The 115343-nt window shown below is 49.2% G+C and carries 58 protein-coding genes and 1 tRNA gene (1 of these 59 running past the window's edge); 25 read left to right on the forward strand and 34 right to left on the reverse strand.

Annotated elements, in window-relative coordinates:
- From KBW69_RS10000 to KBW69_RS10015, 4 genes are all read left to right on the forward strand, one after another.
- Positions 1 to 647, forward strand: a 647-nt coding sequence (locus KBW69_RS10000) for a transposase (protein WP_373690688.1), incomplete at its 5' end; no start/stop codon positions are given.
- 209 nt (positions 648 to 856) lie between these two features.
- The gene (locus KBW69_RS10005) at positions 857 to 1006 is read left to right on the forward strand and encodes a phage portal protein (protein ID WP_257280771.1); all 150 of its coding nucleotides are present in this window, start codon (positions 857 to 859) and stop codon (positions 1004 to 1006) included.
- Between the two features lie 295 nt (positions 1007 to 1301).
- Complete coding sequence (locus KBW69_RS10010; RefSeq protein WP_257280772.1) at positions 1302 to 1610, forward strand: type II toxin-antitoxin system RelE/ParE family toxin; 309 nt, start codon at positions 1302 to 1304, stop codon at positions 1608 to 1610.
- A 41-nt stretch (positions 1611 to 1651) separates the two neighbouring features.
- Positions 1652 to 1975, forward strand: a complete 324-nt coding sequence (locus KBW69_RS10015) for a helix-turn-helix domain-containing protein (RefSeq protein WP_257274214.1) — start codon at positions 1652 to 1654, stop codon at positions 1973 to 1975.
- A gap of 17 nt (positions 1976 to 1992) precedes the next feature.
- Here KBW69_RS10015 and KBW69_RS10020 read toward each other — a convergent pair whose 3' ends face one another.
- The 3 genes from KBW69_RS10020 to KBW69_RS10030 form a co-directional block, all read right to left on the reverse strand.
- Positions 1993 to 2190 carry a hypothetical protein gene (locus tag KBW69_RS10020; RefSeq protein ID WP_257280773.1) on the reverse strand — a complete coding sequence of 66 codons (198 nt, stop codon included), beginning with the start codon at positions 2188 to 2190 and terminating at the stop codon, positions 1993 to 1995.
- A 218-nt stretch (positions 2191 to 2408) separates the two neighbouring features.
- Complete coding sequence (locus KBW69_RS10025; RefSeq protein WP_257280774.1) at positions 2409 to 2699, reverse strand: helix-turn-helix domain-containing protein; 291 nt, start codon at positions 2697 to 2699, stop codon at positions 2409 to 2411.
- Positions 2680 to 2973: a type II toxin-antitoxin system RelE/ParE family toxin gene (locus KBW69_RS10030; RefSeq protein ID WP_257280776.1), complete on the reverse strand. Its 294-nt coding sequence runs from the start codon at positions 2971 to 2973 to the stop codon at positions 2680 to 2682. The genes KBW69_RS10025 and KBW69_RS10030 overlap by 20 nt, the downstream gene beginning before the upstream one ends.
- A 177-nt stretch (positions 2974 to 3150) precedes the next feature.
- On the opposite strand from KBW69_RS10030, the gene KBW69_RS10035 reads away from it, so the two are divergent.
- The 4 genes from KBW69_RS10035 to KBW69_RS10050 all read left to right on the forward strand — a co-directional run bounded on the left by KBW69_RS10035 (position 3151) and on the right by KBW69_RS10050 (position 8669).
- Positions 3151 to 3227, forward strand: a tRNA-Arg gene (locus KBW69_RS10035).
- 847 nt (positions 3228 to 4074) lie between these two features.
- A complete protein-coding gene (locus KBW69_RS10040; RefSeq protein ID WP_257275858.1) occupies positions 4075 to 5568 on the forward strand; it encodes an McrB family protein in 1494 nt (497 codons plus the stop codon).
- Positions 5569 to 5581: 13 nt separating this feature from the next.
- On the forward strand, positions 5582 to 7909 hold the full coding sequence (locus KBW69_RS10045; RefSeq protein ID WP_257280777.1) for a restriction endonuclease-like protein: 2328 nt from the start codon (positions 5582 to 5584) through the stop codon (positions 7907 to 7909).
- Positions 7910 to 8186: 277 nt separating this feature from the next.
- A complete protein-coding gene (locus KBW69_RS10050) occupies positions 8187 to 8669 on the forward strand; it encodes a very short patch repair endonuclease (RefSeq protein ID WP_257280779.1) in 483 nt (160 codons plus the stop codon).
- Between the two features lie 109 nt (positions 8670 to 8778).
- Here the strand turns inward: KBW69_RS10050 and KBW69_RS10055 are convergent, their stop codons facing one another.
- Together KBW69_RS10055 and KBW69_RS10060 are read right to left on the reverse strand one after the other, a co-directional pair.
- A complete protein-coding gene (locus KBW69_RS10055) occupies positions 8779 to 9609 on the reverse strand; it encodes a hypothetical protein (protein WP_257280780.1) in 831 nt (276 codons plus the stop codon).
- A gap of 215 nt (positions 9610 to 9824) precedes the next feature.
- On the reverse strand, positions 9825 to 12836 hold the full coding sequence (locus tag KBW69_RS10060) for a hypothetical protein (protein WP_257275863.1): 3012 nt from the start codon (positions 12834 to 12836) through the stop codon (positions 9825 to 9827).
- Positions 12837 to 13174: 338 nt separating this feature from the next.
- Between KBW69_RS10060 and KBW69_RS10065 the strand changes: the two genes are divergently transcribed.
- Together KBW69_RS10065 and KBW69_RS10070 are read left to right on the forward strand one after the other, a co-directional pair.
- On the forward strand, positions 13175 to 14749 hold the full coding sequence (locus tag KBW69_RS10065; RefSeq protein ID WP_257280781.1) for an NTP/NDP exchange transporter: 1575 nt from the start codon (positions 13175 to 13177) through the stop codon (positions 14747 to 14749).
- Between the two features lie 188 nt (positions 14750 to 14937).
- Positions 14938 to 16299 carry an OprD family porin gene (locus tag KBW69_RS10070; RefSeq protein ID WP_257280782.1) on the forward strand — a complete coding sequence of 454 codons (1362 nt, stop codon included), beginning with the start codon at positions 14938 to 14940 and terminating at the stop codon, positions 16297 to 16299.
- 2 nt (positions 16300 to 16301) lie between these two features.
- On the opposite strand, the gene KBW69_RS10075 is transcribed toward KBW69_RS10070, so the two are convergent.
- Together KBW69_RS10075 and KBW69_RS10080 are read right to left on the reverse strand one after the other, a co-directional pair.
- Positions 16302 to 17474 carry a hypothetical protein gene (locus KBW69_RS10075; protein WP_257280784.1) on the reverse strand — a complete coding sequence of 391 codons (1173 nt, stop codon included), beginning with the start codon at positions 17472 to 17474 and terminating at the stop codon, positions 16302 to 16304.
- Positions 17475 to 17570: 96 nt separating this feature from the next.
- Complete coding sequence (locus tag KBW69_RS10080; protein ID WP_257280786.1) at positions 17571 to 18374, reverse strand: hypothetical protein; 804 nt, start codon at positions 18372 to 18374, stop codon at positions 17571 to 17573.
- An 847-nt stretch (positions 18375 to 19221) separates the two neighbouring features.
- Between KBW69_RS10080 and KBW69_RS10085 the strand changes: the two genes are divergently transcribed.
- The 5 genes from KBW69_RS10085 to KBW69_RS10105 all read left to right on the forward strand — a co-directional run bounded on the left by KBW69_RS10085 (position 19222) and on the right by KBW69_RS10105 (position 42583).
- Complete coding sequence (locus KBW69_RS10085) at positions 19222 to 19920, forward strand: SapC family protein (protein WP_257280787.1); 699 nt, start codon at positions 19222 to 19224, stop codon at positions 19918 to 19920.
- Positions 19921 to 20031: 111 nt separating this feature from the next.
- Positions 20032 to 39876: a leukotoxin LktA family filamentous adhesin gene (locus KBW69_RS10090; RefSeq protein WP_257280788.1), complete on the forward strand. Its 19845-nt coding sequence runs from the start codon at positions 20032 to 20034 to the stop codon at positions 39874 to 39876.
- Between the two features lie 54 nt (positions 39877 to 39930).
- A complete protein-coding gene (locus KBW69_RS10095) occupies positions 39931 to 41607 on the forward strand; it encodes a ShlB/FhaC/HecB family hemolysin secretion/activation protein (RefSeq protein ID WP_257280836.1) in 1677 nt (558 codons plus the stop codon).
- 490 nt (positions 41608 to 42097) lie between these two features.
- Positions 42098 to 42262, forward strand: a complete 165-nt coding sequence (locus KBW69_RS10100; protein WP_257280789.1) for a type II toxin-antitoxin system RelE/ParE family toxin — start codon at positions 42098 to 42100, stop codon at positions 42260 to 42262.
- A gap of 9 nt (positions 42263 to 42271) precedes the next feature.
- Positions 42272 to 42583: a HigA family addiction module antitoxin gene (locus KBW69_RS10105; RefSeq protein WP_257280791.1), complete on the forward strand. Its 312-nt coding sequence runs from the start codon at positions 42272 to 42274 to the stop codon at positions 42581 to 42583.
- Between the two features lie 61 nt (positions 42584 to 42644).
- Here the strand turns inward: KBW69_RS10105 and KBW69_RS23760 are convergent, their stop codons facing one another.
- Both KBW69_RS23760 and KBW69_RS10110 read right to left on the reverse strand, forming a co-directional pair.
- Positions 42645 to 42782, reverse strand: coding sequence for a toxin-antitoxin system HicB family antitoxin (locus KBW69_RS23760; RefSeq protein ID WP_373690690.1), 138 nt, complete (start codon positions 42780 to 42782; stop codon positions 42645 to 42647).
- A 132-nt stretch (positions 42783 to 42914) separates the two neighbouring features.
- Positions 42915 to 43778, reverse strand: coding sequence for a DUF547 domain-containing protein (locus KBW69_RS10110; protein ID WP_257280793.1), 864 nt, complete (start codon positions 43776 to 43778; stop codon positions 42915 to 42917).
- 125 nt (positions 43779 to 43903) lie between these two features.
- Here KBW69_RS10110 and KBW69_RS10115 point away from each other — a divergent pair, with 125 nt between their 5' ends.
- Positions 43904 to 44158 carry a hypothetical protein gene (locus KBW69_RS10115; RefSeq protein ID WP_257280794.1) on the forward strand — a complete coding sequence of 85 codons (255 nt, stop codon included), beginning with the start codon at positions 43904 to 43906 and terminating at the stop codon, positions 44156 to 44158.
- Between the two features lie 238 nt (positions 44159 to 44396).
- Positions 44397 to 44960 carry a hypothetical protein gene (locus KBW69_RS10120; protein ID WP_257280795.1) on the forward strand — a complete coding sequence of 188 codons (564 nt, stop codon included), beginning with the start codon at positions 44397 to 44399 and terminating at the stop codon, positions 44958 to 44960.
- Positions 44961 to 45096: 136 nt separating this feature from the next.
- On the opposite strand, the gene KBW69_RS10125 is transcribed toward KBW69_RS10120, so the two are convergent.
- The 11 genes from KBW69_RS10125 to KBW69_RS10175 all read right to left on the reverse strand — a co-directional run bounded on the left by KBW69_RS10125 (position 45097) and on the right by KBW69_RS10175 (position 61124).
- Entirely contained in the window at positions 45097 to 46743 is a 1647-nt protein-coding gene (locus KBW69_RS10125) for an ABC transporter ATP-binding protein (protein ID WP_257280797.1), read from the reverse strand.
- Between the two features lies 1 nt (position 46744).
- Positions 46745 to 48115 (reverse strand): ABC transporter permease, encoded by a 1371-nt coding sequence (locus tag KBW69_RS10130; protein ID WP_257280799.1) that lies wholly within the window; start codon positions 48113 to 48115, stop codon positions 46745 to 46747.
- A 10-nt stretch (positions 48116 to 48125) separates the two neighbouring features.
- A complete protein-coding gene (locus KBW69_RS10135; protein ID WP_257280800.1) occupies positions 48126 to 49103 on the reverse strand; it encodes an ABC transporter permease in 978 nt (325 codons plus the stop codon).
- 43 nt (positions 49104 to 49146) lie between these two features.
- Entirely contained in the window at positions 49147 to 51321 is a 2175-nt protein-coding gene (locus KBW69_RS10140; protein ID WP_257280801.1) for an ABC transporter substrate-binding protein, read from the reverse strand.
- A 76-nt stretch (positions 51322 to 51397) separates the two neighbouring features.
- Positions 51398 to 52369 (reverse strand): aldo/keto reductase family oxidoreductase, encoded by a 972-nt coding sequence (locus KBW69_RS10145; protein WP_257280802.1) that lies wholly within the window; start codon positions 52367 to 52369, stop codon positions 51398 to 51400.
- 115 nt (positions 52370 to 52484) lie between these two features.
- Complete coding sequence (locus KBW69_RS10150; RefSeq protein WP_257280803.1) at positions 52485 to 52790, reverse strand: DUF1244 domain-containing protein; 306 nt, start codon at positions 52788 to 52790, stop codon at positions 52485 to 52487.
- Positions 52791 to 52878: 88 nt separating this feature from the next.
- Positions 52879 to 55113: a YgiQ family radical SAM protein gene (locus KBW69_RS10155; protein ID WP_257280804.1), complete on the reverse strand. Its 2235-nt coding sequence runs from the start codon at positions 55111 to 55113 to the stop codon at positions 52879 to 52881.
- A 179-nt stretch (positions 55114 to 55292) separates the two neighbouring features.
- Positions 55293 to 56636, reverse strand: a complete 1344-nt coding sequence (locus KBW69_RS10160; protein ID WP_257280805.1) for a hypothetical protein — start codon at positions 56634 to 56636, stop codon at positions 55293 to 55295.
- Entirely contained in the window at positions 56636 to 57130 is a 495-nt protein-coding gene (locus tag KBW69_RS10165) for a SycD/LcrH family type III secretion system chaperone (RefSeq protein ID WP_257280806.1), read from the reverse strand. Before KBW69_RS10165 ends, KBW69_RS10160 begins: the two co-directional genes overlap by 1 nt.
- Positions 57131 to 57228: 98 nt before the next feature.
- Entirely contained in the window at positions 57229 to 60420 is a 3192-nt protein-coding gene (locus KBW69_RS10170) for a hypothetical protein (protein WP_257280807.1), read from the reverse strand.
- A gap of 116 nt (positions 60421 to 60536) precedes the next feature.
- Positions 60537 to 61124, reverse strand: a complete 588-nt coding sequence (locus tag KBW69_RS10175) for a hypothetical protein (protein WP_257280808.1) — start codon at positions 61122 to 61124, stop codon at positions 60537 to 60539.
- Positions 61125 to 61397: 273 nt separating this feature from the next.
- Between KBW69_RS10175 and KBW69_RS10180 the strand changes: the two genes are divergently transcribed.
- Complete coding sequence (locus KBW69_RS10180; RefSeq protein ID WP_257280809.1) at positions 61398 to 62447, forward strand: hypothetical protein; 1050 nt, start codon at positions 61398 to 61400, stop codon at positions 62445 to 62447.
- A 524-nt stretch (positions 62448 to 62971) separates the two neighbouring features.
- Positions 62972 to 63994: a hypothetical protein gene (locus tag KBW69_RS10185; protein ID WP_257252463.1), complete on the forward strand. Its 1023-nt coding sequence runs from the start codon at positions 62972 to 62974 to the stop codon at positions 63992 to 63994.
- 83 nt (positions 63995 to 64077) lie between these two features.
- Here KBW69_RS10185 and dbpA read toward each other — a convergent pair whose 3' ends face one another.
- Together dbpA and KBW69_RS10195 are read right to left on the reverse strand one after the other, a co-directional pair.
- Positions 64078 to 65457: an ATP-dependent RNA helicase DbpA gene (dbpA, locus tag KBW69_RS10190; RefSeq protein WP_257252461.1), complete on the reverse strand. Its 1380-nt coding sequence runs from the start codon at positions 65455 to 65457 to the stop codon at positions 64078 to 64080.
- 164 nt (positions 65458 to 65621) lie between these two features.
- Complete coding sequence (locus tag KBW69_RS10195; protein ID WP_257280810.1) at positions 65622 to 67109, reverse strand: hypothetical protein; 1488 nt, start codon at positions 67107 to 67109, stop codon at positions 65622 to 65624.
- Positions 67110 to 67373: 264 nt separating this feature from the next.
- Between KBW69_RS10195 and KBW69_RS10200 the strand changes: the two genes are divergently transcribed.
- The gene (locus KBW69_RS10200; protein WP_257280811.1) at positions 67374 to 68843 is read left to right on the forward strand and encodes a DASS family sodium-coupled anion symporter; all 1470 of its coding nucleotides are present in this window, start codon (positions 67374 to 67376) and stop codon (positions 68841 to 68843) included.
- A 17-nt stretch (positions 68844 to 68860) separates the two neighbouring features.
- On the opposite strand, the gene KBW69_RS10205 is transcribed toward KBW69_RS10200, so the two are convergent.
- Positions 68861 to 69202 carry a DUF2956 domain-containing protein gene (locus KBW69_RS10205; protein WP_257252458.1) on the reverse strand — a complete coding sequence of 114 codons (342 nt, stop codon included), beginning with the start codon at positions 69200 to 69202 and terminating at the stop codon, positions 68861 to 68863.
- 326 nt (positions 69203 to 69528) lie between these two features.
- Here KBW69_RS10205 and KBW69_RS10210 point away from each other — a divergent pair, with 326 nt between their 5' ends.
- Positions 69529 to 71139, forward strand: a complete 1611-nt coding sequence (locus KBW69_RS10210) for an F-box/WD40 repeat-containing protein (RefSeq protein ID WP_257280812.1) — start codon at positions 69529 to 69531, stop codon at positions 71137 to 71139.
- A gap of 19 nt (positions 71140 to 71158) precedes the next feature.
- Here the strand turns inward: KBW69_RS10210 and KBW69_RS10215 are convergent, their stop codons facing one another.
- From KBW69_RS10215 to KBW69_RS10235, 5 genes are all read right to left on the reverse strand, one after another.
- Positions 71159 to 72004, reverse strand: coding sequence for a methyltransferase domain-containing protein (locus KBW69_RS10215; RefSeq protein ID WP_257252456.1), 846 nt, complete (start codon positions 72002 to 72004; stop codon positions 71159 to 71161).
- 126 nt (positions 72005 to 72130) lie between these two features.
- Entirely contained in the window at positions 72131 to 72391 is a 261-nt protein-coding gene (locus tag KBW69_RS10220) for a DUF5062 family protein (protein ID WP_257252454.1), read from the reverse strand.
- A gap of 72 nt (positions 72392 to 72463) precedes the next feature.
- On the reverse strand, positions 72464 to 72898 hold the full coding sequence (locus tag KBW69_RS10225; RefSeq protein WP_257280813.1) for a DUF962 domain-containing protein: 435 nt from the start codon (positions 72896 to 72898) through the stop codon (positions 72464 to 72466).
- Positions 72899 to 73032: 134 nt separating this feature from the next.
- Positions 73033 to 74073 (reverse strand): peptidoglycan DD-metalloendopeptidase family protein, encoded by a 1041-nt coding sequence (locus tag KBW69_RS10230; RefSeq protein ID WP_257280814.1) that lies wholly within the window; start codon positions 74071 to 74073, stop codon positions 73033 to 73035.
- Between the two features lie 258 nt (positions 74074 to 74331).
- A complete protein-coding gene (locus KBW69_RS10235; RefSeq protein ID WP_257252451.1) occupies positions 74332 to 74982 on the reverse strand; it encodes a pseudouridine synthase in 651 nt (216 codons plus the stop codon).
- A 134-nt stretch (positions 74983 to 75116) separates the two neighbouring features.
- Here KBW69_RS10235 and KBW69_RS10240 point away from each other — a divergent pair, with 134 nt between their 5' ends.
- The 4 genes from KBW69_RS10240 to KBW69_RS10255 all read left to right on the forward strand — a co-directional run bounded on the left by KBW69_RS10240 (position 75117) and on the right by KBW69_RS10255 (position 76410).
- Positions 75117 to 75338, forward strand: coding sequence for a ParD-like family protein (locus tag KBW69_RS10240; RefSeq protein WP_257252449.1), 222 nt, complete (start codon positions 75117 to 75119; stop codon positions 75336 to 75338).
- Positions 75331 to 75627 carry a type II toxin-antitoxin system RelE/ParE family toxin gene (locus tag KBW69_RS10245; protein WP_257280815.1) on the forward strand — a complete coding sequence of 99 codons (297 nt, stop codon included), beginning with the start codon at positions 75331 to 75333 and terminating at the stop codon, positions 75625 to 75627. The genes KBW69_RS10240 and KBW69_RS10245 overlap by 8 nt, the downstream gene beginning before the upstream one ends.
- 97 nt (positions 75628 to 75724) lie before the next feature.
- On the forward strand, positions 75725 to 75964 hold the full coding sequence (gene vapB, locus KBW69_RS10250; protein WP_257252446.1) for a type II toxin-antitoxin system VapB family antitoxin: 240 nt from the start codon (positions 75725 to 75727) through the stop codon (positions 75962 to 75964).
- Entirely contained in the window at positions 75961 to 76410 is a 450-nt protein-coding gene (locus KBW69_RS10255; protein WP_257252445.1) for a type II toxin-antitoxin system VapC family toxin, read from the forward strand. Before vapB ends, KBW69_RS10255 begins: the two co-directional genes overlap by 4 nt.
- Positions 76411 to 76413: 3 nt before the next feature.
- On the opposite strand, the gene KBW69_RS10260 is transcribed toward KBW69_RS10255, so the two are convergent.
- The 6 genes from KBW69_RS10260 to KBW69_RS10285 form a co-directional block, all read right to left on the reverse strand.
- Positions 76414 to 77742, reverse strand: coding sequence for an MFS transporter (locus KBW69_RS10260; protein ID WP_257280816.1), 1329 nt, complete (start codon positions 77740 to 77742; stop codon positions 76414 to 76416).
- 149 nt (positions 77743 to 77891) lie between these two features.
- On the reverse strand, positions 77892 to 85496 hold the full coding sequence (locus KBW69_RS10265; protein ID WP_257280817.1) for an AAA family ATPase: 7605 nt from the start codon (positions 85494 to 85496) through the stop codon (positions 77892 to 77894).
- Positions 85497 to 85665: 169 nt separating this feature from the next.
- Positions 85666 to 93120, reverse strand: a complete 7455-nt coding sequence (locus KBW69_RS10270; protein WP_257280818.1) for an AAA family ATPase — start codon at positions 93118 to 93120, stop codon at positions 85666 to 85668.
- A gap of 156 nt (positions 93121 to 93276) precedes the next feature.
- Positions 93277 to 100665: an AAA family ATPase gene (locus tag KBW69_RS10275; RefSeq protein ID WP_257280819.1), complete on the reverse strand. Its 7389-nt coding sequence runs from the start codon at positions 100663 to 100665 to the stop codon at positions 93277 to 93279.
- 112 nt (positions 100666 to 100777) lie between these two features.
- A complete protein-coding gene (locus KBW69_RS10280) occupies positions 100778 to 108130 on the reverse strand; it encodes an AAA family ATPase (RefSeq protein WP_257280820.1) in 7353 nt (2450 codons plus the stop codon).
- A 111-nt stretch (positions 108131 to 108241) separates the two neighbouring features.
- A protein-coding gene (locus tag KBW69_RS10285; RefSeq protein WP_257280821.1) for an AAA family ATPase crosses the window boundary here: on the reverse strand, positions 108242 to 115343 show its 3' portion. 272 nt of this gene lie beyond the right edge of the window; the window shows 7102 of its 7374 coding nt (coding positions 273-7374); its start codon lies beyond the right edge, outside the window; the stop codon is at positions 108242 to 108244.

A 115343-nucleotide genomic window follows, 5' to 3' on the forward strand; every position in this document is an offset into this window, starting at 1 on the left:
TGAGTCATTCGGAGCTGGCTCGCGTGGACGAATTTGTTGAAGAGTATCGAAATCGTTTAACGAACATCAGCTGGTTCATGCGATGCCTGAATGAGTATCTTGCCCGTGAGGCTAACCAGGAAGATGGCTGCAAAGGTCGCTTCTGGGAAGGGCGTTTTAAAAGTCAGGCGTTGTTGGATGAGGCAGCGTTGTTGACCTGCATGGCCTATGTTGACCTGAATCCGCTCCGTGCCGAAATGGCGGAAACTCCAGAAGGGTCAGACTACACGTCGATCCAGGAACGAATTGAAAATTTGGCAGGTTCGGACACCCGTAAGCAGCCAATCACCCTTATGCCTTTTCGATCACAGGGGCAAAATCCGGCTAAGGCATTGCCTTATATTCTTCACGATTATCTTGAACTGGTTGACTGGAGTGGGCGTGCAGTCCGATCTGATAAGAAAGGTTTAATCCCTTCTGATATCCCACCCATTCTGACCCGACTGGAAATTGATTCAAATGAATGGCTCAAAACCATGAGATATAATAACCGCTTCTATCGGGCAGTGGGCAGGCTGGAAGCCATGAAAACTTTTGCTCAGGAAGCGGGGCAGCAATGGGTACAGGGGTTGTTTATCTGTAGTCGTTTATTTCATGGCATAAGTTGATTGCCCGAACTTTCCATTATTATTTGCTTCTCCTGTTATTTGGAGAGCTTTGCTATTTCTGACTTTTCCCTTTTGAGTGATTCGCTTGTCGTTTGTTATGATAAACGATCTTTTTGAGTGGTTGTCAGGGTTTGATGGGCTGCTAGGATTGCGGTTTATGGGCTGTATATTGTATAGATGTCCTGCTTCTTTTTTATATTATTATATGGATGTCCTATTTCTCCTATTTCTCCTATTTCTCATTTCTGGAAAAGCTGGTCGCTAATATTGTCGGCACTGGCATCAAGCCCAAGTCAGAAGCCCGGGATGATGGTTTTCGTAAAGAGTTACAGGCCCTGTTTCTGGATTGCGGTTTATGAGCTGTATATTGTATAGATGTCCAGCCTCTTTATTATATGGATGTCCTTTTTCTTGTCTTTTTCTTGCCTTATATGGATGTCCTTTTTCTCTTTCTTTATATGGATGTCCTTTTTCTCTTTTCTTTTCTCTTTTCTTTTTCTCTTTTTCTTGCTTCTCTTACTTCTTTCTTAGTTTATAGCGGTGTGGGCGGGGAGCTGTCAGCGAACTTTTTGATTATTTTTTACTGCTTTTTTCTCCACAGAGGAACTATATTTGTTCTAAAGTGTACAAAATTTTATACAGAGTGCTAAGCTGTTGGATAACGAAAAACCGATTTTCTGGATGGGCAGCTCCTTGGAAGACCTGCTTGAATTCCCGGATTTGGCCAAGCGAGAAGCGGGTTATCAATTAAGCCGGATACAGCATGACCTTGACCCTGAACACTGGAAGGATTTCAAGACAGTGGGAGCAGGTGTCAGGGAAATTATCATCTCGGAAGAAGGTGGTGCTTTTCGAGTGATGTATTTGGCCAAGTTTGAGGAAGCTGTATACGTGCTGCACAGTTTTCAAAAGAAAACCCAACAAACCAGTCAGCACGACAAGCAAGTAGCAGCCCGCCGTTAAAAGCAGGTTCCGGCAGAACGTAGCAAAAGGAGGAAGGACGGATGAGTATTAAGAACATCGGACATACGACACCAACAGGTGGCAACGTTTTTGCTGACTTGGGCTTTTCCCCTGAAGAAGCAAAGAAACTGAAAGAGGAAGCTGAGGGTAAAATTAAGGCGGACCTCAAGATTCAACTGATGGCAGAAATTACAAAGACCATCAGAGATCGCCAGCTGAAACAGGAAGAAGCTGCACGACTGTTGAATGTGAACAGACCCAGAGTCTCTGATGTGATGACAGGAAAGGCCAGCAAGTTCACTATTGATGCATTGGTAGACATGCTACAAAAACTAGGTCGTTCGGTAACACTCAAAGTAGCTTGAGACAATGAGGGAATACATCAATCCTCCGGTATTCCCAAAGCCTTCTCCTGCTCCGACCAGAGCAGGGGAAAGGGCTTCATAAAATCAGCCAGCATCAGGCCACCCAAGCTTCTGCCATCAATGATGGCCTTCTGAATCTCTGGCGAGAGGGTGGTCAGGCGTAAGATCCGGGAGGCATAGCTGACACTGGTAATCCCTTTTTTCTGAGCCAACACTTTCAGGTGCTGTTCTTTTGCTGTTTCCTACGCCTTCCAAATAATAAGACACCCTTATATTTGACTTGTATAGATGTCCTGCTTCTTTATTATATGGATGTCCTTTTTCTTGCTCTAACTGGCAGGCAGCCTGATCGCTTTGACATAAAGTCATGAATGTCAGCAGACTCTGAAATGAGTCTGTCGACATTCGCTGCTATTGCTGACAAGGTATAGTTTCAGGCAGGAGAAAAAGTGATGTTGAGCTTGTGCCCGGTGGCTTCAGCATATTTTTTCAGCATACCCAGGCTGGGTAGTGTTTTGCTGTTGGTGCTTTCAAGTCGGCAGATACTGGTTTTCTGTGTGCCTATTGCCCGGGCAATGTCTTCCTGGGTCATTCCGGCTTCCTGTCGCATTCGAATCAGTTCACGGCGGAGTGAGAAGAACTCTGATTTCTCTTCCATTGCGGCTTGTACGTCTTCGCGCTCAAGTGCTTTCTTACGAAATGCCTTATAACTTAAGTTTGCCATGCTGTACCTCCTTCATTCGTTGATACCCCAGATCTAAGTCTTTTTTAGGTGTTTTTTGAGTTTTTTTCTGGAACACATGCAAAATAACAACGTGATTTCCTTTAACACTGCAAAAAAGACCTCTGCCTATTCCTTCAGATCCATGAGCCCTGAGTCCATAAAGTCCTCGACCCATTAGTTTGGTATGAGGTTCGCCAAGGTTTGGACCGTGAACTTCAACCTGATCAAGTAGGTCAATGACATCAGCCAGTATCCCGGCAGGCAGTTTGTCCATGTCTCTGGCGACGCGATCACTGAAAAAATGGATTTGCCAGGTTGATTTTCTCATAAGGTGAGGTTAGCAATATTGTTAACTTTGTCAAGTTCAATCATTGGAGATGGCTGGGTTTATCAGAAAAACTATTTAGAAGGCTGGCAGCCCACCCACCGCCAGTGAACAAGTGAGTATTACGCGCTCGTAGCTCTGCTGGATAGAGTACCTGGCTGCGGACCAAGCGGTTATAGGTTCGAATCCTACCGAGCGCGCCATTTTCAGAAAGCCCTGCTTTTATAGGGCTTTTTGTCGGTTTGGGGAGTAGTTATTTCTGGCTTCCTGCCTGTTTGATAATAATCCACTGTCTTATAACTGCATGCTTGGAAAATTCTTAAAATAGCTGATTTTTGGCCATTTTTGGGCCGCTTTTTCTCTCTCCTCTCTAAATAACGGACTTCGGCCACTTTGAAGTACGCTACCTGATTTCCTATTTGTAATCAGTGGTTTGCCAGTGGTTTTTATTTTCTGGGATTAGTGTTTGGTTTGCACTTTTTTAGCGATGTGGGTGGGGAGCTGTCAGTGAACTTTTTGATTATTCAGAACGTAGTGGTAAAAAGTACTGCTCCGGGCCCGGTAAAGTATGAGACAGATGTTTGAAATTTCAGGGATCAGGACTTGAGCCCAGCTTTCGAACTCTGGTTCTCCTGATAGCACAGTCGACAGAGGCTAAGGAAACGTTTTCACCCGATTCTGTCAGGGTAAGTGATGCCCTCAGAGAGCTGGTCTGATGCGGATTAGCGCCGGTATTTCAGTTATGGTGGCTACTGAGTGGTGAAAACAATCTTGAATGTTACGGGTTAAACAGAGAATAATAGTCGGCGAAATAAACGCTTCTCCGGCGAATGAGGGAAGCAATGCAGTGATATAATGACGACTATTTTTCCCAAAGACAGAAGACCCTTAATGAATGATTTTTTGACCAGAGCAGAGGAAATTTTGGAGGGAGTTCAATATGTTTTTTAACCTCGTGTGAGTAATCTTGATCAAGCATTAATAAACGTCTATGTTTCAGCTATTTTTTTCTATACTCTTACCTGTTATTGGCCTGACGTCGGTTAACGGATGAAGATAAAGCAAGGTGTTGTTCTCGGTGAAGGGGGCAGATCACTAACAATAGAAAAAATAAACGCAGAAAATATCTATATACGAATGGCGCAAGGCAACCAATTGCGCATCATACCGGTCATCGTTGTTGGGGCGTTGTTAAAAGCGTTGGAAACAGGAAAAATTACGCTCCGGGACATTGATCGAACATATCGTAAAGAACATGATTTATCCCCTTTATTTGATTATCTTCATCTTGATTTTGACAAATATATTCTTGGTTATGACTCAACTATCAAGAGGATATGTGATTACGAGTTGAGTGCGGTTGAACCTGCAGAAGTATCTGAAAACAATCGACTCAACCTCCCCAAACCCTTCCTCCTTCTGGCCGGAATCTCCGGCACCGGTAAATCCCGATTTATCCGAAAGCAGGCAGAGTTCCATGATCCGGATGACCCTGAAGGGAACTTCTGTCTGATCCCGGTAAGGCCTGACTGGCATGAGCCCTCTGATCTCTTAGGTTATGTCTCCCGGGTTGATAAACCGAAATACATTGCCACCAAAGTGCTCGCGTTTATTATCCGTGCCTGGAAGTCGGTTGCGCCTGATGCCTCCGCAGCCGGAGCCGGAACTCTGAATTCTGCTTCACCACCCTATTGGCTCTGTCTGGATGAGATGAATTTGGCACCGGTGGAGCAATATTTTGCGGATTACCTATCGGTATTGGAAACCCGGGGTTTTAACGAGGCCGGAGAATATTGTTGTGAACCGTTGCTGGACTTGCAGGCACTGAATCAATCCGGTGACCTGAAGCTTCAGGCGGATTTAGGGCTGACAGAAGATCCGCTGTGGGATTACTTTCAACAGCACGGCATCGGCATACCACCCAATCTGTTGGTGGCCGGTACCGTTAATATGGATGAAACCACACATGGTTTTTCCCGAAAGGTGATTGACCGGGCGCTGACTTTGGATTATGGCGAGTTTTATCCTAATGATTATGGTCAGTTCTTTGAGGGACAACCGGAGAATAAAGTATTTCACTGGTCAGTGTTGACCTCGGCCAGGCGGGAGCAGCTGACAGGTACCTTCGACACTGATGGAAAGCGTACGGTAGCCTTTCTTGACCGGGTGAATCAGGTGCTTAAACGAACCCCGTTTGAACTGGCCTATCGTGCCCTGAACGAGTTGTTGCTCTATGTGGCGTGTTTGCAACCCGGGGATGAGCAAACGCTACAGGCAGTTTGGGATGATTTCATGATGACCAAGGTCCTGCCCCGCATTGATGGTGATGAGGATAAGCTGCGAGTGGTGATCGGTGAGGATGCGGTTAACCTGTTGGATAAACTGACCGACGAGCTCAAAGAATTATTGCCCGATATTTGGGATGGGCAGCGTCCGGACCTGTTCCGTGATGTGAAAAAAGGCATCCCGTGTCGCTCCCGCAAAAAACTGGAGTGGATGAAAGCGCGGCTTGAGAGCCATACCTTTACCAGCTATTGGCCCTGAGTGAGTTGAGATTATGCCGGAACTGGCCGTTATTGAAACCGGGCATTTTGATTGCGTCATTTGGTCAAAAGATATTCGTTCGAGTCAGCGGCGGCTGGAACGAACGCTGACGGAACGTGGCAATGCTGTGCCAACTTCTGAGGTGCGGTTTTCTCCCCCGTTATTGTTAAAACATACTACAGAGCCGGTGTTTGAATTATGCCTTGGTGAAGCGGTCTTCTTTGAAAACAAATATTACGAGATTGAGTTTCTGTTTCACCAGCCACCGGAAGAGGGAGATCCGCTGCCGTCGGTGCAACATAAGCTAAAGGTTATTGAAGAGTCTTTTCATTTCAGCCGCCGTAGCTGCTCTTTACGGGGAAGTATCAATGCGGGCAATCATGTCGGTACTTTTCAGTTTAAACTGGCCTATTCCTACCAGGGGCGGCTCATCGAACAGTCGATTGCTTTCGATATTTTGCCGGTGAAGATGGATATGCAGTCGGACTTCAGGGCAATGAACGAGGCTGTTGATGCTGTATTTCCACTGTGGCGTTTCTCATTGGCAGAAAGCACCAGTCATTCATTAAGCGCCGTTAAAAAGCCGCACTCCCAATTCCTGTTGTTGTGGTTTGCACGATTTGAATCCCTTCATAAGGAGTTGTTGGCCGGGCTGAAGCATGTGGTGAATGCACCCCATAGTCGGTTGATGGAGCATAAGCACACCGTTCCGATGAGCCGTTTGAGGGGCAGGCTATCCAGACAGCAGGAAGAGCGACTGGCGCTGGAAAAGGCCAATAAAAATTATGAGAAGTCTTTTACGCTGAGCAAAAAGCAACTCAACGTGGATACGCCGGAAAACCGTTTTATTAAAGCGGTGATTGGTCATGGCATTACCAGACTTACCCGGGTTCAACAGCTGGCGTGTCTGGCGGAATCGGGTAAAGTGCGTTTTTCCGCCAGCTTTATGAAAGAGCTGGAAAGTTGGCAGAAGGCTTTGCGGCATTTTCAGAAACAGCCATTTTTCAGGGACGTTGGGGAATACCGGGGGCTGAAGCGGGAGTCGTTGGTATTACAGCAAAAGCCTGGTTACGCGAAAGTTTATAAAATCTGGCAACAGCTTAAATGGTATCTCGAGCTTCTGGATGGGGCCGATCAACTCTCCTTGCGCAACGTGGCAGAGATGTACGAAGTCTGGTGTTTTCTGGAGATACGCAGGATTATTGTGGACCTGGGCTTTGAGGAGGTTCCGTGTGGACGGATACCTCTGTTAGGCACTGGGATCCGTGTTTCGTTGAAGGATGGGATGGCCGGAGCTTTTCATTTCAGACGGTCTGACGGGGTGAAAATCCGTTTGGCTCATGAACCGATATTCAGAAAGAAAGACGACCAGATCAGAACCTGGTTGGTGACTCAAAAACCGGATATTTTGCTCGAGGCTACCTTTCCTGACGGGGCCGGGATTATCTGGTTATTTGATGCCAAGTATCAGATTGAGACACCGGCGGATGATCAGGGAACCCGCTCAGGCCCCGACCGGGTGCCCGACGATGCCATCAATCAAATGCACCGTTATCGGGATGCCCTGATTCATCGCAGTAAGTTTGATGACAGAGGGTTTGTGAAAACCCGTCCGGTGTTTGGTGCCTATGTGTTGTATCCGGGCTATTTCAATCAGCTTTGTGAACACAACCCATACAGTGTCGCGATTAATGAAGTGGGTATCGGTGCTTTTAGTTTGTTACCTCAGGTTGATAATAAGGGGAGTCATTGGTTATCTGTTTTTTTGCAACAAAAACTGGGGGTTCCTGAGGCAAAATATCCGTATGCGACCAGTGAACGGTATTTTGTGGAGGATGCTGCACGAATTCCGGGTAAAGGTTATTCCATCGCTCATTATCAGGGACTGACTATTCTGGCAAGCCAGTTAGGGCCTGACCGGAATCAGGAGTATATCAACCAGTTTGAAAACGGCGATGCCCGGTTTTATCACACAAAGCTCATTGCCTTTGAGCGACAGAAAGTCCAGCAACATATCGCTACCGAAGCTCGTTACCTTGCAGTAGCTCTGGATGTCGATGATGGTGTTCAGCGACGGGTGGACTATATTTATCCGATCCTCAAAGCGGAGCGGGTGCAGAGGGGGAACCTCACGGAAGAGCAGACAGGTACTCCGGTTTTTGCCAATCCGGATGAGTGGTTCTGGCTATTTAGCCTGGGGTCTGCCTTGCGTTTGAAAATACCATTGTGGCAACAGCGTAAGGTGCATTTTGAGTTAAAGCTGGTCTCCCGGGATGACCTGACAGCGGGTTATGGATGGGATGAGCTGCCTGAACTTTATTCATCGTTAGTGAAGGAGTAAGGGGTGGGTGTTTGTTTTGTGGCAGGTCACAGTGATCTTACCGTTATTAGGTTGACTCGGCTAACGACACTTGTCGGTTAAGAGATATGAGTTGATGAAAACTGCAGATGAGGGCATTCAGTTACATTTTCATGTAGACCATGGGGTTTTTAATGCGATTCACTGTTGCTATGCATGCCTTCTTGACGTCATGAAACATTACGTTGCTCGTACAAAGTTGATGAGCCTTACTCATGAACTCCCTGAGCTATAGCATTGGTTTGTTTCTGGTATCAGCATGACAGATGTTCATACGCCTGTCATACGCAGTAAAAATATGCGGGCAATCAGAAACAGGAATACTAAGCCAGAGATTTTGGTTCGGAAGCTGTTACACTCCAGAGGCTTCCGCTTCAGGTTAAATGTAAAAACTCTGCCAGCAAAGCCCGATATTGTTTTTCCGAAATACCGAGCCGTTATTCTGGTTAATGGCTGCTTCTGGCATGGACACGATTGTCCAGTGTTTAGGTGGCCCAAGACGAGAACGGAATTCTGGAAGGAAAAAATTACGGGGAATCAGCAGCGAGATAAAAGAAACCTCATGAATCTTCAAGCCGCTGGCTGGAGGGTGCTGACTTTATGGGAGTGCGCTCTGGGGGGGCGATACAAATTGCCTTTGGATATTATTGCCGACCTGATTGAAAACTGGTTGCTGGTTGGGGGCGAGACTTCTGTTGAGATACAGGGGGGGGTGTTAGCTTGGGCTGAAAAGCTTTTCTAAACCCTTCAAACTACAAATTTTTGACCGTTTTGAGTTTGAAGTGACGGGTTGGGTTGCTGGAGGGGTTCGAGGCTATTTCGCCAGCCGGGGTACAGTGAAAGCAGTAAAGTCACTCAGATTTAAGTCGTGAGTACCGCTTTCTAAAACAGTTTGTTACATACCTAACCTGCCGCACTTTAAAACGGTAAAGCATTGCATGTAGATGAAGGCAAAGAGTCCCCCCATCCCTGAATTGATGAATACCAGATCTGGCAATAAAATAAATGTTTCCACCTGCTGAGACGTAGATTCCGTATTTTACTTCGCTGTAATCTTCCGTTTGAAAATAAATAAAATGATAGGTATTCATTTCCAGTCGAAGATTGCTGTTAATCCAATGACGAATTTGTTGACCAAGTTCAGTTATTTCTTCAGGAATAAGTTCATGATGCGAATCATTAAGCGGTTGATCACTAAAAGTTGTAGCGTACAGAAACTCCAGAGTTTCTATATCACCTTGCACGGTTTCCCTGTCTTGGATGGCAAATACAAAATTTGGGTCTATTTCAGTACTTTGAGTATCTGTTATCAACACAGCTCCCATGGCATTGAGATAGCCTGCCATTGGGCTTGGATCGTACTGTTTGTTCAACAGCACGGTAAATGAAGGGGTTTCAGGCGAGCCAATGTTTGGGTTTGGCATTAATGCCTGATAAAACCCATTACTGAGATGAGAGGCTAATTCAATATCGGGAGTGATACTGGTGGGATTTTGCAAACTCAGTGTTGTTATATCAACCGATTTTTCCGGACCAAGTGCTTCAACCTTCTTGCAGTCACATTTCTGCTCTGGTATTTCACAGTGGTTACATGTGTGATTAGCTGACACCTTTGTGGAAAGAATAAGCAGGTAAGCAACGAATAAAATTTGCCGAACAAAGTATTCCCGGTAGTGTTCCATTGGTTGCTCTTTTGATTTATTAAAGGGACAATTATAGCCAGTCTGGCTAACTTTCAAGTTTGAAAAGCTGGCTGCAAAGAAACTGACGCCCCGTGGTGATGCTGTTTTTTACGTCATTAGTCGTGTGTATACGTATGGGTTGGTCAGCACCCAATCATACCGGGGCTGTGGAGCTGAAACTGATCAACACTCCATACAGAAGATTCGCCATGCTCTCAACTCTCACCTTCCTCAGGCATTGACCAAGCCTGTTCCATTATTTTTGCCTTAATCATGCCGTCAGAGTAGATATCGCTATCAACAGGAGCTTTACTTTTTAATTGCTCACTGACTTTGTTGAGAATATTTTCGCTCAGATCATTCAGATCATCACGATAGGAAGCTGTCAGGGTGATCAATGCTTTTTTCAGATGGATATCATTTCCAGATAAATCTGGAGCGTATAAAATGACTCTGACCAGTCCTGAAGCTATCAGGTCAGTGGCTTTCTCTGTTTCGTCATCAGCTATTAAAAAACGGGCTTCTGAAAAACAATGAATGACAGACGTAATTATTTGTACCAGCTGGGTACGGGCATCCAGCTCTGGTTTGCCCAGGTAGAATTTTTGACGTCGAAAGGACTGTGTTAACTCTTCGTTGGCATAATCTGCTGCCATCTGCTCATGCTGGCTATGGGATGCCGCAACATTCAGCATTGCCTTGCGAGAATGGGCATAAATTCTTTTTCTGAGAGGGTCTGTTGTTCCGAACTCAAAAATATTGGCCAAAAAGTTGACGATTGAGCGGGAAACCAGATCTGCGTAGTGGAAATAAGCTTTCAGTGAGGCCTGCACTACAAAGCCTGTGATTCCAAGCATGTATTCGCCATAAACCGCCCAAGAATCCAGGACATCCTGAGCATATTCTGTATCCTCCTGATCACATTCAATACCCCAGTTGTTTAATATGTCCAGATAACTTGCCTTAATAGTTTTGTCGGCATAGTCTGAATCCAGCTCGGCAAGGTGAAGTAAAACCTGTTTTGCATAAAGAGGCATCAGGTTTTTTTGTCGTAGCTGGTTAAGAGCACTGCCCAATCGCGCATTTGCCAGGGCAGAGATGACCGTACTGCTGGTTTTAAATTCCGGATGATAATATCTGAGGACATAAGCGGAGTAAGCAACGACTCTGGCTGAGTCTGTGTAGTTTTTCTTCTGATTAGTCAAAAGGGTGCTCGCCAGTAACCAGCATTTTACCAGCATGGCCTCCATCGTCATCTTATAGGAGCGACTGGTTTGAGCTTCAATGCTGAGTTTCCGGTGTACAACATTCACCTTGGCGGCGAGTTCGTTCTGAATCTCTTGGTCTTCCGGATCAAGAATGCCGGTTGTGCTGCCTATCCAGTTTTTAACCACAGTTTGCAGATGCACAATTGCAGGCTCACCCACCGAACGAAGTCCGAATTCAATCATCGATAGCAGGAAGTAATAACTGGCCACTTGCCAGAAAGGTTCAGTTTTTTCCACTCGATAAAGTCCACTGGCTTTTGGTGTAAGTTTCTTAATTGTGAGAGGCTTGATCAGAGCGGTTATCAATGAATACCCGAGAGCCGCACCATGTATTGTTGCTGTCGCCACAGTCTCTCTGTCAGGCAAATAGTGGTAATAGAATGGAGAATCTTCTTCGGGTCTATTTATCTCTTCGGGGGGGCAGCCTTCTGCGGGGCAACTATCCGTCTGGTTATTGGTTATCTTTGAATGGGAGGCAACAGATTTCACGTCATCCAAAGACGCCTTGGCCCAACTCTCAGCAAGCTTCTTGTACCCTTCAAAGTCAAAACAATGAGGGTCAAGAATTTCAACCTGTTTGTAGATCTCATTAACTTCAGATGCAGATTTAAGGGGCTGATAAGCCAACAAAAGGCTTCTCATGAGTGTGTCCCCGGCATTGACTTCAACGATCTCCCGATAATTCTGCACCAGGGCACCGGCTAAAATACGGGATTTTTCGGAGGGAGTTCTGTAGGCATCTGCAAAGTGGATAATCAGTATTTCCAGCGCCCTCTGGCTATTTGACCGGGCAAAGTTGGGTTGCTCAGCCAGGATCATCCCTGCTTTTTTTTGCAAAGTGCTGAAATACTGGTTGGTATACTCAGAGATACCGGATGTTCTGTTGACCGACGACCCGGTATTAATAGCACCCCAGTTTTCAAGGGAGCGCCTTGACTGGGAAGCGAAGCGTTCCATATTTTCTTTTGTAGTTGACAGTCCGACTATTTTGGAAAAGTGTTTAGCGATCGCTATAACAGCGGGATGTTGTTTATCAACAAAATAAAGGAAAGTTCCGGGCACAGAAACACCTAAAATAAAAATACTGTTTCTGATTTGATCTTTCGAAACATTTTTGAGCAGTGACTTAATAAACCCTGTTTCACCGGTGTTAGAATTAGAGGCAAGAACTTTCAGCTCATCTATCGCCTCGTTCTCATATTGGTGACAATCAACATTACTCACTTTCCACTGATTCAGGATGTTGCAATATCTAAGACCCATAATGGCCGACTGTTTCATCAGCGGATCCATAGCTTTCAGGTAGTATGTGATTCGAGATCTGAAACCTGAGTGCTTACGCCAGTCAATGGCCCGGCTGAAGCTGTCGTAAACACTGTCGAAAACGTCAAGGGCTTTAGTCTCCGGATGAAGGTAAACCATAGATTGGGCATTAAATGCCATCAATGCTGCGGCCGTATCTTCATCGCCTCTCGCCATAGCCAGGCTTGCGGAGGAAGACACAGTGTCAATAATGTCGAGTAGCCGGAAATAGGTTTTTCTGGCCTTTTGCGCATGAAAACTCAATATTGAAAAAGTTGATAGCGAGCGATAAAGCAAATCTGTTTGCAGTTCATCAGTCTTCTTGGTTACATGACTATCAGATAGTGCTTTATAACTGATACTTTCCAGACGGGCACTGATATTATCAGTGAGGTGTTGGCTCATGGCTCTTTGCACATTATTTTTGTGAATGTCCAGTAGCTTACCCAGAAAATCAGATTTATAAGACTTTAGATAGTGCTCAAGAGAACTGACAGCTACCTCTGAGCCCAGGGGGATTAGTCCCCAGGCGACGCCTGTCTTAAGATAATCTGTTATGTAAAACTGATGTTCGTCATCATCCTGCTTCTCTGCCCCAAAAGCAGATTGACCAGATAGTAGCAACGTGATGATCAAGTTCACCGTCATTTTCTTCATTAGTCACCTGAAAGATTGTAAAACCGGTTTTAGATATTGGTTGTTGAGCTTCACCGTAATTCGACCGCTCCAAGACCTGTAGAGAGTGTCGTGTAAGTTAGGATTCCCATACTTTTCGACCCCGAGAGTCCCAGCGCGACAGCTCATATATGTGTCTTCGAAAAGGATCAGGAATAAAATCCCACGGAGATCATGAGAACGAGCTTTCGCCTCGATTGAGCCTGAGTTCATTTCGATTTTGCTAATGAATATAGTAGAAAAAAGTTGTCGTATTTAACCTTTTCGTCTAGATAAAGTGAGTTTGTTTCAGAATTTATCAGTCACAGGGCGATAATCAGATGTCAGACAATACCGAATTCAGTAAATGGAGAGGCAGGCTTTGGCCTGTCTATGTCTTTGAGCTTAAAAAGCTTATTCCGATGATTCTGATGTTCTACCTGATACTCTTTAATTACACCATATTGCGAGACACGAAAGACACTCTGGTTGTTACTGGTGCCGGCTCGGGGGCAGAGATAATCCCTTTTTTGAAGTTATGGGTGAATGTACCTTTTGCGATAATATTCACGATTACATATGCAAAACTCAGTAATGTATTTAAAAGGAGTTCTTTATTTTATTTAGTTGTATCAAGTTTTCTGTCGTTTTTTTGTTTTTTTGCACTGGTTCTTTATCCAGCCCGTGAAGTGCTACACCCAACAGAGTTTGCAGATTACTTGCAGAGTATTTTACCGAGTGGGTTTATGGGGCTTATTGCAGTTATGCGCAATTGGACGTTTTCTCTTTTCTACGTCATGTCTGAGCTTTGGGGTAGTGTCTGTCTGTCTTTGCTGTTCTGGGGCTTCGCCAATCATATTAACCGCATCTCAGAATCTAAACGCTTTTATGCGCTTTTCGGCATGATGGGGAATTTGGCATTACCTACTGCCGGATTGTTTGTCTACTACGCTTCACAAGCTCGTGGAAATCTTGCGGAGGGTATTGACCCCTGGCAGCACTCCCTGAATTTAATGACGGGTGTACTTACTATTGGTGGCATTTTGATTATGGTGATTTATTGGTGGATCAATCGCTATGTACTGACAGATTCAAGGCTTTATCAGCCTGATGATATAGTAGCTTCCAGTAAGGAAAAATTATCGTTATCCCTGAAAGAGAGTTTTCTGCATATTATCCATTCTAAATACCTGTTCTGTATTGCTCTTTTGGTCATCAGTTATGGTGTCTGTATCAACATGGTTGAAGTTACCTGGAAACACCAGCTGCGCATGCAATATCCAAACCCTAATGAGTACAACCAGTTCATGGGGTTATTTTCCACCTGTACAGGCATTGTGACTATTCTCATGATGTTGTTTTTTACCAATAATGTTATCCGTCGATTTGGCTGGACAGTGGCTGCCCTGTGCACCCCGGTGGTTTTATTGATTACCGGATCTTTGTTTTTTTGTTTTGTTTTATTCAGGGATGTCGTACCCGATATTTTATTTCTGACACTGGGTATTACCCCATTGATGCTCACTGTCATATTGGGGGGGATACAAAACATCATGAGTAAATCGACCAAGTACTCTTTGTTCGACCCCACTAAGGAAATGAGCTACATCCCGCTTGATCCTGAAGAAAAAGTGAAAGGTAAGGCGGCAGTTGACGTTATTGGTAACCCGACCGGCAAATCGACAGGTTCGATCATACAGCAAGTATTAATAATTTCCCTGGGCTCACTGGTGGCTATCGCTCCCTACGTAGCCGTTATCGTACTGCTGTTTTTTGCTATCTGGATTGGGGCAGCACGATCATTGGGACGCCAATTTAATGCCCTCTCCAGTGCACAGAAAAAGTCGTCTAAAGCAGATCATGCAGCTGACCAAAACTCACAGACGAGCTCTGTGCAGCAAGTTGGGTCAGGTTGATTCATGAGGCATTTTTCAGAGTGCCTGAACGTCTGATCAATCATATCGAAGGAAAAATTGAATCTGGTTGGTCGGTGCCTGGGTGTCGGACTTTGTTATTAAGCAAGCTGACAGTCATCGGGTTGTCACGGAAAATGTGAAGGGGTGGCTGTCGTTCAATCCATGACGGCTCTTTAGCAGGTTTTAATATGCACTTAAAATCAGGTTTACAACCATCAGCGCTTCTTGCTTCAGGACTCTGGACTGCTGCAGTTTTATCGAGTGAATCATTACCCGATAACTCTTCCTTTATTAGTAATACGGCATTAGGCGGAAAGCTTCGGACTGTATACTATGATGTACACAACACCGTAAAAGACTCGACACTCGGAGCCTGGACCGGAGGCTTATCGCTTGATTTGAGTTCCAGTCTGGGAGAAGTGGTGGGATTAGGAGCCAGTTTCTACAGTGCTGTCAAGTTATATATGCCCGAAGAGAATGCTTATTCATATCAGCTTTTAAATGGTGATAATGAAGGGTTCAGTAAGCTGGGACAAGCCTATATCGAAGTAAAATTACCGTCAACATACGAAGACCGGTCAGTCAGCTTTAAGGCGGGACGTCAGAATTTACGTACCGGACTGATTTCCGGCTCCAGCTCAAGAACAGTTCCCAGCAACTGGAATGGATATAACCTCAAAGGCACGATTGAAAACCTGAAAATCGGTTTGGCCCTGGTTGATCAGATGTCACTTAGAAATCAGGCTGGTTTTCATAGTCTGACGAACTTTTCCGGGGAGAAAATTGATTACATCATAGGTGCTGAAGCTATCTATACACTTCAGTTTTCCCATGAGCGTGAATTGCGGCTTAAATATCGCAATGCTTTTGCCAAAGAATTTTTACAGGCACATAACGGCGATATCTTATTTACCACTTACGCAGGACAGAATCTAAAAATTAATTTGGGGGGTAGCTATTATCAAACCCAAAAAAGTGGTCGTCTTTGGGAGGGTACAGGCTGGGGCGGTTCACCATTATTTGATGATAAGGCCAGTGTTATCAATCTTCACGGGGGGCTGATGGCTGGTTCATGGCATTTTCGTGCAGGAGTCAGCCATTTTAAAGCGCCATCCAGCGCAAAAGCTTCTGGCACCCATTACACTCCACCTGGTGCTTATTATTATGATTTTGGAGCAAACACCCACGGAACCTGGGATATTAACACTTCCGGTTCTGCTGAAGATATGTTGTACGACGGTGAAACAGCATGGATGATGGGCCTTGCCTATAATTTTTCAGAATCCTGGCTCAAAGGGCTGAAGGCCGGTTATGCATTTTATTATGGCTCCGGCATGGAAGTCAGCGCTCCAGACGGCCAAAAAATAGCGGTTGCAGAACGCGAACACGACATTCATCTGGTTTATGCATTTCCAAAGACAGTGTTGGAAGGTTTGAAATTCAAGCTGAAGTACGGCCTTTATCAAAATGATAAGGCATTACGAAAAGCCATCCGCAAAGAAGAAAACGATTTGCGCATCTGGCTCGATTATGATTTCCAGATTTTCTGATTTCATTCTGGGGTACTGTCGCCTTGGGGAGGCCTGATGACGGCATAAAAGCGTCGGCAACGTTCCATTTCAGCCTGATATCTTCTTTTAAAGGATGGGCTAAGGGTTGTCAGTCTTTCCCAGCTTGTTGACACGGTTACCCTGGGATCAACAACCCGGCAACGGAGATTCTCGAAGGTTGTGCTAGCCTCACGTGCATCAGTTGTCTCATAAACCCGGTACCAAGCTGATTTTATTTTCTCAACAAGAGCGGCAACCTTTGTATCTTTACTTCTTAGCATGGACTGCCATACTTCATCATCGCCCTTTTGGTATTTGATGTCTTCCAGCGTCAGTTCATTGATATACATCATGCGTCTGATGGTCTCCGTCGTCCATCGGTAGAGTGTCCGTCCCCAGGCTGTGACAAATATATTCTTGTTGAGTTCCAGGCTTGCGTCTGCCAGTAACTGTGCTGAACTCTGACTGCTAAAATACCAGTGGTTAGTGAACGGATCATGGTGAAGGGACGTTATGATTTGATCGACCTCTGCCCTGGTTAGAATTTCCCTTCTGGCTGAGCCCTGTAATATGTAATCCAGCCGGTCTGCGCATAAATCCGGCAGCTCTCTCTCAAGCATTGTAAATTGAATATTCTCAGGGTCTATGTCGTTAGGCGTCAGACCATGATTCTCTAATATTGGAGTAATCCCGTGCTTTTCCAAAAAACCTAAAAATAAGGAATCATGGTAATTAGGATTACCTGCAGAGTTTGTGGAAAAAAGATAATCTGAGACATGGCTGAATGCCGTGTGAGATATATCGTGGAGTAACCCGCTGACTTGCTCCTCAAAAGGGGCCGTAAAATAATTCAGAAGATAAAGTACCCCAAGGGAATGGTCATAACGGGTATAAGATTCATTGTTATGCCCTTCAGAGTCAATCAGCTGAATAATGCCATATTGATTAATGAGCTTCAGTCTTTTAACAGGTTGACTGTTTATCAGTTCTGAAAATAAAGGAGCCTGGGTAAGATTAAGCTCTAATACTCCATAATATGTTTCTATCTGCTCTGGATCACGGCTATTGGCTTTGGCCAGAAAGCCCAAAACACATAAATGGACTAAAAGCACCTGCCACGAGAAGCGTTGTAGATGATGTAGGCGCGACGCAGGCAGAGTACGACAGATGATCATTTGAGGTACCTTAAAACACTGCTAAACGGAAGTTAGCTTTAAAGCGGTGTTTGCCAGTATAGTCGCTACCTCTGCCCGCTTTATCTAAACTGGCTGTCAGTTAAACAATGTGTGTAAATAATCCAAAGGAGCATAAAATTTTTTCCACTGATTCCGGGCTGTTTCCGTGAGACTTTCTTCAAGTGAGATACCATAAACTGCATGGTTTGAAACGCCATTAATCAGAGCGAGAGCCAGTGCAGGAGCGAGGATAATGGCGAGGTTTTTCAATAAATGTTTTGAGTTCAATGGTGAGCTGGTCGACATGTCCAGTTTTAACATGAGAGACAACAGAGAAAACTTAACAAAGGTTCCGACTCCGGCCCCGATTCCGAATCCGACTCCATCTCTGATTCCAGCAAGAGTTCCAGCATCTCCTCTGACTCCGAATAAGATTCCGGGTGCGGCTCCAGCCATGGTGGTAAATACGGGCGTGGCTCTGGCCCTTAGGAGCTTCGCGACTGCGGGTGCGACTAAGACCAGGGCTGCAGCTCTATCGATATTACTATCATCTGGGTTGAGTGCTGATAAAGAGATTGTTGCTGAAATTATCCCTGTCAATGCAGAAGACACTGCATAAGCAAAGGCTGCTTTTGCAGGTCTGAAGCCTTTGGCTATCATTTCCCAATAAATGATTGATCCGACGACTACGCCAGCAAGGGATGATAATGAGATCTTCTCACCATAAGCATAACGTGAAGGTTGGATGGCAACTTTATTCTGATACCGTAAAGTCTGGGTGATAAGAGTTCCGGCTACGGTTCTTGATACTGTCTCACCAGAAAACATAGCCAGGATTGCCAAAGGCAGAGTATGGTGCCTGTGCTTGCTGATAGTTTGATAGCCAATAAAACCACTCACTCCTAACGTTGTAAATCGTAGAGGCTGCCACCAGGCCTGTTCAACGGGCCAGGGCGAGACGTGTCCGGCCAAAGCAACCTCAGTAGTGGTGACAGCAGCTGCCAGTTGATTGCAGTTACAGAAAGATAATCTGTGTTGGCGTACTTCAAACGCCTCAGTGGTGGAGAGACCAAACCTACCCGCAAGGGCAGATACCAAATTGGGTGATTGGCAGATGGTGTACCAGAATCCATAATTTAACAAAGTGGAAACTGCCAGTCCGTTAGTGCTGCCAGTGAGTTTCAGACTGCTTTCAACCAGCGATGCATTATTGTAGTGACTCAAAAAGTCAAATTGTTCTTTTTTCAGTGCCACTGAATGGGCGACAGAACACATGAAAAATAAGCATGAAAGTAGCGGGAATAATCTGCCAGATGTTTTCATGAAGCCTGTCCTGAATCCGAGTAACTGATTGAGCAAAAAAGTTCCGAAATAAATAGGGCATCCATATATTTAACTAATCCTCAAGTTTAGCTATTTTTCCCCTGTTTCCAATTCTTGCCGTTGTAGCAGTAGATCCCGTGACTCGAGCCCGAAGCAGCCAGATTAATTCAGGTTTGATTTCTTATTATCAACGCGTGTCTCGCTGTGTTCGTCGGCTGTGGACACTTAGTTTGTTATGATTTTTGCGATAGCAAGCTGTTTATTGCGATTATTGATCCCATCCAGCTTTCATCGTCTTTATCGGAATTGCAGTCGTATTTTCGACCTTGTGTCAGTATTTTGGTTTGAGTAGAGCGCGTGAACTGTGCGACAATGCTCTTGCCAAAGAGATTAAACAAGAATTATACGAGAATGGATTTCAAGCATGGCAGCATTACTTTTCTATAAAGACCCTGCACCACTCAACCGTGATCTTCACAAGGCACTCAGATATCAATCTTCCGGTGACTATTCATTTACGGATAGCGTAAATTCTGTACCACTGACCGGCATTGAGTTTTTTGAAGCCAGTCGTGATATGCCTGTACTTTTCAGTAAGGATGATGAAGGGCGTTTTTTTCCTCTGGCGCTGCTCTCACTCATGGATGCTGGCCATAAACAGCTCGATGGCGAAGGGCGCTGGGAGGACAGTTATGTTCCGGCCTTTGTCAGACGTTACCCTTTTGCTCTCACCGATGAGGGAACGGTGTGTTTTGACAAGGAATCCGCTCAAATTGGCGGTGAAGAGGGCGAGGCACTCTTTAATGATGAAGGCGAGAACTCTGAAACCCTGAACAACATCATCCAGTTTTTGAACAACTATGACCAGCAGTACAAAAACACACGAGCCTATTGTGATGAATGCAGTGAGCTGGAGTTGTTCTCGCCCTTTAATCTTCAGGTCATGGCCGATAAGGATAATCCTCTGAGGCTGGAAGGGCTGTACGTCATTGATGAGAAAAAGCTGGCCGAATTGCAGGAAGAAAAAATAAACGACTGGTTCAAGGCTGGTTGGCTGGCCTGGAGTTATGCGCACCTGCATTCTCTGGGTGCTCTCAGGCGGTTGCTGAGAAAGCAGCAATAACACTACTGCCATCATCAAGAGTTAAAACAGACGGGGGCTTGCCCCCTGTTCTTCGTCTGGGGCGCCAGAAGGACAAGCGTCAGGGCTAAAAAGAAAAAGGAAAGGGATTCTATGACATGCTTTAATCGCTCGCTGTTGTCGACCTCTATTGGCCTGGCTAACAGGGCGAAATTTAACAAGGTTCCCTGGCCGGTAGTGACCGGTGCTCTGTTTTCTGCGCCGGCACTGGCAGTGGATAACGACATTCGTGCTGTTGATGGAATTACCTCGGTGTCCAGTGCCGGTAATGTCCATACCATCACTTCCGGAAAGCGCTCCAATGCTTCTGCTATTAACGTCTTTGACAAGTTTGTGGTCGGTACCTCTCATACCGCCAACCTCGAAGTGCCTGCCGATGCTAGTAATCTGGTCAATATCGTCAGGGGCTCTGATGCGCCGGAAGTGCACGGTATTCTGAACAGCTACAAGAACGGCTCCCTGGGGGGCAATGTAGTATTCGCCAGCTCAGCCGGTTTTATCGTGGGTGAGACGGGTGTCGTCAATGTCGGCAAGCTTTCTATAAAAACACCAGATAGCAGCGATATCACTGCTCTACTGTCGGGTGGCGAGCCGGTGGACAGTGAGGTCAGTGATCTCCTCAGTAACAGTTTCAGTGTCTCTTCCACTGGTCTGGTTAGAATCCAGGGTAAGATCAACACAGCTTCAGGCGTGGACATCTTCGCCAACACCATTGATGTCGACGAAAAGGCTATCATCATTGCCGGCAATGCAGCGGCTGCCAGCGGTGTCAGCAACTATGGACAGAACAATGATTACACGGCGGTTAACGTCGATGACCTGACTATTCCGAACGAATTAAAGGTCGATGGCGGCACTATTGTTCTCAAGGCTTCCAGCAGTGCAGACGGTGCCATTAACCTTTCCGGTGATCTTTATGCCGATGGTGGGTTTACCATCACGGCCAGCAAAATCTCCGTCAACTCGGGTTCAACTCTGGATGCAAGAGATGGCGCCAGTCTGGCCTCTTCCGGGAATATTCAGTTTCAGGCTGACGGCAATACCTCGTCGGCATTGACTCTCAATGGCGGTAGTAACCGTGTACTTTTACAGAGTGGTTCAGTGGCTTCTCCGGAAAGCAACGATTCCGGAATTAACCTGATTGGCAGTGTTCTCTCTGACGGATCGGTGATCGTCACCGGTGACAAGGTTCAGATGAATTCCGGCAGCTCTCTGGATGCTGAGGGCAGTGTAACCGTTACTGCAGCTTCTCAGGCCAGTATCAGTGGCACTCTGGCTGCAGAATCGGGCATCAGCATTGACTCCAAAGATATTGACCTGAACAGCGGCAGTGTCCTCGATACTCGAAACTCAGGCGACACTGCCCGGGGTGACGTAACACTCACGGCATCAGCCAGTCAGGATGTCAGTCTGGCTTCCGCCAGCGCCACGACCAATATTGATTTCAGCGGCCAGGTCTATGCCGGAAGTCTGACCGCCAGCGCCATATCAAAAGCTGCCAGCAGCATCAAAGAGGAACCCGGCGTGGCCATGGGCTCCGTAGTGGGCGGAGCTCTTGCCGGTGCATCATTCTATCTGATGGACGCCGATGCAGAAGCAACGGTTAACGTCAACAGCGGCGCCAATATAAACGCCAGTGGTAATGTTTCTCTGGCTTCGGAATCCCATGCTGTCTCCGACGCTTCCGCCATTACCCTGGGCAATGCTTTGCCAGGAGCGCTGGCGGCAGTTTACGCTACCAGTGACGCCACCAGTACGACCCATGTGAAGTCGGGAGCCACGATTCAGGCGGGAGGCAACCTGGACGTTTCTGCCCACAACGAATCCTATGTAGCCGCCACCGCATTCAACTTGATCGCTGAAGATGCCAATAAGGTGGTGATCGCTGCTGCAGTGGGGGAATCCGATGTAGACGCTACTGCCAAGATTGACAGCGGCGTTACTTTGGACGCTAACAATCTGGTGGTCGCCGCGGAGAACCAGAATTACTACCATATCTCTGCTTCTGCCTATGGTCTGAAAGCTACCCGCTATGGTCTTGCGGTTGCCGTGGGTGATTTTGATACCAATGCCACAGCCGAGATGGGTAGCAGCCTGGGAACCGATCAGGATAAGACGGGAAATGTCACCATCACAGCCCTGGACCGGACTTTGAACCAGAGGGTTCACTCCGGTGTGACAGTGGGCAGTAATCTGTTCATGCGCACTATCGGCTCCAAAGCCATCAGCGGGATCTCTGCATTGCAGAATGGTGTCCACAACTTCACCACCAAATACCTACCTATAGGGCACTCTGCACCCACGGATGAGACTGGCAAGGTCAGCTTCAAAGGCGGTCTGGCTTTTTCCCTCAACCTTTCGGATCACGATGCTTACAGTTTCCTAGGCACTAATGTATCAGGGCAGACGGATGCGCCACACATCATTTCGACCGGCAATATTCTGGTCGCCAGTCAGACTGATCTGGGCAGTGATAATCAGGCCGTTGCAGGTGGTAATAACAATGGCGCACTGGGAGGCGACCAGGGTGGCTACAGAACGTCGGCAGAATCGGCTGTATCCGCTCCCAAACAGGATTCCAGTGGTAGCAGCCAGACTCCGGCGTCGGACAAAAGCCTGGCGTTGGCGCTCAACCTCGCAATCAACGACAGTGACGCAGTAGCGGAAGTGGGTCAGTCGGTACAGATCAATGCGGCCAATCTCGGTGTCATCGCTGCACAGCACATGCCTATCGTCTCCACCTATGACAAGTGGGACACCTTTTCTGATGTCGTTGGTAAATTTAACGGTGTCGGCGGGTTACAAAACAATATCCTGACCGGCTTCGCCAACGCCGGTGCTGCCGCTGACAAGGAAGCCTATGGCGGCAGCTTTAATGTCCTATGGAACGATATGGATACTAAGGCCTGGATAGGGGATAAGGCCAAAATTACGACAACCGGCACAGGCAACTGGAGCGGCAGCAGAGAACTGAAGGCCAACAGTGAAGTTCCCGGAATCCTCAGCAATAGCAAGGTTTTTAAAGACGTCACCTATAGCTTTTCATTTGGTGACTCGGTAGCAGTCGAAGCCTATAACCTGATGGAGACCGCCACTGTCGCGGGTAACCTCGGTAGCTTGGGCCTGATACCGAACGCCACCGGCACCAATGAAAAAGGCAAGTCGGTTGGCGGCTCCATTTCCTACATCCAGCAGTCCGGTTCAGCTGTGGCAGGTATAGGCAAGGCCACGGTCAACGCTGCAGGCAATGTGGGTGTTTACGCTGAAACGGATGAGCGTCACTTCCTGGTGACGCCTTCCTCAGGACAGTCCAGCGGTATTGGCTTCAGCGGAGTACTCGGTTTTCTCAATTCGGAAATGTTGACTCATGCTTCCCTGCACAACCAGGCTCAGCTCAGCGCTGATAAATTGGTTGTTATTGCTGACCATGAATTTGGCAACTGGGCAGCGGCCGGCGCGTTCAGCTGGTCAGACCAGTCAGCGGTTGGCATCGCTATAGCGGCGAACGTTTCCCAGGGCGATACAAAGGCTTTTATTGGCGATAACTCGAAAGAATATAATAAGGTCAAGTTCCAGGATAAGGATAACAACGAGACCGATAAACCTGCCCCAAGTTCACCCACTGCACCTGATCCAACAAAAGGTATAGTTGTTAACTCGGTAACCGTTCGTGGTCGTGCAACAGGGACTAACGGTTCTCTGGCGGTTGCCGGAGCATTAACCACAGAGCCCAGTGATGAGCCTGGCATTGGCGCCAAATTCGAGAACTGGTACAACGGCCTGTCTTCCAAGCTGGCAGCAAATTACACCGGCGCTACCGGGAGTAGCAGCGATTCATCGATAGGCAAATCTTCAGAAAGCGGCAAGAACGACGACAGTGGCTCAGGTTCTGGCAAAAGTTCAGCGGAAGTCTCCAAGGATCAGCTGGGCCTGACAGGAGCGGGCAGCTTTACTGTCTCCGTCAATAATATAGATGCCAAAGCCATTATTGATGGCGCTTCTATCAGTGGTCATCAGAACGGTAACAGCTACAACGATGTGGATGTTGATGTTCAGGCTTTGGAAAAAGTGATTTCGGCGTCCGCTACAGGTTCAGCGGCGCTGTCCATGTTGGGGGCCAATTCACCCACCAACCAGGATACCATCGCCGGGGCTATTTCCTACCAGATCAGTTTTAACGATGCCCTGGCCTGGATTAAAGACTCTGTTATTACTTATGCCGATGATGTGAATGTCCAGGCATTGCACGGCGGTGAACTGACTTCGGTTGCCCTGGCTCTTTCGGTTACCAGACCGGACTCTTCGTCTGGTCAGACACGTAATGGTGCGTTGTCCATCTCCGGCGCCCAGATATACGACGGTACATCAGCAAGGATTGAAGGCTCCTCCGTCAGTTCAAATCAAGGGGCGAATAACGATCTTGAAGTCTCTGCCTACAACAACAGCTATGTGGGCGTAGGGGGGGGTACCCTCTATGGCGGCGGTAAACAGGGCGCTGGGCTGGCCATTACTTTTGCCGAGATTAATGATCCTTCTGCTATTCCGGGAGACGCCAACCCTGATGGCAATAATGTTCTCAGTACTGCCTATGATGAGGACGTTTATGATGGCGCAGCAACAGAAGCCATCGTCGATTTCAGTGGCTCAAACCGCTCTTACCTCAATAACTTTGACCGTGTGGACATCAGCGCCCGGAGCCTGAACCGGATCGGTATTGGTGCCGCAGGTATCGGTTATAACAACAATCAGGAAGACTCTCTGGGCTTCCAGGGCAGCTTTGCCATAGGTTCCATTGGTGCGGATACCAAGGCACTGGTGAAAGGTACCAGCATCACTGGGGCGGGTGTCGTTAATCTCAATGCCAGTGGTGAGAAAGACGGCGATCTGGACAAGATTCTCAGTGACCTCGGCTCCAGCAACACCAACAAGGACTTCGACTTCAGCGGCGCTGAAGCCATGGACAATACCAACGTCCACACCAGTGAAGACGGCAGCGGCTCAACTTACAGCTACTCCTCAGAAGGCAAACGCATTATTGCTGTGGCCGGTGCTGTGCAGGTGGGTAAGAAGAACCTTGGTATCTCTTACGCCCATGCGGATGTAAAAAGTGAAACCAAAGCCCGCATGGAAGACGTTAACATTAACAAATCAGGCACCGGGGCGGCGGTTAACGTCAATGCTCGCGATAACTCCCTGCTCTACAGCGTTGCAATCGGTGTGGGTGTGGGCACAGGTGGCTTCTCAGGTGTCGGTTCTGTAGCGGTTAACCGTCTGAACAATCAGGTGTTGGCTGAAATTGGCGACTGGAACGGTTCCGATAAGGGGACCATCAATGCCAGTGACTTGTCTGTTATTGCACAGAATGACATGGATCTGATTAACGTTGCTGGTTCAGTAGCGGTGGCGAGTGGTCAGGGTGGAGCTACTGCCGGAGGTCTTGCGGTAGCCCTGAATCTTGTAGGTACTGACGAGCATTCCACAAAAGCCAGGATCAGCAATACCAGCCTGAAGGTGGATGAGGATCTTACCGTCAGGGCGCTCAGCGGAACCTCCAATAATCATAATCTGCTGGTGGGTAACGCCATCGCTATAGGGGCTAATCTTGGGCAGAGTGGTATTGGTTTTGCCGGTGCCATTTCCACCAATAATGTCGATCAATCCATCGAGGCGGGCATTAAAGATACCGCCACTAACCGTTCCAGCGCAGCATCTTCAACCAGTGGCGGCGATGTCATTGTCCAGGGGCAGGATTACAGCGATAGCGTTGCCACTGCCTGGATGGGTGCCGGTTCCGGCAATGGTTCTGCTGGTGGTGTCGCCATTGCTACCAACCGGGTGGATTCGGATGTTACGGCAGAAGTGCTGGGTAACAAAGGCAACCCCGACAGTACAACGCTCAAGGCGCAGAACGTTATTGTTGACGCTTTTCGCCGTAACTGGCTGTTGACTATCGACGCTGGCGTAGCAGCCTCCAAACAGGTATCTCTGGCTGGCTCCGTGGGAACCGGTGTTATAGACGGCAATGTGACAGCAAGAATCGCCGACGATGCCAGAATAGACGTCTGGAACAACGTACTGGTCAATGCGGATGCACTGAGCGTCAATCTGGTCGGCAGTGGTGCTGTCGGAATTGGTGTCGATGCCGGCGCTGGTGCTGTTGCCATCTCTACGGCAATGGAATACGGCAAGACAGAAGCTTACATTGACGATGCAGTCGTGATTGCCAGAGGCAAGGGCAGCACTATGCAAGTGGATACCGGTGACCTCAAGGGCTATGGCGATCTGCCGGACCTTTCTACTGCCGGTGACAGTTCCAATCCGGACGCTGTTTCCATGGGTGACCTGACTTCCGGCTTTAACACGCTTTCTGTGGAGCGCACCAAAGAATCCGTCAACGGTCTTGTTGTTAACGCAACGTCCAGAACCAAGCAGCGTGCGATAACCGTAGGTGGTGCTGGGGGCAAGACCGTCGCTATCAATGCCAACGTTGCTACCAACGGTACTTATAACGCTACTAAGGCTTACATCAAGGATGCCACCATAAACACCGGCGTTTCCGGTGAAGATGGCGCCGATGTCTACGTTCGCGCCAATGCCCACGAAGCGGGACTGGCTGTTTCTGCAGGTGTTGCCGTCTCCGGCGGTGGTGAAGCGGCAGGCGCGGGTGTCGGTGGATTTGCCACCAATGCCCAGAAGCGTTCCAGTGAAGCCACCATTGAAAACAGTACGGTCAATGCGGACAAAGTAACCATTGACGCCAATACCTCAAAACTGGCTCAGGCTGTTTCAGCGGGTGTAGCGGCCGGTTTAGGCACAACCGGTGGCCTTGGTGGTGCCGCTTCAGTGGTTATTACTGAACAGGCAGGTAATACCCGTGCCTGGTTGCGCGGTGGCACAACCAATGCCAGAGAGGTAGTGGTTGTTTCCGACAGACGTCAGGAGGCGAATGTTGCTGCTGGTGCAGCCGGTATCGGTACCACAGTTGGCGTCGGTGTTGGGCTGGCGGTTAATATTGTTGGTGGTGATTCAAAAGCCATCATTGGCAATGATCTGGACGATAACGGCGATACCCTGACCACCGCAGTGAACTCAGATACGGTGACTGTGGATGCTGACCGGGTTTCCAGTGCGAAAAGTTACGTCTTTGGTGCTGGGCTGGGTGGCGGCTATGGTGTCGCAGCCATGATTAATACCACGGAATTCCGTGGCGAAACCCGTGCTGCGATTCATGGCTATCTCAAGAATAGCAACCTCACTACAGACATTCGCGGCAGTGACGGCAGCTCTGCAGCCACTAATGTTACCGTCAAAGCTCAGGAACTTCAGGATGCCGATCAATGGGCTGCGGGTATCGGTGCTGGTGCCAGTTTAGGTGTGGGTGCGGTGGCGAATGTAGTGCTTGGCCGTTCCCAGGTTTATAGTGAAGTGGTTGGCTCTGACATTGAAGCGGGCACACTGGATATTGACGCTAATGCCCAGCGCCAATCGAGCCTGATCAGTGTTGCTGGCGCAGCATCCACTAATGCAGCGGCAGCGGTCAGTATCGGTCTTGCTCTTTATGGCCAGGGTGACACGACTGCCGAAGACGGCACTAATGCTGAAGATGAGTTTGACCCAAGCCGAAACGAAGCCAACACGGTTCTGGCTACAGACACTGCCAGCTATAACAGGCACCTGTCTGATGAAGAGATCGCTACGCTGGAAGCGGACAACAATGTCACCATAACTCGAAGTCAGTCACCTTCTACTTCCACGACGACAGAATCAGGTAAGTCTCTCAAACTCAGTGGTGAAAGTGTTACTGCTGCCCGGATCAGTGGCGGCAAGATTGATGTTGATACTCTTAACGTCAATGGGCGTACATTGCAGCACAGCTATCAGGGATTGGGTGCGGCTCAGGTCAGCTCTGTCGGCATTGCTGGCGTGGTGGGTATCAGCCGCTCCTATGAAATGAACATTGCCACCGTGGACAGCAATGTTAAGGCTAACAATGCGGTGATCGGTGCAAGCCTTGAAAATGCCAGCAGCGATGATGGCGCTCTTGAAATGAAGAGCTTTATTGTCGGTCTGGGTGGTACCAGCGTCGTCATTAATTACACCGATGCGCGCAGTGAAAACCGGGTTGTGGCCGGAATCAGCTCAGCAGAGGGTAACGATACCGGAGACCTTGAAGTTACTGCTACCGACTCCACCGATATTCGTCTTGGTGATGTCAGCAGCGGCAAGCCTTCTTCGGTTACCGACGGTTCCCTGAACGTCAACATTGGCGCAGGAGCGGTTGGCGTCAGCGTGGGTTATGCAGAGAAAGACAGTGACATTGATGTCTGGGTGGGTGAGACAGGCAAGCTGATTGACGGCTATAACAACATCACCGTTTCCGCCCTCAATCAGGGCATGGTTAAAAGCACGGGCTTCGCCCTGGCAGGTGGTTTGCTGGCGGGCGTGCAGGGTGTTGTCACTTATGCCCGCGATGATTCCGATGTCAAAGCCACCGTTTACGGCACCATAGATACCGGCTCAGATTCCAGCGTCGTTATTATCAATGCCCAGTCTGCATCGGAACTCTATTCCAGCGCTTACGGTGTCACCGTTGCGGCTGGAGGATCGATGGGCGGCTCCTTTGCTTATGCCATTGCCGATACCAAAGCGGAAGCCGAAGTGGCTGACGGAACGGTATTTAACGGCAGCGGTGATGTGATTGTCCGCTCCGAGACCGGCAGTGGCGCTGATGGTTATGAAAGCGCCTATGCCGCGGCCTTTGCTGCTTCCGGTGGCTTGCTACTTGGTGTTGCAGGCAGTGAAGCCAGAGCCACTAACAAGTCTCAGTCCATCGCCAGAGTGGGTGATGGTGTGTATCTGCCCTATTCCGACTTCACTGTGAATGCCCGTCACACCGGGGTACAGATTGCTGATGCCGACGGTTACTTTGTTGGTCTGGTGGCGGGAGGCTATCAGACAGGTGTTGCTCAATCATTCACCTCAAGCCGGGTTGAGTTTGGCAAGAATCCGATTGCTGCGCTGGAGCGCCCTGGCGACCTGACCCTGGACGCTACCAGTTACAACCAGAACCAGAGCTTTACCACTGCTGGCGGTGGCGGATATTACTCTGGCAGCGCAGCAGAATCGGTTATGGATGCCGGTGATCACAGCAATGGCCATTATTCTGCTGCAGTCGAGATTGATGACTGGTCTGGCAACTACAGGATTGTTCCCGTCGATGCCGGTGGTGTCTATATTTCCGCCAGCAGTGAGACTGAGTTCTTTGCCGGAACCGATGCAACCACGGTTTCGGTAGTTGGTGGTTCAGGTGCAACATCTCTGGTGGAGGTAGATACCAATGCCAAGGTGGATCTGGGCGAGAATGTTAGCTTCTCGGCGCTGGATATTGATATTGACGCCTTCAATAGCGCCTACCAGATTCAGAATCCTTACTTCAACGGCTTTACCTCTTCCATTCATGGAGCGGGCGGTGGCGCCGCCAACGGTACCGCAGGACTTTCCTACCAGGATCTGAAAAACATCGCCGCCGAAGTAGTGGTGGGTAAAAACGCAGTGCTGAAGATTTCCGACCTGGCCTGGATGGACAGCACTTACGACCACAACATTATGCTGGATGCCAACACGGACTTCTTTGTCTACGACGAGTCCAAGCTGGAAATCGGTGGTGCCTTGCAGGGCGCTGGCGCCGAATCCGATGTGGATGTCAAAACCCGCAACAAAATCTCACTGGGTGAGGGGGCTGAACTCTATAACCCCAGGGGAGAGATTGGTATCGGCACCTACTCCCGGGGCAGTGCAGTGTCTCAGGCTAATGTAACCGTCTGGGCAGCTGCCGGTGTTGCCGGTGGCGTCAGTACCGTTGACCTGGATGTTCTTAACCAGATTGATATTGGCAAGAACGCCGTCATCAATGGCTACGGCAATGTCGGTATCTACAGCGGTCGTGGCAGTAACTACTTCCAGGAAAATCAGCTGACAGGCAATGCCCTGGCCAATGTCTATAACTGGACGGCTATTCCTATTCCGGCCGGCAACAAGGCAAAATCCAACATTACCCTGAATAACAAGGTGAACTTTGCTGATGGCTTTGACATTGGTTCAGACAGCCATGTGTTTATCGAAGCCAATGAGGGGCAGGTCAGTTCCACGCACCGGGGCATTGAAAAGAACCCCTATCTGGAGTTGTTCAGTTCCGAAACCAGCTTTGGCAGCAGCGACTCCAGCACCAGCAATGTTCTGACCTTTAATGGCAACGGTAAGGTCGTTGCCGGTCAGTACGCCTATCAGTGGGTAGAGATAGAGTCTGACGGCACCATCAACAAGCAGCTTTACCGTTATGGTACTGCGGCCCGGATGAATGAGAAGTACTCCAGTCGGGCGGAACTGGCAGCTTACATCAAAGATCTTCAGGATCGCGTTGACCTGCTCGAGTCCTGGGACGGTTCCAGCATCCTTATCGATGGGGTCACAGTGAGTGACGGAGACGGCGAAGATACCGGCAGCTCATCCGGCACCGGCTCTGAGAGCATTGTGGATGGCGGGACAAACCCTTATCAGGATGAGATCAATGAGCTGAAGTCCGAAATCGTACTGCTGTCGGCTATTGTCAATGATCTGTCTGCGAACCCGAACGATGCCATCAGGGTGGCGGATGTTCAGGCTACAGCAGGGAATATCAACCTGGTGGCGGACACCATCACACTGGCTGGCAGTAACAAACCAACCTTCACCGCTAAAGGCGACGCCTACATAAAGGTGGAGAACAAGACCGATGAACATCTGCTGCTGGAAAATCTGAGCATTACCAATCAGACTGGCGGTAACGTCTTTGTCACTGGCGGTGGCTCGCTGGGCAGCAGTTATATCTTTGAGCAGTCTGGCAGTGATTACACGACGAAGACTGGCATTGATATCAGCCATGCCCCAACCGGCGCTAACTACCTGGACTCCGACGTCATTATTAATGGTGATATTTCCAACCTGCTATCCAGCGTCAATATTGACGTGGCGGAAGGGGATCTGATCCAGCAGGCTACCATTGAAGCCAACGCCATCAACCTGAACGTAGAGAACGGCAGCCTGCTGCTAAATTCCAACAAACCGCAGACCTATGGCCGTGATCCCAAGGCGCTGGTCAACTACACCGCTGGCTGGAAACCCTCTGCCGAAGGTTTTGTCCAGCTTTATCTCAACGACAAATACAGCACAGCCATCAACGCCACGGGTATTAACGACTTCAATAATTGGTTTACCGGCCGTGCCATCCGTCATACCGGCGACCAGAAGAGTTATTACCAGGGCGGTAGCTACGGCTACGACGAGATGAACATCTACTTCAACTGGGGCTTCAGCGACAGTAAAGAATACAACGGCAGTGATGCAGTGGTATTTGAAATGCGGAGCAACAGCAGCAGTCGTGGCGGTAGCAAGTGGAAGTTCAAGCCTGTTCAGAATTTACAGTCCAAACTTGAGCAGAGCGCTACATACTCACAGGTGAAAAGCAGTCTGGGCGGCACCGGTACTTCCATCATTGGTGAGAAGGTGGTGATTAATGCCGAGCGTCTGGATATCAACGGCAAGATCATTGTCGGTACCGATAACTCCTGGTCTGTGGATGTGGGTTCAGGCTTTGATGCGACGATCGCCGAATATATCAGTGATGCCGGACTGTCTGCCGGAGATGTGGTTAATATCAGGCCAGGCGAAACCAAGGCACTATGGGTCAGACATCCGTCTCTGCCTGGTCTCAAAACCCTGAAGTATTATGACTTTGATGTGTCGTCCGGCAATGGCACGTCTGGCATCGGCCTGATCTATGATGTGGGCACCGGCAAGCTCAGGGCAGATGACATTCCTGTCAGTGGCGGCGGTTATGTGGCCATCAGGGCTAAAATTTCCTCAACCGGTGAAGAAGGTAATATCACCGTCAAGGATGGGCTGGGTCAAATTGACATCAATAACGACTCCAGCAAGCAGCTGGTGCTGGGTACTATCAGCGCCGGAGACGACGCCACTGGCGTTATCCGCATCACCGATCTGAACAAGAGAAAGAATGGCAGCTATTACAGTGAGTGGTTTGTTCACTCGCCCGGTAACAAAATCAGACAGTATGAGACCGACGCCTGGGCGGTCAGTTATGACGAATCCAATTATGTGAAGAGCCTTGGCGGCACCGGTACCACCTCAACCATGACGTACAACCCCATGGCCGGACAGCTGTTCTATATCCGTGAAGGGGCGACAGTGGTGCGCAGCTTTGACCCGCCCGGGGACAGCTCTGCACCTTATGATGGCAAGTCTATCGATGGTTACTTCGCCAAATACCCGAACACCTTGGGGGACTGGTATTACGAAACCAACTGGAACACTGAAACCAGCTATTACACCACCTGTGCCTACAAGCCGGAAGCCTGTTCCAATGGCACAGCCAGCAATTACCTGACCCAGGTCTATGACCGTGGCGGTGAGTACGTCTGGGGCGTTAAGTGGGGTCTCAGCTACGACAAGTACTACGGCAGTAACATGACCAATGTCGATCCCGTGGTCTATGTTCCCTATCGTATGTGGATGGACGCCCACACCTACGTGAAGGCAGACAATGCAATTACCTTCCAGTTCACAGGATCGGCTAATGGCTTCATAGACCTGACCTCAAAATCTTCTATTGAATTGACCGGTAACGTCTATAACCCCAGCGGCACCACCAATATCAGTACGCTCAATGATCTGATCACTTCGGGTTCCACTGCCATTACCTCGGATGTGACCACCATTGCGGCCAGGGGCAGCATTGGCAGTCGTGATAATGCACTGGCGATCATTACTGATGAGCTGGGTTTGAGTTCCAGCCATGGTTCCCTCTACTTCAACGTAACTGGCGCCGATGGTGATGTGGAGCTTCGGCACCTGAAAGCCAAATACGACATTGTCGGTGTTGTTGACAAGGGCATTGTGGCCAAGAATAGCAATACGATTATTCAGTCCGATCGTCTGGATCTAACCAGCTCCACCGGTGGCATTGGTAAGGTAGGAACCATTGGCAATACTGGCACCTATCAGTTTGTCAATATTTCCACCACCGGCACAGTGAAGCTGAATGCTGCTACTGATATTGCCGTTAATCAGGCCAGTGGTGACCTTGAGCTTTACAGCGCCAATGCTAACGAAGAGGTGGTGATCAAGCTGGGTAATGGTCGGATTACCAACGGCATTGGTCGACTGGACAAGACTGATGAAGAGCTGGCTTATGATGCAGCAGTGTGGGACAGCCTGAACCTGCTGGATGACGACGCCGGTGCTGTTACTGTGTCGTCTTACGAAAACCAGTTCACGCACAAGTACCATACCTACTGGATGATCAAGCAGCGTCTGTCTGACGACAGTGATGCCGGTTTCACCATCGACCCGGCTTTTGTTGAAGCTCTGAAAGTGCGTTATAACACCACTGACGAAGTCGAATTGGCCAGTCTGGTCAAGGCCGACTATCAAGGCCTTGAACAGTGGTTCGCAGATCAGGTTACCGTCGCTGATGTCTATGACAAGCCTGAAGACGCCATTGGCATTGAACAGAAGGGAACGCTCTTCGGTTATGACTATGGCACTCTGCTTACAGGTAGCTACGATCAGGATTACCGTCTGACTCTGGCGAAAGACTCCAGCTGGTACACCAGCATGGTGGATGGTGCGAAATGGAAGCAGAGTCAGCTGGATATCAGTATCTCTGCCACCGCGCTGAATGGCGACGCTTCCAGCCAGTTGACCAACAGGGAGGCCAATATCAAGGCTTCCGATATTCACCTGATCGCCAATGGCGGCAGTGTCGGTGAAAACCTGAATGATCTGGTTTTCAGTGTCAGCCGTGACGGTTCCGGAACCATCACTGATGCTCAGAAAGCGGCTCTGCTGGCTGCCGGTGCCGGTGATATTTCAACGACAGTGACCCAAGACAATGTAACGTTCAACGTCAAGCAGGTTGACCCGATCAAGATCGACATGACCGGCGAACTCTACGCCTCGGCCACTAAAGAGATCTATGTCGAGTCCAAATCCGGCCTGACTCTGGGCAGTTTGGTCTCTTCGGGTAACGACATCCGTCTGGTTGTTGATGGCGCTATTGATGCTAAGGCGGGGCTGACCCATATAGCTGCCCGTGACCTGTTTATCGCCAATACCCGGGGGGATATTGGCTCGCAGAGCAGTGCCGTGAAGCTCAACCTCACAGGAGCGCTCAGGCAGGCGGGTGCTGCAGCGGATATGTACCTTCAGGGTGTGGGTGGAGATCTCTATCTGGGATCAATCAGTGCTGGTGGCCTGCTCTCCATAGCCAACGGTAATGATCTTCTGTCGTACAACAACGACAGCTTCCTTTCCGCTGAGTCATTCAATCTCGACGTCAACAGCCACGATCTGGGCAGCAGCTCCGGGGCGTTAAACCTGATTATGACGGGTACGGGTAGTTTCCGTGCTGACGCAGGCAATGCCTGGCTAAACGTCAAGGACTCGAGCCTGTTCACGCTGGGGCAGGTTGATATCGAAAAAACCTTGTCCCTCAGTGCAGTGGGAGCCCTTGCTCTGCAGGGGAATCTTGACGCAACTGACCTGACTCTGGATGTGGATGGCGCACTGACCAGTGGCGGCTACACAATGACTGTTGGCAATGACGCTGATATAGATGCCGACAGCATTGATCTGGACGCCATGAACGTCAGGGTGGGCAGTGCCAATATCTACGCTCAGTCTGGCGGCCTCACTCTCGGTGACGTCACTGCAACCAAAGGTCTTTTGACGCTGCTGGCTAATGGTCAGCTGACCCTGAATGGTGACATTGTGACTCAGGGTGGGAATCTTCTGGCTGACGCTAACAGGATTGCGATGGATTCTCTGGCCTCTGTGACCAGCTCCGGCAATATCACCATGACGGCGTCAGACAGCATGAACCTGTTTAATCTGACAGCCCGCAATGGTGTGATTGACCTGACTGCCACCAACGGCTTTGATGTTCAACTGGGTTCAATTACCGCCACTCGTCTGGATGCCCGTGAGGTAGACATCGAAACTCAGGCTGACCTGACTCTGAGCGATTCAGTAGCAACTTCTACAGGTAATGTAATGCTGACCTCAGGTGGCGATATGTTCCTGAACGCGAACATCACCAGTGACCAGGGCTCCATTATTCTCGATGGACAGAAGGGACTGTATGCCACTCGTCGTATAAAGTCTGGCCAGGATCTTCAGATCACCACCAAAGGTAATCAGGAGCTGAGCACTCTGGAGGTTGGCGGCAAACTGGATATTGATCTGGAAGGCGGCTCAACCCTGAGTATTGCCTCCGCTACAGTTGCCGGACTTGTGGACATTCTCTCCAGTGGCGACCTGACTCTTTCCGGCTCACTGGCTGCGAGCGATGTGATTATTGAAACAACCGGTGGGCTGACCTCTGGCGGCTCCATCAGTTCTTCTACAGGTTCCATGACTCTGAAGATGGGCAAAGGTCTGAACGTTCAGGGTGACATCAGTGCCTTCAGCAACATGAATATTGTTGCCGTTGAAGGTGTCACCATGGCACCCGGCAAGAGCATTACTGCCGGTGGCTATATGGACATCAATGCCGCCTTCATTAATATGAGCGACAACAGCCTGATGAAATCCGGCGCTGACATGAAGCTCTACACACCGGGCTCTATGCTTCTGGGTACTCTGGAAGTGGGTGGTGACCTGGATATCGATATTGAGTCGGGTGCCGAGCTTGCTATCAGCAGTGCCACGGTTGCCGGTATCGTCGACATTCTTTCCAGCGGTGATCTCGATCTGTCCGGCTCTCTGGCAGCCAGTGACGTGACCATTGAAACGGCAGGCGAACTCACTGCCGGTGGCTCCCTCAGCTCTTCAGCCGGCTCCATGACCCTGAAGGTAGGTAAGGGGCTGAACGTTCAGGGTTACATCAGCGCCTTCAATGATATCGATATTGTTGCTGCAGAAGGGCTGACGATGGCGTCTGGCCGAAGCATTAGCGCTGGCGGCTACATGGACATCAATGCCGCTTTCATCGATATGGGCGACAACAGTCTGATGAAATCCGGCGCTGACATGAAACTCTACACACCGGGCTCTATGTTGCTTGGCGTTCTGGAAGTAGGCGGTAATCTGGATGTCGATATTGAATCAGGCTCCGTGCTTTCCATAGATTCTGCCAAAGTTACGGGAACCGTTGATGTTCTGTCCAGTGGCGACCTGACACTGTCCGGCTCCCTGGCAGCAGCGGATGTGAAGATAGAAACCGCAGGCGATCTGACTGCCGGTGGTTCTATTAGTGCTTCTTCAGGCGCTATGACTCTGAAGATGGGCAAGGGTCTGAATGTTCAGGGAGATATCAGCTCTTCCAGCAATATGAATATAGAGGCGGCTGAGGGTGTCTTGATTGCTTCAGGCAGAAATATGAGCGCCGGTGGCAACCTTGATCTTATGGCCGCTTACCTGGAGATGGCGCACAGCAGAATTCTCTCCGGCGGCAATATGCAGCTGTCTACGACCGGCCTGATGGATCTTTCTGAACTGGTGGCAGGGGGTAACCTGACCCTCTTCAGTAGATCCGGACCGATTCTGTTCAATCAGTCTGTTACCGCTGGCGGACATACCAGCATAAGAACAGGCAGTCCGGTTGTCCTCAGACTCTCTGCGTTTACAGAGCCAGGCACAGTGAATCTGGCAGTGGGAGAAAGCATTACTTCAACCGGTGGCATCTCAATAGACACAGACACTCTGGTGCTGGGTGACAACAGTCGTTTGAATTCCGGTGATGGCGTCACTGTGTTGCTCAACACTTTTGAGATGGGCGACGATGTAGAAATTTCTGCGGTCAATGACATCGACATGACGGTTCAAAGTCAGGTCGTTCTGAATGGCCCGGTAAGTTCCAGCGCTGGTTCCATTCGAATTACCGGCACTGAAGGTCTGGATATTCTGCACAGCCTCAATGCGGGTCAGGATATTGTTCTTACTGTTCCCGAAACCGTCGTTCTGCCCACCGAAAAACATCTGCTGGCTGGACGCAGTATCAGTGTAACTTCTGACAGGCTGGATCTTCAGGGCAACAACAACCTGCACGCAGTGGCAAATCTGACACTCAGCAATAATGGTATGAGTCTGCCAGACACGACCAGCCTGAGAGCGGGCGGTGACATGGCATTGCTGACCAGTGGTCTGGTCAGGTTGAATGGCCAGGTGCAGCAGACCGGAGGCTCTTTCCAGGTCAATACTGACAGTAACATCCAGCTTGAGCAGGACATCAATGCCGGTCGACATATTCTGTTGGCTACACCTGAAGATGTCTATCTGGAAGTGGGTCGCAGCCTGGTTTCTGGTGAGGACCTGCGGATTGAGTCCGACGGCCTCTATCTGGGACGAAACACAGTGCTTGATGCTGGTGGCAACATGGCACTGATTAATAATACGCTGTCACTGCCTGACAGTGTGCAGATCAGTGCGGGTGGTGATTTTGAGCTTGAAACCGATGGAAGGCTCTATCTGACCGGTACCATTGGTGATATTGGCGGCTCCCTGCGGATACGCACCGATGAACTTTATCTCTATCAGGATCTGAATGCCGGCGAGAGTATTGAGCTTGATACTAGCTACCGCATTTATCAGCAATACCGCAGAAATCTGGTGGCTGGAGAGGATATCAGTCTCAGTACTGACCGCTATTACACCGGCTACCGGACCAGCCTGACGGCCGGGGATGATATTTCTGTGTCTACGCGGGACGAGCTCGACTTCTACTACGTCAGCGCCGGTGGTGATTTCGCTGTTGACAGTGAATACGGTAATGTTCACTTCAAGGAGTCTGTCACAGCAGGTGGTGACATGAGTGTTGAGTCTGGTCGTAGTGTTTATCTCTCATCATGGAAAGACATTACTGCAGGCACTCTCGCTGTTGGAACTGCCAATCAGTCCGGAGCTTATCGTTTCTCGGTGGGGTATGGCAGCACCATCGAGACAGAGGGCGACCTGCTGGTGAACACCACCTACACCCAGGACTATCAGGAACTGATCGTTGGCGGTGATTTCACGGCAAGGGCTGAATATGGTTCTATCCATTTCCGGGACTCTGTGACGGCAGGTGGTGCTGTGAACCTCCACTCGGGAAGGGATATCTACCTGTCAGCCTGGGAAGGTCTTAAGGCCGGATCACTGGCCATCGGCACTGAAGGTCAGGAAGGGGCTTACCGATTCACGGTTGGACACGGCTCCTCCATCGAAACCGGCGGCGATCTGTTTGTGAACACCACTTATTCCCAGGACTATGAAACTCTGAATATCGGTGGAAACTTTGACGGCCGGTCTGCTCATGGAAATATTCACTTCGATGAATCAGTCACGGCGGCGGGTATTATCAACCTGGAAGCTGGTCGTGATATTTACCTGTCATCCCACAATGACCTCACAGCAGCCTCTCTTTCCGTAGGATCAGAGAGTCAGGTGGGAGCCTACAACTTCTCGGTTGGTCACAGCAGCACCATCAATCTTGATGGCGACCTGCTGGTTCACACCAGACACGATCAGCAGTATCAGGCAACAAACGTCGGTGGCAGTGTTAATGCTGTGGCTGAGCAGGGGCGGATTTACTTTGCTGACTCCGTGATTGCTGCAGGGGACATGCAACTGCAGGCAGGGCGTGACATTGACCTGTCTGGCCGCAGTGTCCTCAGCGCCAACTCTCTGACCATTGGCAGTCAGGAGCAGGCCGGGGCATACAACTTCTACGCAGGGTACGACAGCCGTATTGAGATTGCAGGCGACATGTTCGTACACACCACAAACTACCAGTCTTATCGTGATGTGACGGCTGGCGGTGATTTTGAAGCCATTGCACATGGCTGGATCAATTTCGGTGGTGATGTAAACGTGGCAGGAGCTATGAACCTTTATTCCGCAAGGGATATCCATCAGGCTTCATACACTGAATTGAAAGCAGGCTCACTGTCAGTCGGCTCAGCAGATTCGGTTGGTGCCTATCGCTTTACCACAGGCTATGACAGCGTTATAGAGACCGCTGGAGATATCTTCGTCAGCACCACTTCTTCCCAGGATTACCATGCGCTGAATGCAGGAGGCGACTTCACCGCCAGGGCAGGATGGGGGGATATTGACCTGGGTGGATCGGTCATTGCTGAAGGTGCTGTAAGCCTGTTCTCCGAGAGAGACATTAGCCTCTCAGGCTGGACTGACCTTAAAGCAGCCTCACTGACAATAGGTTCCTCTGAGCATTATGGAGCTGACCGTTTCTCAATGGGCTATGACAGTTCCATCGAAACCAGTGGCGCGGTAACCATTCATACCCGCGGTAATCAGTATCTCGGCAGTCTGACATCCCACGCTGATGGATTGGCCTTTGCTCTGACCTCTGCACAGGGGGGCATTTACGGAAACAATGAATACAGATTCAGCAAGTGGCGTGATGCCAGTCATCTGACAGCCAGCAACGGACAGGCTGTTCTTCAGGCTGCTACAGGTATCGGGCACCCGCTGGTGGTTGATCTGCCGTGGCTTTCAGCAGAAACTGAGAGTGGCAATATCAACATTCTGGCTCGTGCCGATCTTGAGGCCAGTCTGCTGAAGACGACCGGTGGCAATATCTATATGACAACTCTGGGCTCACTGTCCATTGATGAACTGGTAGGTAATGCCTGGCTGGCGGTAGGTGATCTGCTGTTTGCCCGTAAAATGACCATGGAGCGGGGTTCGATTCGTGCTGAAAGTGGCATCGAAGTTGAACAACTCAGCCTGACTGGCAGGCACGGCGTCAGCTTTTACGCGCCTGACATCCGGGTGACTCAGGCAGATGACGATGGCACCAGCACGGAAGTCGAGGCACAGCGCTATGCGTACATCAAACCTGCCTCTGAAAGCAGCAGTCGGGGGTGGGGACGATTTTTCTAAGGAGTAATTGGCCTGTCCAGTGATGGGCAGGCCTGGGAGTAGATGTACTTGGACGTGTATAACAAGAAAAATAATGCCTGCAAAAAGCGGCCTTTCACTCAATTTCATTTCTCATTGAATGCAGCCGGGCTGGCTTTATGCAGCCTCTGGCTGCAGTCACCAGTCGCTCTGGCTACACAACCACTGCCAGACCCTTCGGGAACCCTCAGCAGAGAGATTGAGAAGCAGAAAGAGCGTTTGGTAGAGCCTGAACTGAAGAAAAAGACGCCAGCTCTGAAGAAGGAACCGGAACCGGAGGCGGTTCAGGAAACTGGCGGTCCAGTGCTTCTTTTGCAGGGCATTCGTTTTACGGAATCCAGACACCTGTCCCGTGAGGAATTGCAGTCGCTGGCAGAGCCCTGGCTGGGTAAAGAGGTCAACTATCAGGATCTGCAAACCCTTCTTGCAGCCGTCAATACACTCTACAAGAGCAAGGGCATTTACACTGCCGCCGCCGTGTTTCCGGAACAGAAAATAGAGAACGGACTGGTCAGCATCAGACTGGTGGAAGGTCGTTTTGGTGAACTGGCTCTTTCTGGTGAAGTGGAAGAGGGTGACGACGAGTATTTTCAGAAGTGGATCAATACAGACTGGCAGAAAGACTCCATTGACGTTAAAGCTCTGGAGCGGGATATCCTGTTTTATAACCGGGTTCACGGTCAGAAGTTGCAGGCTGAGCTGAAGGCCGGGCAAGCGTTTGGGTTGACGGATGTTGTTGTTCAGATTCCTGAATCGGAAGAGGGGGCGTCGCTCTATTTTGATAACCACGGCACTGAAAACGCTGGAGAAGAGCAGTTAAGTCTGCTCTACCAAAAAACGTCGGTGTTCAGCCATGGCGACAAATTACTAGGCTATGGCTTGACGTCTGATGGACTGAAATCATTCAGCGCCAGCTACAACCGGGTGGTGGGCGAAGATGGCTGGAGGCTGGGAGGGAGTTTCCAGTACACCGATAGTGAATTGGAGATCACGACAGTTGATGTCGATGTCACAGGTGATACGACACGTTATACCCTGGATGCCAGTTACCTGTTCTGGTCGGACATTGATGGCTGGCTGAACCTGCTTTTTTCTGCCAGCAGTACCCGTTCGGAAAACGCTGTGGCTGATGAACCCTTGTCGAACTATCGAAATGATCAGCTGCAGTTCGGGCAGGAATTGAATCTGCTAGACGATGATTGGCAGGTCAATGGCCGTCTGCTGTTCAGCAGACTCCGCAGCAAGTCCATTCTGAATGATGATGTGCGGTACCTGAGTTTGTTGAACCCCAGCCTGACACTGATCTATAACTTTGACTCGCCACTCTATGTGCTGTCCACATGGGAGGCTCAGTGGGCCAGTGAAGCAACTCTGCCGTCGAGTCTTGGCTTCGCTCTCGGCGGGCTTTACAGCATTCGAGGGTATAACAACAGTGCTGTAACCGGCGACAAAGGCTGGCGTCAGCAGACAGAGCTGCACTACTCTGGCCTGTACTACCGACAGAGCGCAATCGAACCCTTTGTCTTTCTTGACCACGGCGAGACAAGGACGCCCGGTTCCCACGAAAAACTCACCTCCGCTGGCCTGGGGACAAAAGTCTCTGCCAAATGGGGCGCTGTTGAAATCACCGCCGCCCAGACCCTCGAGCCGGTGGGTGTCTCAGGGAATGACTTTCGGGTTTATGCGCGGTTCAGTCTGACCAGTTGGGAGTGAGGCGATCTTGACGAGCTGCATGGCAACCAGCACCTACTGATGGTTTGGATGCTGGTCGACTTGTTTCATAACAGCCAAACCAATCCGAAAAACGCTCAGTTTATGTTTACCACTCACGGAACCTCAATCCTAAGTCAGGTAGTGTTCCGCAGAGACCAGATCTGGTTTGCTTTTCAAGAGGGGCACAGGGTATACACCTGTCTCCGCTTTCGGACTTCAAGGTACGCAAAGGTGCGGTGGATATTGAGCGTTACTATCCACAATGTGGATAGTGCATCCTGCGAGCCAAGAGTGTGCCACTACACACTCAACCCGATAATATCGGACACCTTGGCATGGTATCCGTGCTACCATGTAATCCATGATCGCTTCTTTTAAAGACAAGGCTACAGCAGATATTTTTAACGGTAAGGCTTCCCGCCAGGCTCGCAAAGTCTGTCCCCAGTCGCTTTGGCGAATCGCTGCAAGAAAGCTGGATTAGCTGGATTCTGTGCTGATCCTGGATGAACTGAAGGTTCCACCGGGTAACTGTCTTGAGGCCTTGACCCGAGACCGGAAAGGGCAACACAGTATCAGGATTAATGACCAGTATCGAATCTGCTTCCGGTGGGGTAACAAGGGACCGGAAAATGTTGAAATCACCGATTACCACTAGGAGCAACGGATGACCAGAGTGCCTGAAAACCGACCACCTACCCATCCCGGTGAAATGTTGCTGGAAGAGTTCCTGATGCCTATGAATATTTCACAAAGGGAGTTAGCGGACGCCATTCACGTGCCTTATCAGCGAGTGAATGAATTGGTCAATAAAAAGCGTGGGATCACACCCAGTACAGCGTTGAGGCTAGCCCGTTTTTTCGAAATGTCACCAGACTTCTGGTTGAGTCTGCAGGTTCGCTGGGATTTATATAACGTTCAAACTGCAGAAAAAAGCGACCTTGAAAAAATACAGGTATTCCAGCAGAAAACAGCCTGACCCGCTTTTCTGAAGTCAACTCCCTCAGCCAAAACAAGCAGAATTTTGCTCTCATGGAATCTCAATGACACCAATCACTGGTGGCAGCGCAAAAACCTGAAGAGTAGCTAAGGATATTGACTATGTGCTGGTTCAGGCTTACCCCTTCCTGCTCTGCACCTTCTGCAAGGTTGCGATGAAGGCTTTTTGCCAGTCGCAGTGTTGCAACCGCAGTAGGACAGCCTTAAGTCCGACAGGCTCCTGGAGATAGACAGGATTTTACTCCAGCAGGGAAAACTGTGGATAAGTAGCTGAATCACCTGGTAATCAAGACAATTGATGTATGTAAAGGTTAGAGTGTGCCTTTTTGGGCGCGCCTTTTATCAATGTTCAGCTTCCAATTGTACTGATCATCCTCAATTTCATCTATTTTACTGAGACGATCCGCCAGGTCTGGCTTGGCATAAGTGCTTAGGTGCTCAATAATTTTTTCGTCTGTTGTGCCAAAATCCTCTTTGAACCATTTGTAAATGCTGGAAACAATCAGTTCGCCGTCGTCGTTAAAATCAACACCTCTGGACGTATTTACGAATTCGAAAGCGGCGCGGGTCAGGTTCTTTTTCATGTTCTCAGCAGTGAAGGCGTAGTTTTGCAAATTAGGACATCCAACAGATGCACAGTTTACAGAGTAATGCGTCAGAGGGTCATTCCATATTGGGCGAAGTATCCTGTGTTCAATATCGTCAAGGCTCACTTTCTCTCCCTCAATGGTGAGTAGCTTTTTCTTCCATGGGCCTTTGCTGAAAAAGCCGGACGACAGCTTAATATCCAGAATCGACTCTACTGGCATGGCTTCAATGACAACTTTAACCGTTAGGGCATTGTAGAGGTTTACCCAATAGGCTCTTTGCTCTTCCCGGTTGTATTGACGTATAGCTGTATTTGCCAGCTTATTGATGTAGGTATCAAGGGAGGCTTTATCTTTCTGAGAAATGGATGCGTAGGGCAGGCGATTCAATCCAGTACTGTCCTGCTTTACATACTTCTTCAGGAAATCATCCCATGCCTGGTGAGATAGAGTTTTAGTGCTATCAGCATTCTGTGTTTTCCAATAGGGCCAAAGGTCTGCGTCAGGAGCGGCTATAGCGACTGAAGTTGCGAGCAGTCCATATAATATGGCCAGAGTTTTCATAAGCGTTTTTATCAGTGTTTTCATTGTCGTGATTCTTTTGTTGTGACGTGGAGGTACAGACAACTGGCGTGTCTAAAAAATTCACATCTTTTGTCTACTCAGCATACCACCTCACAAAGTAAAAAAACCTCCAAATACGTAGGCGATAGATGAGTGTAGAGGTTGGTAAGGCGCTGACATCTTTAACGACGAAGCTAATGTTGTTGGGGTGCAGAGTGTCAGACAAGGAAGCTGCCTTAGAATTACAGGAGCCGGGTCCTGAAGTAATTGGCGTAGATCGTTACGAAAATGCACCTGCCATTCAGGTTGCCCGTCGCAGCTACCTGATAGTAATTCTGGATGGGGAGGAGCTTCAGATTTTTCTTGGCAAAAAAAGCAGCGACAGAAATGAGTATCTATACTAGAGCTTTGGGTTGATCTGGGAATTTCATAAAGTGTCTGGTTTCTCGTTCTGCTGCTATCCGATTGATGTGATGTTGTCGTTAGCCACGAATGAGCTGGCAAAAGCCTGACAAGTGACGTGCGTTTGTTTTTATATAGATGAATAAACACTGACCGAGAGTTTTTCCTGTGCCCTTGGTTCTGGTTAAAGCGGCTTCGTGATATTTCCGGGTTATAACATCAGAAGAGGTTTGTTTAGTTATGAAAGTTTTACTGGCTATTCCTGTTGGTTTACTCCTTTCCGGCTTCCTGTCCACAACATTCGCAGCAGAAGTGACATTCAGAGATGAAACGGTGGGAATGAGTTATGGTTTTAGTGCCACTGCTCCAGGCTTTGAACATAATGCCCTCAGGTATTTCAGGAAGGTGGGTGGCTTGGCTGTTACAATTGATAGCGTTATCAACTCTGGTGTTTATCTTCCCGTCAGTACCAATATCAGCTTCCAGAATGTGAATAACGATCTTCATCCCACCGATGCAAGGTATCCTCAAGGGAGTGTAGGCTGGTCTTTCGACAGTCCCGATGTATATCAACCCACCTATACTTTTACCATTTTTGCGGGTGGTAGATTTTATTATCCTAATGAGCAACCGTACATGATTACCCTGTCAGTGGATGGCAGGGATTACGGTCCTGTGAAAACAAACGAGCAAAGTAACTGGTCTCCCACTTACTTCAGCAAGGTATCGTTCTCAGATAGTAGCAAGATGATTATAACTCTGTCCCCGATAGCTCATAACCAGCCTCAGGGTGGTGAGCATTAAGTCTCCTGCATCACGGGTTATGATGGTGGCAGGTTCATGTCTAAAGAGTGTAGGGCCTGTTTTTGGCGCCTGTGCACTCTCAGGAGTGGTAAGGATTCAAAACCCTCGCCCAAAGAAAACCCGATGGGCGGGGGAGTTAGCTTGCATTTGGAACGGCACTGAGTAGCTTACGAGTGTAGTCGTGCTGAGGTCTGGTCAGTATATCTTCGGTGTAGCCTTGTTCAACGATCTTGCCGCCCTGCATCACCGCAACCCGGTGAGCCAGATGAGGAATGATTGAGAGGTCGTGAGTAATAAACAGATAAGAAACTTGCAGCTCTCTCTGCAATTCCAGCAATAGATTCATGACTTCCGAACGGATAGAGACATCCAGTGCGCTGGTGGGCTCGTCGCAAATAATCAGGTCAGGCTTAACTGCAAGCGCCCGGGCGATTGCGATACGCTGGCGTTGACCACCAGAGAACTCGTGGGGATATCGATAACGGTGCTCAGGCTCCAGCTGAACTCTATTAAGAAGTGATTTAACGCGTTGTTCCCTTTCTGATTTACTCAGACCCATCTGCAGACTAACCATACCCTCTTCGATAATATCGCCCACCGTCATACGTGGGTTTAAAGAAGAGTATGGACTTTGGAATATCACCTGGATCTTTTTACGAAGCGGTAACATCTCCTTGCGGGAGAAAGCGCTAATTTTTTGGTGGTTATACCAGATCTCACCACTGGTCGCTTTTTCCAGATTAAGAATGGCACGGCCAGTGGTGGATTTTCCACAACCCGACTCTCCAACCAGAGCCAGCGTTTCACCTTTAGCGATGGAGAAGCTGATACCATTAACGGCTTTGGTGTAATCGTGGACTCTCTGGAGGATTCCTTTGCGAATGGGGAAGTGAACTCCCAGGTTGTCGACCTGCAACAATGGAGGGGAATCGGTCTGAGAGCGGTAAGCGTCCGTGTCAGGCAAGCTGTTGATCAGACGACGGCTGTATTCTTCACGAGGATTTTCGAAAAAGTTATCACAGGTGCCCTCCTCAACGATCTCGCCCTGATACATAACGCCAACACGGTCAGCGGTCTCGCGTACGACGCCCATATCATGGGTAATCAACAATACCGCCAGATCACGGCTGATGGTCAACGTTTTCAACAGTTCCAGAATCTGCTTTTGAATGGTGACATCCAGAGCTGTGGTGGGCTCATCTGCCAGCAGAATATCCGGTTCACAGGCAAGGGCCATAGCAATCATGACTCGCTGCTGCTGACCACCGGACATTTGGTGGGGATACCAGTCTATGCGGCTATCGGGATCAGGAAGGCCGACCTCTTCAAACAGTTGGATGGCGCGTTTTCTGATGTTGTCACCCGTCAGGTGGGTGTGTGTTTTCAGGGCTTCTGCAATCTGGTCACCTACTTTTTGAACTGGATTCAAAGAGGTCAATGCATCCTGAAAGATCATGGCGATCTTTTTACCGCGTACGTAACCCATTTCCTGCTCTGTCAGGGCAAAGAGGTTGGTATCGCTTTGCCAGATGTTTCCCTGAGTGATTTTCATGGCATCGGGCAAGAGGCGCATGATTGACAACGATGTCATCGACTTGCCACTGCCTGACTCGCCCACCAATGCATAGACTTCACCTTTATTTAGATGAAAACTGACGTTTTTCAGAATTCGGGTTCCGGGTTCATGTCTCAGGACAACATTAAGGTTGGTTACCTGCAATGCCCATTCTTTGCTCTCAGCTGCTTTGGACACGGTCGCGCTAAGGGATTTAGCAATGCTCATATCAGGCAGCCTCCAACCTGGTTTTGGGGTTAAAGGCGTCATTAACAAGGTCCGAGAACAGGTTGGCTGCCAGCACCAAAACAAACATCAGGGTAAAAGCACCTGCAAGGTTCCACCAGACAGCGGGTACCCGACTGAGTTCTGCGCTGCCTGCGCTGATCATGTTACCCCAACTGTGCATGGAAGAGTCGACTCCCACACCAATGTAGGCCAGAACTGCCTCGGCTAGTACCAGGCCACTGAAGTCGAGCACAAAGATGATCAGTATGATATGGGTGACATTGGGAAGAATGTGTTTGGTAATGATTCTGGCATGGCTGACGCCAAAAGCATGGGCAGCCTGAACATAGTCAAGTTGACTGATTTTCAGGGTTTCCGCTCTGAGCAGACGACACAGAGTGGCCCAGCTGGTAACTCCGAGAATAAAGCATAGGCCGATGAATTTGGCATCACCTTTTTCAAGTCCGGTGGCAAAGTAATCAGGGTTCAGGTCAATCCAGATCTGGAACAGCAGAGCAGAGGCTGCAATCAGCAGAAGGCCCGGAATAGAGCTGAGAGTGGTATACAAATACTGAATAATGTCGTCTACCCAACCTTTGAAGTAGCCAGCGGCTATTCCAAGGGAAATCGCAATAGGCATCATGATCAAAGTAGCCAGAGTGCCAATCAACATGGCGGTGCGAATACCTTTGAGGCATTGGTAAAGAACATCGTTACCTGCTTTATCTGTGCCCAGGATGTGATAAAGAGAGCTGATGTGAATCATCCAGCTGAGCAAGCAAATAATAATGGTCAGGGTGACATAGGCCGTTTTCCATGGGTAGATGCCGTTTTTTCCTGTCATCCAATAGGAGTGGGGAGCAATCAGAAGGGCACTGATCAAAAGACCCATGAGAAGCGCCTGAAACGATTGCAGGACAATATCCAAAGGTTTGTCATCAGGGGATTCCAGATGCTTACCTGCATGTTTCAGGCTCGCATAAGCCCGGTAAGTATTACCCTGTTCATCTTGCATATTTTCCTTGGAGTATGATTTCAGTGAGAAAGGCGCTGAATAGGTTTTTTCCTTTTCCTCTCCCATTTCCCCCAGCATCAGATCCAGAACACTGTTTATATGGCTGGAGTAATAAACCTCAGTTTGCTCCTGACCTTCAACAGGTTCGACCGCCTTGCGAAAATGCAATGAATCCAGAACACCAATGACAATGTAGGTAAGAATAATCAGAAAGCAGGACATACCCAGTCGGGAATGAAAAACTCTACTCCAGCGTTCACGACTCTGGTTGTTGCGAATGATATTGACAATGAATGTGATCATGGCTGCCAAAAGGATAAACAGCAACGCATCACTCCATAAAATAACCGGTTTCATGGATGCTCTCCTAGTTCAGCCTGACACGGGGATCGACCAGTGTGTATGAAATATCAGTAGCAATCAGACCTATGATGTAGAGCACTGAGCCAATGAACACCATTGTTCTGACAATGGCGAAGTCCTGGGATTTCAGGGCGTCAATCATGTAACTGCCCAGACCCGGGATGCCAAAGAAGGATTCCATCACCAGACTGCCCATAAACAGCATTGGAATGACAATCACGATATTGGTCAGAATCGGGATCATGGCGTTAGGCAGAATGTGTCTAAAAAGTACGGTGACTTCGCTCACTCCTTTTGCCCTGGCTGTGCGGGCGTAGTCCTGATCCGCTTCTTCCAGGAACAGTGTACGGTAGAGACGGGCCCCGGCTCCGGTACCAGCAATGACGCCAATAGCAACGGGCAGAACCAGAAACCTGAAGGAATCAAGCCCGGTCTGGAAGCCTGAGACAGGCACCAGATTCCACAAGCGGGTGACCAGATACTGGCCGCCTATGATGTAGAACAGGTAAGAGACAGACATCAAGCCAACGAAAGAGATAACAAATGCTTTCTCAAGCCCGGTATTGCGAAACATAACCACTAACAGGGCTATGCAGATGTTGACCCAGAGCCCGATAAGGAGTGTTGGCAGGGCAAACATGACGCTGGGCCACACGCGCTGGGAAACATCGCTGGTAATATCCCGTCCACTTTCAGACTGTCCAAAGTCAAAGGTGAAAAGGCTGATGGATTTGTTGAAAAAGATGGTTTCTGTCAGTGCTGTAAGGCCTTCCTCTTTATCGTTGAAGAACAGGGGCTGGTGGTAACCATTCGTCTCTTTCCAGAGTTCAATGGCTTCGCCAGTGACGTATTTATCACCCAGCTGAGCCCGAGCCATATCGTCAGGGGTGTTCACCACAAAGAAAAGTAAAAAAGTAATCAGATTGACACCCATAAGAATAGGAATGGCGTAAATCAGTCGTCTGATAATATAAGCAAGCATGGTAGAACGTCCTTAAACCTGAAAATTATTCTTCAGCCTTTTATTACTTGTCGGTATTTATGACCAGCTTCTGTCGTCGTCTATAGGCGCGAATCGCAGGAACAAACAAGGCGACAAAAATACTCATGCCCGCCACCAGAGGAACAAGATTGGGTTGGTTCCATTCAGCCTGTTTTTGTTTTCTCACTTCTGAATCGATCTTCAGGTATTTAAGGGTAGCCTTGGAGATGCCATGCCGTTTGGTATTAGAAACCCACTGGTTATTCAAGTAATACTCCTTCGGGTATTCGCCGGTAAACCAGGGAACATCGGCACGAACCTGATCCAACATTTCGGCGATTAACTGATTACGCTCCAGACCGGGTTGCATAGTCTTCATCTGCTTGTAAAGCTTGTTATAGTCAGGATTGTCATAGTTGGCATTGTTGTTGCCGTCGCATTGACAGGCGACAGGGCTTTGAGGGCCATAAAGCAAGAACAGAAAATTCTCGGGATCAGGGTAATCGGCCAACCAGCCATAGGAGAACATTTGGTGGTTACCTGTGCTCATTTTCTCTTTATAGCGATTCCAGTCTGTCGCTCTGAGCTCTAACTCAATGCCGAGCTTTTTGAGTTGGCGTTTTTGCCAGTCTTCAAGGCTTTTGCTGGTGGCTTGCGCCTGAACATCCAGATAGAGCTTCAAAGGTTTACCTGTTTTGGCATCTCGACCATTTGGATAGCCAGCTTCAGTCAAAAGCTGTTTGGCGTATTCAATGCTTTTGCGAACGGCCTTGCCATTTTTCCAGTCGTGAGTGTAGGTGTTGATGCCTGCTTCTCCTTTCAGAGAGCCCTCAATACCGGGAGGAATGGGCCCCATGAAAGGAATGGCGGAGCCGTTTCGGAATATTTCTATATATTCTTCAGAATTCCAGGCAATGGAGATAGCCTGACGCAGCTTTTGCTTTTCCGTGGAGTAACCACCCACGACATCGTCCAGCATATTGAAGCCCATATAGTAGACTGCAGGCTTAACATCCTGGGACAGAGTGATTTCTCTACCTTGCATCTCTGCGGTAAGCTCCACTCCCTCTGGCCCGATGGTCAAGGCCTGGTCAAAGTTTTGGGTGACGTTGCCGTGGTTTTCTCCTGAGCGGTCGTAATAACCCTGCAGGAATTTGGTCCACATAGGCAAAACTTCTTTGTCCAGACTGTAAATGGCTTTATCTATGAAAGGTACCTTTGCTCCAGCATCAGCAAGCAATCCTGCCTCTTTATCACCGGGGGCTCCTTCGGTGGGATAAAAATCATCCCTGAAGTTAGGATTTCGTTCCAGAATGATTTCCCTGTTAGGGTCATTCCTTGTCATCATATAGGCACCTGTGCCGACTGGATACCAATCCAGAGTCAGGTTGTTGTCTTTGAAGCCGGGGTTGTTATAGAAGCGATCCGCTTCCCAGGGGATGGGGGCAAAAAAGTGCATGGCCAGCCAGTAGGAAAACTGGGGGTAGATGCCTTTGATAGTAATAGAGAAAGTCCGTTCATCAATTCTTTCCAGTCCCCTCATTTTGAATTCACGAAGATCCAGCCACCCGTCTCTTTCAACAGTTTTTAATTCGGCAGTCAGTTCACTCATGCCGTCTATATACTGGGCAAGGAAGCCAATTAAGGGTGCTTTATTGTGAGGGTCGGCAATCCTTTTGATCTGATAGAGAAAGTCATCTGCATCCAGCCCCCGAGTTGCTGTCTGACCAAAGTCGGAAAGAGTTCTGTAGTTTGCGGTTTCACTTTCATCGGTAAAGAGGTAAACGTAACCACCTTCACTGTTTTTGACGAACGCCGGGTGAGGCTGATAATCAATGCCTTCTTTGAGGGTGATGGTGTATTTGCTGAAGGTAACGTCAGGACTATCTGAGGGGATCTCCTCGCGGTTTGTGTTCAAATAACGAACATCCGGCATGGATTCAGCGGCCAGAGGCTCCAGCTCATAAGGTCTTTTTAGAAAGTGATAACCAAGGGGAGGTTCGTATATCTGGTCGATCAGCATACTTTCATCAGTACTGTATGAGATAGCCGGATCAAAGTGCTGGGGGGGAAGCTGAAAATTAGTGTAGTAGACAGTCTGGTTCTGATTAACAGAACTTTCCTGATGAGGATTATTCCAGGGACCTGAGCAGCCTGTCAGCAGGATGGCCGTTGTCAGTGTGGCAGCCAGATACCTGGTTGCTTTTCGGTTCATCATCACTTCATCCCCGTTTTTTTAATTTTTGTTCGATGATGTCGAGAACGACTGGCTCACAACACAGCTCCACTTCAAATCAAGGCAGAGGCTGCCCTCTGGAGGCGATGTAAAGCTTGTACCAGTCTTCCCGGCTCAGATTAACTTCCATCGCCTGTGAACACCTGCGAATACGGTCTTCATGAGTTGTGCCAACAACAGGTTGAATGCTGGCCGGGTGCCTCATGAGCCAGGCTAAAACGATGGCTTCTCTGGAAGTCTGATACTCCTCAGCCATCTCCGCGACTCGTTTTGCAGTGGTCCGAACGGACGCTGGTTCGTTGCTGATATCTTTACCGGTGAACAGTCCCCGATCCAGACAGCCCCAAGCCTGAAGCTGAACGCTATGGTTACGGCAGTAGTCAACTATTCCTGGTGTAAATCCTGTATCGGCGCTCTCGGTCATGGCGACCAGTACTCCGTCTTCGACGAAGTCACAACGACCAAGACTCAGAGGCAACTGGTTAGCGATCAAAGGCTGTTCGATACAGGAGTATAGATAGGCAATCTGATGCTGGTTCATATTGGAAACACCAAAGTGCCTTACTTTTCCGCTGTCGTATAGACGAGTAAACGCCTCAGCAATTAAACCGGGCTCCATCAGTGGATCAGGGCGATGAAGTAACAGAATATCCAGATACTCTGTACCCAGCCTTTCGAGAATGCCGTTGACACTGAACTCGATCCATTGGGGAGAAAGGTCGTATCGACCGGGATTGTCGTCATCGGCAAAGCGAATGCCACATTTGGACTGGATGATCAGATCCTGACGAAGTTTTGGTTCCGCTTTTAGCACACTGCTGAATGCTTGCTCTGCTTTGCCCATGGTGTAGATATCAGCATGGTCAAAGAAGTTAATGCCACACTCCAGTGCCGCATTGACGGCACCATGGGCCAGAGTATAGTCCTGATCGGAAATAGGGCTACTGTTCCACTCACCTCCCAGGCCCATACAGCCATAAATCAGTCGGCTGGCTTTAGGAATGTGAATCTGTAGTGGGAAACGATTCATACTCAGCTCTCTTATTAAGGACTGCTCCGAAAGCTCAAGGCTGTTCGGAAAAGCTCATGGCTGTGTTGGCATCACTATGGCCGTCCATTGAGCGTTCAAGTCAGTGTGCAGAGCACTACTTCTTTCGTCTGGCTTCAAAAGCAGCCAGCTGTTCTTCCGACGCAGGCTGCTGATGCTTTTCTTTCCACTGGGAATAAGGCATACCATAGATACGTTCTCTGGCTTCGTTGTCGGACACTTCAACACCCAGGTCGTCAGCAGCTGTTTTGTACCATTTGCCCAGACAGTTCCTACAGAAGTTCGCCAGAATCATCAGGTCAATATTCTGCACCTCTTTATGATCATCAAGGTGCTTTAGCAGACGGCGAAAAGTAGCTGCGTCCAGTTTGTCCTGAGTTTCCTGATCAATCTGTCTATTCATCACATCATCCTTATACTGTTGGCAGGCAGTGTAAGAAATTGTGGGCCAATAAAAAAGCCCCGCAGGTTACGGGGCTTTTTTTCAGGGGTTATCGGCGTTTTTTATTCGCCGAAGGCCTTTTATTAACTGAAGACTTTTTACGGGCTACCGGCTTTTTGCGGGGAGCACGGTTATCCCACTGACCACCACGAGCTTTTTGGAATTTTTCAGCAGGCTTTTTGTTTTGTGGTCGGCGGTTGTCTTTACTCTTCTCCTCCGCAGGCACCAGCTGATTGGGGCCGTCGCCAATCAGCTCAGAGCGGTTCATCTTTCTCAGGGCATGACGGAGAACATCCCAGTTTCTGGAATCGTGATAACGCAGGAAAGCTTTTTGTAGACGACGTTGTTCCAGCTCTTTGGGAATATAAAGTCTGTCACCTTTGTAATTGAGTTTCTTGAGCGGGTTACGACCTGAATAGTACATTGCCGTTGCCAGCGACATGGGTGACGGATAGAAGGTTTGTACCTGATCGACACGGAATTTGTGACGCTTCAGCCAGAGTGACAGGTTCATCATATCCTCGTCCTCACAACCGGGGTGAGCGGCAATGAAGTAAGGAATGAGGTACTGTTTTTTTCCAGCTTCTTTGGAGAACTTGTCGAACATTTTCTTGAAAGCGTCGTAGGTGCCCATACCAGGTTTCATCATCAGATCCAGAGTGCCTTTCTCGGTATGCTCCGGTGCAATCTTCAGATACCCACCGACGTGGTGTGTGACCAGTTCACGGACGTACTCCGGATCTTCTACGGCCAGGTCATAACGAAGACCCGAAGCAATGGCGATTTTCTTGATGCCCCCAATGGCACGGGCTTTTCGGTAAAGCTCTGTCGTTTGCTTGTGTGATGTCTCCAGATTTTTGCAAATGCCGGGGAACACACAGGAAAGACGGCGGCAGCTGGCCTGAATTTCGGCACTCTTGCAATTCAGGTGATACATGTTGGCGGTAGGGCCACCCAGGTCAGAAATCTGACCGGTAAAGCCTGGCACCTTATCCCTGATATCTTCCAGTTCCTGCAGAACGGATGCCTGGGAACGACTCTGGATAACCCGACCTTCGTGTTCTGTGATGGAACAAAATGTACAACCACCAAAGCAGCCCCGCATGATATTCACGGATGTTTTGATCATGTCATAGGCCGGAATGTTGGCATCACCGTAGGCAGGGTGTGGCCTGCGCTGATAGGGCAGAGCGAATACACCGTCAATCTCCGGCGTTTCCAGAGGAATGGGAGGCGGGTTTACCCAGATTTCCCGGTTGCCATGTTTCTGCACCAGCACCCGGGCATTATGGGGGTTGGACTCCTGATGTAATACACGGGAGGCATGGGCGTACAGCGCTGGATCTTTACGCACTTTTTCAAACGACGGTAGACGAATACAACTTTTGCTGGCATCAAAGTCAGTCTTGCGGTGCAGCGGAAGTGGCACAATGCGGATAGGCTGAACTTCCGGCGCCTGCTCTTTTTTGGACTCGCAGGCTTCTTCCTGCACATAGTCATAAGGACTAGTGCCGTAAGCTTCTTCGAAAGATCCCAAATCTCTTGGCCAGTCGATACGTGTTGAGTCGATTTCGGTCCAGCCTTCGGGTGTGGCATTTTTAACGACAACTGTTCCGCGTATATCGTCCATCTCTTTGATGTTAATGCCCGCAGCCAGTTTGTCTGCGACATCGGCCATAGCTCGCTCAGCGTTGCCATAGAGAAGGATATCTGCTGTGGAATCCATCAGCACAGAACGGCGCACTTCATTGCTCCAGTAATCATACTGGGCAATCCTGCGCAGGCTGGCCTCAATGCCGCCAATAACGACGGGCACATCGTTGTAGGCTTCTTTACAACGCTGACTGTAAACAATCACCGAACGATCAGGCCGTTTGCCCGGCTCGGCATCCGGTGTATAAGCATCGTCATTGCGCACTTTCAGATCAGCGGTGTAGCGGTTGATCATGGAGTCCATGTTGCCGCCAGTGACACCGTAGAACAGGTTAGGCTTGCCCAGTCGTATGAAGTCTCTGGTGTTGCTCCAGTCTGGCTGGGCAATAATGCCCACCCTGAAGCCCTGTGATTCCAGAAAGCGACCAATGACGGCCATACCGAAGCTTGGGTGATCAACGTAGGCATCCCCTGTGACAATGATGATGTCGCAGGAGTCCCAGCCTAACTCATCCATCTCTGCACGTGTCATAGGCAGGTAAGGCGCTGTGCCATAGCATTCTGCCCAATACTTTGGGTAGGAAAACAGTTCCTTGGCGGGCACAGGTTGTTGCAGGGAGGCGTGACTCATAGACGTTCTGGTGTTATCTGTTCTGTCTGAAGGGGCGCTATTTTTTCAAAAAATGCGTCGTTTAGATAGCACGAATTGCAGCCGGGGGATGAGATGAAACCGAAGGGATGTGGTTAGAAACCTTTCCTGCCCCGCTATGAATACCATTGATTCATGACAAGGGCAGGGTGGTCAGTTACTTACACGGACGTAAAGCGCTGGATCAGGTTTAGTTCACCGGCTGCGTCCTTCATGGAAGAGAGTGCTTTGTCAGGAACACCGGAGATATCGCTGACAAAACTTTTGAGATCTTTTGCCTCTTTGGGCTTTTTATCAGCGGTTGGTGGACTGTTACTGTCACCGAGACTGCTATCCAGCCCTTGAGCCCCCAGGATTTCTTTTGCCAGAGACGGGTCTCCGCCCTCCAGTGCGCTGATGGCTGCCTCAAGTTTCTTCTTGGCTTCTTCTGATTCGGCCTGTTTCTGAAGAGCCTGGAGCATCGCTTTTCTTCTCTCAAAGTGATCCAGACCTTCGCTGGCAATCTGAAGGCCTTCGGTGGCATCACTGACGGCTGTTTTTGATGCACCTGCTTGATCAGTGCTTTCTTTAGGTTTTTTGGAATCCTCAGCATTTGATGGCTGATTATCGGTTTGTTCAGAGCTGCCAACCTCTACCATGAAAGCCGGTAAATAGGGGCTTGCATGTTTGATAAAGCTGGCATCGGCTTCCCCAATCCCCTGTCGCATCGAGTTAATTTCACTTTTGGAAAAGATACTCAGGTGGGAGTTGTCTTTGCCGGGGTTGATCTCCCGGTCAATCATCAGCGCGGTTTCCCAGAGCATGACCGGAGGGAACAGGAAAGACAGGGCTTTCAGGAAAATATTTTCAGGTTTGGCTTTAGCTTCGGCCTCGGCGCTGGCGTTGACCTCCTCAATATGTTCCCGAATTTTCTCGATATTACTATCATGTCGCTGTTGAGCATCCAGGGAAGCCATCTCAATCTTTTGTTCAGCGTATTTAACCGAGTTGTCTTCCAGGCTGGCATTGATCTGGGCCAGTATTTCCTCAAGCTTGTCTGAGGTCAGTGTACCCTTGGTACTCTCTGATTTTATTTGGTCTAAGGCATTACCGATGTCTTTCAGGACATTAGGAGGAGCTTCCTGCATCGTTGACAGTTTGCTATCGATATTCTGAACACTCTTACCGACATCCAGAGTCTCTGACTTTGGGCCGCTGATGGTAACTGACTCGGGGCTCTGACCAAACATCCCTCCAAGTTCGCCTCGCAGCTTGGCTGCGGTCTGCTGGGTTACCTGCTTTTTGAGGTCACCCACTTCACCCGTTATTGCTGAATCGGGTTCTGGAATGCTGGGAGCCTCTGAAGCACCAATAGGCCAATCAACCTGAACTTCCCCGTTTCTGACGGATATCGAGTTACTGCTGTCAAAGCCTCTGGAGACCTGGTTCGTCTTCTCAACTTCCTTAAGCGCTTCTGCCTGCGTTGGGACTACCACTGCACCATTGCGATTAACTGAATCGACCATCAGGACTGCCCTCCCTTTTCGTCCTCAAAGGTCTGGAGCAAGTTCTCGACTCTTTCTAGCTCCAGATGAGTAAACTGATGTTTTCTGGCATCTTTCAAAGCACTTTTATACACCACTTCAGCAATGCCTCTTTCCTTCAGCGCCAGGTAGCAATCACCCATATACACTTTGGCCAGTGGATTGCTGATGTCCATTCGGGCTGCGTATTCCAGGGTTTTGATGGCCTGACCGTAGGTTTTCAGCATCATCTGACAGGAACCCAGGCAAAGAAAGTTGCGGGCATTCCAGTGATCATAAAAGCAGAGATATTGAAAGATTCTCGCGGCCTCTTCAAAGTGACCATTCTGGTACTGGTTGTAGCCATGGGAATAAATGGATTCGAGGCCTTTCTCGCTCATCTGGTTGGCTTCTGCCAACGTTCCGCCAGTGAGCAGGTATTCAGTGATAGTGGCCAGCTCCTGAGTGTCAGGAGCTTGAAGGGGCTGTTTCGACATCGACGGCATCCTTGCTGTATTTCAGATTTCTGTTCCTAAAGGTATAGCATCCTCTTTCAGGAGACTCTCACCTGTTAAGACGAAAGTCACAAAAAGGCCTAATGAGTGGTTCCTGGTCCTTTCTTTGATTTAGCCTCTGCCTTTCTGGGTTTGGCTTGTTTTACCGGTTGCTCCGGAAACAACTGGTAATCCTCCTCAAAACCAGATTGGAAGTAATGCTCCGTAGAGGCAAACCATTGGTTTTCTTTGGCATAAGTGGGGAGTTCCAGATGCAGGTGAGGCTCCGGGTGAATCGAGTGGTCGAGTTTCTCGGGTTCAACCAAGCCTGGCCGGAAGTAAAGCATGTTGTTCATCGGCAGGTTAACCTGGATAGGAATTTTCAGAGCATCTGAAAGAAAGGTACAGTCAACGCCCAAATACTTGGAGTCCTCGAGAAAAGTACCCTGCTGGATTCTTGTCAGCAGTACTTTTAAATCCAGCCCCTCAGGCACCGTTTTGCCATCAGGAGTCTTTCCTGTGTCATGGAGTACTTCAAGATAGTCGCTGAGCCTTGTTTGGAGTTTCAGGCCCAGTTCATCGGGATCGACATTTTTCTTTTTGACCTCAGTGGCTTGTGGTTGAGGGACCACTGGATCTTTTCCTTTACGTCCCTGCTGTTTCCCTTTTTTGCCTTTTCTGGATTTTGCAGTAGTCAGATTTTTATCCTGAACGGTTCCCGAATCGAAGAGCTTCATGAGTGCTATGAGTTGGCGCTCCACGATTGAAATGCCCAGGGCAATCACCATGTTTTCGGGAATAAGCAGCTTCAGGGGTAGTTTAATCTCTTGAGCTTCCTCAATGCCTGCAACTAATGGTGTTTCTATGTCCGTTGTGTGGGTGCCCTCTGAAGGTGCAGCGGTAGCTACCGGAGATGTTTGCATGGATGAGGTAGCCTGATCGGGCAAGGAGCCCTGTGCAGAGTCATTATTACATTCAGCCACAGAGGCTGAATCATCAGGGCTCAGAGCCTGCCGGACCTGGGCGGCCTGTTCACTATTAAGGGCGTCTTTCAGCATTCCCATACTTTTATCGAGCTTCTTGCCAAGTTCTTCCAGATCCTTTATTCGGTCGGATAACTCTCGGTGTCGTTCTGAGTCACTTTGTAAATCACGGTGTTGCTGTGAGCCACTTTTTAACTCATGGTCTCGCAGTGAGCCACTTTTCCTGTACAGCTTGTGACGCTGAATCATTTTACCCCGCCGGGCATAAATATCCGGAATGTCCTTGCAGCATTGAATGACGGCTTTTCCCTGAGCAATCAGGTGCTCCATGTCGTTGTGTAGATCCACCAGTGCATCAACAAACTCGGGTTGATCTTCATTAAGGCTAAAGAAAATCTCCTGCGCTTCTTTGACGGCCTTACTCATGACCAAGGTGTAGATGCTGATCTGCTGCATATTAAGCTTGAACTGCTTCAATGCTTCCCTGAATTTGATGTCTTTTTCCAGATCAGGCGGCCCCTGATTTTCCAGGGCTTGCCCGTAGGCATAGACAGGCTCAATCATTTTGTGAACAAACTCCAGCTGACGCCGAAGCCTGGAGGTGACCATGTCGGCATAACTGTAATGAGCCTGAGCTTTGTCAAAGCCAGTCACCTGGGGATGGTTAATCACTCTCTTGAAGATGTTGTTCAGAACCCCAACAGGCTCTTTTCGAGCAAAGGCTTCAGTAGCCTCATTCAGTGTGCCTGCCAGATCATAGGGCTTTGGCGCAGGGGGGGGTGGTTTTTTCTCTGCGGTTGCGGCCTGCGTGGCCTGCTTTTTCTGCCATTGGGCCTTCTGTCTCTGTTCTTCTCTTTCCCGGCGTTTTTTCGCTCTGGCCTCCAGTTTTTCTTTGATCTGCTGCTGTTCCTCTTGTTCTTCTGCAATCAGGTCGGAAGCTCTCTGAACGACCTCTGCTTCTCGCACATGAAGACTCTTTATTACGAATTGGTAGTGGTTGTTGACCTGCTCAAAAATGGACATCAGCGTAGCCCGGACACCCTCAGGCAGCATTTTTTTCTTGTTAATGGTTCTGATCAGGGTCTCTAACTCAGCTACCAGAGCCCTGGCCCCTTCCAGCCTGGCTTTAAAGTGAGCCAGCGGTTCGGGGCGGTCATAAAGATACGGTAGCGATCTCAGTAAGGAGATGCCGAGTGACAAAGCATCCTTTGGAGCAAAGGCAGGATTGTCCGCTTCCATCTCTTTCCGGAAGAACTGTATGAGGCGCTGAGCTTGTATGGGGTTGTCTGTCAGAATCATGGCACTCATCAGATGCCTGAGTTCAAAGCTATTTAATTTTATCACCTGTGGCTGCTCAGGGTCGAAGTCAGCCAGCCACCGACTGAAACAGCAGGAATGGCTCGCCAGCATTTGGCGAAGTTTATCCAGATCGTCAGTGAGCAGGTATTCTTCCATGGCCAGATCAGCCAGCATGGCTACCCCGAAGACGGCCCTGTCATGGGTATCAAGGCTCACTTCAAGTTTTGAATATTGTTCAAGCCCCAGCTGACATTGAATCACTTCCTGATACATTTTCATGCATTCGATGGACTGGGGTAAAAAGTCTTCTATCCTGTGTCGAAAGGTTGCGCGGTCATTCTGTCTCACGGCATGAAGGTGAGGCATCACTTTAAGAGCTTTGTGAAAGCGTATTCCACAAAGATTGGCATAAAGTTCTATGCGTGTTCGTTCTCGCCAATAATCCTCGTGGCGTTTGTCTGAATTTCCGAGGCTGACGATGTCTTTCAGCAAGGTCTGTTCCGATTCACTGATCCGTCGAGATCTGACTGCTCTTCTGGCGGTGGTTTCCAGTTTTCTAAAAACACTGTAATCGGACTGGAGCACCTGGTAAATCTGGTTCACATTGGTAAAATGCGTATCCAGTAATTGTTTCATCTCTATCAACAGAAGCTGCGTGGCTGTGGAGTAGCCTTCATAAAGAGTACAGCCAAGCTCGGGCTGCCTTTCTTTAAGGCCATTCTCCATTATAAACGTTCTAATGGCTTCCAGGGACTCTTCGACCTTATGGCCCAGTTCCGCCATTTCATCCAGAGTGTATTTCCTCCTGCTGACGCTACGGTTGCGTAATTGCTCGTCTTTGCCAGCTACGGCAGTCGCTCTCGCTACCAGATTTTCACCGTTGGTAGGAGTAATATCACGGTGATCCTGCTGACGTGTGACTTTGCTTTCTTGCTCTGAGCTCGTTGAAGGATCAGAAGTTGAACTATTTCCTGATTGAGGAGAGGGTAGACCCTGGCTAGCTCCGTCCATTTTAACCTGCCATTTTGTTGATTCGTTTTCTTCAGTCTAGAAAGTCTGACAGATTTGTCAGAAGAGCTCGGATGGCAGGAAGCTGGCTCGTCAGAGCCAGCTTTAAGGCGAGGGAGTCAGATGTCCCAGTGCAGGCCCAGATTAAAGCCCTTGATACGCTCATCGTCATGGATGCCCTTGGTGCCATCCATATCGATGTCGTAGGTGCGGTAGCCACCTTGCAGTTTCAGGCCGGCAAACAGGTAAAAACGGACACCCACTTCCAGATCATTAAAGTCAGTATCGCCTGAGCGACCTGCGTAAAGCTTGCTGTAAAAGCTAATGATGCTGTCCTGAAACAATTCCACATCGGCGGTCAGCATGGGGACTGTATCGCTGAAAGAGGCATTCCGATATTCACCGCTGTCAAAGCGACGAACCCCCAGTCCCAGATCCAGAGCAATATTGCCATTATCCAGAATTTCGTAGTAGCCGGAAGCATCGTAACTGTCGAACTTCAGCTTGTCATGGTTAAGCCTGCTATAGCCTACCGCCAGATTGGGAAGCAGGGGGATCGGGTGTTCTATCTGTCCGTAAACGGTCTGAAAGTCACCGTGGTTGGTAGTATTCCAATAGTTGTAACCCAGTTTCGCGCCAATAATATCTGCCTTGGCAATGGTAACGCTTGCCGTCAGGATGGCAGCCGTCAGAATCGATTTTTTCATTTGTCGTTATTGCGTAGGTAAAAGTAACAACTTACCGCTTGTTAGCCATGGCTCCCATTCTGACTTTTACTTATAGCCATTACCCAAGGTTACTTCTTGCGTCATATTGCAAAGGGAATTGGCGGTAAGTCGTATCTTCGTCTATAAAGACCCTTCAGGCATAGATAACTCAGAAATCAACAGTCTTCATTGGGGTAGTGAAACCGTCTCAACAGCCTGTGTGCAGCCGGGTCTGAGTTGTCAATTTAAATCTACGGTGGTGGGTAAATTCTGATGCGCTCAGTTCGTGTGGCCTTATCCAGCCTGATAGGAACCTTCCTTTTACTGTCCATGGCCCGTGGGGAAGCCGGGGAAGCATGTTGGCTGACAACCCATACTGACAGCTTCTATAACGTGGATGTCCTCTCCGAGATCATGGAAACTGGCGATGATGTGCCACTGTGTGTGACTCGTGCGCTGACGGGCTCCGGCGTTGAGGTCGGATATGTTCATTATCAGCCAGGAGAAGATAGCCCGGTTCTGGCCTGTTCGTATTGGGATTCTGGCGGAAGTCAGTCTTATAGTTATGAGTTTCAATGGTTGTCGGCTAAATACTCTCAGTTGCAGGCGGCGAAAGCCCATAATCCCTATTTGAAAGACCCTGCTGGTATTAGCATTGCACTCTTTCTATCAAAACATGTTTTTGGATATTGTGACCAAGGGTCAGAAGAGTCCGGTTTTTTTACGCAGGGTGAAACTTATCAGGAGCAAACCGTTGTTGGTGGCGAGAAAGCTTCCGAAGGAAGCGAATTTACCGGACAGCAACCTAACCTCTGTATGGGCAGCGGAACCGAGGAAGTTCTGGGAGAAAAACGCAATTACTTCGCTTTTGGCACTCAATCGACCGATGGCCAGCACTGTGAGCTGAGTCTGTCTCGTTATTATGAGACCGTTCACTCAGGCAGTGCCTTGGGTGATAGTAATCAAGCGGGCACTCTTCGAGTTATGGCAGCCCCAACACCCAAAAATCAGAAGTGCAGGTTTCCTGAATATGTCAGAGGCAATATTTATGTCTGCAAATTTGATATTGGGACTGATGGCGGCCATTACTGGATTAGGGACGGTCAGGAAATGAGGCATTCTGCCAGAGATCTGGGCGAGTGTGCCCGTTTCAACTACGAACCAAGGTTCTGCATGGACATGAAAGGTCACTGCATTATTGGCAGAAAAGTCAAACACGGTGATACTGATCATAACCGCAACCACTGTTATATCTGTAATGAACAGATCACTCAGGAAGCGCAAAAACTGGACTGGAGCAAGATTAAGTGTATTACCCCCTGATTTAAGAGACTTTTTCCAAAAATTCCAGCTCATAATACAATTCGGATGTTTTATGAGCTGAAAGCACAGCAGACACAGGAATTATCAGAGTCTGCAAACTTTAAACTTCCGGCCCTCAATTCCAATCCTTCCCTCCTCAAGGCGCGGGTCGCAGTTGATAACGGCCTTCAGGTTATCAACTTCAGACCCCGCTGCGACATCGACAGCAATCAGAATGTCGGCGCTCTGGTTTGAAAATCGCAGTAGGACAGCCTTAAGTCCGACAGGCTGCTAGCTGCTGACTTATACCTGAAGCCAACGTTGAGTGGTACTTCTTGCGTGACAGTGCAAAGGGAATTGGCGGTCAGTCGCATCCTCGTCTATATAAAACTGTCCAGAAAATCATACCTCCAGAAATAGCAGGTTCCATTGGGATTTTGGAACTTGCGTAGGTACATCGTGAATCAGTCCCGAACAGCCCCTGGGCAGTGGGGTCTGAATTATCAATTTTTATTAGTGGGTGAAATCTGATGCAGGCAGTTCGAATGGCCTTATCCAGTCTGATAGGAACTTTCCTTTTGCTGTCCGTGGCTCATGGGGAAGCTGAACAAGCATGTTGGCTTACGACACATATCAACGGCTCCTATAACGTGGATGCTCTCTCTGAAATCATGGAAACCGGTAACGATGTACCACTCTGTGTGGCGCATTCACTGGTAGGATCTGGTGTTGAGGTCGGATATGTTGGTTACTACACAGGAGCAGGCACTCCGGTTCTGGCCTGTTTGTACAGAGATTCCAGTGGAAGCTACTCCTACAGCTATCAGTTTCAATGGTTGTTGGCTAAATACACTCAGTTACAGCAAGCGAAAACCTATAATCCCTATTTGAAAGACCCCGCCGGTATGACCACTGCACTCTTTCTATCAAAACGTGTTTTTGAATTTTGTGACCAAGGGCAGGGAGAGTTCGGGATTTTTACTCAGGATGAAACGTATGAGCAACAACCTGTTGCTGGTGGCGACAAAGTTTCCGAAAAAGCCGGGTTTGTCAGGCAGCAACCTAATCTCTGTATGGAGAGCAGGGTCGAAAAAGTGCCTGGAGAAAAGCGCAGCTACTTCTCTTTTGGCACTATATCGGCCGACGGTCAGCGCTGTGAGCTGGCTGGGTCTCGTTATTACGAGACTGTTGACTCAGACAATACCCACAACGGTAGCGCTCTTCATGTTCTGGCAACCCGAATACCCAACAATCAAAAGTGCAGGTTTCCCGAATATGTCCGAGGCCAAATTGATGTCTGCAAGTTTGATAAAGGGACTGATAGCGGACATTACTGGATTCGAGACGGGAAAGAAATGAGGCATTCCGCTGTAGATCTGAGTGAATGTGCCCTATTCAACTATAAACAAAGGTTCTGCATGGACATGAAGGGCCACTGCATCATTGGCAGAAAAGTCAAACACGGTGATACTGATCATAACCGCAACCATTGTTACATCTGTAATGAACAGATCACTCAGGAAGCGAAAAATCTGGACTGGAATACTATCCGGTGTATTACCCCGTGATGTAAGAGACTGTCTCCAAAAAGGCAGCTCATAATACAAGTCGAATGTCTTATGAGCTGAAGGTGCACAAGTCACAGAATCAATCAGAGTCTGCGAACTTTAAACTTCCGGCCTTTGATTTTGCCCTGTTCAAGTCGAGCCAGAGCTTTCCGGGCACTTTCCCTTTTAATAGCCACGTAGGCGACAAAATCAAAAACATTAATTTTGCCGACCTGGTCACCGGGAATGCCTGCTTCACCGGTAAGAGCGCCCAGAATATCGCCAGGGCGTACCTTGTTCTTTTTTCCTCCATCAATAGCCAGCGTCACCATTGGGGCTTTTGGAGGCGGTTGTGTTGCTGGCTTCAGTGCTCTGTGGTCAGCAAAAGTGAGTTCGGTTCGCAGCATATCGGCAATAGCATCCAGTTTGTATTGCTCACGGGAGGTGTGCAGGTTCAAGGCCAGACCTTCTTTACCAGCACGACCTGTTCGCCCGACTCTGTGAACATGGACTTCCGGATCTCGACTCAGGTCATAATTGATAACAGCCGCCAGATCATTAATATCCAGACCCCGGGCTGCGACATCGGTAGCAATCAGAATGTCGGCACTCTGGTTTGAAAACCTTACCAGCATCTGGTCTCGTTCTCGCTGTTCCATATCACCGTGCAGCACCAATGGCCTGTACCCCTGGTCATAAAGGTAAGTACCAACGTCTTTGCAGGTCTGTTTGGTATTACAGAAGATGACAGTAGAAGCGGGCTGATAATGGTTCAGCAGTTTGCAGAGGGTTTCTGGTTTGTCAGGGTTCTCAGCTTGATAGAAAAACTGCTGAAGGTGTTGGTGAGTGTGCACTGACTCAACAGTGACCTCTTCAGGCTCAGACTGGAACTTTTGGCTCAGGGCCCTGATCTGTTTGGGATAGGTGGCTGAATAAAGCAGCGTCTGCCTGTTTGGCGGGGTGTGATTCAGAATGTTTTCAATGGCATCAATAAATCCCATATCCAGCATCCGGTCAGCTTCATCCAATACCACCGTTTTTAGTTGTTCGAGAGTGAGTGTCCGCTTACGCAGATGATCCTGAATTCTTCCCGGTGTACCGACAACGATATGGGCACCATGGGAGAGTGAGCTGATCTGTGGGCCAATAGGTTGTCCACCGCATAAGGTAACGACTTTGATGTTCTGACGGTAGCGAGCCAGTTTTCGAATTTCGTTGGCGACCTGGGTGGCCAGTTCACGAGTGGGGCAGAGCACAAGACCCTGACAGCCAAAAAAGCGTTGATGAATGCCCGAAAGCATGCCAATGGCAAAGGCTGCCGTTTTACCACTGCCGGTTTTGGCCTTGGCAATAAGGTCTCTGCCGGCCATGGCCAGAGGTAAACTTTTTTGCTGGATAGGGGTCATTTCCCGGTAGCCAATCTGCTCCAGGTTGTTCAGCAGCGCTTCGGGCAGCGGCAAGTCGGAAAAAGGGTGTGTAATCAAGGTTTACTCTCTACCGTGAAAAGTCTGCATCGCCGGATATAACATCACTCAAATCTGTGTGGCAATGCATTTTGGGGTCAGGAGTATAACAGAGCTGATGAAAAAGCGCGGATGCGGAGTATACCCATCAAAGGGGTAGCTTGCTCAGGAATAGTTAGAAATAGTTAGAAGTAGAGAGGTGCCAGAATGAAAATCTGTATTACCGGTTTGAACTGGTTGATGATCCAGTCAAACAATGCACCGATCTCTCTCCTGTCTATGACAAAGTGCCTTCCTGACAAGCTCAGCATGACATCACCTGATGCTTCTGGCTGAAAATTGATCACTGTGACCTCTTGGTCTGGAGTCATCAATTGAGCCATAAAGGGAGTTTGTGCTCCGGTCAGTGCTTCGACATTCTGCAAAGCGCTACCTTCAGTGGGGCCGGGCTGGAAGCCATAATTTGGCATTGATAGCGCAAGTTCGGCCTGATCCTGTGTCTTTTTGAGCTCCCGGATCGCGCCAGTATGTTCGATAGGAGGATATTCTGGTGAAGAATGCCCCAGCTGTTGAATATATTCGATAATGGCGACTGTCAGGGAGTTAGTGAGCATAGCCGCGGCAGTTGCGCCTTCTGATGAGGGGGCGGGATCGTCTGGAACTGCCTCGTGAGTAAAAACAGCCAGTTCTGTCACCTCTTCATGATTCAGAAAAGCACTAAGAAGGAGGGTCAGGTTTTCGATACAAATGGGCGAACTCTGCAGACCCAGCTCTGTAATAATCAGAGCCTGCTTGTTTTCTACAGGGTGAATATGGATAACCGTGATCATCCCATCTTTTTGGATCATCCGGATAATAAGGTATTTACCTGAAAGCAAAAGCGACTTGAGATTCAACAGTGATTGATCAGCAAATTTGATATTAAAATCTGACAATAGTGAGACCAGGACAGGCAGTTCCGCCTTGTCTCTCAGTAGCAACATGGCTTCCCCACGGGGCAGGGCCGAAGCATGAGTGCCTGATATTCCATAGCCTCTCTTTTCAAGTCGTTCAATAAGGTTGTAAGCAATAGATGAGCCTTCTGAATCCTGCACTGAAGGTCGCACAGTTTGAAATTCTTCATAAACTCCTTGTTCAATGGGTGGAATAAGATTGTGAGCGACAGAAGGAGTGGTTGTAGTTGTCGTTTCAGCGGACAATGATTCGACGGCCAGATTTTCTTCGTGGAGATCGTCGTGAGTAGGAAAGCTGCTCTTGTGCCCTGCCGTTTGTTCAAAACTGTATTTGGCAGTGGCTGGCAGAGATAAATCAGAACGGGCACTGATCATAGCAGAATAACAAGCATAGCCGCCCGATTCCTGTCTCTCATCTCGCAACAGGCAGCCGCGCTCCATCTGATCCTCTAAAAGAGCAACATTATCTCTATTCGGATCGTCAGAGTCTGGCCCGTTTTCCATCAGAGCCGTTTCAGCAGCATAGCGACGGGCTTGCTGTGCCTCCATAGCATCTTCCATCTGATTGAGCGTATTCTGAATACACCACAGACAGATATAACCTCCGAAGCCGTCCGGTTGCATTTCTATAGAGCACGAGTGTTTTAAGCACACAGGCTTGTCAAAGGACGGCTTGTCAGCCGCTTTTACCTGGTAAGCTGACATAGATGCAAACAACATCAGTACAAGACTTACAGAGAAAGCCGCTCTGATTGAAAAGGATTTTATAGATAAGAAGGAGTCCATTACCGCAATCGTTCATGATTTTATTTTCCTAACCGTGGACAGATTAGAACACAGATTGTCATATTGCCCGGAAACCCATTGGTCAGAATGACCATTTACCGAGCATGAAGAGGGGGATTTTCGATTTTTGGAAGCGGACGGGTGAATAAATCAAGGAAGTAACCGACTTATAAACAGAATACTTCTAAGGAACAGACCATGAGTAAACAACCCTCCTCGTCAGAGCTGGAATCGGGTGCCAACCCTTATATCTGGCTGATTGGGCTCATCGCAGGGGGGGCCCTGTTTGTTATGACGCTGGTGCTGCCTGCGCCCGAGGATATGCCTGTTGCTGCCTGGCACTGTGCTGGGCTGGCTCTGATGATGGCCGTTTTCTGGTCCATGGAAATACTGCCTATCGCAGTGACCGCACTGTTACCGCTGCTGCTGGCTCCGTTAGTTGGCCTGCTCTCTCTGGATAAAGTCGCTTCGGCTTATGCCCACCCTGTCATCTATCTTTTTATGGGAGGCTTCATGCTGGGTCTGGCTATGGAACGCTGGAACCTGCATCGCCGAATTGCGCTTCTGACCATGCTGGCCTCTGGCACCGGTGAGCGTCGACAGGTCATAGGATTCATGCTCACCACCGCTTTTATCAGCATGTGGGTGTCTAATACCGCCACGGCTATCATGATGTTACCCATTGGTATGTCTGTGATCTCAATGATGAAGGAAGAACGGGGCTCCCACGGACATTTTCCTGCGGCTCTGCTGCTGGCTATAGCCTACGGCGCTTCCATTGGCGGCTTTGGCACCTTGATTGGAACACCTCCCAATGCCTTGTTAGCGGCTTTTCTCAGTGAGCAATACGGCATAGAAATTGGCTTTGCCCAATGGATGCTGGTAGGTATGCCTGCGACGCTGTTGATGCTATTGGTCACGGGTTGGTGGCTCAGTTCGGGGGGCTATAAGCTTCGTCCGGGAGAAAATGAATCTGTACGCAAGTCTTTAAAAGAACAATTAGCTTCCATGGGCTCTTTGAGCAGGGCTGAAAAATGGGTAGCAGTGATTTTTACCGCAACCGCATTATGCTGGATCTTCAGACCCTGGCTGTCCGGCTTTTTACCGGGTATAAAGCTTACTGACACAGCTATAGCCCTTGCCGGAGGACTGCTGATGTTCATCATTCCTGTCCGGTGGGGTGAAAAGCTCGATTTTCTTCTTAACTGGAAAGATATTCGCAAGCTTCCCTGGGATGTTTTGCTACTGTTCGGAGGCGGTCTGAGTCTGGCTGCGATTATCCGAAAAACAGGGCTGGCAGAATGGATCGCCAGTAACTTTCAGGTGTTGGATGGATTGCCCACCATCGCCGCCATTGCGCTGGTGGTTTCCGTGATTATCTTCCTGACCGAAATTACCAGTAATACGGCCACTACGGCTGCTTTCCTGCCGCCTTTGGGAGCACTGGCTGTCTCCCTTGGGTTGGACCCGGAAGTTCTGGCTATTCCAGCAGCCATAGCCGCCAGTTGCGCCTTTATGCTGCCCGTTGCCACTCCCCCCAATGCTATCGTGTTTGGCTCAGGTCTGTTATCGATTCGTCAGATGATTCGAAGTGGCCTGATTCTGAATTTGGCGGGTATAGTGATTATCACTGTATTGTGCTCGCTGCTGGTGGAGAGGTTTTTTTAGCCAGAGAACCTGAAGTTTCAGACGCCAGATGCAAAGAAGTAAGCAGCAAACGCTGCCCAGCTCAGGCCCAGTAAAAGCCAGGGCAGCCAGTGCTGTTTATAGCGGGTTACTTCCTCAGTGATCGTTTCAACCTCTGTGGCAGGGGGCTCTGACTGCCTTTTCACTTTTTTCAGGTGTTTATCCAGTTCCCGGGCTTTGGCTTTTTGCTGCTTTTTATAGTGCTCAATGCCTTTTTGGATGCCTTGGGCAATTAGTTTTGTCTGTTCTTTGCTCTGACCGGGCCGCTGAGTGGCCCTGGCCACCGACATGGCCTCTTCACGGGTTTTGGATGGGTCGGTTTTTTTTCGGGGGCTGGCCATATCGTAAGACAGTCTCGGGGCAGGGAAAGAAGAGTGGGATAATAAAGCAAGACTCTGATGAAATCAGCCCAGATCTCCAAGACTCTGTGGTTATGCCTTCTGATCAGCTATAGCCATCTTCCGGGTAGCTACAGAGAGAATCATTGATTGTCTGCTGCCACTGAATGACATCTTTCTTGAAAGTCAGCGCGTGAGCCTGAAGAAATTTTGTTAGTTACGCTTAACAACATGTTATGAACTTTCATTCTGAAACTGCCTCCAACTGAGTACATTATTTTGAACCTCCTTGCTGATCGGAGATAAATACCAGCTTTTCGGAACCAGACATGCATGCGATAAATAATAATCCCCGCACTGAACCACCACTAACGCGAGCCCGGGCTCGCGCTCTATCCCTAACACCAACGGGTAACAATGCGGGGAGGTCCATCACCACAACTGACAAAAAAAAATATTCATTGCAGGATTTACCGTCAGACACACTGTCCATGATTTTTTGCAAATTAAAACTTCGGGATATTCGCAGTTTGCAAAAGGTATGTACCCGCCTTCGCGACGTTGTTAAACAAAATAACGCTCTTGCAAAAGCCTGGTATCGGCAGTTTTCTTTACCGCATCAGGATCAACTAAGGATGACCATCACCACAAGAAATGAGAATCAACTCCGTGCGTGGTTTGAGTCGTTTTCGAATGATCAGGCGTTAGTCACGTCACTTATAGATCGCCGACAGGAGAGTATTTATTTACCTGCGCTATTATTTTTCACCAAAGCTGAGCTGATGTCTAAATGTGAAACATTTGAATTAGTCACTAAAGCCACCATCGACAAAAATTATAAATTTAACTCAACCACCAGCATTTACGAGCGCATGAATATATCAGACCGCAATAGGGTCAAATCAGCCGCACTCAGTGCTGACGGTCGATATCTGGTAACCGCCAATGGCGACCAAACGGCAAAAATTTACGGTCGCAAGACTGATGGAACATGGGAAAAAAAAACCACCATTCCCCATCACGGAGGGCCCCAATCAGCGATTTTCAGCCCTGATAGTCAGCATTTGGTGACCACCAGTTGGAGTGGCACCGAGACTATATATGACCTGGGAAGCAATGAATCATGGGAGCCAGGAACCATCATTTCCCATAGTGCTATGATCACATCAGCCAGCTTCAGCACCGATAGTCGACATCTGGTGACCGCCAGTTGGGATAAAACAGTGAAAATCCATAGCCAGAAAGAGGATCAATCATGGGAGTTAACAGCTATCCTTCGCCGGAGGAATGCTGTCGGTTCAGCCAATTTCAGCACCGATGGCTGCCACCTGATAATCGCCTGTGGGGATAAAACGGCGCAAATCTATAGCAAGAAGGACGATGGATCATGGGAAAAAAAAGATGTCATTACCCATGATGCTGCTGTCTGGTCAGCCAACTTCAGCGCCGATGGTCGTTATGTGGTCTTCGCCAGTGATGATTGCAAGGCGGAAATCTATGAGAAGAAGTCCGATGGATCATGGGAAGAAAATACCATCATTCAACACAGAAAAACTGTCAAATTCGCCACCTTCAGCCCCGATAGCCGACATCTTGTGACTGCCAGTGACGATCGCACAGTGAAAATTTACGGCAGAAAAGCCAATGGGTTATGGGAAGAAAAAGCCACCTTTCCCCATAAATATTGTGCCTTATCAGCCACCTTCAGTCCTGACGGTCGCCATGTGGTGACTAAAGCCTTATATCAAAAAACGGCAAAAATCATTGGTCAGCAGGATGACGGGTCATGGTTAGAAAAAGCCAGCATTGTCCATGATAAAGCTATCACATCGGCCACCTTTAGCGCTGATGGCGGCGATGTGGTCACCTCCAGTGAGGATGGCATCGTAAAAATCACTGAATTACGGGCGAATAATCAATTGTTTGTTGTCAATAAGTGATCCTGTTCCGGGTGTTTAGCTATCCTGCTCGTTGCATTACATAGAGCTTCATATCAAAGCGGCACTGCAAAGCATTCAGGCTGGCGAGCTTTTCTTTCTGGGAAGGTTTGACATGCCAGTAATGTGGGGTCATTGCCAGTAAGTCCATAATATCTGTGGCTGAGTTGAGCTGCATAACACCCTGAACCGCTTTTGTTTCAGTCAGAGTAAAACTTTCAGGCAGTTGATCGAGCAGTTTATCCACAGGGTAAGGTCTGACTGTTTCGTAGATAACCTGACGAAGTTCCAGCAAGTGCTTCTCTCCCGGAGTTAACACCAGCACGTGCCCTTCAGGCTTTAACAGTCGTGCAAACTCATTCCAGTCGCATCGTGAAAATACACTGATGATGACGTCCAACTCCTGATCTTTGACGGGAATGTCATTGACGCTGGCCACCAGCCATTGGACAGCTTGGTTTCTTTTGCAGCAGGCTACAATGGCAGGCTTGGAGATATCAATGCCGGTTACTGAGGCTTCCGGAAACGTCTGTTGTAACCTTTCTGTGTAGTACCCTTCACCGCATCCGGCATCGAGAATAGACAGTTGGCTTACTGAAGGCTTCCCAAGACTGTCCAGAGTATTGGCCAGCGAATCAGCCACCGGCTTGTAGTAGCCCTTGTCCAGAAATCGGGTTCTGGCCTGAACCATTGTTTTATCATCGCCCGGGTTTTTACTGCGCTTTTTATGCCCCGGAAGCAGATTAAAATACCCTTGCCTGGCCCGGTCAAACTGGTGATTCCGGATGCAGCCCAGACCCATACCGGAAGTATGGAATGACTGTGCCAGAGGTTCGTGGCAGACAGGGCAGCGAAGAATAAGGGTCATGATTACCGGTACAGATGAAGTGCGAGCCGAGAAGTTTACTGTTATTCCCGCTTTTTGCCATGAAAAAATGCCCTTACCGCCGGTGATTAAATCAGTTACGGCGGCTCATGGCTGTATTTCGGGCATCTATTTCAACAGCGGATGGTTTTCTGGCAATTGGCGGGATATCCAGAGCGCCAGCTTGCGCTTCATGCTCGGCTCTGATTCTTCCCCTTTCACCAGAGGTTGTATCAGCTTGTCATGAACCAGCAGACGGTAGAGGTATTCAACTTTTTGCTTGGCGGAGTCGGTCGGTTCAAACTGCCCCGCTTTGCGTTTTTGGGCATAAATAGCTCCGACTCTCAGAGCCTCTTTGACCAGTTCACTTTCATTTTTCAGTTTTTTCATTCGCCACCCGGTCGTTTTCTCAAGATTCAAAGACAAGGGTACATAATAGCCCAAGAGATCTCATGCTCCTCCTCATTGGACCTTTAAGCTCAACTTCTTAAACAGAAAACTCAGACACCAGAGTGGCCCGACCAGCAGAAACTGGATGTCTTCGAAGAAGGAGGGTTTTTTGCCCTCTATCTTGTGGCCGACAAACTGGAAGATCCAGGATACAACAAAAACAGCAATACTGACGGTCAGTAAATACTCACTAAGGCTGGCAGCTATGCAGCTCATAGCTGCATATAAAGCGATGATGCCCAGTGTCAAAGGCAGAGAGAGCATGAAGTAGAAAATCAGGGTGATGGCCATGACCACAAAAACGGCGGCAGGGCTGAAAGACCAGACCATGCCAATGATGCTGAACATGATCGCCGGAACACAGATCCAGTGAATTAGCTTGTTGGTAGGGTTCTGGTGGCTTTCGGCGTAAGCATCAAGCCATTCAGTCAGGGTTCGCATTTGCATAGGGGGCCTCATTCTACTGAAACCTGCTAAAGCAGTATTTTTATTATTATCTTTAATTTGCGTAAGACCATCAGCGAACTGAGTGGGCGTGGATGTCAATGGTACCTTGCCGAGTGATGTTGTTCCTAATGATTTTAAAATGCGCCGCGGTTTTTCATCATCAGCCAGTTATCACCAGGACTGGTTTCCTTGCTGGCAAGGAGTAGTTCCTGTCGATTCTGGTTCATCGCTGCGATTATCGGTTTTGTGGCTATTTTAAATTGCTTCAACGCCTCCCCTCGCAAAGGCTTTCCGTTTGGCAGTTTAGCAGTCATAACGTCGACGGCCCTGCCGTCGATTAACAATTCGTAATGCAAGTGAGGACCGGTAGATAAACCGGTATTTCCAGTTTTACCAATCACGTCCCCTTTGCGAACCTGTTGCCCTTCTTGCACATTCAGCTGGCTCAAATGAAGGTACCGGGTGACATAGCGTTTGCCATGTTGCATTTCGATGAAGGTACCTGCCGCCGGGTGATTGGTTTTTGCTTTAACGATGGCTCCGTCAGCCGGTGCATAAACCGCAGTACCTACCGGCACTGCCCAATCTGTTCCGCGGTGCGGGCGAATCTGGCCGGTGATCGGGTGTTTTCTGGCAGGGTTAAACCCAGAGCTGACCTGACTTTTTATACTCAGAGGGTATCGTGAGAAAGAACTGCCGAGTAGTTTCCCTTCCGGCGTATAGTACTTCCCATCGCTGTGACGAACCGCTGTGTAGGTTTTATTCTTCTGATACAGTCGGGCAGCCAGAATGTCACCGCCAAACCCCTGACTGTTTTTAGGGGAGTCGTCAATCAGTAGTTCAAAACGGTCGCCGACCCTCAGATCTTTATTGAAATCAAGCTGCCATCGAAAAATAGTCTCAAACTGCTGAATGACAGAGGCTGAAACTCCAGCTTTTCGCGCACTTTGGTAAAGGCTGCCCTGAATGTTGCCGGTAACCGTTCTGAATTGTTCAAAAGCACTGACTTCATGCCTGTCAATGGAATGAGCAAAAGCAATCTTTGAGAAAGATACTGAAAGGATCAGAGCGGCCGGCAAACTGCGTCCGACTTTGAAATTGAACAGTTTTCCGGATGATCGATTACTCCTGTCCAACAATCCGGTGCAGGCTTTGTAAAATAGATTCGCAGGCATTCATCAGGACCCCGGCTGAAAAAACTGCAGGCAGTATCACAGCCCTTGAAAAAGTGAACTATGGAGAGTTCTCCTTAATAAGCTTACCTTCAGGGAAAGTGATAACAATGACTCTCAGGATGTTTACTGAGCGGGTATCGGACAGAGAAATATAAAAGAGAACGAACGAAGTGATGGTCTCTGAACTCTTGTGCAAGCGGTTGTTCTTCTCGAGGCTTTTACTTAGTTTTTCCTGTAATACCTCAATTCCGCCAGCCTTCAGAAAGGAGGCTGGCTTTCAAACTTCATGGTTTCACCCGTGGCAGGGTGTTTGAAAATCAGCAGGCTGGCGTGCAGGTGCAAACGTTCAGACGCTGTTCTGGCTTCGTCATGAGCATAAAATTCACAGCCCAGAACAGGGTGTCCCAGCTCAGCCAGGTGAACCCTCAGTTGATGAGACCGGCCGGTCACTGGTTCCAGCCAGACCCTGCCATAAGCGCCATCACCCGCCATGAGGTGATAACGGGTCAGAGCCTTTTTACCAAGCTCATGATCGACCATCTGTCTGGGTCGGTTAGGCCAGTCGCAGATCAAAGGCAGGCAAATTTCTCCTGATTTCTGATCCGGCACCCCCCAGACTTCTGCGATATAGCCTTTTTCCACTTCCCGATCCCGGAACTGTCGACTCAGTTCTCTGTGGCTGGCGGCATTCAAGCCGAACACCATCAGTCCCGATGTGGACATATCCAGCCTGTGGACAACTCTGGTTTCCGGCTCAATAGCAAGCAACCGGGCGTGGACACTGTCGTTATGGTTGGGTGGACGACCGGGAACACTTAGCAGCCCCGCAGGTTTAACAACGACCACCAATTCAGCGTCACGGTAAAGCTCCGTCAAAGGTTCCTGGCAGGGAGGTGCGATAAAAGTCATGTAAAAAGGTCAGTGATGAATGAGTGGGCATTATGCAAGTTTCGCGACTTCACGAAAATGGTCAGGGCTTTTGACAGGCATGATGCACATAACTATATTTGTAGCAGTCTGATACAAAAAACAGGATTTGAAACATGCCAAGCAGACCCTTACGACTGGATGAAGAACTGGTGACCGCTGCAACTCTTGTTGGCAAGGTCAAAAAACGCTCGGCGGCAAAACAGGTGGAATACTGGGCCAGCCTTGGCAAGGTAGCCAAGGAAAACCCTGACCTGCCCATTACTTTCATAGAGGATATTCTGGAAGCCGAAGAAGAGCGCAAACAGGGTCTGGTCTCGGAGTACCGTTTTGGCTAAAGCAGAAACGATACTCCAGACAGCCCGGTTTGCAAGAGCCGTGAAAAAACTCAGGCCAAACCAGAAAGCAGATCTTGATACAGCCATCAAAGCCATAGCCGACAATCCCGATATTGGCGATAAGAAGAAAGGCGTTCTGAGCCACCTCCGGGTATATAAATTCAAGATGACAAAACAATTGACCCTGCTGGCCTATTACTTTGACGACGGCGAGCTGGTTCTGGAACTGATCTCCTTTGGCTCCCATGAAATTTTTTACCGGAACCTTGAGCGGCAAGAGCGCCAGTGACCCAAAGCTGTTGATGGCAACCTTTCTGAACATATTGATCTACCGGTTGTCATAGTCTACTGTTTGGGATATACAAATTATATATACAGGGCTAAACATGGAAACCAGCGTATTCAGAAACAACCGCTCACAGGCGGTCAGAATCCCGAAAGAGTTTGAGCTGCCGGAGGGCACAAAGCGTGTCAGAATCTCCAAGCGCGGAGAATCTATTCTAATCACGCCGATAGAAGGGGATTGGGACTCATTCTTTCAGATGATTGATGAAAACGCCGTTGAGTTTGAGCGTGAGCCTCAGCCCGACATGCAGATCAGGGATCTGGGAGACTGGGGCGAATGAAATATATGCTGGATACCAATATGGTTATTTTCGCTATGCAAAAAGGCGACCCCATGCGGGTACGCCAGAAGATAGCCAACCACAGTGGCGATATGTTCATTTCCTCAATCACCTATGATGAGCTGATGTTCGGGGTATATAACTCCGACAGCGAAAAGAGAAAGCAGTGCAAAATCACCATGCTGAATGAGTTCCTGTTGCGGGTTTCCGTTCTTCCCTTTGATGAAAAAGCCGCCGATCATTCGGCCAATATCCGACAGCACCTTTGCTCAACAGGTCAGCAAATCGGTGGATACGATAATCTCATCGCGGGACACACTCGAAGCCTTGGCATGACCTGCGTCACCAATAATACCCGCGAGTTCGCCAGGGTGCCCTCCCTGTCCGTGGAAGACTGGACTAATGAAAAAAAAGCACACAGAAGACAAGCTGGAAGATGCCATTGAGTATCAATGACCGGCAACTTTCTTAACAAAACGAGCAACAAAACGTTCTATAAATTCCGGCACCCGTCTGAAAATAAGGGCACAGACCAGCAAATTAAGTACACCGAGTGTCAGGAAAAATGGTTCAATGGACAGCTGTAGTACCCCCAGGCATACCATGCCAAACAAGGCACTGACCACCATGTAAAATGAATTCTGAACATTCAGGGCGGCGATCGTCTGTGCACGAAGGTTCGCAGGTGTTCTCTGCTGAACCATGGCGTACAGAGGCACAATAAACAGGCCGCTGAAAAAGCCAATCATGCCCAGATCCAGTAATACTCTCAGATTCTCAGCGTTTTCGACAAAAGCACTAATGCTCAGTAAGTTCGTAGTTGTGGCAGGAGTGATAGCAAAATACAAATCGATTCCGAACAGGCTCAGGCCCAGAGCACCGATGGGTACAATACCCGGCTCAACACGGCCTTTGGAAAGTTGTCCACAGAACAGTGAACCGGCAGCGACACCAATAATAAACATCGCCAGCATGATACTGACGACTTCCGGGCTGCCTTTCAAGGTCTCGCTGGCCAGGTTGGGAAGCTGTGTCAGGTAGGCGGCTCCCAGTGCCCAGAACCAGGAAATAGCAATAATGGATTTGTGAACGCTGTCGTTTGATCGGGTTTTCCTGATCATAATCAGGCTTTGCTGAAAGAGGTTCCAGTTTATTTTCAGATCGGGAGCAGCCGCTGTAGCCTTGGGTATAAACAGAGATGCCAAATAACCCAGGATGGCGAACAGAACCACAGAAATGGCTATCCACATAGTAGCATCGGGCTGTTCAGTCAAAATACCCGCACCCAGCGTACCCGCCAGTATGGCAACAAAAGTACCCATTTCTACCAGTGCATTGCCGCCCATCAGTTCGTTTTCATTGAGGTGTTGAGGAATAATGGCGTATTTAACCGGCCCGAAAAAAGCGCTTTGAATCCCCATCAAGAACAGCAGAGCCAGCAGAACCAGATAGTTCTGGGTAAGGATAAAGCCGGAAGCGACCGCCATAATGACAATTTCCAGCAGTTTGATCCGGCGGATAATCATCGATTTTTCATATTTGTCACAGATCTGCCCGGCCGCACTGGAAAAAAGAAAGAAGGGAAGAATAAACAGGCCAGCAGCCAGATTGATGTAAAGATCTGAGTTAAATGGCAGGCTCTCTGCTGCGGCGAATGCCGCCATCAGTAATAAAGAGTTCTTGTAGAGGTTGTCGTTAAAGGCACCCAGGAACTGGGTCAGGAAAAAAGGTAGAAAGCGTTTTTTGCCCAGCAGTGCCAGCTGACTCTGTTGCCCCATGTCAAAGCCTCGTCGTTTGTTATATCCCCGAATTCGCCTCTACAAAAGGGGAAGGTGGCTACTGTCAGATAGCATGACGTGGGGCTATGACAAGTGCAACGTCTACAATCATTTAGCAGTAATCAGGTAGAAAAAATACATCCCTGGTGTTACACCAATGCATTAGAGATCGACTTCAAATTCACGTTGTTAAAAAACTCTTCGGCAATTTTTGTCAGCTCATCGGATTTGAGAATCAGAGCGTCACTGGCGTCGTGCGCCTGCCGTAAATAGTTTTCCTTAATCGCTTGCACAACCCAGTGTGAGTGTTCAATTACCGACATCATGGCATACAGCTCTTCAGGTGAGGATGGAGCATGAGCGCCATAGTTTTCAAAATTCATGCTCGCTCCGAAGGAAGCTTTGGCCCAACAATAGGTTAAACAACCACCTTTCGAGTTCGCCATCCCATAAAGATAATGACTGAAGGCCTGCCAAATCGCTCGACTGCATTTTTTTCTCAAATCATCCAAAAGCTTTCGGTCCTCTGGTGACGCCTCAAGGGACTCTATAATAGGTTTGTACCAGCTTTTGATAGCAAGATTTTTTTTCTCATATTCTTTTTGAGCATGATTTTTCTGATAACCCAAAGTTTTTCTGTGATCCTTTTCCAATGCTTGAATATCAGAGTAGTACTGTTGCTTCGTTGCTTCACATTGATCGACTTTTTCCAGTATCCGTTTCAATTCCGGGCTGTTCTCAACGTTTAGTCGAAACAGGGCTTCGGTCTTTTCAGCCATGCCGGTTTCGTGCCGGGAAGGTTCACCCATGATAATCACCGGGCGGTGGTTACCTTTACCCGATATTAACTGCGGAAAAGCAGGATTGTGCACCAACATACGTTCTATATCGGGAACACCTTCAGGTTGATCTGTCCAGACAGGCTGTATTAATGAGCTGGCAATTTTCTTTTCAAGGAGTCGCGAAAACCCATCATGACAATGAGTCACGAACAGAGTAGCACCTCTGTTCTTTTGGAATCTTTCATAAGCCAGCTGCCATACCTGACTATTTTTTTCTCTGGACAATAATTCCCCGTACCACTTTTTCAGGCAATGGGTGGCTTGAACCTTGAGTTCATCGACATCTTCCAGACGCTCAAGTAACCAATGATGGCAATCGGCTCTCATCACTTCGCTCTCATAGGTCGGCAGCGGGTCCAGCCAACCCGATTCCAGAGCTTCACGGGCAAAGAGAATAAACGAGGGGGTGGCCGGGTCACACTTAGCCAGTGTGTATACCATTGAAGTCAACCACTGGTAACGACTGACTCCAGCCTGATCAATCATTTTTGAATGGAGTAAATTGAGTTGCTCAGTGACCAGATCTTTATCACTGTCGGACAAGATCCGTATGACTGCATCTGACATTGATTTACAGATATGTCCAGGGTAACGAGACACAACACTGACCAATTCCTTCTCGCGATGGCCCAATAAATCTGTTTCCAGCGACTCTAATATTGAGACGCCCAGGGAAAAACCGGTTAAATCCTTTTCTTCCCACAGCTTTCTTGCCACTTTATGAATATCTAAATTGGCTGCTGGCAATGCACTCTCAAGGATTCTGTTCAGCTCCTCAAGGCTGACGCCACAGGCTTTAGCCAGAGCTTGCTGTTGTGCTGAATCAGCACTTTTCAGAATATCCTTCAGGAGAGTCTTAATCTTATTAAACTCACTACTGGAACGACTGAACCTTATGGTGGGCTGGAAATGAGGTATTATTTTTGTTAAGCGTGAAGTTGCTCCACCCAAGTCCACCGACTTCCAGGTTTTGCCGCCATCCCCGGAATACTCGGCAAATCTGTGGATACGGCTTCCAATTTGTCGGCTTGGAATCCCGAAATAACGACAAAAAGCCACAAAGACAGGCGCACGATGACGACAGCTGCCTTGCCGCTTCGTGACGAGGAAATCAAAGAAATTTTTAGGGCGCTCTGGTTTAAAATTACCGGAAAAACTTCGGCAATAGTCCGTGATTGCCTCAACTTTTTGCTCCGTGTTTTTGGCGTTTTCTATTCTCGACAAAATCACCTGTACTTCGGGTGGTTGTTCGTTAGCGTTCTTAAACAGTTTGTTGAGTACTGTTTTCATGCCTTCTGAACAGCAGGCGTCGGAACGTATTGATCGATTGGGTCGTGCTCGTTTAGCAGGTGTTTTTTTGCCCGATTCTCTGTGCTCTATGATATAAGCGCATTTAATACCCTGTCTGGTGCTAGCCTCTGTAAAATACAGCGTGTGAAGCCCGGTATATCGGTCCCTGATGAGGGTGAATGGCAAATCGGGTTCTACACGAAGGGCCACGATGTAATCGTTAGCCTTCAGGCTGGGCAGTGCATATTTGTCGATGTTTGATGGTATCTCAAAGGTTGCCAGCGTTTGATTGCTTGCTAGTGCTACTTCCCGACCATGCTCTGGTAACCGTTCCGGTTTGAGGGTATCGAACCCATGAATGTGTTTGTCATTAATAACAAGCTGTCTGATATCGCCCTGAGCAGTCACATAAACGTCCATTGCCCACCAGCGATACATATTGAGAGGATAGTTCCGCGTATTAAACACTTCACATTGTACATAATGTTGCTCCACCTGGTCCTCAAAGTTCGTGCTCCAGTCTAATGCCGGAGCTTTTTCCCATTCGACTTCTGAAATGTATTGTTTAGGATCGTGATCACTGGCAATAGCCGTTTTTTCGTCAGCTAACGCTTCCTCGGTAAAATCGTCAACCCAACGGTTCGCCATATCACTCATCTGATGCCAGAACGCGGGCCACAATCGAGCATCATCGGCATGCCATGCCTCTATCCGCTGGTCAGCCTCCTGAAGATAACCCCTGGAAGCCAACGTTTGCAGAGTTCGTTTCACTTCTTCCGTCATCTGAAACAGGCTATCAGCGTTCGCGCCCGCCTGGCCATACTCAAGATCGAACCAACGGGTCAGCCAGTGTTGGTAAAGTGCCTGGATTATAATGTCTTCCGACCGACCCGGCCTCAACGGAAGACCGTTTGCTCGCCATTTTGCCTCAGCCATCCGTTTGACGATCTCCGTCCTGATTTCCGTGTCACTCAGCTTGTCCTTGATACGAATTTCATGGCTTTTCTCGTCAATACTGTTGAGATAACTCCGTCGTATTACCCACGGGCGATTAATGCGCGAAAACGTCTGGTTGAACCACTTGCAAAGTTCAATATCAAGCCCACTTTTACCTATGGCAAGAGCCGATGACCCGGGCAGTATCTCCAGCGATGTTTTGGCGGCCACGAGGTAAAGCCGATAGTATTGATTGAGGCATTGATGAAGTGCTTTTTCGGTAAAATCACCCCCTCTGACAACAGCTCTGGCCACATTCTGTAAATCAAGACTGGTCGGCTGCAATGGGAGCTTTTTCCGTTGCAGGTAAGCCCTCAGACGACAATGTAGCTTCGTCAGTTGTTCAGCGATGATTTTCCCCTGCCGGGTCTCTGGCAACACTTTCTCAGCAATGGTCTGCAATTCTGTCGGGCTGTACTGGCGGATGGGTAAATGCCGGAAACGCCCTTTCAGCGCCGGTGATAGCGGTTTTCGACCGCTGTACTCAGGTGGGTTGATGGTGGCAAACAGGTGAAAACCCGGATGGGCGTCACCGGCCAGAATATCATTCAACTCACCTTCCAGGTGCTGGCTGTCGATCAGATTCATTTCTGAAATAACCACGATGCCGCCATGGACTTTTGCCCTCTGGATCTTTTCACACACTTTCTCCCAGGAACAATCACAGGCATTCAGGGGAAAGACCTCTGGCATGGATTCTCCCCGTTGCCTGGTCTGCCGTTTGACACTTTCAATCACCAGGTTCAGCGTGGCATCCTTACCTCGTCCGGCCGGGCCTTCAATGAGCGTCGCCTGACGGCCGTCGTGTTGTCTGTTGAGATGATATGCTTGCTGACACCGGCTTAAATCCTGTCCAAGCTGTTGCACCAGCTCACGGACTGCCGATCCGGAGGTATCAAAGTCCGGTCGGGTTTGTTCGGTGAATGCTTTGAAGGCCTGCTGTATAGGCTGCAGTGTGGTCAGGTTGTGAACTCTGTCGCTCAGGGTGTTGTCCGGTTCGTAACGGGCAGCAAACCAGATTTCCAGTGCTGTCAGGGCATCCTGATGCATCTCGCTGATTTCGGGCTCCAGCACATCCCGGAAACTTTGCCGGACCAAACCGTGCATTTGCATACCGGAAACACTGCCACCGGGTGGTAACGCACGATCCAGATACCAACCCACCCAACTGCAGATATCCGTTAAATCCCTGGGGGTAAATTGATGTTCAGGCAACAGTTCCTGATAATATTCCCAGAGTGTCATTACACTCTCGGTGGCACTCAGCGCAATGTCGTCTATTTGCGGTCCCGGCAGATGTCGTTGTAACTGTCTGTGCAGAGCCGGTTCCACCACTCTGTCGCGAAGGAAAGCCAGGTCCAGTCGGGGGTAGTATGCTCTGGGCAGTTTCTCTTTCAGGGCCGGGTCCAGCTGGCGTCCGGCGTAATAATCCGGGTTACCGGTGAGAATGATCCGGTGTTTTGGGCTGACCTTGACAGGATGACCATTCACATAGATGCAGGGTTCCGGCTCCCATAGGCCGTTCAATGATGCCAGCAATCCGGCTCTGGCCAGGTTGGCTTCATCCAGAATAAGAGTTACATATTCTCCGTCTTTGTCGTGTGTTGTTTTGGCCCATTCCATCAGCGTCCGGTTTTGTTGTTTCATTGAGCGGTCGCCATCGGCGTGTTCTTGCCACTGCCAGCATTTCAACAGGGTTTGTTCGCTGTCAGAAGGTCCAAGAGAAATGACCGAAGCCTGTCCTGAGGCCTTAGCCATTCTGGCGGAAAAGTAACTTTTTCCGGTGCCGGTTTCCCCCTGCAGGAATATAACGGGAGAGTCCGTCAACCGATCATGGAGTCGGGACAATCGACGGCTTTCACGATCTTTCTGATTCAACTCGCCGTGATAAAGATCACGCGCCAGCAGTGACAGGGGCTTATCAGCGGAACCCTGCCATTCCAGTGATTCAGACAGTCGATGCTCTATACGTTCAATGCCTTCTGCCTCAGAATTCGCTGTTCTGGCCATCTGAAAACAATCGCTGGCCAGAGTGTGAATGGCATCGGATCGGGTTTGCCCTGATGGCAAAGGTAGCTGCCAGCCAGAAGCCAGTGCATCTTGCAAACGTTTAATCTGTCTTGCTGGCCTGATGACCAATGCCTGATAGGGCTCTGCTTTCGACGGATCGACTGCCAACTGATACGCCATTGCCTCTCGTTGATCTTCAGGGGCGTGGGCCACGATCATGGCACTGAGCCTGTCCAGATATTCTTCTTGAGCCAGCCATGATGTAAATGGGGTTTTATAGGAAAGTTGTAATCCTTCAAATCGGCTGTCCTTAAAGACTGCCGGGTCAAAGGCTCTGGCCAGTGACCATAGGTTCTGTCGCAAAAACTTTCGATCTAACGGTGCAGAGCTGTTGATGATGCTGTTTAACCGATCCGGGTCTACCGAGCCAGTTTGACCCCTGTCGGGCTTCTCATGGGCATCCGGTTTTTCATTGGCATCCGGCAGTAACTGCCAACAGGCCACTTTCATAAAATCACGCACCGACGGATTCTGCCGGGTGCCATGGGTGACGACGCTATTGATGGCCTTGCGCCAGTGGCAGGGCAGGAGCTGTGGCGACTGGTCAACCTGCTGTGCCCGCCGGGCAGCCAGCATCAGGTTATTCAATAGTCCTTCGGTCATTTCAGGCAGAGGGTCACAAAGATCGTCAGGCAGGGTTTTAAACGCTTCGTAAAGCGAGTGAAGTGCTCGTTCCGGCAGCTCAGCCCGGGGGATATCATGCTTGTCCCCATTGATAGCCCAAATATCAACCTCAGGACAGGGTTTGCCCTTGGCAACCATTGACCTGAATACCGAAGATGGGCTTTCTGCAGACTCGGGCCAGACTACGGTGACTTGAGCTTGTGGGTAGGCCTGTAATTGGCCATTCACTAACAGAGGTTGCCCGATCACCAGAGGTTCCAGAAGCTGCTGAAGTGCTGGATTACTGTCCAGTCCCCGCAATACGACTGGCTTGCCAGAGGTTAATGCCTCCTGCAACTCAGTCTGACGTCGTCCAAAATGTGCCTTCTGTTGTGAAGTGATATGGATGTTATCAAACAGCTGGCTGAGGCTGGTCTGTTCATTGACCTGAATGACCAGAGGTGCCTGCTGGTGGTTGATCCAATGACTGGCCTGAGCATCTTGCTGATACGTGATGCTATCAAAGGCGGTGAGAGCTTTTATTGAGTGCTCATCGTTTTCTCCGAGCCCCAGGGTTTTCGGCTGCCGTTTTGTATGAGCCACCTGAAGTCGGGGCTGCAGATCGGTTGTCTCGCGAATCGTCTGCACTGAACCCAGTAAACAAAACCAATGTGCCTCAGTGAGGGGAGACGTGACGGTGACGACACCACCCGCCCGAACTTCTTCCAATAGATTGATGTTGGGGACTGCATAGCCTTCCGGGGCAACGGCAATCGGGTTCAGCCATCCCGAAATATTACTTTGGTTAATGATGATCGGGGGAGCTGATGGGAGCTCTTTGACACAGGAGTGGGACAAGCTACGGAACAGTGAATGAAGCTCGTCCTTCTCCAGGGGCATTTGATAAAACTGAACATCGTCGGGTAACTGACAGAGCTTGCCATTGCTCTCGTACCACTTTTGCGCAAGTATCTGTCGAATTGCCTGTTCAAAGGCCAGATCCTGCCAGTCGGCCCCTTTCAGAATCACCCGCTGTCCAGCTCTTAATGACTCAAGCCTGCCGGGGATATGCTGGATTCGTCCTTGTTTATCTACTCCGGGTCCACCCAAAAGCAAGTGTCGCCAGTTAGTGTGCATGTGGCAGTCAATTAAAACGGTATTGTCGTCATCCATAGCGCTTTCGGCGCCGGGGAGTTCAGCCAATACCGGAGGAACCTTGCTGATGTCCATCGCTCCGCCATCGTCGGTCTGTGCATCAAACTGCCAGGTATTTTCCGGTCGATTAATTCGCCGCCAGAAATCAGCGCCCGGAGCCTTGACACTCTGACCAACCAATTCCAACTGCTCAGGGTTTGCCACAACCAGCAAAGCAACATGCTCACCCAGAGGGCGCTTCTTCTGTCTGGCTTTGTCGTAGAGACAGGGGCTATCCGGGTCCAGTAAATCGTTAAATTTCGGAAGCTCCTCACTGGTGAGCTTGCGGATATCCATCACCAGAGTGAGTGGCTGTGTCCCTTCAAACAGCTTGCCTGAACGCAGAGAGTGGCGACCATCCTCGGCAATGCTCAAGCGGGTCACCAGATTAGCCTGTGAGAGGTCATCGGGATGGGAGATAAGGGTGACATCCCGATGTTCATCGCCGGCCCGAGCCACTAAAAGCTGTCGAACCTCATCATCGCCGGCGACAAAACGAAAATCGAAGGAATGAGAGGCACCGGGGAGCAAGGAATCCGTTGAGGATACGGTTCTGTTTTTGTCAGGTGACGCAATCGGAGGTGGTGATATGGTTAGTTTGGAGGTCAACTGATTGCAAATTTCTACCTTCATACTTGATGATGACTCCAGCTTTGCTCTTTTATCTGGCACACCACCATCAGACACGGCGATATCAGACACGCCACTATTTAGAGTTAGAGCACGTTTGTTCATTGCCCCACCAATCGAACCATCCATAGTCGATCTCCTTCATGTCATCTCAAGGACTGTATTGAAATTGTTTAACCCTCTGACTTTCAGATTGGATGAAAGTTCCATTTGGATAGACACGCGTAACTATCAAAATGCGACGCCCTTATGGAATATTCATGAAGTGTGGTAAACAGAGAAAAAATTCTGCCTGGTTTTACATCAATGAGTCGTAAATCGAATTCAAATTCACGCTGTTTAAAAACTCTTCAGCAATTATTGTCAGCTCATTGGGTTTCAGCACCAGGGCATTACTGGCGTTGAGTGCCTGCCGTAAGTGGGTATCCCTGAGAGTCCTCTCAAGCCGGTGGGGGCTGATAATTTCATGCATCATGGCAAATAGCTCTTCTGGTGAGGATGGATCATGAGCGCCATAGTTGTCCACGTATCTCTCTATACTGATGGTGTCCGCCATAGAGGCATTGACCCAGCAATACGTTAAAGAACCAGATTTTGAGTGCGTCATTTCATACAGGTAATAACTGAAGGCCAGCTGAATCGCTAGTTTGTATTTGAATTTTAAATCATCCAAAAGCCTTTGATCCCACCATGACACATCACAGGCATTGAGTTTGATTTTTTCCGATAATTGCTTCAAGTCCGGGCTGCTCTCAACTTCTCGATCACACAGAACATTGATTTTTTTCCAAATGATGCCTTCCCAGAGAGGTCGCCCCAGAATAATCACCGGACGGTGGTTCTCCTTGCCAGAGTTCAATTTCGAAAACGCGGGTTGGTGCACCAGCATTCGTTCTACATTCGGAACTCCCTGGGGTTCGCCCGTCCAGGCGATCTGTAAGGATGAACGGGTAATCTTACCTTCCAGGAATGGCGAAAACCCTTCATGACAATGAGTCACGAACCAGGCTTCATCGTTTATATTTTGGTATTTTCTATAAACCAACCGCCATATCTGGCTATTTTTTTCTCTGGACAAGAACATCCGGTACCACTTTTTCAGAGAATGGGCGGCTTCTACCTTCAGTTCATCGACGTCTTCCAGGCGCACCAATATCTGATGCTGTTGATGAGCACCCACAATATGGCCTTTATAGATCGGCGGTGAATCCAGCCAACACGATTCCAGAGTTTTACGGGCAAATTGAATAACCGAAGGTCTGGTTAAGTCAATGTGCTTCAGTATATCCACAATTAGACGTAACCAGTGCGTAGGGCTTACTCCGCCCTGAACAATCATTTTTGAATGAAGAAACTTGAGTTTTCCTGTGACCTGATCTTCATCGCTGTTGGACAAGATTTGTCTTACTGCCTCTGGCAGAGGGTTATGAAGATGACTATCGTCGCAAACCAAAAAATCGATACATTCCTCCACGAAACAACTCAATGTTTTTGTCTCCAGCAACTCCAACATTGAGAAGCCCATGGAAAAACCGGTTAAATTTTTTTCCTTCCAAAGGTTCCTTACTATTTCGAAAGTACTTAGATTGGTTTTTGGTAATGCAGTGTTTGCCACAAAAGCGTTGTTCAGTTCCTTCAGGCTCATGCCACAGGCTTTAGCCAGGGTTTGCTGTTGTGCTAAATCAGCCCCTTTCAGGAGTTCCTTCAGGAGATGCAGAGTCTTCTTTGTCTCACTGCTGGAAGCGGGGACCTTTCTTGTGGGCTGGAAAGCAGGTGTGATTTCTGTTGTCCCACCGGGCGCACCGTCCAAATCCACTGATTCCCAGGTTTGGCCTCTATCCACAGAATACTCAGCAAAGCAGTGGACACGACTGGAAATTTCCCGACATGAAATCCCAAAATAACGACAAAAAGCGATAAAAACAGGCACACGATGACGACAGCTGCCTTGTCGCCGTGTTACCAGGAAACGAAAGAAATTTTCTTTGGCTTCTGGTTCAGCGTCACCGGAAAACTGTTTGCAATACTCCGTGATTGCGTTAATTCGTTGCCTGGTGTCTTTAGTGTCATTGATTGTTTGCAAAAGCTCCTTCATTTCGGTTGGGTGTCGGTCAATATTTGTAAACAGCTCTTTCAGTACGTTTTTCATACCCTCTGTACACTGGGCGTCAAAAGGTATTGATCGTCCTGGCCGGACTTCTTTAGCACGTGCATTTCCCCCCGGTTTTCCGGGTTCTACGACATAAGTACATTGAATACTCTGGTGGGCTTTGGCCTGTGGAATAAAGAGTGTGTAAAGCCCGGTATATCGGTCCCTGATCAGCTTGAACGGCAAACCGTGCTCAATACGCAGAGCCACGATAGTCTCGTGAGGCGTCAGGCTGGGCAATGGATATTCACCATTCTCTGATGACAGCTCAAGGGTCGCCAGCGTTTGATCTCCGGTTAATGCAATTTCCTGGCCATACTCTGGTAACGGATCAGGTATGAGGGTTTCTACCCCCAGAAGGTGGTGACTATCAAGATTGATCTTTTTGATATCACCCTCAGCAGTCACATAAACATGTTTTGCCCGCCAGCGATACATCCTGGGAGAATGGTTATGCGTATCAAAAATTTTATGAATTTCACCTTTTGGGATCTCCAGAGCCTCATAGTTCGTTGTTCGATCCAATGCCTCAGCCTGTTTCTCCAAAGCTTCTGGAATGCCTGGTTCAGGAGCGTCATCACTGCCAGCTGATGCTTCTTTAATAAAATCATTCATCAAATGGTTCGGCAGATCACTTATCTGATGCCAGAGTGCCGGACACAATTGAACCTCATTGGCGTTCCATGCCTCTAGCCGCCGATCAGTTTCCCGAAGATAAGGCTGGCAAGCCGGTGTTTTCAGCGTTTGTTCTTGCTCTTTCGTCAGGGGAAACACGCTATTAACGTCCACGCCCGTCTGGCTAAACCCATGATTAAACCAGCGCTGCTGCCAGTGTCGGTACAGTGACTGAGTGAGCATATCGTCTGACTGATCCGGCTTCAGGGAAAGACCGGATGCCTGCCACCTGGCCTGAGCTACCATCCTGATGATCTCCGTTCTGGCTTCTTCTTTACTCAGACGAGTCTTAATACAAATTTCATGGCGTTTCTCATCAATACTGTTGAGATCACCGCGTCCTACTACCCACGGACGATCAGTGTCCGATACCATTTGGTTGAACCAATGGCAAAGTCGATAATCAAGAGCGCTGTTACCCATGGCAAGAGCCAATGGTTCTGGTAGTTTCTCCAATGATATCTCCGCAGCCATCAGATAAAGCCGGTAGTGCTGATTGAGGCATCGATGAAGTCCTTCTTCGGTAAAATCGCCCCGCTGGATGACCTGGATTACGGCCCTGGCCACATTCTGTAAATCAAGGCTAGTGGGCTGCAACGGTAGTTTTTTCTGTTGCAGATAAGCCCTCAAACGACAATGTATCTCAGTCAGGTGTTCAGCGATGATTTTCCCCTGTGGGGTCTGTGGCAACACTTTCCCGGTAATGGTCTGCAATTCTTCCTGGCTGTACTGCCGGATGGGCAAATGCCGGAAGCGCCCTTTCAGCGCCGGTGATAAGGGTTTTCGTCCGCTGTACTCCGGTGGATTGATGGTGGCAAACAGGTGGAATCCGGGATGGGCATCACCGGCCAGAATATCGTTTAACTCACCTTCCAGATGCTGGCTGTCGATCAGATTCATTTCTGAAATAACCACAATGCCACCATGGACTTTTGCCGTCTGGATCGCTTTACACACTCTGTCCCAGGAACAATCACAGGCATTCAGGGTAAAGACCTTCGGCATGTATTCATCCTGTTGTTCGGCCTGCCGTTTGACGCTTTCAATCACCAGGTTCAGAGTGGCATCTTTACCCCGTCCGGCGGGGCCTTCAATCAGCGTCGCCTGACGACCGTCGTGTTTCCTGTTGAAATGATAAGCCTGCTGACACCGGTTTAAATCCTGTCCCAACCGTTGCACCAGTTCACACACTGCTGATCCGGAAGTGTCAAAGTCAGGTCGGGTTTGTTTGGTGACTGTTCTGAAGGTCTCCTGTATAGGCAGCAGGGTGCTCTGGTTATGAGCTTTGTCGCTCAGGGTGTTGACCGGTTGGTAACGGGCAGCAAACCAGATTTCCAGTGCTGTCAGGGCATCCTGATAACTCTCACTGATTTCGGGACCCAGTACATCCCGAAAACTTTGCTGGATCAAACCGTTCATTTGCTGATAGGTAACACTGTCGTTTACGGGTCGCGCACGATCCAGATACCAACCCACCCAACTGCAGATATCCGTTAAATCCCTGGGGGTAAACTCATGATCTGGCAAGAGTTCCTGATAATACTGCCAGAGCGTCATCACACTTTCGGTGGTCCTTTGTGTAAGGGTGTCTATTTGGCGGTCTGTAAGATGCCGCTGTAAATGCTTGACCAGAGCCGGTTCCACTACCCTGTCGCGTAGGAAAGCCCGGTCCAGGCGTGGGTAGTAAGCCTTGGTCACCTTCTCTTTCAGGGCCGGGTCGAGCTGGCGTCCGGCGTAATGATCCGGGTTGCCGGTGAGAATCACCCGGTGTTTTGAGCTGACCTTGACAGGATGGCCATTCACATAGATGCAGGGCTGCGTTTCCCATAAGCCGTTCAATGACGCCAGCAAGCCGGTTTTGGCCAGGTTGGCTTCATCCAGAACCAGTATTATGTATTCTCCGTTTTTGTCGGATTGAGTGTTGGCCCATGTCATCAGCGCCTGATTTTGCAGTTCCATAGAGCGGTCGCCATCGGCGTGCTCTTGCCACTGCCAGCGTTTCATCAGGGTTTGTTCGCTGTCCGATGGTCCAAGGGACATCACCGAAACCTGTCCTGAAGCCCTTGCCATCCTGGCAGAAAAGTAACTTTTGCCGGTGCCTGTTTCCCCCTGCAGGAATAGCACGGGAGAGTCTGCAAGCCGGTCATGGAGTCGGGATAAACGACGACTTTCACGATCCTTCTGATTCAGCGAACCGTGATAAAGATCCTGAGCCAGTGCTGACAGGAGCTGGTCAGCGGAACTCCGCCATACCAGTGATTCAGACAGTCGATTTTCTATACGTTCAATACGTTCTGCATCAGAATTCTCCGTTACATATTCTCCCCGGGCAATGTTAAAACAATCGGTGGCCAGAGATTGAATAGCGTCGGATCGGGTCTGCCCCGGGTGCAAAGATAACTGCCAGCCGGAAGCCAGTGCATCTTGCAAACGTTTAATCTGTATTTCTGGCCTGATAGTTAACGATTGATATGGCTTCGCTGCTGCCGGATCGACTTCCAGCTGAAAGGCTATAGCATCTCGTTGTTGTTCAGGCGCATGGGCAACGATCATGGTACAGAGTTGGTCGAGAGTTTCTTTTTCATTCCACCATGGTGGAAATGGATTTTCATAAGACAGTTGTAGTTCAGTTTCCTTAAAGACGGAAGGGTCAAATACTCTGGCCAGTGGCCACAGGTTCTGCTTCACAAACTCTCTATCGAGCCGTGGAGCACTGTTGATGATGGCAGTTAAACGATCCGGGTCCACCGAGGCAGTTTGACCCTCATCCGGCGTCTTATGAGCATCCGGCTTCTTATGGGCATCCGGCAGTAACCACCAACAGGCCACTTTCATAAAATCCCGTACGGACGGATTCTGCCGGGTGCCATGGGTGATCACGCTATTGATGGCCTTGCGCCAGTGGCAGGGCAGGAGCTGAGAGGACTGGTCAACCCGCTGTTCTCGCCGGGCAGCCATTATCAGGTTATTCAGCAACCCTTCGGTCAGTTCAGGCAGAGGGTTGCAGAGATTGCCAGGTACAGTTTCAAACGCTTCGTAAAGTTCGTAAAGTGTCTGTTCTGGCAGCCCGGCCCGTGGGATATCGTGTCTGGCCCCATTGCTATCCCAGATATCCACCTCAGGACATGGGTTGCCCGTGGCGATCATCGAACTGAACACTGAAGATGGGCTTTTCGCTGACTCAGGCCAGAGCAGGGTGACATGAGCTTTTGGGTAGGTCTGTAATTGACCATTGACCAACAGAGGTTGCCCAACAGCCAGAGGTTCCAGAAGTTGTTGAAGTGTTGGATTACTCTCCAGTCCCCGCAATACAACCGGCTTGCCAGAGGTTAATGCCTCCTGCAACTCACTTTGACGCCGTCCAAAATGCGCCTTTTTTACTGAGGTGACATGGAGATTATCAAATAGCTGACTGAGGCTGGTTTGTTCATTGACCTGAATCACCAAAGGTGATTCCAGATCATTGATCCAATGACTGGCCTGGGTTTGTTGCTGATACGTGATGGTCTTAAAAGCGGCCTGATCTCTCACTGAAAGCTCATGGTTTTCTGCCAATCCCAGGGCTTTCGGCTGCTGTTTTGAATGAGCCACCTGTAGTCGGGGTTCCAGGTCTGTGGTCTCACGAATTGCCTTTAGCGAGCCCAGTAAATAAAACCAGAGCGCCTCGGTAAGGGGTGACGTTATGGTGACCACACCCCCCGCCCGAACTTGTTCCAAGAGATTGATGTTGGGGACTGCACAGCCTTCCGGGGCAATGGCAATCGGGTTCAGCCATCCCGAAATATTACTTTGGTTAATGATGATCGGGGGGGCAGACGGGTGTTTTTTGTCGTCTTTTTTGTAAAGAGAGCAGGACAGGCTTTGGAACAGTGAATGAAGCTCGTCCTTTTCCACTGGCACTTGATAAAATTGAACATCGTCTGGTAACTGACAAATCTTCCCATTGCTCTCAAAGCGCTTTTGCGCCAGCATCTGCCGAATCGTCTGTTCAAAGGTCAGGTCCTGCCAGTTGGCTCCTTTCAGAATCACACGTTGTCCGGCCTTTAATGACTCAAGCCTGCCGGGAATGTGCCGGATTCGCCCCTGTTTATCCAATCCGGGGCCGCCCAGCAGTAAGTGTCGCCAATTACTGTGCAAGTGACAGTTAATAATAATGTCATTGTCGTCTATTTTTTTTTCCACTGAACTTTCGAAGCCGGGAAATTCAGCCAATACCCCTGGAACCTTGTTGATTTCATTCGCCCGGTCATTGCCGGTCTGCGGGTGGAACTGCCAGGTATTTCCCGGTCGATTAATTCGCCGCCAGAAATCAGCACCTGGTGCACCGTCGGCCTGGCCAACCGATGTCAACTGTGCAAGGTTTGCCAGAACCAGCAGAGCAACATGCTCTCCCAGGGGGCGTTTCATCTGACTGACTTTGTCGTAGAGACAGGGGGTATCCGGGTCCAGTAAATCGTTAAATTTCGGCAGCTCCTCACTGGTGAGCTTGCGGATATCCATCACCAGGGTGAGTGGCTGTGGACCTTCAAAGAGCTTGCCTGAACGCAGAGAGTGGCGACCATCGTCGGCAATGCTTAACCGGGTCACCAGATTAGCCTGTGAGAGGTCGTCAGGGTGGGAAATAAGGGTGAAATCCCGATGTTCATCATCAGTATGGGCCACTAAGAGCTGTCGAACCTGATCATCACTGGCAACAAAACGAAAATCGAAGGCATGAGGAGGCTTATCGAGCGAGGACTTTGCTGGGGATACAGCTCTCGCTTTGTCAGAAAACGTCACCGCAGGTAACGATGTCTTTAGTTTGCACGTTACATCAGGGCAGATTTCTACACCCTTTTCATTTGGCGGGGAGTCCGGCTTCACGCTCCCGGTCGGCACGCCACTCTCGAGAACGGGTTTGTTTGTTTTCTCATCAATACGACCATCCATAGCCAATACCTCCACGCAGTCATTTGCAGGACCAGGTTAAAACTGTTTGGTGGTTTGACCTTGAAATTGGATGGAAGTTCCCTACAGAGCTGACACCCCCCAGAAGTAAGTGGCTTTCCGCTCATTCGGGTAATCAGGAAAAAAATCTGCCTGGTTTTACATCAATGAGTCGTAAATCGAATTCAAATTTACACTGTTCAAAAACTCTTCGGCAATTTTTGTCAGCTCATCGGATCTGAGCACCAGAGCGTTACCGGCGTTGAGTGCCTGCCGTAAGTGAGTATCCCTGAGAGATTTCGCAAATGGGTCAGAGCTATCAATTTTATACATCATGGCATACAGCTCTTCTGGTGAGGATGGCTCATGAGCGCCATAGATGTCCAGATAGTCCTTTGGTGTGATGTGATCAATCATAGTAGCTTTGGCCCAGCAATACGTTAAGCCACCGGCTTTTGAGTGCGTCATTTCATACAGGTAATAACTGAAGGCTTGCTGAATCGCTTGCCGGTATTTGTACCTTAAACCATTCCAAAGCCTATAATCCTCAACTGCTAACCCATAGGGATTGAGTTTGATTTTTTCCGTTATCTGCTTCAAGTCCGGGCTGCTCTCAACTTTTCGATGAAACAGGACTCTGACTTTTTCCGCAATCACGGTCTTTCCCCAGGAAGGTTCCCCGAGGATAATCACTGGACGGTGGTTCGCCTTGCCAGAGCTCAACTTTGCAAACGCGGGGTGGTGCACCAGCATTCGTTCTATATTCGGAACTCCCTCGGGGTCGTCCGTCCAGGCGATCTGTAAAGACGACTGAATAATTTTATACGTAAGGAATGACGAAAACCCATCATGACAATGAGTCACGAACCAGGCTTCACCGTTTCTACTTTGGAAGCTTTTGTAAACCAACCGCCATGTCTGGCTATTTTTTTCTCTGGAAAATAACTTCCGGTACCATATTTTCAGAGCATGGGCGGCTTCAAACTTCACTTCATCGACGGCTTCCAGACGTACCAAAGTCTCATGGTGTATATCAGCAAGCCCTGTATAGAAGTCGTTGATTGGCGGTTGGTCCAGCCAACCCGATTTCAGGGTTTTACGGACAAATTGAATAACCGAAGGTCTGGTTAAGTCAATGTGCTTCAGTATGTCCAGAATTAAATGAAACCATTGCAGAGGGTTTGCTCCGCCCTGAACAATCATTTTTGAATGGAGTGACTTGAGTTGTTCTGTGACCTGATCTTCATCGCTGTTGGACAAGATTTCTTTTATTGCCTCCGACATTGGTTTACTCAAATTGTCTTCGTTGTAAGCCAAAAAAACGCTCCATATTACCCCGTAACCACTCGGTGTTTCTGTCTCCAGTGACTCCAGCATTGAGACGCCCATGACAAAACCGGTTAAGTTTTTTTCCTTCCAAAGGTTACGGACTATTTCGAAAATACTTAGATGGGTTTTTGGTAATGCACTCTTTGTCGCTAAAGCGTTGTTCAGTTCCATCAGGCTCATGCCACAAGCTTTAGCCAGAGTTTGCTGTTGTGTTAAATCAGCGCCTTTAAGGAATTCCTTCAGGAGACCCAGAGTCTTCTTTAACTCAGTGCTGGAAACAGTTCCTTTCGTATTCGGCTGGAAGGCAGGTGTGATTGTTGTTACCTGTGCGGGTCCCCCGTCCAAATCGACCGATTTCCAGGTTTGGCCTCCATCCTCGGAATACTCAGCAAAGCAGTGGATAAAGTTATCGATTAGCCGACATGGAATCCCGAAATAACGACAAAAAGCAATAAAAACAGTCACACGATGATGGCAGCTACCCTGTCGTTTTGTTACGAGGAATTCAAAAAAATTCTCATGACTCTCTGGTTGAATCTCACCGGAAAACTGTGTGCAATAGTCCGTGATCGCCCGAATGAGTTGTGTCTTGTCTTTGGCGTTTTTTATTGCCTGCAATGGCGCCTGTACTTCGGGTAGTTGTCGGCCAATGGTCTTAAACAGTTTGTCCAGTACGTTTTTCATGCCTTCTGAACAGTGGGTGTCAAACCATGTTGATCGTTCTTGCAGGGCTTCTTTAGTAAATGTTTTTTTACTCGCTACTCTGGATTGCACGACATAAGTCACTTGGATACTCTGGTTAGCTTTGGCCTCAGGGACAGACAGTGTGTGAAGCCCGGTATATCGATCCCGGACCAGGGTAAATGCCATATCAGGTTCTATACGCAGGGCCACGATATGGTCGTCAGGGTTCAGGCTGGGCAAGGCATATTGGCCGTTTTTTGATGAACAGCTAAAAGTCGCCAGCGCTTGATCGCTGGTTAATAGCACTGGTTGGTCCTGCCCTGGTAACCGTTCCGGTATGAGGGTTTCAACTCCATCAATGTCTTTATCATTGAGATCGATCTCTTTGACATCGCCTTTGGCAGTCACATAAATATCCCGTGCCAAGTGGCGATACAGACGAGAAGAATGGTAGCAATCAAAAATTTTATAATCGTCAAGCTGTGACTTCTCCTGGTATTCATAGTTCGTTGTCCGGTTCAATGCCGGAGCCTGTTTCTCGTGGACTTCCGGATCGTATTGTTCAGCAGCGTTATCAGTGGCAATAGTTGACGCTCTGTTAACAGGGTTCGACTGACCAATTATCTGATACCAGAACGCGGGCCTTAGTGGAAGCGCCCCGGAGCTCCTTGCGCTTATCCGCTGATCAGCCTCCTGAAGGCAGGGCTGATAAGTCGATATTTTCAGCGTTTGCTCCTGCTCTTTCGTCAGTGGAAACACGCTATTAACGTCCACTCCCGTATGGCCAAACTCATGATCAAACCATCGTCGCTGCCAGTGTCCGTAGAGTGCCCTGGTGAGCATATCATCCGACTGATCCGGCTTCAGGGAAAGGCCGGATGCCTGCCATCTGGCCTGAGCTACCATCCTGATTATTTCCGTTCTGGCTTCTTCTTCAGTCAGACGAGTCTCGACACGAATTTCATGGCGTTTCTCATCAATACTGTTGAGATCACTGCGTCGTATCACCCACGGACGCTCAATGTCCGATACCATGTGGTTGAACCAATCCCAAAGTTGATAATCAAAAGCGCTTTTACTCGTGGCAAGTGCCGATGACTTTGGTAGTGCCCCCAGAGAGATCCCGGCGGCCATCAGATAAAGCCGGTAATGTTGATTGAGGCACTGATGAAGTCCGTCTTTGGTAAAATCGCCCCCTTGGACGATGGCCCGGGCCGCATTTTGTAGATCAAGACTGGTTGGCTGCAATGGTAAGTTTTGCCTTTGCAGGCAGGCCCTCAAACGACAATGTTGCTCAGTCAGCCATTCAGCCACGATTTTCCCGTGCCAGGTCTGTGGCAACACTTTCTCAGCAATGGCACGCAATTCTGCCGGGTTGTACTGCCGGATGGGTATATGTCGAAAACGCCCTTTCAGTGCCGGTGATAACGGTTTTCGCCCGCTATACTCCGGTGGGTTGATGGTGGCAAACAGGTGGAATCCCGGATGAGCGTCACCGGCCAGAATATCGTTCAACTCACCTTCCAGGTGCTGACTGTCGATCAGATTCATTTCCGAGATGACCACGATGCCGCCATCCGCTTTTGCCGTCTGAATTTTTTCACACACTTTGTCCCAGGAGCAATCACAGGCATTCAGGGCAAAGACCTCTGGCATGGATTCTCCTTGTTGCCCGGCCTGTCGTTTGACACTTTCAATCATCAGATTCAGAGTGGCATCTTTACCCCGTCCGGCGGGGCCTTCAATCAGCGTCGCCTGACGACCGTCGTGTTTCCTGCCGAGATGATAAGCCTGCTGACACCGGCTTAAATCCTGTCCAAGCCGTTGCACCAGCTCAGTGACTGCCGATCCGGAGGTGTCAAATTCAGGTCGGGTTCGTTCGGTGAATTCTTTGAAGGCCTGCTGCATAGGGTGCAGGGTGGTCTGGTTATGAACTCTGTCGCTCAGGGTGCTGTCCGAGTGGTAACGGGCAGCAAACCAGATTTCCAATGCTATCAGGGCATCTTGGTGAGTTTCGCTGATTTCGGGCTCCAGCACATCCCGGAAACTTTGCTGGATCAAACCGTTCATTTGCTTATAGGTAACACTGTCGCTTACCGTTAGCGCACGATCCAGATACCAACCTACCCAACTGCAGATATCCGTTAAATCCCTGGGAGTGAACTCATGCTCTGGCAACAGTTCCTGATAATACTGCCAGAGTGTCATTACACTTTCGGTGGTGCTTTGTGCAAGGGTGTCTATTTGGCGGTCTGGAAGATGCCGCTGTAACTGCTTGACCAGAGCCGGTTCTACTACCCTGTCCCGAAGGAAGGCCCGGTCTAAAGGTGGGTAGTAAGCCCTGGGCAGTTTCTCTTTCAGGGCCGGGTCCAGATGGCGCCCGGCATAATGATCCGGGTTACCGGTGAGAATCACCCGGTGTTTTGAGCTGACCTTGACAGGGTGGCCATTCACATAGATATAGGGTTTCGGTTCCCATAAGCCGTTTAATGACGCCAGCAATCCGGTTTTGGCGAGATTGGCTTCATCCAGCACCAGGGTAACGTACTCGCCGTCTATGTCGGACGGGGTACTAGCCCATTCCATCAGGGCCCGGTTTTGCTGTTTCATAGAGCGGTCGCCACTGGTGTGCTCTTGCCACTGCCAGCGTTTCATGAGGGTTTGTTCGCTGTCAGAAGGTCCAAGGGATATCACCACAGCCTGTCCTGAGGCCTTCGCCATTCTGGCAGAAAAGTAACTTTTTCCAGTGCCGGTTTCCCCCTGCAGGAATAGAACGGGAGAGTCCGCCAACCGGTCATGGAGTCGGGACAATCGACGGTTTTCACGATCCTTCTGACTCATCTCGCCGTAATAAAGATCATGGGCCAATGCTGACAGTGGCTTATCAGCGGAACCCTGCCATTCCAGTGATTGAGACAGTCGGTTTTCTATGCGTTCAATGCATTCTGCGTCGGAATTCCCTGTTTTGGCCATGTGAAAACAATCGGTGGCCAGAGATTGAATGGCATCGGATCGGGTCTGCCCTGATGACAGAGGTAAATGCCAGCCAGAAGCCAGTGCATCTTGTATACGTTTGATCTGTCTTGATGGTCTGATGGCTAACGTTTGATATTGTTCTGCTGCCGCTGGATCAACTGCCAACTGATGCGCTATTGCCTGTCGTTGTCGTTCCGGCGAGTGGGCAACGATCGCGGCACAGAGCTCATCCAGAGATTTTTCAGTCGACAAAAATGGAAAGGGTTTTTCATAGGACAGTTTTAATACTCTGAATTGAGTCTCGTTAAAGGCTGCCGGGTCAAAGGCTCTGGCCAGTGGCCATGGGTTCTGCTGCACAAACGCTCTGTCCAACTGCGGGGTACTATTAATGATGTCATTTAACCGATCCGGGTCCACTGAGGCAGTTTGCTCCTCATCCGGCTTTTTATCAGCATCCGGCAGTAACTGCCAACAGGCTACTTTCATAAAATCACGCACTGACGGATTCTGCCGGGTGCCATGGGTGATGACGCTATTGATGGCCTTACGCCAGTGGCGGGGCAGGAGCTGTGGGGACTGGTCAACCTGCTGTGCTCGCCGGGCGGCCAGTATCAGGTTATTCAGTAACCCTTCGTTCAGTTCAGGCAGAGGGTTGCAAAGGTCGCCGGGTACAGTTTCAAACGCTTTGTATAGTTTGTGAAGTGCCTTTTCTGGCAGCCCGGCCCGGGGGATATCGTACCTGACTCCATTGATACCCCAGATATCTACCTCAGGACATGGGGTGCCCGTGGCGACCATCGAACTGAATACGCTAGATGGGCTTTTCGCAGACTCAGGCAAAAGCAGGGTGACATGGGCTTTTGGGTAGGCCTGTAGGTGACCATTGACCAACAAAGGTTGCCCAATAGCCAGGGGTTCCAGAAGTTGTTGAAGTGTTGGATTACTTTCGAGACCCCGCAATACAACCGGCTTGCCAGAGGCTAATGCCTCTTGCAACTCACTCTGACTCCGGCCAAAGTGCGCCTTTTGTTCTGAGGTGACATGGATATTATCAAATAGCTGACTGAGGCTGGTTTGTTCATTGACCTGAATCACCAAAGGTGATTCCAGATCATTGATCCAATGACTGGCCTGAGCTTGTTGCTGATACGTGATGGTCTTAAAGACGGCCTGATCTCTCACTGAGTGCTCATCGTTTTCTGCCAGTCCCAGGGCTTTCGGCTGCTGTTTTGAGTGAGCCACCTGAAGTCGGGGCTTCAGGCCTGTGGTCTCGCGCATCGTCTGCAGTGAACCCAGTAAACAAAACCAGTGTGCCTCGGTGAGAGGAGACGTTATTGTGACAGCACCACCCGCCCGAACTTGTTCCAACAGACAGGTGTTAGGGACTGCATAGCCTTCCGGGGTAATGGCAATCGGGTTCAGCCATTGGGAAATATTACTCTCGTTAATGATAATCGGGTTGCCTGATGCGTTACCAGAGTGGGATAAGGAGTGGGACAGGCTTTGGAACATTGAATGAAGCTCGTCCTTCCCTACCGGCATTTGATAAAACTGAACATCGTCGGGTAACTGACAGAGTTTGCCATTGCTCTCAAAGCTCTTTTGCGCCAGCATCTGTCGAATCGCCTGTTCAAAGGCCAGATCCTGCCAGTTGGCGCCTTTCAGAATCACCCGTTGCCCGGCCTTTAACGACTCAAGCCTGCCGGGAATGTGCCGAATTCGCCCCTGTTTATCCACTCCGGGGCCGCCCAGTAGCAGCTGTCGCCAGTTACTGTGCAAGTGACAGTCAATAACAACGGTATTGTCGTCATCCGAAGCACTCCCGGCACTGGGGAGTTCAGCCAATACCTGAGGAACCTTGTTGATGTTCATCGCCTGGCTATTGCCGGTCTGTGAGTCGAACTGCCAGCTATTTCCCGGTCGATTGATTCGCCGCCAGAAATCAGCGCCCGGAGCGTTATCAGTCTGGCCAACCGATGCCAACTGTGCAGGGTTTGCCAGAACCAGCAGAGCAACATGCTCTCCCAGGGGGCGTTTCTTCTGGCTGACTTTGTCGTACAGAGAGGGGTTGTCAGGGTCCAGCAGATCGTTAAATTTTGGCAGCTCCTCACTGGTGAGCTTGCGGATATCCATTACCAAAGTGAGTGGCTGTGACCCTTCAAACAGCTTCCCTGAACGCAGAGTGTGGCAACCATCTTCAGAAATGCTCAACCGGCTCACCAGATTAGCCTGTGAGAGGTCGTCAGGGTGGGAAATAAGGGTGACATCCCGATGTTCAGCACCGGTTTGGGCTACTAAAAGCTGCCGAACTTCATCATCACTGGCGACAAAACGAAAATCGAAAGAATGAGAGGCTCCGGGAAGCGAGGAATCCGTCGAGGATACGGTTCTCGCCCTGTCAGGCAACGTCATCGTAAGCGACGATCTATTGAGTTTGGAAGTGACACCAGAGCAGATAGCTTCAATCTTTGCCGGTGGAGCCAGCTTTGCTTCCCTTGCTGCCGACACACCCGTATTAAGCACAGGCCCACTTGATTGCTCACTAATCCGACCATCCATAGTCAATCTCCCTTCTGTGATCTGAAGTACTGCATTGAAACTCTTGAATGATTTGACCTTCAGGTAGGACAGAAGTTCCGTTTGGACAGTGAGCCGTCACTATTAAGGGAAGTCAAGTATCCAACGACTCACACAACGAATTCAAATTCATGCTGTTCAAAAACTCTTCGACAATCATTGTCAAATCATTGGATGTCAGTATGAGAGCGTCACTGGCGTTTTGTGCCTCCCTTAAGTAGTCATCGTTAAATGAGTTCTGAAAACGGGGAGAGCTACAAATTTCAAACATCATGGTATACAGCTCACCTGCTGAGGATGGATCGTGGGCGCCATACTTGTATACGTCAACATCGCCCCAACAATACGTTAAACAACCGCCTTTCGAGTGTGTCACTTCATACAGGTAATGACAGAAGGCCTGCTGAATCGCTTTCTCGCATTTCTGTTTTAAACTATCTAAAAGTCTTTTGTCCTCATCGGATGCTTCGAGGGACTCTGGTTTGATTTTTTCCAATAACGGCTTCAGAGACGGGCTATCCTCAACTTTTCTTTTAAGCAGAGCTTCGACCTTTTCATTCATTTCTCTGCAGAACCAGAAAGGTGGCCCCAGGATAATCACCGGACGGTGGTTCGCCTTGCCCGAGTTTGACTGCACAAACGCGGGATGGTGCACTAACATTCGCTCTATATTGGGAATACCCTCAGGTTCGTCTGTCCAGGTGCTCTGCAAAGAGGAGCGGAGCATTTTATCTTCAAGGAGTGTCGAAAACCCATCATGACAATGAGTGACGAAAAAGGCATTACTTATTTCCCATTGGTAGCGCCGATAAGCTGATCGCCATATCTGGCTATTTTTTTCCTTGGACAATAGTCCCGTGTACCACATTTTCAGGCAATGGGTGGCTTTAACCTTCAGTTCATCAATGCTTTCCAGACGCGACAACAGCTCATGGTGTTGAATGGCCTCAATGATAAGCCTTTGATAAGTCGGCAGTGGATCCAGCCAACCCGATTCCAGGGCTTTATGGGCAAAGCGAATAACCGAGGGCCTGGTCAAGTCACTCTCTGTCAATATATCCTCTATTGAACTCAACCAATGCAGAGCACTGTTTCTTTCTCCGCTTTGGACAACCCTTTTTGAATGCAATGACTTAAGTGGTTCAGTAACCTGGTCTTCATCACTATTGGCCAGTATTTGTGTTACTACCTTCGACATCGGTCTACAGACAGGGCTGTTACGCTCAAGCACAGTACCGATCAATTGCTTCTCACGATAGCTCAATGTTTCTGCCTCCAGTAACATTGAGACACCCACGGAAAAACCGGGTAAATCTCCTCTCTCCCACAGTCTCCTTATCATCAGGTAAGTACTTGGTTTGATTTTTGGCAATGAGCTGTCTGTCTCAAGCGCGTTGTTCAATTCCTCAAGGCTGATACCACTGGCCTCAGCCAGAGCTTGCTGTTGTGCTAAATCAGCCCCTTTCAGGAGATCCCTGATCTTCTTTGACTGGGTGCCGGAGCCACTGACCCTTCTGGAGAGCTGGAAGTCAGATAGAATTTCTGTTGCCTCGACAGGGGCACCGCCCAAATCGACTGACACCCAGGTTTGGCCTCTATCCACAGAACACTCTGCAAAGGCGTGGGTACGGTTAGAAATTTGCCGACATGGAATGCCAAAATAACGGCAAAAAGCGATAAACACAGGTACACGATGGCGGCAGCTCCCTTGCCGCTGTGTGACGAGGAATTTAAAGAAATTGCCACTACTCTCTGGTTGAGCATTACCAGAAAACGTTCGGCAATAGTTCGCGATCGCCTTAATGCGTTGCACCGTGTTTTTAGCGTTTTGTATTGCCTCCAAAGGCACCTGTAGCTCAGTTGGTTGTTGGCCAATGGTCTCAAACAGACTCTTCAGTACTGCTTTCGTACCTTCCGAACAGCGGGCGTCAAAACGTGTTGTATGTGCTGGTCGGACTTCTCTGGCAGGTGTTTTTTTGTCCGCATCTGCGGGTTCTACGACATAAGCAACCTGAATACACTGTTGGGGTCTGGCTTCTGGAATAGACAGTGTGTGTAGCCCGGTATAGCGATCCCTGACCAAGGTAAATGATAAACCGGATTCTATGCGCAGGGCCACGATATAGTCGTTAGCCGTCAGGCTGGGCAATGTATATTGACCATTGTGGGATGAGATATTCAGGGTCGCCAGCGTTTGATCTCTGGCTAATGTCAGTTCCTGGTCACGTCCTGGCAACTGGGCAGGTACGAGGACTTCCGCCCCCAGCATGTATCGATCATTAATATTGATCAGTTTGATATGGCCCTCAGCAGACACATAAACATCCTCTGCCCACCACCGATAAATCCCGGGAAAATGGTTCGGCCAATCAAAAATTACATAGTCGTTAATTTTTGGTTTTTCCTCGCTCTCATAGCCGGTTTCCTGGTCCAATGCCGGAGCCTCTTTCTCGAGGACTTCGGGGATGTATTGTTCAGGGGCGTTATCAGTGTCAACCGCTGACGCTTCGTTAATATAATCGTCAACCAGATGGTTCAGCAGATCACTCAGCTGATGCCAGAACGCAGGCCACAATTGAACCGCGCCGAAGTTCCATGCACTTATTCGCGCATCAGCCTCCCGGAGATAAGTCTGGTTAGCTGATATTTTCAGCGTTTCTTCCTCTTCTTCCGTCAGGAAAAATACGTCACTGGCTTCGACTCCCGTCTGGCCGAACTCATGATCAAACCAGCGCTGCTGCCAGTGTCGGTAAAGTGCCTGGGTAAGTATATCGTCCGACAGATCCGGCTTCAGGGAAAGACCGGATGCCTGCCACCTGGCTTGAGCCACCCTCTTGATAATTTCTGTTCTGGCTTCCTCGTCACTCAGACGAGTGTTGATACGAATTTCATGTCGTTTTTCATCGATACTGTTGAGATCACTGCGTCGTATTAACCATGGACGATCCTTGCCCGATACCGTTTGGCTGAACCACTTGCAAAGTCCAGAATCAAGCTCGTCTTTACTCACGGCAAGAGCCGATGACTCGGGCAGTTTCTCCAACGATATCTTTGCAGCCATCAGATAAAGCCGGTAGTGCTGATTGAGGCATTGATGAAGCCCTTCTTCGGTAAAATCGCCCCCTCGGATGACGGCCCTGGCCACATTCTGTAAATCAAGACTGGTCGGCTGCAACGGCAGTTTTTTCTGCTGCAGGCAGGCCCTCAAAAGACAATGTTTTTTAGTCAGCTGTTCAGCCAGGATTTTCCCCTGCGGGTTGTCTGGCAACACTTTCTCTGCAATGGCCTGCAACTCTGCCGGGTTGTACTGCCGGATGGGTAAATGCCGGAAACGGCCTTTGAGCGCCGGTGATAAGGGTTTTCGCCCGCTGTACTTGGGTGGGTTGATGGTGGCAAACAGGTGAAATCCGGGATGAGCATCACCGGCCAGAATATCATTCAACTCACCTTCCAGGTGCTGGCTGTCGATCAGATTCATTTCTGAGATGACCACGATTACGCCATGCACTTTTGCCGTCTGGATCTTTTCACACACTTTGTCCCAGGAGCAATCACAGGCATTCAGGAGAAAGACCTCTGGCATGGATTCTCCCCGTTGCTCAGCCTGCCGTTTGACGCTTTCAATCACCAGATTCAGAGTGGCATCCTTACCCCGTCCAGCCGGGCCTTCAATCAGCGTCGCCTGACGGCCGTCGTGTTTCCTGTCAAGATGGTAAGCCTGCTGACAGCGGCTCAAATCCTGTCCAAGTCTTTGCACCAGCTGATGGACTGCTGATCCGGAAGTATCAAAGTCAGGTCGGGTTTTTTCGGTGAATTCTTTGAAGGCCTGCTTTATAGGGTACAGGGTGGTCTGGTTACGAACTTTGTCGCTCAGTGTGTTGTCCGGTTCGTAACGAGCAGCAAACCAGATCTCCAGAGCTGTCAGGGCATCCTGATAAGTTTCGCTGATTTCGGGACCCAGCACATCCTGAAAACTTTGCTGGATCAAACCGTTTATTTGTCTACCCGTAACAGTGTCGTTTACGCGCAGCGCACGATCCAGATACCAACCCAACCAACTGCAGATATCGGTCAAATCCCTGGGGGTAAACTCGTGCTCTGGCAACAGTTCCTGATAATATTGCCACAGCGTCATCACACATTCGGTGGCACTGTGTGCAATGTCGTTTATTTGAGGCTCCGGCAAATGCCGTTGTAACTGCCTGGCCAGAGCCGGTTCTACCACTCTGTCGCTAAGGAAAGCACGGTCTAGGCGGGGATAATAAGCTCTGGGCAGTTTCTCTTTCAGGGCCGGGTCCAGCTGGCGTCCGGCGTAATAATCCGGATTGCCGGTGAGAATCACCCGGTGTTTAGAGCTGACCTTGACAGGGTGCCCACTGACATAAATGCAGGGTTCTTTCGGTTCCCATAAGCCGTTCAAAGACGCCAGCAGTCCGGTTTTGGCCAGGTTGGCTTCATCCAGAATCAGGGTGACATATTCTCCGTCATTGTCGTGTGATGTCCTGGCCCATTCCATCAGCGCCCGGTTTTGCAGTTCCATAGAGCGATCGCTATCACCATGTTTATGCCATTGCCAGCGTTTCATCAGAGTCTGTTCGCTGTCAGAAGGCCCAAGGGAAATCACCGAAGCCTGTCCTGAAGCCTTCGCCATTCTGGCAGAAAAATAACTTTTCCCGGTGCCGGTTTCCCCCTGCAGGAATATAACGGGAGAGTCCACAAGTCGATCATGGAGTCGGGATAATCGACGGCTTTCACGATCCTGCTGACTCATCTCGCCGTGATAAAGATCCCGAGCCAGTGCTAACAAGGGTTTATCGGTGGAGCCCGTCCATTCCAGTGATTCAGACAGTCGATTTGCTATGTATTCAATGCCTGCTGCTTCAGAATTTGCTGTTCTGGCAATATAAAAACAATCGGTGGTCAGAGCGAGAATAGTATCGGATCGGGTTTGCCCTGATGGCAAAGGTAAGTGCCAGCCAGAAGTCAGTGCATCTTCCACACGTTTAATCTGTCCTGATGGCCTGATAGCTAAATGTTGATATGGCTCTGTTGCTGCCGGATCGACTGCCAACTGATACGCTATTGCCGCTCGTTGCTGTTCAGGCGCTTGGGCCACGATCATGGCACAGAGTCTGTCCAGAGATTCTTTTTCAGTCGCCCGTGAAAATGGACTTGCATAAGACAGTTGTAATTCTTCATTAAATAATGATGGCTCAAAGGCTCTGGCCAGTGGCCAAAGGTTCTGCTTCACAAATTCTCTATCCAACCGCAGGGCACTATTGATGATGGCATTTAACCGATCCGGGTCTGCCGAGGCGGTTTGAACATCATCGGGCATTAACTGCCAACAGGCCACTTTCATAAAATCCCGCACTGACTGATTCTGCCGGGTACCATGGGTGATGACGCTGTTGATGCCCTTGCGCCAGTGACGGGGCAGGAGCTGTGGGGACTGGTCAACCTGCTGTGCTCGCCGGGCAGCGAGTATCAGGTTATTTAACAACCCTTCGGTCATTTCAGGCAGAGGGTTACAAAGGTGGGGAGGTACCGTTTTAAACGCTTCGTACAGTATGTGAAGTGCTTGTTCTGGCAGCTCAGTCCGGGGGATATCATGCCTGTCCCCACTGATATCCCAGATATCAATCGCAGGACACGGCTTACCCGTGGCGATCATCGAACTCCATACCGAAGACGGGCTTTTTGCAGACTCTGGCCAGAGTAGGGTGACATGAGCTTTCGGGTAGGTCTGTAATTGACCATTGACCAACAGTGGTTGCCCGACAGCCAGAGGTTCCAGAAGCTGCTGAAGTATTGGGTTACTTTCCAGCCCCCTCAGTACAACCGGCTTGCCAGAGGTTAATGCTTTCTGCAACTGACTCTGACGTCGTTCAAAATGTGCCTTTTGTTCTGAGATGATATGGATATTATCAAATAGCTGACTGAGGCTGGTCTGTTCATTGACCTGAATCACCAAAGGTGCTTGCTGGCGATTGATCCAATGACTGGCCTGAGCGGTTTGCTGATACGTGACGGTAATAAAGTCGGCGTGAATTCCAATTGAGTGCTCATCGTTTTCTGCCAATCCCAGGGCTTCCGGCTGCTGATTGGTATGGGCAACCCGAAGTCGGGACTCCAGACCTGTGGTCTCGCGAATTGTCTGCAGTGAACCCAGTAAACAAAACCAGAGCGCCTCGGTGAGGGGAGATGTCACAGTGACTTCACCACCCGCCCGAACTTGTTCCAACAGACAGGTGTTTGGGACTGCATAACCTTCCGGGGCAATGGCAATCGGATTCAGCCATTCACTGATATTACTCTGGTTAATGATGATCGGGTTTCCTGATGCGTTACCAGAGTGGGATAAGGAGTGGGACAGGCTTTGGAACATTGAATGAAGCTCGTCCTTCCCTACCGGCATTTGATAAAACTGAACATCGTCGGCTAACCGACAGATCTTGCCATTGCTCTCAAAACACTTTTGCGCCAGCATCAGTCGAATCGCCTGTTCAAAGGCCAGATCCTGCCAGTTGGCTCCTTTCAGAATCACCCGTTGTCCGGCCCTTAATGACTCGAGCCTGCCGGGGATATGCTGGATTCGCCCCTGCTTATCCACTCCGGGGCCGCCCAGCAGCAATTGTCGCCAGTTACTGTGCAAGTGGCAGTCAATAACAACGGTATTGTCATCATCCGTAGCACTCCCGGTAGCACTGGCGGCACTGGGGAGTTCAGCCAATACCCGGGGAACCTTGTTGATGTCCATCAATGGGTCATCGCCGGTCTGTGGGTCGAACTGCCAGGTATTTCCGGGTCGATTAATTCGGCGCCAGAAATCAGCACCCGGCGCGTCGTCACTCCGGTCAACGGATGTCAACTGTGCCGGGTTTGCCAAAACCAGCAGCGTGACATGCTCACCCAGGGGACGTTTCTTCTGGCTGACTTTGTCGTACAGAGAGGGGTTGTTCGGGTCCAGTAGATCGTTAAATTTTGGCAGCTCCTCACTGGTGAGCTTGCGTATATCCATCACCAGAGTGAGTGGCTGTGGCCCTTCAAACAGCTTGCCTGAACGCAGAACATGGCACCCCTCTTCAGAAATGCTCAACCGGCTGACCAGATTAGCCTGTGAGAGGTCATCGGGGTGGGAAATAAGGGTGACATCCCGGTGTCCATCGCCGGTCTGGGCCACTAAAAGCCGTCGAATTTCATCATCACTGGCGACAAAACGAAAATCAAAGGAACAAGAAGCCCTGCGGAGCGAGGAATTTCCTGAGGATACCGTTCTCTCCTTGTCAGGCAACGTCATCGGACGTCTTGATCTATTGATTTCGGGAGTCACGTCAGAGCAGGTTATAACATTCTTTTTTGACGATAACTCCAGTTTCGCTACCGTGGCTGATACGCCAGTGTCAGGAACGGGTTTCTTTACTTCTCTGTCAATCCGACCATCCATTGTCAACTTCTCTCCTGTCATCTGAAGAACTGCATTGAAAGTGCTTGATTATATGACCTTCAGACAGGATGAAAGTTTCATTTGGATTGATACCCGTAGCCGTTGAAAGAATCACGCAAAAAACGACTCATAAAGCGAATTCAAATTCACGCTGTTCAAAAACTCTTCGGCAATTTTTGTCAGCTCAGCGGATTTGAGCACCAGAGCATTAGTGGCGTTGTGTGCCTGTCTTAAGTAAGCACCATTAACGCATTCCTGAAACCAGGAAGGGCTATCAATTAAATACATCATGTCATACAGCTGTTCCGGTGAGGATGGGTGACGAGCCCCAAAGTTGTTAGTGAAGTAATAGCCAGTAGTCCTGATGTTAGCGTCGGCCCAACAATACGTTAAGCAACCGCCTTTCGAATGCGTCACTTCATACAGGTAATGACAGAAGGCCCGCTGAAGCGCTTGCTCGTATCTGTCTATTAAAGCATTTAAAAGCTGAAGATCCTGCTCTGACGCCCGAAAGGACTTTTCCAATAAATCCTTCAAAAACAGGTCATAATCAGCATTTATTTGCAACAGAGCATCGACCTTTTTATTAATCACTGTGGTGTCCCAGGAAACTTGCCCAAGGATAATGACCGGACGGTGGCTTGCCTTGCCCGAGACTAACTTCGGAAACGCAGGGTGGTGTGCCAGCATTCGTTCTATATTCGGAATGCCCTCAGGATCGAACGTCCAGGTGTTCTGTAAAGATCGATTGACAATTTTATCTTCAAAGAATTGCGAAAACCCATCATGACAATGAGTGACGAGTATGGAACTACCTTTAGTCTTTTGGAAGTTTCTACTAGCCAACTTCCATACACAATTATTTTTTTCCCTGGAAAATAATTTCGTATAACAGTTTTTCAGGCAATCAGCGGCTTTAACCTTCAGTTCACAGACCCCTTCCAGGCGCACCAATAGCTGATGAAGTTTATCGAATCCCATCATTTGGCACTGATAGTTCTGCACTGGATCCAGCCAACCCAATTCCATGGCATTAAGGGCAAAGCGGATAACCGAAGGCTTGGCCAAGTCAATGTCTTGCAGTATGTCCACCGTTGAAAGCAGCCACTTGTCAGCGTTTGCTTCGGCCTGATCATTTATTTTTGAACGGAGTGACTTGAGTAGTTTAATGACCTGATATTCATCACCGTCGGACAATATTTGATTTACTGCCAGCGACATCTGTTCAAAATCTATCTTGAGGTCGGTCAATGCTTTTGTTCCCAATGCCTCTATGATTGAGGTTCCCATGTGAAAACTGGTTAAATTGTTTTCCTTCCAAAGGTTCCTGACCATTTCGGAAATACTTAGATTCGTCTCTGGTAATGCACTGTTTTTCTCAAGGGTTTTGTTCAGTTCCTCCAGGCTCATGCCACAGGCTTTAGCCAGAGTTTGCTGCTCTGCCAAGTCAGCCCCTTTCAGAAGAGCCTTCAGGAGAGCCTTAATCTTCTTGGAGTCACTGCTGGAACCAGCGACCTTTCTGGTGGGCCGGAAATTAGATGTGATTTTTGTTTTCTCTATAGGCGCCCCACCTAAATCCACTGATTTCCAGGTTTGGCCTCCATCCGGGGAATACTCGGCAAAGCTGTGGATAGCGTTGCCAATTTCTCGAGAGGGAATCCCAAAATAACGACAAAAAGCAATAAAAACAGGCACACGATGACGACAGCTACCCTGCCGCTTTGTTACGAGGAATGCAAAGAAATTTTTATTGCGCTCTGGTTGTGTCCCACCGGAAAAGTGTTTGCAATATTCTGTGATCGCCTTAATTCGTTGCTCCACGCTTTCAGGTTGTTTTATTGACTGCAAAAGCATCTTTACTTCGGGTGAGTGTTGGTCATCGTGGTCAAAGGTCTTAAACAGTTTGTCCAGTACTGTTTTCATACCCTCTGAGCAGCGGTTGTCAAAATGTTTTGATCCTTCTGGCCGGGCTTCTTTAGCAGGTATTTTTTTGACCGGTTCTCTCGGTTCTACGACATAAGTCACGTGAATGCGCTGGTTGTCCCGGACCTCCTTAATCAACAGTGTGTGAAGCCCGGTATATTGGTTCCTGATCAGGGTAAATGGCACATCGGGTTCTATGCGCAGTGCCACGATATAGTCGTTCGGTCTCAGGCTGGGCAATGCATACTGGCCATTGTTTGATGACCAGCTAAAGGTCGCCAGCGTTTGATCGCTGGCTAGTGGCACTGGCTGATCCTGCCTTGGTAACACGGCCGGTATGAGGGTTTCGACCCCATCAATGTTTTTATCACTAAGATCGATCTGTTTGATATCGCCCCTGGCAGACACATAAATATCCTTTGCCCACCATCGATACATATGGGAAGAAAAGTCCTGAGTATCAAAAATTTTATAATCGTTAAGTTGTAGCTTCTCCCGGCATTCATAGTCCGTACTCTGGTCCAATGCCGGAGCCTCTTTCTCGTGGACTTCCGGATCGTATGGTTCAGGAGCGTTATCACCGCCAGCAGCTGACCCTTTGTTAATACTACTGTCAACCCGATGGTTCTCCAGAGCACTTATCTGATGACAAATCTGATGCCAAAACGCAGGCCATAGTTGAACGTCACGGGCATTCCATGCGTCTATCCGCTGATCAGTCTTCTGAAGATAAGGCTGGGAAGCGGTTAATTTCAGTGTTTGTTCCTGTTCTTTCGTCAGGGGAAACACGCTATTAGCATCCACGCTCATCGGGCCAAACTCACGATCAAACCAGCGTTGCTGCCAGTGTCGGTAAAGTGCCTGAGTGAGAATGTTGTCTGACTGATCCGGTTTGAGGGAAAGACCGGATGCCTGCCAACGGCCCTGAGCCAGTCTCTTGATGATTTCGGTTCTGGCTTCCTCTTCATTCAGATCAGCCTTGATACAAATTTTATGGCGTTTTTCATCCAGACTGTTGAAATCATCGCGTCGTATCAACCACGGACGATCAATGCCCGATACCGTCTGGTTGAACCAATGGCAGAGTCCGGAATCAAGCTCACCGTTGTTGACGGTAAGAGCCGATGACTCTGGTAGTTCCTCCAGTGATTTCCTGGCGGCCATGAGGTAAAGCCGGTAGTGCTGATTGAGGCATTGCTGTAGTCCTTCTTCGGTAAAATCACCCCCTCTGATAACAGCCCTGGCGACATTCTGTAAATCGAGACTGGTCGGCTGCAACGGCAGGTTTTTCTGTTGCAGATAAGCCCTCAAACGACAATGTTGCATAGTCAGTTGTTCAGCGATGATTTTCCCCTGTTGGGTCTCTGGCAACACTTTCCTGGCAATGGCCTGCAATTCTGACGGACTGTACTGCCGGATGGGCAAATGACGAAAACGTCCTTTCAGCGCCGGTGATAACGGTTTTCGCCCGCTGTACTGCGGTGGGTTGATGGTGGCAAACAGGTGGAAGCCCGGGTGGGCGTCACCGGCCAGAATGTCGTTTAACTCACCTTCCAGATGCTGACTGTCGATCAAATTCATTTCTGAAATCACTACGATGCCGCCATGTACTTTTGCCGTCTGGATCTTTTCACACACTTTGTCCCAGGAACAATCACAGGCATTCAGGGGAAAGACCTCCGGCATGTATTCTTCCTGTTGTTCAGCCTGCCATTTGATGCTTTCAATCACCAGGTTCAGCGTGGCATCCTTACCCCGTCCGGCGGGGCCTTCAATCAGCGTCGCCTGACGACCGTCGTGTTTCCTGTTGAAATGATAAGCCTGCTGACAGCGGCTTAAATCCTGTCCAAGTCGTTGCACCAGCTCATGGACTGCCGATCCGGAAGTATCAAAGTCAGGTCGGGTTTGTTCGGTGAACGTTCTGAAGGTCTGCTCTATATCCAGCTGGGTCTGGTTATGAACTTTGTTGCCCAGGGTTTTGTCCGGTTTGTAACGGGCAGCAAACCAGATTTCCAGTGCTGACAGGGCATCCTGATAAGTCTCGCTGATTTCGGGAGCCAATACATCCCGAAAACTTTGCTGGATCAAACCGTTCATTTGTCTAAGGGTAACATTGTCGTTTATGGGTTGCGCACAATCCAGATACCAACCCACCCAACTGCAGATATCCGTTAAATCCCTGGGGGTAAACTCATGTTCTGGCAATAGTTCCTGATAATATTGCCAGAGTGTCACCACACTCTCGGAGGCACTGTGTGCAATGTTGTTTATTTTAGATCCCGGCAGGTGCCGTTGTAGCTGTTTGACCAGGGCCGGTTCCACCACTCTGTCGCGAAGGAAAGCGCGGCCTAAGCGAGGATAATAAGCCTTGGGCAGTTTCTCTTTCAGGGCCGGGTCCAGCTGGCGCCCGGCGTAATCATCCGGATTACCGGTGAGAATCACCCGGTGTTTTGAGCTGACCTTGATGGAGTGGCCATTCACATAGATGCAGGGTTTCGGCTCCCATAAGCCATTTAATGACGCCAGCAACCCCGTTTTGGCGAGGTTGGCTTCATCCAGAATCAGTGTTATGTATTCTCCGTCTTTGTCGTCTGGGGTATTGGCCCATTCCATCAGCATCCGGTTTTGCAGCACCATAGAGCGGTCGCCATCGGCGTGGTCTTGCCACTGCCAGCGTTTCATCAGGGTCTGTTCGCTGTCAGAAGGTCCGAGGGAAATGACCGAAGCCTGTCCTGAAGCCTTCGCCATTCTTGCAGAAAAATAACTTTTCCCGGTACCGGTTTCCCCCTGCAGGAATATAACGGGTGAGTCCACAAGCCGGTCATGGAGTCGGGATAAGCGACGGCTTTCACGATCCCTCTGATTCATCGAGCCGTGATAAAGATCCCGGGCCAGTACCGACAATGGCTGATCAGCAGAACCGTGCCTCGTCAGTGATTGGGACAGTCGGTTTTCGATGCGTTCAATGCGTTCATCTTCAGAATTCTCCGTTACATATTCTCCCCGGGCAATGTGAAAACAATCGGTGGCCAAAGCCTGAATAGCATCGGATCGGGTCTGCCCTGGTGGCACATGGAGCAGCCATCCAGAGGTCAGCGCATCTTGCAAACGTTTAATCTGCCTTGATGGTCTGATGGCTAACCTTTTATATGGCTTTGCTGCCAGTGGATCGACTGCCAACTGATACGCCATTGCCTCTCGTTGATGTTCAGGCGCATGAGCCACGATCATGGCACAGAGCCTGTCCAGAGATTCTTTTTCAGTTTCCCCTGAAAATGGACTTTCATAGGACAGTTGTAACGCTTCAAATTCAGTGTCCCTGAAGACAGCCGGGTCAAAGGCTCTGGCCAGTGGCCACAGGTTCTGCTTCACAAACGCTCTATCCAGCCGCAGGGCACTATTAATGATGTCATTTAAACGATCCGGGTCTACCGAGGCAGTTTGATTCTCATCCGGTTTTTTATGGGTATCTGGCAAAAACTGCCAACAAGCCACTTTCATAAAATCCCGCACTGACGAGGTCTGCCGGGTGCCATGGGTGATGACGCTATTGATGGCCTTGCGCCAGTGGCTGGGCAGTAGTTGTGGCGACTGGTCAACCTGCTGTGCTCGACGGGCAGCCAGTATCAGGTTATTCAACAACCCTTCGGTCCGTTCAGGCAGACGGTTACAAAGGTGGGCAGGTACGGTTTTAAAGGCTGCGTAAAGTTGCCGAAGTGCCTGTTCGGGCAGCTCAGTCCGGGGGATATCATGCTTGACCGCACTGATCTCCCAGATATCCACCTCAGGACAGGGTTTAGCCGTGGCAACCATTGAGCTGAATATCGAAGATGGGCTTTTCACAGACTCGGGCCAGAGTACGGTGACATGAGCTTGTGGGTAGGCTTGTAATTGGCCATTTACCAACAGAGGTTGCCCGACAGCCAGAGGTTCCAGAAGCTCCTGAAGCGCTGAATTACTTTCCAGTCCCCGCAATATAACAGGCTTGCCAGAGCTTAATGCCTTCTGCAACTCACTCTGACGCCGGCCAAAATATGCCTTTTTTTCCGAGGTGATATGGATATTATCAAACAGCTGACTGAAGCTGGTCAGTTCATTGACCTGAATCACCAGAGAGGCTTCCTGATGATTGATCCAATGACTGGCCTGGGCAGGTTGCCGATAAGTCACGGTATTAAAGACGCTGTGATCTCTCATTGAGTGCACATCGTTTTTTGTCAACCCCAGGGCTTTCGGCTGCTGTTTTGTGTGAGTCACCTGAAGTCGGGGCTCCAGGCCGGTGGTCTCGCGAATCGTCTGCATTGAACCCAGTAAACAAAACCAGAGCGCCTCAGTGAGGGGAGACGTTACGGTGAAGACACCACCCGCCCGAACTTGTTCCAACAGACGGGTGTTAGGGACTGCATAGCCTTCCGGGGCAATGGCAATCGGGTTCAGCCATTGGGTAATATTGCTCTGGTTAATGATGATTGGGTTTCCTGATGCTTTACCGGAGTACGACAAGCTTAGGAACATTGAATGAAGCTCGTCCTTCTCTGCCGGCATTCGATAAAACTGAACATTGTCGGATAACTGACAGATCTTCCCATTACTCTCGTAGCACTTTTGAGCGAGCATCTGTCGAATCGCCTGTTCGAATGCCAGATCTCGCCAGTTAGCCCCTCTCAGAATCACCCTTTGCCCGGCACTCAATGTTTCAAGCCTGCCGGGGATGTGCCGAATTCGCCCCTGTTTATCCATGCCGGGGCCGCCCAACAACAACTGTCGCCAGTTACTGTGCAAGTGACAGTCGATAACAACGGTATGGCCTTCGTCTGAAGCATTTTCGGCGCTGGGGAGTTCAACCAATACCGGTGGAACCTCGCTGATCTCCGTCGACGGGTTATTGCCGGTCTGTGGGTCGAACTGCCAGGTATTTTCCGGTCGATTAATTCGCCGCCAGAAATCAGCGCCCGGCGCGTCGTCACACTGGCCAACCGATGCCAATTGTGCACGATCTGCCAACACCAGCAATGCAACATGCTCCCCCAGGGGGCGTCTCTTCTGGCTGACTTCGTCGTACAGACAGGGGTTATCCGGGTCCAGCAGATCGTTAAATTTTGGCAGCTCCTCACTGGTGAGCTTGCGGATATCCATCACCAGGGTGAGTGGCTGTGGGCCTTCAAACAACTTGCCTGAACGCAGAACGTGGTGACCATCGTCGGAAATGCTTAACCGGCTCACCAGATTAGCCTGTGAGAGGTCATCGGGATGAGAAATAAGGGTGACATCCCGATGTGCATCGGTGGTT

The organism is Endozoicomonas sp. ISHI1, assembly GCF_024606225.1.
Taxonomy (GTDB): domain Bacteria; phylum Pseudomonadota; class Gammaproteobacteria; order Pseudomonadales; family Endozoicomonadaceae; genus Endozoicomonas_A.

Bases quoted from the DNA above. Each gene is read 5' to 3' on its own strand.
- KBW69_RS10065 (WP_257280781.1), top strand. From the start codon at position 13,175: ATGTCAGACAATACCGAATTCAGTAAATGGAGAGGCAGGCTTTGGCCT.
- KBW69_RS10270 (WP_257280818.1), bottom strand. From the start codon at position 93,120: ATGGATGGTCGTATTGATGAGAAAACAAACAAACCCGTTCTCGAGAGT.
- KBW69_RS10280 (WP_257280820.1), bottom strand. From the start codon at position 108,130: ATGGATGGTCGGATTGACAGAGAAGTAAAGAAACCCGTTCCTGACACT.
- KBW69_RS10110 (WP_257280793.1), bottom strand. From the start codon at position 43,778: ATGAAAACACTGATAAAAACGCTTATGAAAACTCTGGCCATATTATAT.
- KBW69_RS10135 (WP_257280800.1), bottom strand. From the start codon at position 49,103: ATGCTTGCTTATATTATCAGACGACTGATTTACGCCATTCCTATTCTT.
- KBW69_RS10170 (WP_257280807.1), bottom strand. From the start codon at position 60,420: ATGGACGGAGCTAGCCAGGGTCTACCCTCTCCTCAATCAGGAAATAGT.
- KBW69_RS10075 (WP_257280784.1), bottom strand. From the start codon at position 17,474: ATGATCATCTGTCGTACTCTGCCTGCGTCGCGCCTACATCATCTACAA.
- KBW69_RS10205 (WP_257252458.1), bottom strand. From the start codon at position 69,202: ATGGCCAGCCCCCGAAAAAAAACCGACCCATCCAAAACCCGTGAAGAG.
- KBW69_RS10195 (WP_257280810.1), bottom strand. From the start codon at position 67,109: ATGTTGTTTGCATCTATGTCAGCTTACCAGGTAAAAGCGGCTGACAAG.
- KBW69_RS10155 (WP_257280804.1), bottom strand. From the start codon at position 55,113: ATGAGTCACGCCTCCCTGCAACAACCTGTGCCCGCCAAGGAACTGTTT.
- KBW69_RS10060 (WP_257275863.1), bottom strand. From the start codon at position 12,836: ATGAAGAAAATGACGGTGAACTTGATCATCACGTTGCTACTATCTGGT.
- KBW69_RS10070 (WP_257280782.1), top strand. From the start codon at position 14,938: ATGCACTTAAAATCAGGTTTACAACCATCAGCGCTTCTTGCTTCAGGA.
- KBW69_RS10230 (WP_257280814.1), bottom strand. From the start codon at position 74,073: ATGCCTGCGAATCTATTTTACAAAGCCTGCACCGGATTGTTGGACAGG.
- KBW69_RS10265 (WP_257280817.1), bottom strand. From the start codon at position 85,496: ATGGATGGTTCGATTGGTGGGGCAATGAACAAACGTGCTCTAACTCTA.
- KBW69_RS10225 (WP_257280813.1), bottom strand. From the start codon at position 72,898: ATGCAAATGCGAACCCTGACTGAATGGCTTGATGCTTACGCCGAAAGC.
- KBW69_RS10045 (WP_257280777.1), top strand. From the start codon at position 5,582: ATGCCGGAACTGGCCGTTATTGAAACCGGGCATTTTGATTGCGTCATT.
- KBW69_RS10165 (WP_257280806.1), bottom strand. From the start codon at position 57,130: ATGTCGAAACAGCCCCTTCAAGCTCCTGACACTCAGGAGCTGGCCACT.
- KBW69_RS10115 (WP_257280794.1), top strand. From the start codon at position 43,904: ATGAGTGTAGAGGTTGGTAAGGCGCTGACATCTTTAACGACGAAGCTA.
- KBW69_RS10185 (WP_257252463.1), top strand. From the start codon at position 62,972: ATGGCCTTATCCAGTCTGATAGGAACTTTCCTTTTGCTGTCCGTGGCT.
- KBW69_RS10125 (WP_257280797.1), bottom strand. From the start codon at position 46,743: ATGAGCATTGCTAAATCCCTTAGCGCGACCGTGTCCAAAGCAGCTGAG.
- KBW69_RS10055 (WP_257280780.1), bottom strand. From the start codon at position 9,609: ATGGAACACTACCGGGAATACTTTGTTCGGCAAATTTTATTCGTTGCT.
- vapB (WP_257252446.1), top strand. From the start codon at position 75,725: ATGGAAACCAGCGTATTCAGAAACAACCGCTCACAGGCGGTCAGAATC.
- KBW69_RS10030 (WP_257280776.1), bottom strand. From the start codon at position 2,973: ATGGACAAACTGCCTGCCGGGATACTGGCTGATGTCATTGACCTACTT.
- KBW69_RS10005 (WP_257280771.1), top strand. From the start codon at position 857: ATGTCCTATTTCTCCTATTTCTCCTATTTCTCATTTCTGGAAAAGCTG.
- KBW69_RS10255 (WP_257252445.1), top strand. From the start codon at position 75,961: ATGAAATATATGCTGGATACCAATATGGTTATTTTCGCTATGCAAAAA.
- KBW69_RS10040 (WP_257275858.1), top strand. From the start codon at position 4,075: ATGAAGATAAAGCAAGGTGTTGTTCTCGGTGAAGGGGGCAGATCACTA.
- KBW69_RS10235 (WP_257252451.1), bottom strand. From the start codon at position 74,982: ATGACTTTTATCGCACCTCCCTGCCAGGAACCTTTGACGGAGCTTTAC.
- KBW69_RS10130 (WP_257280799.1), bottom strand. From the start codon at position 48,115: ATGAAACCGGTTATTTTATGGAGTGATGCGTTGCTGTTTATCCTTTTG.
- KBW69_RS10105 (WP_257280791.1), top strand. From the start codon at position 42,272: ATGACCAGAGTGCCTGAAAACCGACCACCTACCCATCCCGGTGAAATG.
- KBW69_RS10145 (WP_257280802.1), bottom strand. From the start codon at position 52,369: ATGAATCGTTTCCCACTACAGATTCACATTCCTAAAGCCAGCCGACTG.
- KBW69_RS10260 (WP_257280816.1), bottom strand. From the start codon at position 77,742: ATGGGGCAACAGAGTCAGCTGGCACTGCTGGGCAAAAAACGCTTTCTA.
- KBW69_RS10015 (WP_257274214.1), top strand. From the start codon at position 1,652: ATGAGTATTAAGAACATCGGACATACGACACCAACAGGTGGCAACGTT.
- KBW69_RS10025 (WP_257280774.1), bottom strand. From the start codon at position 2,699: ATGGCAAACTTAAGTTATAAGGCATTTCGTAAGAAAGCACTTGAGCGC.
- KBW69_RS10240 (WP_257252449.1), top strand. From the start codon at position 75,117: ATGCCAAGCAGACCCTTACGACTGGATGAAGAACTGGTGACCGCTGCA.
- KBW69_RS10200 (WP_257280811.1), top strand. From the start codon at position 67,374: ATGAGTAAACAACCCTCCTCGTCAGAGCTGGAATCGGGTGCCAACCCT.
- KBW69_RS10160 (WP_257280805.1), bottom strand. From the start codon at position 56,636: ATGGTCGATTCAGTTAATCGCAATGGTGCAGTGGTAGTCCCAACGCAG.
- KBW69_RS10275 (WP_257280819.1), bottom strand. From the start codon at position 100,665: ATGGATGGTCGGATTAGTGAGCAATCAAGTGGGCCTGTGCTTAATACG.
- KBW69_RS10140 (WP_257280801.1), bottom strand. From the start codon at position 51,321: ATGATGAACCGAAAAGCAACCAGGTATCTGGCTGCCACACTGACAACG.
- KBW69_RS10180 (WP_257280809.1), top strand. From the start codon at position 61,398: ATGCGCTCAGTTCGTGTGGCCTTATCCAGCCTGATAGGAACCTTCCTT.
- KBW69_RS10120 (WP_257280795.1), top strand. From the start codon at position 44,397: ATGAAAGTTTTACTGGCTATTCCTGTTGGTTTACTCCTTTCCGGCTTC.
- KBW69_RS10215 (WP_257252456.1), bottom strand. From the start codon at position 72,004: ATGACCCTTATTCTTCGCTGCCCTGTCTGCCACGAACCTCTGGCACAG.
- KBW69_RS10175 (WP_257280808.1), bottom strand. From the start codon at position 61,124: ATGAAAAAATCGATTCTGACGGCTGCCATCCTGACGGCAAGCGTTACC.
- KBW69_RS10210 (WP_257280812.1), top strand. From the start codon at position 69,529: ATGCATGCGATAAATAATAATCCCCGCACTGAACCACCACTAACGCGA.
- KBW69_RS10220 (WP_257252454.1), bottom strand. From the start codon at position 72,391: ATGAAAAAACTGAAAAATGAAAGTGAACTGGTCAAAGAGGCTCTGAGA.
- KBW69_RS10090 (WP_257280788.1), top strand. From the start codon at position 20,032: ATGACATGCTTTAATCGCTCGCTGTTGTCGACCTCTATTGGCCTGGCT.
- KBW69_RS10150 (WP_257280803.1), bottom strand. From the start codon at position 52,790: ATGAATAGACAGATTGATCAGGAAACTCAGGACAAACTGGACGCAGCT.
- KBW69_RS10050 (WP_257280779.1), top strand. From the start codon at position 8,187: ATGACAGATGTTCATACGCCTGTCATACGCAGTAAAAATATGCGGGCA.
- KBW69_RS10085 (WP_257280787.1), top strand. From the start codon at position 19,222: ATGGCAGCATTACTTTTCTATAAAGACCCTGCACCACTCAACCGTGAT.